This window comes from Phocaeicola coprocola (assembly GCF_041333015.1).
Classification (GTDB): Bacteria; Bacteroidota; Bacteroidia; order Bacteroidales; family Bacteroidaceae; genus Phocaeicola; species Phocaeicola coprocola.
In genome coordinates this window covers 1-115,343 of record NZ_JBGKGM010000003.1, presented here as the reverse complement: position 1 = coordinate 115,343, position 115,343 = coordinate 1, and the positions used below count along the sequence as shown (strand labels likewise).

The 115,343-nt window shown below is 41.6% G+C and carries 88 protein-coding genes, 2 tRNA genes, 2 pseudogenes, 1 CRISPR repeat array and 1 riboswitch (1 of these 94 running past the window's edge); of the genes and pseudogenes, 49 read left to right on the top strand and 43 right to left on the bottom strand.

Annotated elements, in window-relative coordinates; translation table 11 throughout:
* The 5 genes from ACDG22_RS09935 to ACDG22_RS09915 all read left to right on the top strand — a co-directional run.
* Positions 1 to 115, top strand: the end of a protein-coding gene (locus ACDG22_RS09935) for an ECF transporter S component (RefSeq protein ID WP_270230496.1). It extends 395 nt beyond the left edge of the window; only the last 115 of its 510 coding nucleotides appear in the window; the start codon falls outside the window, past its left edge; the stop codon is at positions 113 to 115.
* Positions 116 to 345: 230 nt separating this feature from the next.
* The gene (locus ACDG22_RS09930; RefSeq protein ID WP_270230495.1) at positions 346 to 1,635 is read left to right on the top strand and encodes a histidine-type phosphatase; all 1,290 of its coding nucleotides are present in this window, start codon (positions 346 to 348) and stop codon (positions 1,633 to 1,635) included.
* Positions 1,636 to 1,947: 312 nt separating this feature from the next.
* Positions 1,948 to 4,602 (top strand): TonB-dependent receptor domain-containing protein, encoded by a 2,655-nt coding sequence (locus ACDG22_RS09925; RefSeq protein WP_007567140.1) that lies wholly within the window; start codon positions 1,948 to 1,950, stop codon positions 4,600 to 4,602.
* Between the two features lie 40 nt (positions 4,603 to 4,642).
* Positions 4,643 to 6,043 carry a hypothetical protein gene (locus ACDG22_RS09920; RefSeq protein ID WP_040311965.1) on the top strand — a complete coding sequence of 467 codons (1,401 nt, stop codon included), beginning with the start codon at positions 4,643 to 4,645 and terminating at the stop codon, positions 6,041 to 6,043.
* Between the two features lie 158 nt (positions 6,044 to 6,201).
* A complete protein-coding gene (locus ACDG22_RS09915) occupies positions 6,202 to 7,146 on the top strand; it encodes a metallophosphoesterase (RefSeq protein WP_007568340.1) in 945 nt (314 codons plus the stop codon).
* A gap of 85 nt (positions 7,147 to 7,231) precedes the next feature.
* On the opposite strand, the gene ACDG22_RS09910 is transcribed toward ACDG22_RS09915, so the two are convergent.
* The gene (locus ACDG22_RS09910) at positions 7,232 to 8,989 is read right to left on the bottom strand and encodes a 1-deoxy-D-xylulose-5-phosphate synthase (RefSeq protein WP_270668966.1); all 1,758 of its coding nucleotides are present in this window, start codon (positions 8,987 to 8,989) and stop codon (positions 7,232 to 7,234) included.
* Positions 8,990 to 9,202: 213 nt separating this feature from the next.
* A riboswitch (TPP riboswitch) is annotated at positions 9,203 to 9,297 on the top strand.
* Positions 9,298 to 9,361: 64 nt separating this feature from the next.
* Here ACDG22_RS09910 and thiS point away from each other — a divergent pair.
* From thiS to ACDG22_RS09850, 12 genes and pseudogenes are all read left to right on the top strand, one after another.
* Entirely contained in the window at positions 9,362 to 9,562 is a 201-nt protein-coding gene (gene thiS, locus ACDG22_RS09905; RefSeq protein WP_022124993.1) for a sulfur carrier protein ThiS, read from the top strand.
* 4 nt (positions 9,563 to 9,566) lie between these two features.
* The gene (locus tag ACDG22_RS09900; protein ID WP_007568335.1) at positions 9,567 to 10,199 is read left to right on the top strand and encodes a thiamine phosphate synthase; all 633 of its coding nucleotides are present in this window, start codon (positions 9,567 to 9,569) and stop codon (positions 10,197 to 10,199) included.
* A gap of 42 nt (positions 10,200 to 10,241) precedes the next feature.
* A complete protein-coding gene (locus ACDG22_RS09895) occupies positions 10,242 to 11,018 on the top strand; it encodes a thiazole synthase (protein ID WP_270230493.1) in 777 nt (258 codons plus the stop codon).
* Positions 11,019 to 11,028: 10 nt separating this feature from the next.
* A complete protein-coding gene (gene thiC, locus ACDG22_RS09890; RefSeq protein ID WP_118484923.1) occupies positions 11,029 to 12,723 on the top strand; it encodes a phosphomethylpyrimidine synthase ThiC in 1,695 nt (564 codons plus the stop codon).
* A gap of 82 nt (positions 12,724 to 12,805) precedes the next feature.
* Positions 12,806 to 13,957, top strand: coding sequence for a 2-iminoacetate synthase ThiH (gene thiH, locus ACDG22_RS09885; protein ID WP_007568329.1), 1,152 nt, complete (start codon positions 12,806 to 12,808; stop codon positions 13,955 to 13,957).
* A 161-nt stretch (positions 13,958 to 14,118) separates the two neighbouring features.
* Positions 14,119 to 14,832, top strand: coding sequence for a HesA/MoeB/ThiF family protein (locus ACDG22_RS09880; protein ID WP_007568327.1), 714 nt, complete (start codon positions 14,119 to 14,121; stop codon positions 14,830 to 14,832).
* 56 nt (positions 14,833 to 14,888) lie between these two features.
* A complete protein-coding gene (locus ACDG22_RS09875; protein WP_007568325.1) occupies positions 14,889 to 15,497 on the top strand; it encodes a thiamine phosphate synthase in 609 nt (202 codons plus the stop codon).
* 83 nt (positions 15,498 to 15,580) lie between these two features.
* A complete protein-coding gene (locus ACDG22_RS09870) occupies positions 15,581 to 16,519 on the top strand; it encodes a ribose-phosphate pyrophosphokinase (RefSeq protein WP_022124998.1) in 939 nt (312 codons plus the stop codon).
* Positions 16,520 to 16,612: 93 nt separating this feature from the next.
* The gene (locus tag ACDG22_RS09865; protein WP_270230492.1) at positions 16,613 to 18,265 is read left to right on the top strand and encodes a B12-binding domain-containing radical SAM protein; all 1,653 of its coding nucleotides are present in this window, start codon (positions 16,613 to 16,615) and stop codon (positions 18,263 to 18,265) included.
* Positions 18,266 to 18,309: 44 nt separating this feature from the next.
* The gene (locus ACDG22_RS09860) at positions 18,310 to 19,260 is read left to right on the top strand and encodes an NAD(P)H-dependent flavin oxidoreductase (RefSeq protein ID WP_270230491.1); all 951 of its coding nucleotides are present in this window, start codon (positions 18,310 to 18,312) and stop codon (positions 19,258 to 19,260) included.
* A 24-nt stretch (positions 19,261 to 19,284) separates the two neighbouring features.
* Positions 19,285 to 19,419: pseudogene (locus ACDG22_RS09855) on the top strand (SDR family NAD(P)-dependent oxidoreductase); the annotation flags it as partial.
* Between the two features lie 152 nt (positions 19,420 to 19,571).
* Entirely contained in the window at positions 19,572 to 19,793 is a 222-nt protein-coding gene (locus ACDG22_RS09850) for a hypothetical protein (RefSeq protein ID WP_040311963.1), read from the top strand.
* Between the two features lie 366 nt (positions 19,794 to 20,159).
* On the opposite strand, the gene ACDG22_RS09845 is transcribed toward ACDG22_RS09850, so the two are convergent.
* The 7 genes from ACDG22_RS09845 to ACDG22_RS09815 all read right to left on the bottom strand — a co-directional run bounded on the left by ACDG22_RS09845 (position 20,160) and on the right by ACDG22_RS09815 (position 28,708).
* Complete coding sequence (locus tag ACDG22_RS09845; RefSeq protein WP_007567926.1) at positions 20,160 to 20,546, bottom strand: hypothetical protein; 387 nt, start codon at positions 20,544 to 20,546, stop codon at positions 20,160 to 20,162.
* A gap of 48 nt (positions 20,547 to 20,594) precedes the next feature.
* Positions 20,595 to 21,014, bottom strand: coding sequence for a hypothetical protein (locus tag ACDG22_RS09840; protein ID WP_007567923.1), 420 nt, complete (start codon positions 21,012 to 21,014; stop codon positions 20,595 to 20,597).
* A 12-nt stretch (positions 21,015 to 21,026) separates the two neighbouring features.
* A complete protein-coding gene (locus ACDG22_RS09835; protein WP_270230490.1) occupies positions 21,027 to 22,403 on the bottom strand; it encodes a hypothetical protein in 1,377 nt (458 codons plus the stop codon).
* 90 nt (positions 22,404 to 22,493) lie between these two features.
* Positions 22,494 to 23,594 carry a DUF4268 domain-containing protein gene (locus tag ACDG22_RS09830; RefSeq protein ID WP_007567918.1) on the bottom strand — a complete coding sequence of 367 codons (1,101 nt, stop codon included), beginning with the start codon at positions 23,592 to 23,594 and terminating at the stop codon, positions 22,494 to 22,496.
* 27 nt (positions 23,595 to 23,621) lie between these two features.
* Positions 23,622 to 25,445 (bottom strand): Eco57I restriction-modification methylase domain-containing protein, encoded by a 1,824-nt coding sequence (locus ACDG22_RS09825; RefSeq protein WP_007567916.1) that lies wholly within the window; start codon positions 25,443 to 25,445, stop codon positions 23,622 to 23,624.
* Positions 25,429 to 28,437, bottom strand: a complete 3,009-nt coding sequence (locus ACDG22_RS09820; RefSeq protein ID WP_007567914.1) for an Eco57I restriction-modification methylase domain-containing protein — start codon at positions 28,435 to 28,437, stop codon at positions 25,429 to 25,431. Before ACDG22_RS09820 ends, ACDG22_RS09825 begins: the two co-directional genes overlap by 17 nt.
* A gap of 67 nt (positions 28,438 to 28,504) precedes the next feature.
* Positions 28,505 to 28,708, bottom strand: a complete 204-nt coding sequence (locus ACDG22_RS09815) for a helix-turn-helix transcriptional regulator (protein WP_007567912.1) — start codon at positions 28,706 to 28,708, stop codon at positions 28,505 to 28,507.
* Positions 28,709 to 29,073: 365 nt separating this feature from the next.
* Here ACDG22_RS09815 and ACDG22_RS09810 point away from each other — a divergent pair, with 365 nt between their 5' ends.
* A complete protein-coding gene (locus ACDG22_RS09810) occupies positions 29,074 to 30,204 on the top strand; it encodes an ISAs1 family transposase (protein ID WP_007565353.1) in 1,131 nt (376 codons plus the stop codon).
* 87 nt (positions 30,205 to 30,291) lie between these two features.
* On the opposite strand, the gene ACDG22_RS09805 is transcribed toward ACDG22_RS09810, so the two are convergent.
* From ACDG22_RS09805 to ACDG22_RS09775, 7 genes are all read right to left on the bottom strand, one after another.
* Positions 30,292 to 30,639, bottom strand: a complete 348-nt coding sequence (locus ACDG22_RS09805; protein ID WP_007567909.1) for a hypothetical protein — start codon at positions 30,637 to 30,639, stop codon at positions 30,292 to 30,294.
* Between the two features lie 19 nt (positions 30,640 to 30,658).
* Positions 30,659 to 31,189 carry a hypothetical protein gene (locus ACDG22_RS09800; RefSeq protein WP_007567908.1) on the bottom strand — a complete coding sequence of 177 codons (531 nt, stop codon included), beginning with the start codon at positions 31,187 to 31,189 and terminating at the stop codon, positions 30,659 to 30,661.
* Between the two features lie 122 nt (positions 31,190 to 31,311).
* Complete coding sequence (locus ACDG22_RS09795; protein WP_270231029.1) at positions 31,312 to 32,223, bottom strand: hypothetical protein; 912 nt, start codon at positions 32,221 to 32,223, stop codon at positions 31,312 to 31,314.
* Between the two features lie 184 nt (positions 32,224 to 32,407).
* Positions 32,408 to 33,442 carry an ankyrin repeat domain-containing protein gene (locus tag ACDG22_RS09790; protein ID WP_370858873.1) on the bottom strand — a complete coding sequence of 345 codons (1,035 nt, stop codon included), beginning with the start codon at positions 33,440 to 33,442 and terminating at the stop codon, positions 32,408 to 32,410.
* A gap of 46 nt (positions 33,443 to 33,488) precedes the next feature.
* Entirely contained in the window at positions 33,489 to 33,923 is a 435-nt protein-coding gene (locus ACDG22_RS09785; protein WP_007567899.1) for a hypothetical protein, read from the bottom strand.
* Positions 33,924 to 34,367 carry a hypothetical protein gene (locus ACDG22_RS09780; protein ID WP_007567897.1) on the bottom strand — a complete coding sequence of 148 codons (444 nt, stop codon included), beginning with the start codon at positions 34,365 to 34,367 and terminating at the stop codon, positions 33,924 to 33,926. It abuts the gene before it with no gap.
* A 170-nt stretch (positions 34,368 to 34,537) separates the two neighbouring features.
* Positions 34,538 to 35,623 (bottom strand): hypothetical protein, encoded by a 1,086-nt coding sequence (locus tag ACDG22_RS09775; protein WP_007567895.1) that lies wholly within the window; start codon positions 35,621 to 35,623, stop codon positions 34,538 to 34,540.
* 253 nt (positions 35,624 to 35,876) lie between these two features.
* On the opposite strand from ACDG22_RS09775, the gene ACDG22_RS09770 reads away from it, so the two are divergent.
* A complete protein-coding gene (locus tag ACDG22_RS09770; RefSeq protein WP_007567894.1) occupies positions 35,877 to 37,310 on the top strand; it encodes an IS4 family transposase in 1,434 nt (477 codons plus the stop codon).
* Between the two features lie 215 nt (positions 37,311 to 37,525).
* On the top strand, positions 37,526 to 38,878 hold the full coding sequence (locus tag ACDG22_RS09765) for an MATE family efflux transporter (RefSeq protein WP_178269921.1): 1,353 nt from the start codon (positions 37,526 to 37,528) through the stop codon (positions 38,876 to 38,878).
* A gap of 11 nt (positions 38,879 to 38,889) precedes the next feature.
* On the opposite strand, the gene ACDG22_RS09760 is transcribed toward ACDG22_RS09765, so the two are convergent.
* Positions 38,890 to 41,859 carry an AsmA family protein gene (locus tag ACDG22_RS09760; RefSeq protein WP_178269922.1) on the bottom strand — a complete coding sequence of 990 codons (2,970 nt, stop codon included), beginning with the start codon at positions 41,857 to 41,859 and terminating at the stop codon, positions 38,890 to 38,892.
* A 413-nt stretch (positions 41,860 to 42,272) separates the two neighbouring features.
* Between ACDG22_RS09760 and ACDG22_RS09755 the strand changes: the two are divergent.
* The 7 genes and pseudogenes from ACDG22_RS09755 to ACDG22_RS09725 all read left to right on the top strand — a co-directional run bounded on the left by ACDG22_RS09755 (position 42,273) and on the right by ACDG22_RS09725 (position 51,226).
* Positions 42,273 to 43,228: pseudogene (locus ACDG22_RS09755) on the top strand (FimB/Mfa2 family fimbrial subunit).
* A 124-nt stretch (positions 43,229 to 43,352) separates the two neighbouring features.
* Positions 43,353 to 44,582, top strand: coding sequence for a hypothetical protein (locus ACDG22_RS09750; RefSeq protein WP_007567884.1), 1,230 nt, complete (start codon positions 43,353 to 43,355; stop codon positions 44,580 to 44,582).
* A gap of 95 nt (positions 44,583 to 44,677) precedes the next feature.
* The gene (locus ACDG22_RS09745) at positions 44,678 to 45,262 is read left to right on the top strand and encodes a condensin complex protein MksE (RefSeq protein ID WP_007567882.1); all 585 of its coding nucleotides are present in this window, start codon (positions 44,678 to 44,680) and stop codon (positions 45,260 to 45,262) included.
* Positions 45,246 to 48,905 (top strand): ATP-binding protein, encoded by a 3,660-nt coding sequence (locus ACDG22_RS09740; protein WP_270230397.1) that lies wholly within the window; start codon positions 45,246 to 45,248, stop codon positions 48,903 to 48,905. Before ACDG22_RS09745 ends, ACDG22_RS09740 begins: the two co-directional genes overlap by 17 nt.
* Before the next feature lie 52 nt (positions 48,906 to 48,957).
* Positions 48,958 to 49,356, top strand: a complete 399-nt coding sequence (locus ACDG22_RS09735; protein ID WP_118484927.1) for a hypothetical protein — start codon at positions 48,958 to 48,960, stop codon at positions 49,354 to 49,356.
* Positions 49,356 to 50,657, top strand: coding sequence for a DUF3440 domain-containing protein (locus ACDG22_RS09730; protein WP_270230396.1), 1,302 nt, complete (start codon positions 49,356 to 49,358; stop codon positions 50,655 to 50,657). Before ACDG22_RS09735 ends, ACDG22_RS09730 begins: the two co-directional genes overlap by 1 nt.
* Positions 50,654 to 51,226 (top strand): IbrB-like domain-containing protein, encoded by a 573-nt coding sequence (locus ACDG22_RS09725; RefSeq protein ID WP_022125007.1) that lies wholly within the window; start codon positions 50,654 to 50,656, stop codon positions 51,224 to 51,226. The genes ACDG22_RS09730 and ACDG22_RS09725 overlap by 4 nt, the downstream gene beginning before the upstream one ends.
* Positions 51,227 to 51,431: 205 nt before the next feature.
* On the opposite strand, the gene ACDG22_RS09720 is transcribed toward ACDG22_RS09725, so the two are convergent.
* The gene (locus tag ACDG22_RS09720; protein WP_270212084.1) at positions 51,432 to 51,659 is read right to left on the bottom strand and encodes a DUF6965 family protein; all 228 of its coding nucleotides are present in this window, start codon (positions 51,657 to 51,659) and stop codon (positions 51,432 to 51,434) included.
* Between the two features lie 10 nt (positions 51,660 to 51,669).
* A complete protein-coding gene (tamL, locus tag ACDG22_RS09715) occupies positions 51,670 to 53,988 on the bottom strand; it encodes a translocation and assembly module lipoprotein TamL (protein WP_007567871.1) in 2,319 nt (772 codons plus the stop codon).
* 107 nt (positions 53,989 to 54,095) lie between these two features.
* Here tamL and ACDG22_RS09710 point away from each other — a divergent pair, with 107 nt between their 5' ends.
* On the top strand, positions 54,096 to 54,869 hold the full coding sequence (locus ACDG22_RS09710) for a TrmH family RNA methyltransferase (RefSeq protein WP_007567870.1): 774 nt from the start codon (positions 54,096 to 54,098) through the stop codon (positions 54,867 to 54,869).
* Here ACDG22_RS09710 and ACDG22_RS09705 read toward each other — a convergent pair.
* From ACDG22_RS09705 to ileS, 5 genes are all read right to left on the bottom strand, one after another.
* Entirely contained in the window at positions 54,861 to 55,187 is a 327-nt protein-coding gene (locus ACDG22_RS09705; protein ID WP_007567869.1) for a hypothetical protein, read from the bottom strand. The two genes, ACDG22_RS09710 and ACDG22_RS09705, sit on opposite strands and share 9 nt — an antisense overlap.
* A complete protein-coding gene (locus tag ACDG22_RS09700; protein WP_007567868.1) occupies positions 55,184 to 56,074 on the bottom strand; it encodes a DUF4296 domain-containing protein in 891 nt (296 codons plus the stop codon). Before ACDG22_RS09700 ends, ACDG22_RS09705 begins: the two co-directional genes overlap by 4 nt.
* Positions 56,071 to 56,718, bottom strand: coding sequence for a lipoprotein signal peptidase (locus ACDG22_RS09695; RefSeq protein WP_007567867.1), 648 nt, complete (start codon positions 56,716 to 56,718; stop codon positions 56,071 to 56,073). The genes ACDG22_RS09700 and ACDG22_RS09695 overlap by 4 nt, the downstream gene beginning before the upstream one ends.
* Before the next feature lie 98 nt (positions 56,719 to 56,816).
* Entirely contained in the window at positions 56,817 to 57,197 is a 381-nt protein-coding gene (locus tag ACDG22_RS09690; RefSeq protein WP_007561736.1) for a TraR/DksA family transcriptional regulator, read from the bottom strand.
* A gap of 121 nt (positions 57,198 to 57,318) precedes the next feature.
* Complete coding sequence (ileS, locus tag ACDG22_RS09685; protein WP_270230394.1) at positions 57,319 to 60,807, bottom strand: isoleucine--tRNA ligase; 3,489 nt, start codon at positions 60,805 to 60,807, stop codon at positions 57,319 to 57,321.
* A 261-nt stretch (positions 60,808 to 61,068) separates the two neighbouring features.
* Here ileS and ACDG22_RS09680 point away from each other — a divergent pair, with 261 nt between their 5' ends.
* Positions 61,069 to 61,977: an AEC family transporter gene (locus ACDG22_RS09680; protein WP_007567864.1), complete on the top strand. Its 909-nt coding sequence runs from the start codon at positions 61,069 to 61,071 to the stop codon at positions 61,975 to 61,977.
* A 149-nt stretch (positions 61,978 to 62,126) separates the two neighbouring features.
* Here ACDG22_RS09680 and ACDG22_RS09675 read toward each other — a convergent pair whose 3' ends face one another.
* Both ACDG22_RS09675 and ACDG22_RS09670 read right to left on the bottom strand, forming a co-directional pair.
* Positions 62,127 to 62,795: a bifunctional 4-hydroxy-2-oxoglutarate aldolase/2-dehydro-3-deoxy-phosphogluconate aldolase gene (locus ACDG22_RS09675; RefSeq protein ID WP_007567863.1), complete on the bottom strand. Its 669-nt coding sequence runs from the start codon at positions 62,793 to 62,795 to the stop codon at positions 62,127 to 62,129.
* A 36-nt stretch (positions 62,796 to 62,831) separates the two neighbouring features.
* On the bottom strand, positions 62,832 to 63,854 hold the full coding sequence (locus ACDG22_RS09670) for a sugar kinase (protein WP_007567861.1): 1,023 nt from the start codon (positions 63,852 to 63,854) through the stop codon (positions 62,832 to 62,834).
* 224 nt (positions 63,855 to 64,078) lie between these two features.
* Here ACDG22_RS09670 and ACDG22_RS09665 point away from each other — a divergent pair, with 224 nt between their 5' ends.
* From ACDG22_RS09665 to ACDG22_RS09640, 6 genes are all read left to right on the top strand, one after another.
* Positions 64,079 to 65,158 carry a LacI family DNA-binding transcriptional regulator gene (locus ACDG22_RS09665; protein ID WP_007567859.1) on the top strand — a complete coding sequence of 360 codons (1,080 nt, stop codon included), beginning with the start codon at positions 64,079 to 64,081 and terminating at the stop codon, positions 65,156 to 65,158.
* Positions 65,159 to 65,168: 10 nt separating this feature from the next.
* Positions 65,169 to 66,659 (top strand): UxaA family hydrolase, encoded by a 1,491-nt coding sequence (locus tag ACDG22_RS09660; protein WP_022125016.1) that lies wholly within the window; start codon positions 65,169 to 65,171, stop codon positions 66,657 to 66,659.
* A 144-nt stretch (positions 66,660 to 66,803) separates the two neighbouring features.
* Complete coding sequence (locus ACDG22_RS09655; RefSeq protein WP_007567856.1) at positions 66,804 to 68,108, top strand: Na+/H+ antiporter NhaC family protein; 1,305 nt, start codon at positions 66,804 to 66,806, stop codon at positions 68,106 to 68,108.
* Positions 68,109 to 68,228: 120 nt separating this feature from the next.
* A tRNA-Asp gene (locus ACDG22_RS09650) sits at positions 68,229 to 68,302 on the top strand.
* 13 nt (positions 68,303 to 68,315) lie between these two features.
* Positions 68,316 to 68,389: transfer RNA gene (locus ACDG22_RS09645), tRNA-Arg, on the top strand.
* Between the two features lie 132 nt (positions 68,390 to 68,521).
* A complete protein-coding gene (locus tag ACDG22_RS09640; protein ID WP_007567853.1) occupies positions 68,522 to 69,112 on the top strand; it encodes a YqgE/AlgH family protein in 591 nt (196 codons plus the stop codon).
* On the opposite strand, the gene ACDG22_RS09635 is transcribed toward ACDG22_RS09640, so the two are convergent.
* From ACDG22_RS09635 to recR, 3 genes are read right to left on the bottom strand one after another with little or no spacing between them, the layout of a single operon-like run.
* Positions 69,101 to 69,637, bottom strand: coding sequence for a GNAT family N-acetyltransferase (locus ACDG22_RS09635; RefSeq protein WP_007567851.1), 537 nt, complete (start codon positions 69,635 to 69,637; stop codon positions 69,101 to 69,103). The genes ACDG22_RS09640 and ACDG22_RS09635 overlap by 12 nt on opposite strands.
* Positions 69,634 to 70,098, bottom strand: coding sequence for a hypothetical protein (locus ACDG22_RS09630; RefSeq protein WP_007567849.1), 465 nt, complete (start codon positions 70,096 to 70,098; stop codon positions 69,634 to 69,636). Before ACDG22_RS09630 ends, ACDG22_RS09635 begins: the two co-directional genes overlap by 4 nt.
* A gap of 10 nt (positions 70,099 to 70,108) precedes the next feature.
* Positions 70,109 to 70,726, bottom strand: a complete 618-nt coding sequence (gene recR / locus ACDG22_RS09625; RefSeq protein ID WP_040311921.1) for a recombination mediator RecR — start codon at positions 70,724 to 70,726, stop codon at positions 70,109 to 70,111.
* 303 nt (positions 70,727 to 71,029) lie between these two features.
* On the opposite strand from recR, the gene ACDG22_RS09620 reads away from it, so the two are divergent.
* Both ACDG22_RS09620 and ACDG22_RS09615 read left to right on the top strand, forming a co-directional pair.
* Entirely contained in the window at positions 71,030 to 71,641 is a 612-nt protein-coding gene (locus tag ACDG22_RS09620) for a tetratricopeptide repeat protein (RefSeq protein ID WP_007567845.1), read from the top strand.
* Between the two features lie 296 nt (positions 71,642 to 71,937).
* Positions 71,938 to 73,485: a peptide MFS transporter gene (locus tag ACDG22_RS09615; protein WP_118483211.1), complete on the top strand. Its 1,548-nt coding sequence runs from the start codon at positions 71,938 to 71,940 to the stop codon at positions 73,483 to 73,485.
* Positions 73,486 to 73,909: 424 nt separating this feature from the next.
* Here the strand turns inward: ACDG22_RS09615 and ACDG22_RS09610 are convergent, their stop codons facing one another.
* From ACDG22_RS09610 to uvrA, 8 genes are all read right to left on the bottom strand, one after another.
* Positions 73,910 to 74,059 (bottom strand): hypothetical protein, encoded by a 150-nt coding sequence (locus ACDG22_RS09610; RefSeq protein ID WP_157034744.1) that lies wholly within the window; start codon positions 74,057 to 74,059, stop codon positions 73,910 to 73,912.
* 248 nt (positions 74,060 to 74,307) lie between these two features.
* On the bottom strand, positions 74,308 to 75,102 hold the full coding sequence (locus ACDG22_RS09605; RefSeq protein WP_270230393.1) for a hypothetical protein: 795 nt from the start codon (positions 75,100 to 75,102) through the stop codon (positions 74,308 to 74,310).
* Positions 75,103 to 75,135: 33 nt separating this feature from the next.
* Complete coding sequence (locus tag ACDG22_RS09600) at positions 75,136 to 76,635, bottom strand: hypothetical protein (RefSeq protein WP_270230392.1); 1,500 nt, start codon at positions 76,633 to 76,635, stop codon at positions 75,136 to 75,138.
* Between the two features lie 181 nt (positions 76,636 to 76,816).
* Complete coding sequence (locus ACDG22_RS09595; RefSeq protein WP_270230391.1) at positions 76,817 to 77,344, bottom strand: HU family DNA-binding protein; 528 nt, start codon at positions 77,342 to 77,344, stop codon at positions 76,817 to 76,819.
* Between the two features lie 264 nt (positions 77,345 to 77,608).
* Positions 77,609 to 78,039: direct repeats of the CRISPR family, unit length 36 nt; unit sequence GTTGGATATACCATTCAAAACAATGATAAAACCAAC.
* Positions 78,040 to 78,146: 107 nt separating this feature from the next.
* Entirely contained in the window at positions 78,147 to 79,613 is a 1,467-nt protein-coding gene (locus ACDG22_RS09590; protein WP_270230390.1) for an RNA-guided endonuclease TnpB family protein, read from the bottom strand.
* Between the two features lie 162 nt (positions 79,614 to 79,775).
* On the bottom strand, positions 79,776 to 81,332 hold the full coding sequence (locus ACDG22_RS09585; protein ID WP_007567831.1) for a peptide MFS transporter: 1,557 nt from the start codon (positions 81,330 to 81,332) through the stop codon (positions 79,776 to 79,778).
* A gap of 176 nt (positions 81,333 to 81,508) precedes the next feature.
* Positions 81,509 to 81,997 carry a Cys-tRNA(Pro) deacylase gene (gene ybaK / locus ACDG22_RS09580; protein ID WP_007568618.1) on the bottom strand — a complete coding sequence of 163 codons (489 nt, stop codon included), beginning with the start codon at positions 81,995 to 81,997 and terminating at the stop codon, positions 81,509 to 81,511.
* Positions 81,998 to 82,024: 27 nt separating this feature from the next.
* The gene (gene uvrA / locus ACDG22_RS09575) at positions 82,025 to 84,856 is read right to left on the bottom strand and encodes an excinuclease ABC subunit UvrA (RefSeq protein ID WP_270668901.1); all 2,832 of its coding nucleotides are present in this window, start codon (positions 84,854 to 84,856) and stop codon (positions 82,025 to 82,027) included.
* 77 nt (positions 84,857 to 84,933) lie between these two features.
* Between uvrA and ACDG22_RS09570 the strand changes: the two genes are divergently transcribed.
* The 5 genes from ACDG22_RS09570 to ACDG22_RS09550 are packed head-to-tail and all read left to right on the top strand — an operon-like array spanning position 84,934 to position 89,175.
* The gene (locus tag ACDG22_RS09570) at positions 84,934 to 86,712 is read left to right on the top strand and encodes a LysM peptidoglycan-binding domain-containing protein (protein ID WP_270230388.1); all 1,779 of its coding nucleotides are present in this window, start codon (positions 84,934 to 84,936) and stop codon (positions 86,710 to 86,712) included.
* Between the two features lie 4 nt (positions 86,713 to 86,716).
* Positions 86,717 to 87,418, top strand: a complete 702-nt coding sequence (locus tag ACDG22_RS09565) for a porin family protein (protein ID WP_007568612.1) — start codon at positions 86,717 to 86,719, stop codon at positions 87,416 to 87,418.
* A gap of 53 nt (positions 87,419 to 87,471) precedes the next feature.
* Positions 87,472 to 88,230, top strand: coding sequence for an exodeoxyribonuclease III (locus ACDG22_RS09560; RefSeq protein WP_185150255.1), 759 nt, complete (start codon positions 87,472 to 87,474; stop codon positions 88,228 to 88,230).
* Positions 88,231 to 88,243: 13 nt separating this feature from the next.
* The gene (locus ACDG22_RS09555) at positions 88,244 to 88,621 is read left to right on the top strand and encodes a diacylglycerol kinase family protein (protein ID WP_007568608.1); all 378 of its coding nucleotides are present in this window, start codon (positions 88,244 to 88,246) and stop codon (positions 88,619 to 88,621) included.
* Positions 88,618 to 89,175: a phosphatase PAP2 family protein gene (locus ACDG22_RS09550; protein WP_270230387.1), complete on the top strand. Its 558-nt coding sequence runs from the start codon at positions 88,618 to 88,620 to the stop codon at positions 89,173 to 89,175. The genes ACDG22_RS09555 and ACDG22_RS09550 overlap by 4 nt, the downstream gene beginning before the upstream one ends.
* Positions 89,176 to 89,397: 222 nt before the next feature.
* Here ACDG22_RS09550 and ACDG22_RS09545 read toward each other — a convergent pair whose 3' ends face one another.
* Both ACDG22_RS09545 and ACDG22_RS09540 read right to left on the bottom strand, forming a co-directional pair.
* Positions 89,398 to 91,479: a discoidin domain-containing protein gene (locus ACDG22_RS09545; protein WP_270230386.1), complete on the bottom strand. Its 2,082-nt coding sequence runs from the start codon at positions 91,477 to 91,479 to the stop codon at positions 89,398 to 89,400.
* Positions 91,480 to 91,531: 52 nt separating this feature from the next.
* Positions 91,532 to 95,140, bottom strand: coding sequence for a glycoside hydrolase family 38 N-terminal domain-containing protein (locus ACDG22_RS09540; protein WP_370858872.1), 3,609 nt, complete (start codon positions 95,138 to 95,140; stop codon positions 91,532 to 91,534).
* 127 nt (positions 95,141 to 95,267) lie between these two features.
* Between ACDG22_RS09540 and ACDG22_RS09535 the strand changes: the two genes are divergently transcribed.
* The gene (locus tag ACDG22_RS09535) at positions 95,268 to 95,756 is read left to right on the top strand and encodes a hypothetical protein (RefSeq protein WP_370858882.1); all 489 of its coding nucleotides are present in this window, start codon (positions 95,268 to 95,270) and stop codon (positions 95,754 to 95,756) included.
* Between the two features lie 298 nt (positions 95,757 to 96,054).
* Here ACDG22_RS09535 and ACDG22_RS09530 read toward each other — a convergent pair whose 3' ends face one another.
* From ACDG22_RS09530 to hcp, 5 genes are all read right to left on the bottom strand, one after another.
* Positions 96,055 to 99,873 (bottom strand): AAA family ATPase, encoded by a 3,819-nt coding sequence (locus ACDG22_RS09530; protein WP_270230198.1) that lies wholly within the window; start codon positions 99,871 to 99,873, stop codon positions 96,055 to 96,057.
* On the bottom strand, positions 99,870 to 101,126 hold the full coding sequence (locus tag ACDG22_RS09525) for an exonuclease SbcCD subunit D (protein ID WP_270230197.1): 1,257 nt from the start codon (positions 101,124 to 101,126) through the stop codon (positions 99,870 to 99,872). Before ACDG22_RS09525 ends, ACDG22_RS09530 begins: the two co-directional genes overlap by 4 nt.
* Positions 101,123 to 101,848 (bottom strand): TIGR02757 family protein, encoded by a 726-nt coding sequence (locus ACDG22_RS09520; protein ID WP_270230196.1) that lies wholly within the window; start codon positions 101,846 to 101,848, stop codon positions 101,123 to 101,125. The genes ACDG22_RS09525 and ACDG22_RS09520 overlap by 4 nt, the downstream gene beginning before the upstream one ends.
* Before the next feature lie 108 nt (positions 101,849 to 101,956).
* Positions 101,957 to 102,421 (bottom strand): MaoC family dehydratase, encoded by a 465-nt coding sequence (locus ACDG22_RS09515; protein WP_007568600.1) that lies wholly within the window; start codon positions 102,419 to 102,421, stop codon positions 101,957 to 101,959.
* 78 nt (positions 102,422 to 102,499) lie between these two features.
* Positions 102,500 to 104,155: a hydroxylamine reductase gene (gene hcp, locus ACDG22_RS09510; RefSeq protein ID WP_270230195.1), complete on the bottom strand. Its 1,656-nt coding sequence runs from the start codon at positions 104,153 to 104,155 to the stop codon at positions 102,500 to 102,502.
* 115 nt (positions 104,156 to 104,270) lie between these two features.
* Between hcp and ACDG22_RS09505 the strand changes: the two genes are divergently transcribed.
* The 6 genes from ACDG22_RS09505 to ACDG22_RS09480 form a co-directional block, all read left to right on the top strand.
* Positions 104,271 to 104,888, top strand: coding sequence for a Crp/Fnr family transcriptional regulator (locus ACDG22_RS09505; protein WP_007568596.1), 618 nt, complete (start codon positions 104,271 to 104,273; stop codon positions 104,886 to 104,888).
* Positions 104,889 to 105,456: 568 nt separating this feature from the next.
* Complete coding sequence (locus tag ACDG22_RS09500) at positions 105,457 to 106,989, top strand: tetratricopeptide repeat protein (RefSeq protein WP_370858871.1); 1,533 nt, start codon at positions 105,457 to 105,459, stop codon at positions 106,987 to 106,989.
* A 223-nt stretch (positions 106,990 to 107,212) separates the two neighbouring features.
* Positions 107,213 to 109,501 carry a TonB-dependent receptor gene (locus tag ACDG22_RS09495; protein WP_270230199.1) on the top strand — a complete coding sequence of 763 codons (2,289 nt, stop codon included), beginning with the start codon at positions 107,213 to 107,215 and terminating at the stop codon, positions 109,499 to 109,501.
* A 111-nt stretch (positions 109,502 to 109,612) separates the two neighbouring features.
* On the top strand, positions 109,613 to 111,145 hold the full coding sequence (locus ACDG22_RS09490) for a tetratricopeptide repeat protein (RefSeq protein WP_370858870.1): 1,533 nt from the start codon (positions 109,613 to 109,615) through the stop codon (positions 111,143 to 111,145).
* 208 nt (positions 111,146 to 111,353) lie between these two features.
* Positions 111,354 to 113,636, top strand: a complete 2,283-nt coding sequence (locus tag ACDG22_RS09485; protein WP_270230192.1) for a TonB-dependent receptor — start codon at positions 111,354 to 111,356, stop codon at positions 113,634 to 113,636.
* A gap of 120 nt (positions 113,637 to 113,756) precedes the next feature.
* A partial coding sequence (locus ACDG22_RS09480) for a TonB-dependent receptor (protein ID WP_370858869.1) occupies positions 113,757 to 115,343 on the top strand: 1,587 nt, incomplete at its 3' end.

The following is a 115,343-nucleotide window of genomic DNA, read 5'->3' as shown; positions in this document are numbered from 1 at the left end:
GGCTTTAAGTGGAAGTCTGCATACTGCACTTCAGGATTTCCGAATCGGATTACCTGGTATGGCACTTCAGGTCTTCGGAGGATATTTCTTTATCAAATATCTGATATATAAATAAACAGGCGTATAGCAGATCATCCAAGAGAACATTAACTATACAACATCCATTTAATTATATAAGGCCGTTTCAAACAAGCAGTTCAGTTGTTTGAAACGGCTTTCTTTATGTTACATCCATATTACACATTTGTTTCATTTATCCCCGACTAAACAATCTTACTATAACATAAGCATAACTATGTACAGAAAGCCTCTATTTTTGCACGCTGAACAAAAACGAAAAGACAAATGAAACAAACAGTTATTTCTATGCTACTTGCTGGAATCGTATCTCTGCCAGCAATTGCCCAAAGTGCATTCGAGGAAATAAATGCCAATCCGGCACTTTCCGCAGGCAAGTATTATGCCTACCAGGCACCAGAGGCAAAACTTACCCCAGTTCCTGAGGGATATACTCCATTCTATATTTCCACATTTGCACGTCACGGTTCACGATATCTCACAAAGAAAAAGAAATACGATAGCCCGTTGAGTATATTAAAGGAAGCAGCACGCCAACATAAACTCACCACCGACGGACAGCGTGCCTTGAACATAATCGAAAAGCTGGCTGAAGAAGCAGCAGGCAGATATGGCGAACTGACCCCTAAAGGGGCACAGCAACATAAAGATTTAATCCGCCGTATGTATACAAACTACCCGCAAGTATTCACTGACGGAACACATGTCGATGCACGTTCTACTTACAAAACCCGTGCCTTCCTGTCGATGGCAGCTGCTTGTGTCGAATTAAAAGGATTAAATCCCCGGTTAGCAATCACAACCGATGTCAGCGAACATGATGCCTATTACATAAAATATAAAAATCCGACATACGAAGAAGCACATCTAGCTAATGCCGACAGTGTATATCAGGCTGCCGACAGTGTATACATTCACCCGGAACGCCTGATGAAACAATTGTTCATCAATGCAGATATCGTAAAAGACTCCAGACAGCTCATGGCCGACTTATTTGAGCTTCACGGTATCAGCCAGAGCAGTTACCATCAGGAAGACTTATCTTTCCTGTTTACCTCACAAGAACGTTACGACCTCTGGCAGAGAAACAACTTCGAATGGTATTATGAGAAAGGAGCTTCTCCACTAAGTGGCTCATGCATGTATAAGCTGGAACGTAACCTGTTGCGCAACTTTATAGAAACAGCTGATACAGTTATCAGTTCGAAGAAAAACTGTGTGACCTTGCGTTACGGACATGATACTAACCTGGCTCCGCTTGCAGCTCTGATGGGGATTGACAAACTGTCTTTCGCAACTGCCGACTGGCAGAAAATAGCCGATACCTACCGAACCTACCGTATCATTCCGATGTGCGGAAACATCCAGCTCATCTTCTTTCATAAGCTTGACAACGATGATATTCTGGTTAAACTACTACTCAACGAACATGAAGTCACACTTCCACTACCTACCGATACAGCTCCCTATTATCACTGGAAGGATGTCAGAAATTACTGGCAAAAAATAGTTGATGCAATAGAGCTTCCTGCTGTTGACAGTAATACAACCGACTAGTCAGCAACATTATACTGAAGCTTTTAAACGACATACTTGGATCGTAAAAAAAGAAGCTCTTCTTTTTTTATTTTTTGTACAATATTTCAATAAAAGATGCTGAAGTTTTCAATAAAAGATGCTGAAGTTTTCAATAAAACATGCTGAAGTTTTTCTGAAGACTTCAGCATCTTTTTATTTCGATCAGCTCATATCGTATCCTATAAGATAAGTAACATACATTTCCGGCCTTTGTATTACATTTGAAACATCTTCGAAACTACCATGAAAAACACAAAGAATACATTTGCAGCGTCAAAATAAAAAAACATAATGAAATCAAGTTTGGTATTAAGTCTGCTACTTCTTGCAACTGCAAATATAAATGCAAGAGATATAAAAGGTAAAGTAAAGGATGCACAAACCGGAGAAGAGATAATAGGAGCTTCTATTCTTATAAAGGAAGAACCGGGAAAAGGTGCTGTTTCAGGTATGGATGGAAGTTTTAACCTGTCGGTTGCGCGTCCTAAATATACACTAGTCTGCTCTTACGTCGGCTACAAGAAATGCGAGGTAGAGATTGGGAATAAGGATACAGAAATAGTCATTCCGCTAAAAAGTGATGATGTAGTGCTAGAAGGTGTCACGGTTATAGCCAATAATCCGGGACGGACAGAAGCTGGTGCCCGTGGCATCGAACGCGCTGCGATGAATGTGGTAAACGTAATGAGTGCTAAAGCTATAGAGCTTTCTCCGGATATCACAGTGGCAAATGTTATTCAGCGAATGTCTGGAGTAACAATCGAACGAAACAGCAGCGGCGAAGGGCAGTATGCCATTTTACGAGGAATGGACAAGCGCTATAATTATACATTGATAAACGGGGTAAAAATTCCTAGCCCAGATAATAAAAACCGTTTTGTCCCGTTAGACATCTTCCCGTCAGAAATGCTGGACCGTCTGGAAGTTACCAAATCACTGACCGCCAACATGGAAGGCGACGGTATCGGAGGTGCAGTCAACCTGATTATGAAGGATGCTCCTTCAGAAAGACAATTTACAGTAAACTTGTCTACAGGTTACAACGCCATGTATTTCGACCGCGATTTTCAATCGTTCAATCACGGAGCAATCGTAAAACAATCACCTTACGAACAAATGGGCAAGCCCGAAGACAACCGGGTAACAATGGATAATTTCACCACCGATAATTTACGGATGACATGGAAAAAGCCATTGCCCGACTTGACAGCCGGATTGTCTTACGGCGACCGCTTCTTCGATGATAAATTGGGTGTTATGCTTGCCGGCAGTTTTCTGAATACTTACCGAGGAAAAGAAAGCGAACTATATTATCAGCCGGGAACAACCCACGACGGTATTGAATATCGTAATTATTCTTCACAGCAAACACGCATCGGAGCACACGCTAAACTGGACTACCACATCAATGCCAACCATAAGTTGACATGGTACAATGGATACATGGATATGCGTGAAGCAGAAGTACGCGACGGGCATGATGACAAAGAAGGTTCTGTACGAATGAAATGGAACCGTCAGTATATCGTCAACTCTACCCTGAAAGGTGAACATGCTTTTCTGGATGACGGAGCTCTGCGCCTGAACTGGTCGGCTGTTATTTCAAAAGCATACAGCGAAACTCCAGACAATGCAGAAATATTCATGCAAGGTAGCCACGTACGAACATCAGAAGCGGCCAGACGCCGGTGGGAACACAACTCCGACAATGATAAGTCTGGATATGTTGACTTGATGTATAAACTGAAACTGGACGGAGGTTCTATATTCGACTTCTCTGTAGGAGGTATGTACCGCGATAAAAAACGTGACAGTTTCTTCAATGAATATAAATTCAATTCGGCTACAGGAGTGGAAGATCCTCAATATCAAGGTGAGGACTGGAATAACTATGATGAAATTCTGTTTACTGCACAAAAATATGGCAACATCAGTGACCCGTTAAACTACGACGCTTCCGAAAAAATAGGTGCTGCCTACGGAATGGCTAAATATACCTATCTCAACTGGGAGTTTATCGCCGGAGTACGTGTTGAACATACAAATCAGGGATATGTTTTGGAATTTCCAACAGAAAACGCAGATCCGGAAGGAAATCAGAAATATACAGATGTACTTCCCAGCTTTCATGTAAAATATGGAGTACATAAAAACGCCAACCTCCGCTTCTCGTATGCACGTTCTATAAACCGCCCAAGCTTCTTTGAGATTGTACCTTACAGCATTATCAATGAAGACTACAAGGAAAAAGGTAATCCGGATTTGAAACATACAGTGGCCGACAACATCGACCTGCGATATGAATTCTTCCCTAAATCATCCGAGCAGTTCATGGTAGGTATGTTCTACAAAAGATTGCAGAACCCGATAGAATACGGTTTGCTGAATGAAGGTCAAGATACATACTACAAACCGATGAACTTCGGTAATGCTACCAACTTGGGAGTTGAAGTAGATATAATGAAGTACTTCAACTGGTTCGGAATCAAAGCCAACTATACCTATACTCACTCTTCTATTACTACCGACAAGCGTATCATGGAAGGCAATGATGTGAAGAGTGTATCACAGACACGTCCGCTATTCGGACAGGCAGCTCATGTAGCCAATTTATCATTACTCTTCAAGAGTACCAAATATGGCTGGGAAAGCCAGCTCGCCGGAAGCTATACCGGAAAACGTCTAAGCGATATTTCCAACTGGTATAATGATGATATCTGGGAAGACGGCTACATACAACTGGATGCTTCTGTTGAAAAAAGCTTTAAAAACGGTATCAGTATTTTTGCTAAAGCATCCAATCTGCTGGATACTCCGTTGCTGAGATTTATACAGAATGGTCCTCATACGGAAAGTGTAAATTCTGAACGCAAAGACGGAAATGTAATTGAACGCAAGGAATGGCACGGACAGTCATTCATGCTGGGAATCAGATACAAACTATAATCAATTATAAATTAGACACTAATAACAATTTTTTTACAAGATGAAACTGAAAAATTATTTGCTGGCTGGTACAGCCTTAGTAGCATTATCTTTTATGGCTGCTTGCTCTGAAGATGAAACTATTCAAAACGAGAACAATACTGAAAATCCTGGAGGCAACGATGGTGGTGATGAAACAAACGAAGACGTCATCATATGGCCTGGTGATACAATAGCTAATCTGACTAACCATTACACTGTTCCTGAAGGGAAAACTCTGATTATTAAAGCTGGTGCAAAGGTTATTGTAAGCACTGCTGGTGTAGGAGCCAACCATGCCCCAATCGAATTTACAGTAAAAGGAAATTTGTATTGTGAAGGTACAGCCGAAAAACCTGTTTTATTCTCTGTTCCTGAAGATGAACGTACTGAAGAAAATGCTTTGGCAGGTCTGTGGGGAGGTATTGTTGCAACTTCTACCTGTGGAGAAATGCTGATCGATCATACTATCATCGAATATACAGGTGGTCAGGTTATTGAAGGTTCTCCTGCTGCTAGTGCTGGTATCTATACTGCCGGTGATGATGCTTATCCACAAATTACAACCAATAACATCAACGGCCGCTATGTTATCACAAACTCTGTTTTGCGTAACGGATGGTCAGACGGTATCTACCTGATGGGAGGAAATGCCATTATTGCCAACAACATTTTTGCTGCCAACGGATATGACGGAGCTGAAGCAGTAAATGTAAAAGCAGGCTGTGTAGTCGATGTAGCAGGCAATGTAATGTTCAGCCCGAATACCAACGGTTTGAAATTATCTAGCTCAGGCCAGAGTGAAGATCGTGGAATGGCAAAAATACAGGCATACAACAATACAATCATCAATGCCGGATGGCGTCGTGACGGAGAAAAAGGCGGATGTGTTTATGTAGAAAAAAATGCTTTTGCAAACGTATTCAACAACCTGATGGTAAACTGTAAGTTCAGAGCCATGACTCCTAGCTACGATCTTCCAAACAATCCGGATGAAGGATATTGCAGCGAATCTGTTATTGATTACAACTATTATGCTTCTGGTACTCAGAAAAGTAATGTTGTCTTTGAAGATGAATCAGGCGTAGCATATTCATGGGAAGGATATGCTTATGCACACAAAAACTATTACGAAGGCGTAGTAGACGCAAACAGTATCATCACAAAAACAGCATCAGACTGTGCTACCAACGATCCGAAATTTGTCAACTTCCCAATCAACGACGTAGCTTTGACAGATTACATCTATCAGGACGCATGGGATTTCCACGTACAGGCAGGATCTCCGGTTCTGGCAGGTGCTTATGACGGAACAGATACCAAAATGGCTCCTTACTTCGGTACCGAAGGATTGCAGGTAAACGGACAAACCTATACTTCTCCAAAAGTAGAAGCTCGTTTCGGTGCCTATGGAACTAAATAAACATTTCTAATTTCTAGAAACTTTGTCAAAGAAAGGTTCGGACTGCACATCGGTTTCGAACCTTTTCTTTTTCAAAAAAAATAATTTATCTCATTAGAAAATTCATATTTTTTTCAGATTCAGTATCGAACTTTGCACTGAACAAAAAACAAACTATTATGATTTCAATTAAAAAAACATTTATCACACTATGTGTTGCATTGGCCGCAATAAGCGGATTTGCCCAGAACACAACCGAATGGACAAAACTAGAAAAACCTATCAATTTTATCTTAGCAAATGACCTGGGACGAAATGGCTATTATGACCAGAAGCCAATCGCTGAACTGATGGGTAAAATGGCTGAGAATGTAGACATCGAATTTGTAGTAGCTGCTGGAGATGTTCACCATTTCGAAGGTGTACGCAGCACAACTGATCCTTTGTGGATGACCAATTATGAGCTGATCTATAGTCACCCCGATTTGATGATTCCCTGGTATCCTGTTTTGGGAAACCACGAATATCGTGGCAATACACAGGCGGTTATCGACTATAGCAATGTAAGTGCACGCTGGAGAATGCCCGACCGCTACTATACACGTGTAGAAGAAAATGACGGAGTAACAGTTCGCATGGTCATGATTGATACAGCGCCACTGCTCGACAAATACAGAAAGGATACAGAAAAATATCCTGACGCATGCAAACAAAACATGGATAAACAACTGGCATGGCTCGACTCTGTACTCACTACAGCAAAAGAAGACTGGGTACTGGTAATTGGACATCATCCCATCTATGCAGATACAGACAAGAGTGAATCAGAGCGTACCGACTTGCAAAAACGTCTGGATACAATTCTGCGCAAACATAAAAATGCAGACATGTATTTATGTGGACACATTCATAATTTCCAGCACGTACGCAAGGCCGGCAGCAACATCGACTATGTAGTAAATACCTCCGGTTCACTCAGCCGTGACGTAAAGCCTGTCGACGGAACAAAATTCTGTAGCAGTGAAACAGGATTTTCTCTGATAACAGCCGACAAGAAGGTACTTAACCTGCATATGATTAATAAAGACGGTAAAGTGATTTATACAGTTACACGAAACAAATAATAACGCGTAAGCACTTCATAAAAAAGACTATAGCAGCATTATACAGTGTCCTGCTATAGTCTTTTCTGTTTATAATCTGATCTGATTACCAATATTTACGTATATCTTCCACAATCTGCACATCTGTCAGTCTGTTTGCTTTTAATAATTCTTCTGTGATATAACGGTCGGCAAATTCTTTACGTACTCCGTAATTCAAGACCTTCACATCCGAACTTCCATAAAAACGGGCAATCTTTTCACCAAAACCTCCATCCAGTTCACCGTCTTCCAATGTCACGACTAATGAATGTGAGCGTTTCAATTCTTCCAGCATCTCAACATCCAGTCCTGTAATATAGCGAGGGTTTATCAAGGTAGCTTCTACTCCACATTCTTCTTTCAAAAGCTTTGCAACCGACTCTCCTAATCCATAAAAGGCTCCTAAACCAAGGATTGCCACCTTTTCTCCTTTTTGTACTAACTTATAGCGATTCAAGTCGCTATAATCTGTATCGAAATCCAGATTGCCAGATACAACAGAAGCACCCGGAACACGAATAGCAACTGGATGCTCATGCTGATGAATAGACCATTTCAACATAGCGAAGTACTCCTCTTTACAAGTAGGAGCCAGATAAACCATATTAGGAATATTGCATATCAACGGGATGTCGAAGAAACCGAGATGAGTTTCATCGTTCATACCAGCTATTGTTCCCATAAAGACAACAATCGTAGCCGGATTGTTATTGATACACAGGTCTTGAGACAACTGATCGTAAGAACGTTGTATAAATGAGCTATAAACTCCATATACAGGCTTTCCACCACCTGCAGCAATTCCTGACGCCAATGCTACGGCATGTTCTTCGGCTATACCAACATCAACAAACTGCTTTCCTGCCTGCATACGGCGATCAGAATTGAAACCCATGACAGAAGGAGTACCTGAAGTTATGGCAACAATGCTACGGTCTTTCTTCATTTCTTCCAGAAGGAATTCTCCAGTCAGTTCGGAATAATCTTCTTCACCTGAGAAATCGTACTTAGGATTACCTGTTTTCAAGTCGAAAGGCATTCCCCAGTGCCATTGTTCCTTGTGGGTTTCTGCCGGCAGATAACCCTTACCTTTCAAGGTATGAATATGAACGACTACCGGACGAGGTGTATCCTTTACGCTACTAAATGCCGTAATGAGCGAAGCAATATCATTTCCGTCCTTCACATATAAATAGTCAAGACCCAATGAGCGGAAAAAATTGCAAGATGCCTTACCTTCTGTTTCACGCAGCAAACGCAAGTTCTGGTACAATCCGCCATGATTTTCGGCAATAGACATCTCGTTGTCATTGACTACAATAATCATATTGGTTCCATTCTCACCGGCATTACTCAAACCTTCATAGGCCTCTCCTCCACTCAAAGAGCCATCGCCAATCACTGCAATAATATTTTCATTACCTCCCTTCAAGTCGCGTGCCTTTACCAGTCCGCAAGCCAGACTGACAGAAGTCGAAGTATGTCCGATAGTAAAAAAGTCGTGTTCACTTTCCTGTGGATTGGTATAACCGGATACCTTATCGTAATCTGCTGCATTCAAAAAGGCACCTTTTCTACCTGTCAGAATTTTATGGGTATAACTTTGGTGCGACACATCATAAACAATCTTATCGTGTGGTGAACTAAATACATAATGCAGGGCAATAGTAGCCTCTACCATTCCTAAATTGGGTCCGATATGTCCACCATGCTCACTTAATTTATGCAGTAAAGCCTGACGTATCTCGCCGGCCAATATTTCCATTTGTTCAACCGACAATATCTTTACATCGGCAGGAGAATCAATTTTTTCAATATACATAATTCAAACATTTTTATTACGATGCAAAAATAAAAGTTCTCCCCCAATTAGTTCATAACCTATTTACTGGAAATATAACCTCAATTACAGATAAAGAAACTTTCTTTTTCTACCCGATAAATTATCACTTTATAGGTGACACCCGAAAAAATAAAAGAAAAACAAAGTGAAAATTATCAAGATATACAGCAAAAAGTGTATCTTTGCCCACAAGTAAAAACAAAGGGGTGCCCTCCGGACGGGCTGAGATCATACCCTAAGCACCTGATGCGGTTAGTACCGCCGAAGGGATTGTTATTCGTATCCATCATATATCTTCTCCGATTCTCGGGACAGCTCTTTGTTATTACTTTCACTAAAAATATCATTATCATGAAAGTACAAGTCAACAACAAAGAGGTAGAACTTACCACAGGAAATACCATCTCTGCTTTAGCGGCACAACTGGATTTACCTCCACAAGGAGTAGCCATAGCATTGAACAACCGTATGATTCCCCGTAGTCAATGGGCAGAACAAGAAATACAAAACGGAGATAGTCTGGTTATCATAAAAGCTGCATGCGGAGGATAAAGAAATGGAACTGCAATTCATCACACATTTTACAGACCAATATTCTTATTATGATTCGGCACGTATGGCACTTGAAGGAGGTTGCCGTTGGATTCAGCTGCGCATGAAAGACGCAACTCCCGATGAAATCCGTCCGGAAGCTGTCCGTATACAGGCTTTATGCCGGGAATATGGTGCGACCTTCATCATCGACGATCATGTAGAATTAGTAAAAGAGCTGCATGCCGACGGAGTTCATTTAGGGAAAAAAGATATGCCCATAGCCGAAGCACGTCAGATTTTAGGTAAAGATTTTATTATCGGAGGAACGGCCAACACCTTCGAGGATGTACAGATGCATTATCAGGCAGGAGCAGATTATATCGGCTGCGGTCCGTTCCGCTTTACTACGACCAAGAAGAATTTAAGTCCGATTCTTGGACTGGAAGGGTATAAAGCAATCGTATCGCAGATGAAGACAGCCGGAATCAATTTGCCCATTGTAGCCATTGGAGGAATTACCTACGATGATATTCCCTCAATCATGCAAACCGGAGTTACAGGTATTGCGCTGAGCGGAACAATTCTTCGGGCAGAGAATCCGGTAGTCGAAACGCACCGCATATTAGAAGCTATTCAGAACTCCAAACAGCTTTAATCAAAGAAAAGGATTACAAAAAACTCAAAAACAAAATATACAATGGAAAAACTTATCATTGCCGGAAAAGAATTTAACTCCAGACTGTTTCTGGGAACCGGCAAATTCAATTCAAACCAGCTCATGGAAGATGCTATCCTGGCATCAGAGACTGAAATGGTAACCGTAGCCATGAAACGTATCGAACTTGACAATAAGGAAGACGACATGTTACGTCATATTATTCATCCGCACATCCAGCTATTACCTAATACATCAGGAGTACGTACTGCCGAAGAAGCCGTATTTGCTGCACAAATGGCACGTGAGGCTTTTGGAACTAACTGGCTGAAACTGGAAATACACCCAGACCCACGTTATCTGTTGCCAGATTCAACTGAAACCCTGAAGGCTACAGAAGAATTGGTTAAACTGGGATTCGTTGTATTACCTTATTGCCAGGCTGACCCGACTTTATGTAAACGCCTGGAAGAGGCCGGTGCGGCAACTGTCATGCCACTCGCAGCTCCTATCGGAACAAACAAGGGATTGCAGACACGCGACTTCCTGCGTATCATTATCGAACAAAGTAATGTACCTGTTGTTGTCGATGCTGGAATCGGCGCTCCAAGTCATGCTGCTGAAGCTATGGAAATGGGTGCTGCTGCTTGTCTGGTAAATACAGCTATCGCCGTAGCAGGAAATCCTGTAGAAATGGCTAAAGCCTTCAAGGAGGCTGTCATCGCCGGAAGACGTGCTTACGAAGCAGGTCTGGGTATTCAAGCTGAAAACTTAGTTGCATCAGCTTCTTCTCCGTTAACTGCATTTTTAAACGAATAACTACACGTTCATGAATAAAGAAAAAGATAAAAAGGCATATGCACATGCCGAAAAAGCTTATATGCAAGGAACACTTTTTCCTTTCATAAAAGTAGGGATGCAAAAAGTGAATCTTACTCCAACTGTCACTATTGTCAATGGAGAAAAGGTCATGACTCCTAATGCCCCTGTTTATGTTTACGATACAAGTGGACCTTTCAGTGATCCCAATATTAAAATCGATCTTAAGAAGGGACTTCCCCGTATGCGCGAAAACTGGATTGTAGAACGTGGCGATGTAGAACAGCTGCCTTCTATCACTTCAGAATACGGTAAGATGCGACGCGACGATCATTCGCTCGACCATCTGCGTTTCGAACATATTGCCTTGCCTTACCGTGCCAAAGCCGGAAAATGCTGTACACAGATGTATTATGCCAAACAAGGTATTGTTACTCCGGAAATGGAATATGTAGCTATCCGAGAGAACATGAACTGTAAAGAGTTGGGTATTGATACGTATATCACTCCTGAATTCGTTCGTGATGAGATTGCGGCCGGACGTGCTGTATTGCCGGCAAACATCAATCATCCGGAATCGGAGCCAATGATCATCGGACGTAACTTCCTGGTAAAAATCAATACCAACATCGGCAACTCGGCTACAACTTCCAGCATTGATGAAGAAGTAGACAAAGCTGTATGGAGCTGCAAATGGGGAGGTGATACACTGATGGACCTTTCTACCGGCGACAACATACATGAAACTCGTGAATGGATTGTACGCAACTGTCCGGTTCCGGTAGGTACAGTGCCTATCTATCAGGCTTTGGAAAAGGTTAACGGTAAAGTAGAAGACTTGACTTGGGAGATTTACCGTGATACACTAATTGAACAATGTGAACAAGGAGTAGACTATTTCACTATCCATGCCGGAATACGCCGCCACAATGTTCATCTTGCCGACAAACGTCTGTGTGGTATTGTATCACGCGGAGGTAGTATCATGAGCAAATGGTGTCTGGTACACGACCAGGAGTCATTCCTTTACGAACATTTTGACGATATTTGTGATATACTTGCTCAATACGACGTAGCTGTATCATTGGGCGACGGTCTGCGTCCGGGATGTATTGCCGACGCAAACGACGAAGCACAGTTTGCAGAACTTGATACAATGGGCGAACTGGTTGTACGCGCATGGGCTAAGAATGTACAGGCATTTATTGAAGGTCCGGGACACGTACCTTTGCACAAAATCAAGGAAAACATGGAACGCCAGATCAGTCATTGTCACAATGCGCCGTTCTACACTCTTGGTCCTTTGGTTACTGATATTGCTCCGGGATACGACCACATCACCTCTGCTATCGGAGCCGCTCAAATCGGCTGGTTGGGTACAGCCATGTTGTGCTACGTTACTCCGAAAGAACATCTGGGATTGCCTAACCGTGAAGATGTACGTACAGGAGTTATCACTTACAAGATAGCAGCACATGCAGCCGACCTTGCCAAAGGTCATCCGGGTGCACAAATACGAGATAATGCCTTAAGCAAGGCCCGCTACGAATTCCGTTGGCGCGACCAGTTCCACCTGAGTCTCGATCCGGACCGTGCACTGGAATACTTTAACGAAGGTCGCCATACTGACGGCGAATACTGTACAATGTGCGGACCGAACTTCTGTGCAATGAAGTTGTCACGCGATCTTTCAAACTTGAAATAATAACCTATCAATCATGCATTTCCGTCGTTTATCCAGAATGGCGGAAATACATAAAAGAATTTGAAAACTATCCATAAATATCATGTTTAGTGACGAATTAGAAAAAATAAATTGGGAAGAAACAACCAAAGCCATCTACTCAAAGACTGAAGCCGATGTGTTGCGCGCATTAGGAAAATCACATTGCGACGTAGACGACTTTATGGCACTGATTTCACCCGCCGCCGAGAAATTTCTCGAACCAATGGCACGCCTGAGTCGCAAATACACAGAAGAACGATTCGGCAAAACTATTTCAATGTTTATTCCTCTGTATATTACCAATTCATGTACGAACTCATGCGTGTACTGCGGATTTCATATCAGTAACCCGATGGCACGTACCATTCTTACTCCGGAAGAAATAGAAAACGAATACCGGGCAATCAAAAAACTCGGTCCATTCGAAAATCTGTTGATTGTAACAGGAGAAAATCCTGCCAAGGCCGGAGTTCCTTATATAGCTAAAGCACTTGATTTGGCAAAACCATATTTCTCGAATCTGAAGATAGAGGTTATGCCACTTAAGACAGAAGAGTATGCCGAATTGGTAAACCACGGTCTGAACGGAGTGATCTGTTTTCAGGAAACATATAATAAGGCACGCTATAATATTTATCATCCGCGTGGCATGAAATCGAAATTCGAATGGCGTGTAAATGGTTTCGACCGTATGGGACAGGCTGGCGTTCATTCTATCGGTATGGGAGTTCTGATCGGCTTGGAAGACTGGCGTACAGATGTAACAATGATGGCTTATCACCTGCGCTACCTGCAAAAACATTACTGGAAAACCAAATACAGCGTAAACTTTCCACGCATGCGCCCGGCTGAAAACGAAGGTTTCCAACCGAACGTAATCATGAGCGACAAAGAGCTGGCTCAGGTGACATTTGCCATGCGTATATTCGATCATGACGTAGATATATCTTACTCTACCCGTGAGCCGGCTAATATCCGTGATCACATGGCTACACTTGGAGTAACAACGATGAGTGCCGAGAGTAAGACAGAACCGGGAGGTTACTATACTTACCCACAAGCGCTGGAACAGTTCCATGTAAGCGATGAGCGTACAGCGGTAGAAGTAGAAAAAGCATTAAAAGCCATCGGACGTGAACCCGTATGGAAAGATTGGGATGCTTCATTCGACCACATGTCAAAACAGCTTCACACCTCTGCCGTACAGAAGTAAAAACAAAAAATAACATATTCCGGAGAATATCAATACCTTTTCAGAAACACATCTGATTTTCCGAAAAAGTAATGATATCCTTCCGGAAAACTTTATTTATACATACAAAATTCCCCAAATACATTTCATCTTTTCAGACAATTTCTTTTCATAATATCCCCATGCAACTGACAGAAAAAGAAAAAGAGAGATATAATCGCCAGATTCAACTCGACGAGATTGGAGAAAAAGGACAGACATTGCTCCGACAAGCGAAAGTCCTGATAGTAGGTGTAGGTGGTCTGGGCTCACCTATTGCTATATACCTTTGCGGTGCAGGAGTAGGAACCATCGGACTAGTAGATGATGATAAGGTAAGTGAAACAAACTTACAGCGCCAAATTCTCTACAATGAAACCGAGATAGGAAAGCCCAAAGCACTTTGCGCAAAAGAACGCTTGCAGAAACTGAACAGCAATATTTGCATTGAGGCCTATCCTACTCGTCTTACTAAAGAAAATGCTCAAGAAATAATCAGCAGATACGATATTGTAGTTGACGGATGCGACAATTTCCAAACGCGTTACCTTATAAACGACACATGCTTATTATTAAATAAGGTATATGTATATGGTGCTATCCGTGCCTTCGACGGTCAAGTATCCGTTTTTAACTACCAGGGAGGAAAAAACTACCGCGACCTCTTCCCCGACGAGGAAGAAATGCTGTCCATGCCTGCTCCTCCCAAAGGGGTATTAGGAGTTACTCCCGGCTTAGTCGGCTGCACACAAGCCAACGAGGTTTTAAAGATAATTTCAGGATATGGCGAAGTTTTAAGTGACAAATTGTGGCACATCGACCTCAAAACAATGGTTACGCACACGATTTTGCTCTAAACAATTAGGAATATTACAAACATGTTACTACCTTTGTGCCACAATTACGTTGTCACATGAAACTTATATTGATAACCAGACCCACATATTTCGTAGAAGAAGATAAAATTATAACTACACTCTTCGACGAAGGATTAGATTATCTTCATCTGCGCAAACCCGACACAGCTCCGGTTTATGCAGAACGTCTGCTTACTCTTATCCCGGAAAAATACCGGAAGCGTATCGTAGTACATGGACATTTCTATTTGAAAGAAGAATATAATCTCAAAGGTATTCACCTGAATCATCGCAACCCTATTGCTCCCGATAATTACACTGGGCAAATAAGTACCTCCTGCCATTCATTGGAAGAAGTAAAAGAAAAGAAAAACAACTTCGATTATGTCTTTCTCAGCCCTGTATTCGACAGCATTTCAAAACAGGGATATGCAGCAGAATATACACCGGAACAAATCCGTCAGGCAGCTAAAGACGGTATAATCGACAAACGCGTCATAGCACTTGGAGGCATTGATGAAGACAATATCCTGCAAGTAAAAGATTATGGCTTTGGAGGAGCTGCTATTTTAGGTGGACTTTGGAATAAATTCGACCTTGACCACGATTATAATTATCAGAATCTTATTGAGCATTTCAGGAAATTGAAACGACTTGCTGATTAAAGTTTTTTCATTTCATTTGCCATGCTTGGAGAAATGCCGTAACTTTGCGCCAAAAATATTAGGCAATATATCAAAATATTACAATGAGCGAAACATCATCATTCAAAGTGTTCTCGGGTACAAACTCGAGATACCTTGCAGAAAAAATCTGTAACAGTTTAGGATGCCCACTGGGTAACATGAACATTACTCATTTCGCCGACGGCGAATTTGCAGTATCTTACGAAGAATCTATTCGCGGACAGCACGTATTCCTCGTACAGTCAACTTTCCCGAATTCAGACAACTTAATGGAGCTTTTGCTGATGATTGATGCAGCAAAACGTGCTTCAGCTAAAAGTATCATTGCCGTAATTCCGTATTTCGGATGGGCACGTCAGGACCGCAAAGACAAACCACGTGTATCTATCGGTGCAAAACTGGTAGCTAATTTGTTGAGCGTTGCCGGTATTGACCGTCTGATAACAATGGATTTGCACGCAGATCAGATTCAGGGATTCTTTGACATTCCGGTAGACCACCTTTATGGTTCTACTATTTTTGCTCCTTACATCCAGTCTTTGAATCTGGAAAACCTTGTCATTGCAACTCCTGACGTTGGTGGCTCTAAACGTGCCAGCACTTATGCTAAATATTTGGATGTACCTTTGGTGTTGTGCCATAAGACACGTGAAAAAGCAAACGTAGTTGCTTCTATGCAAATCATCGGTGACGTTAAAGATAAAAACGTTATCCTGATTGACGATATGGTAGATACTGCCGGTACTATTACTAAAGCAGCTGATATCATGAAAGAAGCCGGTGCAACTTCAGTTCGTGCTATTGCTTCTCACTGCGTAATGTCAGGTCCAGCTTCTGAACGTGTTCAGAATTCACAACTGGAAGAAATTGTATTTACTGATAGTATTCCTTATTCAAACCGTTGTGCTAAGGTTAAACAGCTTTCTATCGCTGATATGTTTGCTGAAACAATCCGCCGCGTGATGACTAACGAATCTATTAGCTCACAGTACCTGCTGTAATCAAAATTTTTTACTATAATTAATGTCATCCTGAGCGTTTCTGTCTATATAGAAGACGTTTAGGATGGCATTTCTTTTATACATTCATATTCTATGAAGATAGTCTGGCTCGACTTAAACAGTTCCTATGCACATTCTTCTCTGGCATTACCTGCGCTACAGGCACAGATTGCTGATAATAAATCGATAGAATGGGACATTGTATCTGCAACCATCAACGAGAATCCGGGAATGATTGCCGGAGAAATATATCGCCGTAAACCAGATATTATTGCTGCTACCTGCTGGCTTTTCAACCATGAAATACTGCTCCATGTGCTCTCACGCGCCAAAGCATTATTGCCCGACTGTTGCATTGCTTTGGGAGGTCCGGAATTTCTAGGAGAAAACCAAACTTTCTTAAGACGTAATACATTCGTCGATTGTGTTTTCAGAGGAGAAGGAGAAGAAGTGGTAAGCCAGTGGCTGACATGCTGGAACCAGCCTGATGCCTGGAAGGACATCACCGGATTATGCTACATAGACGCTAAAGATGATACATACCATGACAACGGTATAGCCCGCGTACTCGATTTCGATCAGCTGGTTCCCCCCGAAACCAGTCCTTTTTTCAACTGGAGCAAACCCTTTGTACAACTGGAAACGACACGCGGATGTTTCAATACCTGTGCGTTCTGCGTAAGTGGAGGAGAAAAGCCGGTCCGCACCCTTCCGTTGGAAACAATCCGAGAACGCATCATTCTCATCCACCAGCATGGCATTCGCAACATACGTGTACTAGACCGTACTTTCAACTACAACAACCGACATGCAAAGGCATTGCTCAGTCTGTTCCAAGAATTTCCAGATATCCGCTTCCATTTGGAAATACATCCGGCTCTACTGTCCGACGAGCTGAAAGAAGAACTGACGCATATGCCCGACAACTTGCTTCATCTGGAAGCCGGCATACAGAGTCTTCGTGAAGAAGTTCTGACAACCAGCCGACGTATGGGCAAATTGTCCGATGCTCTAGAAGGATTGAAATTCCTCTGTTCATTGAGCAATATGGAAACACATGCCGATCTGATAGCCGGACTTCCTCTTTACCGTCTGGAAGAAATATTCGAAGATGTACGTACGTTAGCTTCTTACCGTGCAGGAGAAATACAGCTCGAATCATTAAAGTTACTGCCAGGCACAGAAATGAGACGCAGAGCTGCCGAACTAGGCATCAAATATTCTCCATTTCCTCCTTATGAGGTATTGGAAACCAGAGAGATCAGTCCGGAAGAGTTACAGACGGCACACTTGTTGTCACGCTTGCTTGACGGATTCTACAATACCCCCGTATGGCAGCACATCACACGACGGCTAATTGTAGAACAGCCAGACTTTCTGCATCGCTTTCTCGAACATCTGATTGCACTTGGAGTAGCCGACCAGCCCATGAGTCAGGAACGTAGGGGAATCATTCTGTATGAGTTTTGCAAGCAATCCTACCCTTCTTATGAAACGGCAGCAACTTTGGCATGGATAGAAGCAGGAATGTCACTCAAGAAACAGCCGGCAGCCCGTATCCGTACCAAGCATGTCACACCTCCTGACAGCTGGAATATCGTATATGGAGAATATCACGATCATCTGAAGCTATGTCTGCTTCCCGCCAGTGAGAACGAACCGCTCAACTACTGGTTCGGATTCGAAACAGAAACTCAGCAACCTCGTCCGGTATTTAAGGCTACAAGCCAGAAGAAGGAACTTTGAGAAAAGCTCAGAAAATCATATCTTTGCAAAAAGCAGAACAGACTATGAACAGAATATGTCATCTTTTCGGAATAAAATATCCCATCATTCAAGGTGGAATGGTATGGTGCAGCGGCTGGCGACTGGCATCGGCAGTAAGTAATGCAGGAGGACTGGGACTGTTAGGAGCAGGCTCTATGCATCCTGAAACCTTACACGAGCATATACGCAAATGTAAAGCAGCCACCGACAAACCGTTCGGAGTAAACGTTCCATTGATGTATCCGGAAATAGAAACCCTGATGCAAATTATAGCCGAAGAAGAAGTGAAGATTGTCTTCACCTCCGCCGGAAATCCGAAGATATGGACCGAATGGCTGCACAACAAAGGGATTATCGTAGCTCATGTAGTATCTTCCACACGCTTCGCAGCAAAATGTGAAGAGGCTGGAGTAGACGCTATTGTAGCCGAAGGGTTCGAAGCAGGAGGACATAACGGAAAAGAAGAAACTACAACCCTGTGTCTTATCCCGGCAGTCAGGAAAAGTTGTACACTCCCACTAATTGCAGCTGGGGGAATAGCTACCGGTGAAGGTATTCTGGCCGCAAGAAGTCTAGGAGCCGATGGAGTACAGATAGGCACACGTTTTGCGTTGACTGAAGAAAGTTCTGCCAGTTTCGCGTTCAAAGACCGCTGTCTGCGACTGAATGAGGGAGATACAATACTTACGTTAAAACAGCTTTCTCCTACCCGACTAGTGAAAAATGATTTCTACAAACACATTGAAGAAGCTGAAAAACGCGGAGCTTCCGTCGATGAACTGCGTGAGCTGTTAGGACGCGGACGTGCCAAACTAGGTATTTTCGAAGGAGATTTATTCGAGGGAGAACTGGAAATTGGTCAGGCGGCATCAATGATTAAGCATCTGCAACCAGTCAGTGAAGTTATGAAAGAACTGGTAGAGGATTACAACACTGCACTCCGCCGGATACAAGATGAATTAAATTGGAATTAAATAAACTGATAATCACATTTCATTATGGCAGATAATTATCTGGAACGGCAGCGAGAACAATATGAAGCTCGAAAAGCCGCATGGGAAAAAGCTAAAAAATTAGGAAAGAAAAAAATAAAACCAGCCGTTAAATCTCAAAGTCAGTCTACTAATAAACCCTGATTACAACTGAAAGTTTTCTTCTGTTTCATTCGAACGGGTATAGCAGCTTATTAATGCAAATCAGGAGTTAGCTCTCTGATTCGCATTAGTTACTTATCTTTGGATAAGGTAGAATGCGGTTCTGCGATTACAACATAAATATGACAACAATGGGAAAAGAAGCAAATCTAAATGAACTTAGGATTTCTAATGAGGAATATGAGGCTCTAACGAAGTGCCAGCCTGAAGTAAGATATCAGTATACGCTTAAAAGAATTGCTGATACTGAAACAATGTGGTCAATAGTTGGAGATAAAAACTCCTTTGCGATTCAGCCTTTTGGAAAAGAACGACTACTTCCGACAATGAGAGAAAGTCAAAAGTCGATATAAACAATATCATAAATACAGAATAAATTAAAACTGATGTAATAATAACCTTTAAAGTTATAACTGATATTTTTCGTAACATATATGTAAACCTTTTAATATAAGGCCATATCTTAACTCATTCTTTAAGAATTTATCAAGATATGACCATATTAGTTAATTCTTACTAGAGTGAATATGATTCTTAATTTTATCCCAAAATTTAAAATCCGAGTCTATCGGGGAACGGTGTATATAATTAAATTCAATAGGTTAGGCTGCAATGTGTGTCAAGGCGAAGAATAGAATGGTTACCTACTCTCTATTAAAATTGGCGCACCATCCGTAGTGGGTGATGCGCCTTTTTTATCAATCGCAATAGTAGAAATACTATAGTCCAAAAAACATCTTATATTCGTTCTCGATTTCACCCATACTCATATATGGGAAATCACACAACGTATCAAGAAGGTCTAACGCCTGCTGCTCCCCTTCGTTAATAGGTCCATCACATGTGCACATATATACAAAGAATGTTTTAATCATGCGTTTTTTTGCGATTGAAATATTCTTAATCTGACTATATGCACTAACTGGGTTGTGAAAATAGTTCTGAAAAAGTTGATATGCGGTTTGTGTAGGCTTGATTGCTCGTTGTACAAATTGAACGAACTTCATTTCTTCAGGAGTCGGTTCTTGACCATATCCATCAGCTTCAGTTATGGAGGCAGTACCTAACATAATTACCGCTTTCTCTTGTTCTGTAAATGTTATCATAATTATTTGATTGTTAAAATTATAACCTGAATTGTTTCGGTATTAGAATTAAGGCTGAATGTCAAGGTATTCTATATCAATGCCTCTATCCAGCATGTGAAGAACACACTTAGCTACCATGCGGTTAACAAGATGTAGTGTTATGGAATAATCACTAAAATCTACCGTTTTAATACCCATCATGGTAAGTGCGACTCCTTTTAGTTCAATTTTGTTCGTTGTATCTGATACTAATGTCATCAATTTGGGCTGCATCATCTCTTGATAATTTCCCATTGCATCGCGTACATCTGTATTAATCATTCGCACCAAAAAACCTTCGGTTGGGGTTACTGGTGCACCTTTCGTTAATTCTCTAAAATCAGAGTTTTTGATAATTAGGGCTCTACCGCAATGCTGCATCCCCATGACAGGCACTCCACGCTCATAACGTTGATGCCGTTTTGATATTAATGTTAGATCTTGCATAATTGTTATTTATTAGTTTTTGAAACCATTAATTATATCATAATTTGTTCCAACCAACAAAAGAAGATGGTGCATCGCACCTGAATAATTAGCGTCCCAAATACCGACAACACAGGGAATATTAAAAAAAAGACCAGATTTAGATACATCTCGATATAATTCATACAAGTTGATACCTAAGACAGAAATAGATTTCATGGACTTATCTTGTCTTATAGTGATTCGAATAAAAAGAATGGCTGTTGATATTATTTTATTATATTCATGATGCAAATGGAATTTTGGAAATAGGCTTATATTGTCTGTTGAAATCACAATCTCTCCATTATCTAATTGTCTTTGATTACAGTTAGCCTCGCAAACTCCAATCTCCTCCAATAATCTATCATAGGTAATAGATGTTCTTTTGTATGGAGGTTGAATATATCCATATTTATCATATGGTTCAATTTGGAAGAAACGTTCTAAACATTTTATATTTTCAAATCCGTTTTCTTCTTGAATACGACAGTTATGAGCAGAATCAAGCTCTTTCAAAAAAACTGATAATCCTACCAATGAGTCCTGCTTTACTATATTATATTGAAGCATTTTGGTTGCAAAACCTAAAAATTGCTGTTCTCCTAATGATACAGCATCTCTAAGGCTAGCGTCCATTGAGTCACTTGTCACACCAACAACAGTTTGATTCTGCTGCATCATTAACGCATTTTTGTGATATTCTAGTTTGTATGAAGTTTCAATCGGACAACTTTTAAATGCTTCAAACATACCATAGCAATAACTATATTGAGCATACGAACCAAGATTGTTGTCCATTAGAATTGCGGTCATTTCTGCTCGAAATATATCAAAGAGTCTTGCATAACTTGAATATATTTCTGCGTCCCAAAGTACGTTTTCATCTTTATGATAATATATGTAAGAAACAAGACCTTCTACCGCCAGTTTAAGTAAAGAGTATTTATAGTCACTAGGAAACCTAAGTAGGAACATCTTGTCTAAAAGGACTAAAACAGACATACAAAAACCATAGCATTCATACCTGTTGTTCTCAATTATACGACGATATAAATTGCTTTCAACAAGGGAACAGAATAAAGAAAATCTAGATAGTATCTTATTTTGAACAAGGTCTGTTTCGTATAAGACCCAACTTAAATACATACTAGAGAACCACTGCCCATTTTCTATAGTTCTGTTTACAAGGTTCCAAACTTGTTCAGTATCATAAAGATATGTTTGAACATAGTCTGCTTTTGAACCTCGATCTCGCATTATAGCACATGTTTTATACTCATTAGAATAACGAGTTTTTACCAGAGGATCAAGGAATAAAAGATAATCTTCTGACTGTTTGTACAATAATGTTTGATAAATATTTATCATCTTTATTCTTTGGTTATATTAGGTAAATCGACAAATTGTATTCAAAGTTAGAAAAAGCGTATGGGGATATATTGGGAACATAATCTGACACTACTTCTTAAATCCCCTAGATGCTTGATTGAAGGCTTTGATAAAAGCTGAAGTGCGCTCTGTGAAGAACTCGAAAATTTCCTGATGGTCATCCTCGTTGCAATATGTCAGAGACTTTGCTTGGGCAATACGGCATGTTACTCTATCGTCAAGTCTTTGCCAGTCAAGAGTGCCTAATTGATTCTCTAACTTGTCCTTTTGACTGTAATAGTAATCATAGACGCGTTTATTCAAGTCCTTGTCACCCGTATTGACGTAAATTTCTGTTCGTGAGAATGTTTTACTAATGACGATATTTACACTTACACCAGGGATGCCAATGCCACCTTTTCCTAACCAACTGTCGGGTGTTCCTGCTGAACTTGCATAATCTCCGTTGACTTGTTGGTTGTAGTCAATGAATTTTTGCCAGAACTCCGAACGTTCGTTATGCCGTTGACGGGTAGCTGCTGCTTGTGTCGTCTCGGCCTTTTTCTTCTCTGCCATCTTGATAACATAGTCCTCTGCATCCTTCATCGGAATGATTTGGTCGAAGTCAACAAGTAGTTTGCCGTTATAGACAAAAGGCGATACCTTGTAACAGCGAGCATCAATTCCGTAGTTGCGAAGCCAGAGTACGGAAGATGTTATCTCTCTGCGGAAATTGGCAGCAACAAAGAATATGCGCTGAGTATTCTCAAGGTTCAAATCCATCTCCTCAAGATCATCTATATCATAAAATGCACAGATTTTTTCGATAGCAATATCTTTCGATTCTCCAAGATACTTAGCGTATATCTCAATGATTTCCTCCTTTGAGAGGCTGGAACAATACGATGCATACTTGATAGCTTGCCATGTGACATCACGTCCAGAGTCATCAAGTTTATTCTCAATGACAACAACGTTTCCTTGATCGTCAAGTGCCAACAGGTCAAGACGTTCACGAGTGTCAGAGAAACCATCAAACTCTTTCTGGATGATAAGTAACTTTTCGCCAAGCACTTCTGGGTTCTTGGCTATCCATTCCTGCAGATGCTGCCTTTCCTTAATATTCTGATCCTTGAAGGAGGTTGATTGAGCAGGAATAAGTTTATTATTGTCGGAATCAACTATGTACATATTCTATCAGTATGAATTACTTCGTTACTATATTGCTACTTGATAAATTTCTCGGATATATTCATCTATCTCTTCTTTTGATTTCAAAGAGAGAAGATGTTGCTTCTGTTCTGCTGTAAATGGATAGATACCGAACGACTTAACGTAGTTCTTTGCATACGAGTAATAACCAGTCGAATATGGTTTGCTCGTATTCTTCATGTAGTAGTCGAATACACTTGATTCCAAGACCTTTTTCAAGAACAGCAATTCTGTTTCCGATTCATTGTAGATGGCATAACCGCAATAAATCATCATGTCCTTTTGAGAGGTGTAGACGAAATGCGGAAGGTCACTCATATAAGGGAAAAGCAACTTCTTGCCAGAGTCGGCAATTGCCTGGGTACGTCCAAAAGCATACCATGCTTCATATTCACCCTCACCCTTATCTCGCTTATCAAGAACATAACGGCAATCTAGAAGATACTTATACGCATTAGGATAATATGCCAAAAAGAAATCCTCTGCTATCACGTTGCATTCTGCATCGTAAGGAGAAATGATCTTTTCCTCCTTCTCGCTTATTTCTGCCTCACTCTTCAAAATGTTCGGCTTTATGATGTCTCGGCAAATACCTTTCTCAATAGCATATTCCTTTCCCTCGCGAACAAGGTAATGATAGTTATCATCTGTACGCACAGGACGGAAGATAAACACGTCATTAGCGAGCGTAGCAATACCGTTCTTGATAACGTATTTATCGCCAAGTGCCTCTCCTGCATTCTCAATGAGACGGATGTTTTCAAGTACCTCGTTTCTATTTAAATGCCATCCACGATGATTGTCTAATGAAGAGTAATTGATTCTACTGTAAACAAAGTTCTTCTGTGCTTCAACGTCAGCTACATCAGCCTTAACGTAAAGCAATGATTCGCTTTGCTTTTTTGACATGAAAGTCAAACAAGTGTATGCCAGTTTCTTTTTGAAGACAAGTTGCTGCCCGAAATCAACTATACTCAATGATAGGTGATTATCTGCAAAATAGTTTCGTAAAGTACGTGCGTTTACACTTTTGAAGAATGTATTTACAGTAATGTAGCCAAGTAATCCATTCTCGTTCAATGCTGTCAAACCTATCTCAAAGAAAGGAATGTAGAGATCTGCATTTCCAACTTTTGAGGTACTCCAGAGAGGAAGGTTCTTCTTCGTTTCTTTGTCAATGTGCTTTGAACGGACGTATGGAGGATTGCCGACAATAATGTCTAAACCATTGTTGTTCGCAACATTCGGCATTGTTCGGAAGTCGAAAGTAAGCGAATCTCCAGTAAACAGGTTGAACACATCCTCCTGAATGATTTCACCATTCTGTAAAGCAACAAGAGCAAGCATTATCTTTGCACGATTTACGTTAGTTGCGCTAATGTCAACTCCATAAAGGTGGGCAAAAATGTTACTATACTGTTCTCCGGTATGCTCATGAATGTACTCTGCTAACGTATATAGGAATGCGCCACATCCACAAGAGATGTCGGCACAAAGGCATTCTGCCAAAGGCTTTTCGACAGAATGCATAACCTGACGAACAATGTAATCACGAATGTACTTAGGTGTATAAACAGCTCCGTTGGCAGTCTTTTCTGCATCAGGAATGGCTAACTCAAATAAACTGATAACATTTTCTATCGTACATTGAGCTGCAAGGAGTTCAATGTCTGCTTCGAGTTCATCATTTTCAGCATCAACAAATGCAGAAAGATAACCATTGCCAAGTTCTAGGTGATTGAATCTAGCAAATGCAGTTACAACGAGTTGGATCAGTAATGCTTCGTTGTCCGAGTATTTCTCTATGAGTGCTTTAATCTTCTTGTCCATAAGGATTTCTGTCAAACCTGTGAGTTGAATAAATGATGCCTTTGTCTTCTATGTTCAAACCATAGAGCTTATCGCAAATCTGATCAAGTTCTGCCCAAAGCGACTTCAACGAATTTTCAAGGCCAGTTGTCTGTCCACCGATGCTTGTGCGGATTTGTTCGTTGGTTTCTTCGATTCTCTTAGCCACCTTTGCAAGTTTCTTTATCTGAGGTTTACATTCTACGAATGCATCTTTAGGAACTGGCACTGGATTAAGAAACTGCTTGTTAAACTTGTAATATCCACCTTGCTGTGGATTCGCAATCGAACGAGCAAAGGCACAGAAGATAGTAGAATTGACAATAGCGGACAATGCGTAAAGTTTCTCTTCTGTCATGTCAGAAACCTGAACGAAAAACATATTAGCATTGTCACAATACACATGTGTATCTGTGATTACGGCTGCCTGTGGGTACTGAGCCGTCATTGGTACTGCAAGTTTCTTGTAAACTGCACCATGATTGTTGGCACGAGTGAATAAATGCCAATGTTCAGCCGCAGTATAAGATTTGTTCTTTTCTGGCAATGTCTGGACACTTGACGTAATAAGTGCCTTATGCTTTGTTAGGTAATTGTAAGCACGAGGGTATCTATCTTCAATATCATTGATACTCAGTTCGGTTACTTCTCCATCGTCTGTGACATCGTATGGGAATAATGCGTATGTCGTATAGTCTCGCTTTGTCAGTGGTGCAAAATGCTCATTACACAAAAGTGGTTTACAAGCATCTTTTTCAATAACAATATGCTCGTCTATGACGCTGTGGCCATAGATAAGGTCATTCTCTATCTTATCAACATGAATTTGGAAGGCATCATTCCATAGAACTTGCACGCCAACTTTTACGTTGCACACGTCCTCTAATGTGCCTAAGCTCTTCGTCAAACGTATACGTAAGGCATTCATCTGAGCGTTTTCAAAATTCCAAGGAGTGTCAGACAAAGTATCTGCACTTAACAACATGTTTTTATTCGAGCAAGAATTGTAATACCATACATGGTTGTTGTTTTCACGATTATTATCACACACAACAATTGCTACGTAGGTAAGTCTGCCAGCGAAGAGATCTGTTTCTTCGTAGTCATGCACACCGTTCAGCAGCCTACGAGTTGTAAGAAGCTCACGAATGCCTTTGCCGTACTCTGTCTTGAAGAATCGTTTCTGTACGATAAAGCCTAAACGACCATTAGCATTAAGTAGGTTGATACCTTTTTCAATAAAAGGAATTGCAAGGTCAATCTTTCCATTCTTGCTTGAAGAATAGAATCTCTTTATGTAAGCAGCCATGTGAGGTAAGCCAACATTATAGTTCTTTACTTCCACATATGGAGGGTTACCTACTACAAAGTCAAAGCCACCATTCTCAAACACAGTGGGGAATGACGATTCCCAATCGAAAGCGTTTGTTTCCTGGAGTTCCCTCATGTTGTCTGCAATCGCAGGAAAATGCTGCTCAATGTCTGTACCAACCAAGGTGTTACCGCAACGGATATTTGCACCAATACCTTTGAGTATCTGGGAACCGAGCAAACCGACAGCATCAAAATCCTCTGGAGAATAGTTATCAATAAGACGTAAGCAAAGTGACATCTTAGACACTTCCACTGCTTCAGGATTTATATCAACACCATAGATGCAATTGTTAATGAGTTTACGTCTGCCGTTGATATTTAACACGGGATATTCCAAATCTGCATAGAGTTCTGCATCACAGTCCTGATTACGCTCAAGTTTCTTTTCTATCTGTTTAATCAGATAGTCGTATGCGCCAACAAGGAACACACCACTACCACAAGCTATATCTATGATTTTGAGATTAAAAATCTGCTCAATAGTAAGGTTGGCTATAGTGTTGAAAGGTATAGTACATTCAATGACCTGATTGACAAGAGCCTCTGGTGTTGTTACGGCTCCGTTGCTTTTCTTAAACTCTGCCTTGAGTTCATCCGTTACAGACGAGCCATCAACCACAAGTTGGTAGCCAAGGAAAAGATCATATATATCGCTTAGCGTTTTCAATGGGATAACATCAAAACGGTAAGGAGATGGGTAGTAGAGATTTGCAAGGAAAGATTCAAATACACCATTATCTATCTGCAAAGATTGCAATGAAGGAATCTTCTTGAACATAGGTCCATCATAATGGTCATAGAAATCACCATACGAGCTATTCTTAAATTCTTCCCAGAAATTACCCTGAGCAAACTTGTTCAATAACCCATCAACTTCCAATCCTCGTGACTCGCATACTCGTATAAACAGAATTCGGTTTATGATTGTTTGTACATAATAACTGAGTACATTAACACTCTCAATTTCGTTCTGGTCTATAATGGCTTTGGCAAATGCTATACGAGCCTCACCAAGCATCTTTGAGAAGTTTTCGTCAAGAGCGTTTCCTTTCTGCTGGATAAATTTTACATTACCAGCCAGAACATTGGTACGAGAGAGGAATGTGTCTAAAGTATCAAACTTTTCAACATATTCATCTGCTGTCGCATAAAAATGTCTTGCATAATTTGCTTCATCGTTAATACGCGGCATATAAGAGCAGTCATAAATAGCTAACTGTTCAAAGTTGGTAACGATTGAAAAAGGAGCTCCTATAGACCAACCATAGGAACGAATCTGAAAAGCAACATCCTTGCCTGTTTCAATGTTCACATCAAGATTTTTTGCATCTACGAATACCAAAGGTACTTTGCCATTTACAAGAGTGTAGTCTGGACGTACATTTGTAGAACCAATTGCTTTTAGTTTCTGACGCTCCTCTTTGTCTAATGTACGCTCTGTAAGAACCTGATGAGTATCTTGCACATTCCACCCGAACACAGATAGAAGTTCGTCAATCCATGTTCGCATGGTTGCTTCCGACGCACCTTCGAGGCTACCGTCTGTTTTTGCTTCCAAGAAGCGATTAACCAAATTCTGAAGATTATTTATGGTGCTCATAATTGAAATTCTGTAACGATTATGTGAAGACACATCAAAAACGCTTACTCGTCAAACTTGGGAATTATTACCCTTCGTTGCCAACAAGCAAGTCTCTTATGTCAACTTCCAAAACCTCGGCAATCTTTGATAAAGTAGGGATATCTGGCTGTGCTGCATTTGAACACCACTTGCTCACAGTACAGTTGCTTTTACCAATCTGCTCTGCAAGCCATTTTCCAGTTCTCTTCTTCTTAACCAATACTACCTTAATCTGATTAAACTCAGCCATCGTGTAAAATGTTTTAATTTTGGCGCAAATATAATAAAACAAATTGAGAAAACATCAAAACATTCTAACAAAGCTTCATTTTAATCACGGCTCTTTCATTTAAAACAACCTCTATAATCCTTGTTATTCTCCGAAAAACCATTATTTTTGCGCACAGCGATGCAGGAAGCACCGCTTCCGGTGTTTCTTTTTATCGTTCATATAAAATTATTTTTGTAGGCGGAAATCAAATGCGACAGAGGTCGTTTTTTGATTTCCGCCTTAATTTTCGCTATGCGAAAATAAGATTTATTTTGCTGATATGCAACATTTTGCATATCTAATATATAAAAAAGGAACATGCATTCTGCCGTCGTGGCAGCATAATGAAACATCTGAAAGAATTTGTGAAATCAGTGCCGGATTACCGCAGGACAGACAAGGGAAACTACAAATACAAGCTGGAAGATATTCTTCTCCTTGTAATACTCGGACGGCTGGGCAAGTGTATGACAAGACCGGATATAATCAGATTCGGCGAGCGTAATCTGAAACGCTTCCGCTCTTTAGGAATTTTGTTGGACGGTGTGCCTTCTGAACCTACGCTCTGCCGTATATTCAAACATATTGATGATGAAGCCATGTCTGAGCGGATGTCTGAATTTACCTCCACCTTCCATGATGAGCTTGTCGGTTGTGCCGGAGACATCCTCTGTATTGACGGCAAGGCAATGAGAGGGACGGTACTTGAAAACGGACGCACCCCCGACATCGTATCCGCCTATTCCCTTGAAGGAGGTTTCACCCTTGCCACGGACATGTGTGAAGAAAAAAGCAACGAGATAACTTCCGTACCCAAACTGTTGGACAAGGTGGATGTGTCAGGATGCATAGTTACGGCAGACGCCATGTCCTTCCAGAAAGCCATCATAGATAAAATCCGGGAAAAAGGCGGTGATTTCCTTATCGAGCTGAAGGCAAACCAGAGAACTCTGCGATATGGGGTTGAGGACAATGTCGAACTTGCAGAGCCTGTGGATGTATATTCGGAAGGCCCTTTTCTTGAACATGGCAGAATAGAGACCAGAGTATGCCGTATCTTTCGTGGAAATGACCTGATTACGGACAGGAAAAAGTGGAATGGAAATCTGACGGTTGTCGAAATACGGACTGCAACGGAGAGAAAATCTGATGGTCAGAAATCTTCCGAGAGGAGGTTCTATGTCTCCAGTTTTCACGGAAGTGCCAGGCGGCTGAGTACAATAGCCAGAATGCATTGGGCAATAGAAAGCATGCACTGGGACCTTGACCGCAACCTGAGGCAGGACTTCATCAGGCGGAATAGTGCAAGGTCCGCCAGAAACCTTGACACGATACAGAGGATAGTACTGGCAATACTTTCTATATGGAAAGGTAAAAGGAAAAAGCTCTCCGACAAGGCTAAGGGAACGGCCGAACTTATTAGAGAACTTTCTTTGGACTTTACCGCAATGATACATATGCTGGATCAAAAATGAGATAATTTGTAATTTCAGAGGATTCGTAACGTTTTGGGTATCAATCATAACAAAATCCCTACTTCCCATAAGAAGTGGGTGGGGGAATTATGTGCCTTTATCTAAGCTTAAATGAAAGAGCCGTGCTTTTGCAATACCTGAATTACGACAAAAGACCCTATCAAACAACTCATCATAAAAGAATGTAGTGTTATTTAAACCGATTTGCAAACTATCAACGCTATTTATATAAGTGATGTACTCTTTATTTTGGTAAATAAGAGTTGCCGTTGGATGTTGCCTTGAACTGTATTCCAAGTCTAATTTAATTATATCACAGGTAATATTATCCCGGGTTTCAGAGATGTGTGTTTCTCTGGCACTAATTAAAAACATAGATACTGTAAAAAGACCAAGACCTAAGTTTATCAGCATTATGACAATTTTTCTTCTCATTTATCTCATGTTTAATAGTTTATTCCCCTTTTTTATACGCTATGAATAACTCCATCACGTTCTCTTTATATTTAACACCACCTGCAACACTGATAAGATGTTCTATATCCCATTTGTTCTTTTTTGAAATAATGCCAGATAAACTATTTTCTTCCAAAGCAAAAAGAAGGTCAAGAAATGTTTGTTGATCTTTGGCGATATAACTCATAATACGTTCATCATCTGCCCAGTCCATTTCTACAACCTCGCCAGTTTCTTTAAGAATGGCAAGCGGGAAAGCCTCCCGCCATCCAAAAAAAATAAACCGTTCTGTTTCTTTCAACTCATCAGATTTATTGAAACGGAATATCATTATTGTTAACTTGGACACATCATAGTTGCAAACCAAATCTATAACAGCATCATTCTGCTTTATAATGGTATGCGCTTTATTATTCCCGATAAATAACTCCTCCAAATAGATTTGAGCAAAACCTTCAGGCATCATCGAGAACGCACATTCGTTTGGAGTGATAGCCTTAATTGCGGTTACAAATTCTGATGCTGTCATAGTTTATAATTCTTTGTTAGTAGTTATCAAGCCCACTGGATATATCTTCAACAAAAGTATTTATGCTTACATTTTTTCGCTGACATCTTCTGAAAGAGGAAAGACCAATTGTTTTGATTTCCTTATTTGTCAATTTCATCGACAACCCTCCTTCTGAGAATCTTCCCACCAATGTTTTTTTCTTCAGGGTTAACTATTTCAGATTGCCATTCTTCCCATTCAGGACTATTGTATTTGGGATTAACATGCATATCTTCGTCACCAATATCAAAATCAAAAGTATATGGCAGGCGATAATCCCCCCAAATGCATCTTTTTACAGCTTTGGTTTTATAGCTTTGCCATATACCGACATAATTGCGATTATTTAACTCGCCACCTCCTGCATCTATATCCAAACATACCTTTTTATTGGCTTCGTCTATATAGCAATATGCACCATATGTGCCTTTGAAAAATCCAGTTCCGAATTGCTCTTTATCTTCCGTAAACAAATAGTTGCACACCATGACATAATAATTAGGACTATCCGGGTCATTAGCCCTTTCCCATACCTTGTATATATGTTCAATAAATATTTCTCCTATAAAATCACATATATTCTTTCCCACTTTTGTTTTACCATTTACCGTGAATGTTAGGGAATCTATACGTTCAACTTCCGGATGGATAAATATTTCAATCCGGGTATATTTGTCACCAAGTATTCCGTTAAATGAAGTTTCCTTGTAGTATGACTCACCATCTATATTTTCATACGTGAATTGTTCTGAGTTGAACAATGCCCTTTCGAATACATACCCGTTTCCCAAAAGTTCATGAGTAATATCGACAAATTTTTCGGAGTTGTCCGGTATAAGCCATTTCTTATATTCAGAACTGAAATCAATTTGATTGCAGTCAACGTATTCTCTCAATTTAGGGTAGTAATATGGATTGTATTTTTTGCTTTGGGCGAATATCACAGAACTATTGGATAGCATTATGATTTCCATCAATACAATCTTATTTATCATCTTCTGCCACTTCTTCATAAACAAAATAGATTAACCATAATTGTACAAAGTTACTTTATTTCTTCGATAATACTTTTATTGGGAAAAGGAATAATCTGTGTATCAGATTGTTTTTAACACATTAATTACCTCACGAACACATTGCTCATGATAGAATACTCAAACAAATTACGATGATGACGATACGTACTTTCATTTAATCTTAATCTTCAATCATTTTCAATAGTCTTCTTTTTGCTTTTAAATCTCGGTTGGAATCTGAAAAATCAGGATCTTTTATTTCATCAATCAGTTCTTTGCGGACGGATGTTCTTCTTTCATACATAGGCAAATCGGGGTCTGCTCCGTGCTTGAGTAACTCCTCGGCTACAGTATAGTGTCTGAATAATATTGCTATTTCCAAAGGAGTGGAATTAAGCTCTTTGAATCTGAAATTGGGGTCAGCGCCATTTGCAAGACAATAGCGGACGAGCTCCAAATCACCCTGTTGAGATGCTGCTTCAAGCGGAGTTAAAGGGCAGATTCCGCAATGTCTGCTGACAAACTCATTGGCAAAAGCTATGTTTATATCAGCTCCGTAGTCAAGAAGCAATCGGACATATTTTATTTTCTTGTCTTCATCCCAATATCGGTCACATACATCTGAAATAGGGATATAAATGCTCTTATTGCTGTCTATTACTACTTGATTTGGGTTGGCTCCATGCTTCAATAGGGCTTCGACGGCACGTATTTTATCATCCGAAATGGCATAAAACAGAATCGTCTGGTTGAACTTACTTTCTTTGTAGGATAACAATTCAGGTGATTGGGATAGAATCCGGTCGATTTCTTTTACATTCTGGCGGTTGATGGCTTTGGCAAGTTCCTCACAAGGGGTATCTCTGTATAATCTGTAATCATCCGCAGTTACATGTTTTTTGTCTATCGGACCGTCCGTAAAATACCAATATCCGACATATATCGCTCCAAGATAAAATAGAAACGGCAAGATGGCAGGAAGGTATCTCCTGTATTTAGAATACATCCATACGCTAACCCAACAAATACCCAAAAGAATGAATGAATAGGAATTGACAGCAACAAACCATGCGAATGCTTCACTTACATTGGAAGGATTATCAAAAAAGAAGATGGTGGAATATAACACAAGAGGAGCTGCGAGTATCGGAAGCAAAACGATGATACACACTATTTTTAATGCCGCCGGGTAATTCTTAAAGTCTAATTTCATCATGTTGTAATAAGAATGAATGAAGCTTTCTACACACAATTAATAACAACTATTTCTCTTCATTTTTAGAATTTAACTGCAACTCAACTCCGTCTATTGTTATCGAAGAGCTACGCAGCAATGCGACATCGATTATATGCTCTGTAGTTTGTAACATATAATGGGCTATATTAAGCGTGCTGCCATATAGTTGTTTCTCGCCAGCATCTTCCAACCACTTTATAAAATTAGAGTTTTCAACTTTAATCAAGGTTGCTGATGTTTTAGGAGCATTCACAAAATCAGCCCACCGGAAATGTTCCAAGGTGACTCTGTATGAAAATACATCCGAGAATGTTATTTTGATAGTTCGTTCTTCACGGAATGAATCCAATTCAACCACTAAATCGGTAGCATTATATTCAATACTTGATAAGGAACATTCTCCTGCAATAATTTGCAAAGGAATCCATTTTTCTGTCTTAGAAGAATTTGTCATCATCATCTATTTTAGAATATGTCGGTAAAAGACCGCATTGTTATCTACCCTGCCACCGGAGTTGATATTATATTCAGATGGAACATAAAGCGTATCTCCAATGGTGACCATTGGCTTGGGGATATTGTATATCCCTTTAAATTTCCATATTTTCCCATCGCTGTTACGCTTTAGGAAATGAGCAAAAGTCCATGGTCCAACATCAAAATGAAACATCGTATAATCCGAATCAAAACAAATCACAGACTTATATCTTACGATTACAGTATCCTCTATCGAAACACATCCATCATGTCTTCCCCGCCATACAAGGCTATCTTGAACCTCCTTGGGAAGTTCCATGTACTTCACAGGTGTACCATCTGTATAATCAATGATTCGGCTATCAATAAACAAATAGCTTATCACAGACAAGACTATCAAGCCGGTTATTATTATCCACTTTTTCATTATTTTGTGTAATAAATGATAGTTTCGTTGCTACTCACACAAAGTTACTTTTTTCTTTGATAAAGCCGTCAGTTGGAGAACAAATTATCTGTGTATCAGATTGTTTTTAACACATTATTCTGCAAACACAACTGGTGATTAGAAGAATGTTTTTATTTTATCTCCGCAGATTAAACTTGTCTATTGTACAATGCAATAGCAGACTCAACTGATGCCTCTATGTAGTTTAAATAGCATCGACTAGTTTGGGACAATAGCCAAATGTAATAGCATACATACTCCTTTAAAAGCTGAGATTCACTTTGACGAAACTTTACGGTGATTATTTTCCCGTCATTCTCGATTGTTGCAATTTCATTGATGGTTGCTACATAATCACAAAGGATTTTTTTACCATCTACAATTTCATTATATGGCTTACGGTGATATTTTGATTCCAAGTAACCCAGATAAGCTGTTGGTGTTATTGCCGGATAGTAAAAGAAAGGATTTCCCAATACTCCTAACGAAAGAACTGAATCTGAGGTATGATTCATATAACCGTCGTCATCAGTTTTTATAAGGGAAATTTTAAAATGTGGAAATTCAAAGAATCTACTGCGCTTAGATTTACCCACTATGTTTTTATCATATTCAATGCATAGTTTCCAATTCCTTACAATCTGTTTAGAGAAACGAGCTATCTTAGAACCAGAACATTGCTTGTCATATGCATAATCATTGAAATACTTAATCAACAATCTATCAAACAGCTTGTTCCAAGCAGATGCATTCACATTCAGCTTCATTGATTTTGATTTCCGTTCATAATCCTCCACATTGAGTTCAAAATCTTTAAATGCTTCAAAGTCCAAATAGTTTTCTATGGTTATATATTCGCTACTTCTAAGAAATTGGCTGAAGGAATTTAAGTTCTCTTCTAATTTGAATTGTATAAACATAGAATCCTCATCAGGAGTTGCAATTATATGCTGGGTATTTATTTTTACTTTTATCTCATTGCTCATAAAACTATAGTCATAAAAGATTTTCCTTTCTTGATAAACAAAATTGTTCGGTTCGTCTATGGTCCTTTTTATAATATCCGGAAGTTGCCTATAATCAATTTTGAGATTAGGAGCATATATCTGTTGTATTAAAGCAATGTTTAAGCACGAATCTTCGACAAGCTTCTGAATCAGAGCGATGCATTGGGAGCCAAAATTGTATTTATGCTCCTGTAATGAATTATTTAAACAATCTATTACTTCTTTCATACTCGATTTAAATTTTAATATACCAGAGAAAACTAATCCGATTATGCGTATGACTTTATCTTTGCGCAAAAAATATAAGACGATGAAAACAATAATTGGTTCTATGCTAGCTTGTCTGTCGGTTTCTGTATCCGCCCAGACTGTAAATAATGTAGTAAGTGACTAAAGTTTCCCACCCCAATAAAGAGGGTGGGAAGTAACAGTAATTCAAATTTTCTTCGTAAATTAGAGGTACTTAATCAACTGATTTACAATGAAAAATAAGAATACTATTATAGAAGCAAAAATAGGTAATTTGAACGAACTTACCAAGGTTTTATCCGTTAAAGAACAAGCTCAAGAGCAACTTTTAGTCGTCATGAAGGCATTGGGCATCGGTAAAATCGTTCGGAATCTAAAGTTTGAGAAGGCTCAGGGCTATACCTTGACCTCCCTCTTCATCTCGCTCCTCATCATGCGCCTGTGGGGAAAGACAATTGCCTGTGCCACTTCCAATCATTTTCATGGACTTTGCGCCGTGTCAAAGAACACGCTGTATCGCGCACTTTTGAACGCCCGCATCGACTGGCGAATGCTTCTTACCAAAATCACCCTTCGCTTCCATGTCATTCTTCGGGAGCATCAGGTGAATACCGACGAGCATGACACTTGTGCCATCCTTGATGATACAACCTTTCAGAAAAGCGGCATTCGAATCGAAGGAGTCAGCAAGGTGTTCGGCCATGTCACCCACAATTTCATTAATGGAATGAAATGCCTGACACCAGCTCTCTCTGACGGGAAAAGCTGCTATCCCATAGACTTCTCCCTTCATCGTGAAAAAGGAAAGAAGAAGGATTACGGCTTGACCTTAAAACAGCGGAAGGAGCAGTTCAAGGAAAAGCGGAACGCAAAAAATCCGGACTATACACGCAAGGCGGAATGTGATGAGAGCAAGCTCGAAATGGCCAGACGCATGCTCTGTCATGCCGTGGGGCATGGTATCAACTTCAAGTATGTGCTTGCTGACAGTTGGTTTACATGCGAATCGCTCATACAGGCAGTCCGCGAGCTATGCGGTGGTTCAGTGCACTATATTGGTTTGGTCAAGATGAACCCCAAGTTGCGTTATCAGACAAGCAAGTCCAAACGTCCCCAAAACATCCATGAACAGATTGTAAGGTATGAACGTACAACTTCATGCTATTGCCGAAAGTACAAGTGCAAATACATTCAGCTTCATGCAAAACCGGGCGAACAGCCCATACGCATCTTCATCATCAAATACGGGCGAAGCACCCTTTGGAAAGTGTTGCTTACTACAGATACTTCCATGAACTTCGTCAGAGCCTTTGAACTTTACGAAAGACGCTGGGGCATAGAGGTCATATTCAAGGAATGCCGCGGTTATCTTGGACTGGGAAAATGTCAGAGTCGGAGCTACAACGCTCAGATTGCAGACACCACCTTGTGTTTCATGATGTATCAGATGCTCTCCTTGGCCAAACGCTTTTCAGAATACGAAACCCTGGGAGCACTATTCCGCTCGGAGCGTGACCGGCTGCAAGTGCTCACCCTGTGGAGCAGGACTTTGGAAGAAGTCAGGCATCTGCTGGAAGTTTTGTCGCGTGAAGCAGGAGTGGATCTGTTGACATGCCTATCAACTGTAGCCGCACGGCAAATGGCAGACTTCTTATTACTCAAATAGCTGATATGAGGGGGGAAAACTTTAGGTCATAATTAGACAATAACGGGAATTATTACTCTAATATACTGATTTTTCAAGGAGATTATAAAATAAAACAATGAAGTAATTAACTGAATTATAAACTTTTAAAACCTGAATCAGAAGCTATTTTCAACTCCTGATTCGCATTAATAAAAAAATAACTACCTTTGCGCGATTTTTAAAAGAAGGCAAAGATGGGAAATGCATATGAAGAAAGATTAGGAACCGACCGTATGTTACCTCTTATATTTAAGATGTCACTTCCGGCGGTTGCAGCTCAGCTGGTAAACCTGTTATACAATATTGTCGATCGTATTTATATCGGTCACATACCCGGCATCGGAACCGATGCTTTAGCTGGAATCGGAGTAACAAGTGCTGTCATAGTACTGATATCTTCCTTCTCTGCTATTGTCGGAGCAGGAGGAAGTCCACTTGCTGCCATTGCCCTGGGACAAGGAAACCGGGAGCGTGCCGGACAGATTTTAGGCAACGGATTCATCCTGCTGCTCATATTTACCATACTGACTTCCGCTACCACTTACTTGTTTATGGAGCCGATATTGCTCTTTACCGGAGCATCGGAAAATACAATAGGATATGCTACTGATTATCTTTCGATATATTTGCTGGGTACTCTGTTCGTGGAACTGTCAGTAGGGCTCAATACATTCATCAATACACAAGGACGTCCCACCATAGCCATGTATTCTGTCCTTATCGGAGCAATATTGAATATCGGATTAGATCCTCTGTTCATTTTTACATTCGGTATGGGAGTAAAGGGAGCAGCCTTAGCCACTATCCTGTCACAAGCCTGTAGTGCCATATGGGTAATTTCCTTTCTCACGTCGAAAAAAGCCTCATTAAGACTTGAATACCGCTACATGAAACTGCACAAAGGCATCATACTCTCCATTCTGGCGTTAGGAGTTTCACCATTTATCATGGCAAGTACAGAAAGCCTAGTGGGCTTTGTCTTGAACAGCAGCCTGGAAAAATTTGGAGATATCTATGTCAGTGCACTAGCCATCATGCAAAGTGCCATGCTCATTGTAAGTGTTCCACTGACAGGTTTTGCGCAAGGATTTGTTCCCATTGTCAGCTACAATTACGGCCATCATAACCGGGAACGAGTAAAGGAATGCTTCAAAATAGTAGTCATCATCATGTTTTCATTCAATTTTCTATTGATTTCATTCATGATTCTATTCCCCTCACTAGTAGCTTCCGCCTTTACGAGCGATGAAACATTAATAGAAACAGTACGCCAGGTGATGCCGATTTTCCTCGGAGGAATGACAATATTCGGATTACAACGTGCGTGTCAGAACATGTTCGTTGCTTTAGGTCAAGCTAAAGTTTCGGTATTCATCGCTCTATTACGCAAAGTTATATTACTCATACCGCTGGCACTTATCCTGCCCCGTTTCATGGGGATGCCCGGAGTATATGCCGCTGAAGGAATTTCTGATGCAACGGCAGCCATCTGCTGTACACTTATCTTTGCCATACAGTTTCCACGCATTCTCCGCAAGATGGTATAAGAAGAGAAACCTTATTCAGGTTTTCTCTTCATAACCTGGCGGAAATCATTTACGATTTGCCGTCCCATATTGATACGTGTACTGTCTACTTTTCGTATTTCTACCGAAGTTACCGCATCCTTGTATTTAGCCTTGCTCAGTTTAAACTTCATCTTATCCAGATTTCCCGTAATATTCACTCCCATCTTAAAAGGCAGAGGCGACTTTAAAATAGAAATATGGTAATCGAAGTTCATGTCAAGTCCCTGAGTTCCTCCCACAGCCGCCTTATATCGGTCTATCTGCACAATAAAAGGATATACTGTCACATTGCCGTCCTTTATTGTCATATTCACCGAAATACTGTCGAACATGTTCCGCTCTTTGTTCTTAAACATCAGCATCTTCGATATTTCAGCAAAAGTTTCTCCATCCATCAGTACCAGACTGTCGCCCTTGATATGTACAGCCGAACGTAAAGACGGAATCTTGATATTCAGATTCGAATCAAGTACCGCCTCGGCAGCAGCTTCAAAATCAACAACTCCCTGGAACGAACGAAGCATCGGGACAATTGTATCCAGTGAAGGAGCAAATTCAACCAGCTTGGCTATATTGATTTTATGCAGCCTGAAGTCGAATCCGGCATATCCCTGCTTCTTCTCCTGAGCACGATAAACCAAAGTTGCATTCATCTGAGCATCCATCCCCTTCATGCTTAATCCTTTCAGATGAACAGCCTGATTCCGGATATCCACAGCTCCACGCACATCTTCGAATATCATCTTGTCATACTTCACCCTTTTCAAGTTAGTCTGGAGTTCAAAATCCAGACTCTTTGGAATTACAAATAACTCCAACGATGAAGCAGTAGTATCAACTTCAGCCTGAAGTGTATCTTCCGGGAAACTCAATGAATTGATAAGTTGATTACAGTCGAGGTTACGGGAAGAAACCTCCAGCTTCCCCCTCAACGGACGATGATGCTTCATCGTTCCATACAAATCGTATATGGCTCCAGTTGCCGTCAAATCGGAATGTCCCACCCGACAAGTTGCATTTTTCAGCGTTATCATCCGGTTACCTACCGTCACCGATGTTTTTTTCATACGTATAGGTAATGCAAATTCAGGAGTCGACATTCTCATACGACGGAAACCAATGATGCCTTTCGGAATCCAGAGTGAATCATGCAATTTTTCTGCGGTCACAGCAAAGCCTGCCCGATCCACCCCCATCTTTGTTTTCCAGGCACGGCAGAACATGGTATCAGCACTCAGCGAAAGAGAAACCTGAGGCATCGAAGGGTTCTTTTTCCCAGGCTGCAAGCGCACTGTAGCATCAGCTTTCTGACAGAATAACGCCAACGAATCGCCCATATTCCCTTTCAGACGATTCAAAGTAAATTTACATTCAACGTCTGTAATACGGGTAGTATCCTGGGGGTTAGTAGATTTAACCGACATAGTCAGTTTTTCTACATTCGAATTAGCCAGCTTTGACTGCAAGACCAGTTTATTGATTTCCGCACGTGCAGCCAGATTATCATTCCCGATGAAATTGAGCGAAGCATCACTCGCAAATTCAAATCCTTTATTAACATCCCGCAACTGCAAATTCGTCATCTTCAATTTTCCACCTAAACGAATACGTCCCAAATCCTGCTTCTTAATGGAAAACAGCCGACATTTCAACCGCAAATCAGCCTCCAGATCGCCACCAATAGTTACCCCCTCCTGCAAAGGAAAAGCCTGTGCCAAGGCAGTCAGATCTACTTTCGATTTTGTATTAAACGTTATATCTGGATCTTCCAACAGATTCACAATCTTTGCATCGGCCAGTATATCTGTATGAGCCCCCTGAAAATGAAAAATCTTCAAGTCTGCATACGAAGGCTGTTTACGCATTAAATCTACAAACGCATAAAAATCGGCCGTAAAATTGTCAATTCCATAAGGAAGTTTATCATATTTAGCCGATGCTTTATCTATCTGTACCTTCAACGTAACGGCAGGCATCTGCTGCTTTCCATACCATCCTTTTACATCACCCTCCATTTTCACACTGCCTCTTGCCTCCATACTTTCACGCTTCAAAACACTCTCAGGAATCATATTGAATACCGTTTCCAAGGAAGGAGCATGCAGAGCATATGCAATATCCACGTTAAGTGCACGGCGAACTGTATCTCGCTTCAAGGTTCCCTTCACATCAAAGGTTATACCGTTTAATGAAATGTTGGCATCATTTAGTGTAAGTGTACGCGTAGAACGGTCCAGATCAAGAGAAGTCTTCAGGTCTGTCGCAACCTTATTGACCAGCAATTGTCCGTCCTGCCAGAAAAGTACATTATCATTGCTGAAACGCATAGCTAACTTTGAGTGTTCTTTCTGCAAAGAAGCTGTCAGATTAAGTGCAGCATTGGTCAGGCGGGCATAAACTCTTGTATCCCGGTCATCAAAAATAACATTTGCCCGCTTCAGCGATACCCGACGAATATCAATACCTCCCGACAAATCTGTCTTGCCAGAAGAAGCAGTATCAGCTACAGCAGTTGTATCAGAAGCTACAATATCCCAGTTGGCAATGCCCTCCCTACTCTTATAAGCGTAAACCGAAGCATCTTCCAATCCCAGATAGTTAAGAGTTATTTTTTTATTTATCAAATAATCTATCGGATTTACCACAACCACGCATTTGCCAAATGACAGCAACGAATCTGTTTTCTGCCATGCTGTATCACAGAACACTTTCGAGACAAGACTTCCATCGACCAACTTCAATCCGAAACGTGGAAACGTAGAGAAAAAAGTCAGTTCCACACTCTTCATCTCCAACTTGGCATTCAGTGCCTGATTAGCAGTTTTCAAGACTACCGGAGTTAACCTGGAAGGAGTAAACACAAAATTTATAGCAACTGTTATTGCTATCAGAATTAAAACAATCAATGAGCCGAAAGATATACCGGCTATTTTCAATATCCCTTTTGTACGCTTCTTCATAATCTTTTTCATACCTAATTTCCGACAAAGATACAAACTTAACTTTTTCACTGTACCTTGTTTTTCTTTAATTAAGAACCCTGTTTTGGTTACTAAAAAGCCACTAAAACAACAAAAGCCGGAATTATGTCTAAAACTTGGGCTAATCTTTCCAAAAACATCGAGATATTTTTTTAAAATTTGTACAACTTCCCCAATTTTTTTGAGCAATATTTCAAAAGTATTTGTACAAAAATTGAGAGTTTTTGCTGAATTATCTGAAAAGACTTCAACCAAGTAAAATATGCTCTTCAACAAGTTTTTGGAAACATATTGCCTTTTTTCTTCCTTATACACATTTTTTTCTTACGAAATTTCACTTTTATGAAAACATTTGCTACATTTAGTTGTTTATTATTTAAGAACAAACCAATATGAAAAAAATCACTTTAGGAGCACTTACACTCTTACTCATCACGACAGCTTGTAGAGATGACAGTTATACTCTCTCTACTGAATCACCCCCCAATCTTGTTACTCCCGCTCTACATACCCGTGTGAGCGATTCTCAAAGACCTCTCACGGGTATAGTAGAAGCTTATCCTTGCCTCCAGGGAAGCTCTATTTATTTCGGGAACTATGTAAACAATACGCTAAGCGTGTTCTATGGTTTTTACAATGTTCAGGATGGAAACATTGTAGGAGATAACAACCGAGAAGTATCGCTGCCTGTCGGCAAATATAACATTGTATATTGGGGAACTCCCAAATATGAAGAACCTATTCATACAACCCCAGCCATTGATGAACCCGGGCTATCTATTGGTTCAGACTTATCTAAATTGTATTTCGGATTGAGACAATACAATAAAGATACTACATATATTCCTGTATACGATCTGGTACACACCAACAAGGAAGTAAATATCGGACAAGAGGATCTGGAAGCCAATATGAAACGGGTTGTAGCAGGACTCAAGGTGATTGTCAAAACAAAAAACAATGCCGTCATCAACTCCAACATTACAGATATGCAGGTTCTTATCGGTGGAATAGCTGAAAAAATCAATCTGTATACAGCCGAACCCGAAAATAAGACAAAGACTGTCAAGTTTGATCTGGTACGTTCTGTCGATAATACCGAAATGAGTAATGCAATGGTAATGGTATTTCCTTCTGCCCCAACCCCTTGCTTACACTCCTGATTACGTTGAAAGATGGTAGCGTACACACGCTGTCGAAAAATCTGGAATCGACATTGGTTGCCAATACACGTCTGACAGTAAACATTGTTATCGGAGATATTTTTGCAGGGGGGAGTTCCGGAAACTTCACTATCGACAACTGGAATGAATCCAGCGAAACGATTGAATTTCCAGTGGTGGATTGAAGAAGAACAAGCTCCTTTCGGGGCTCCCCTGCTCTAGAAGAAAGATAAAGGAATAAGACAAAACATAAAAAATTAGGAAAAATCCTCGCCAAGCTATAACTTTGCGAAGATTTTTTATAATATTATGTACATATTCCGTTCTATACACGAAATCATAAACACCGTCGCCGCAGCAAGAGGGCTGCTGACGGAAATGTTCGAGAAAAGAAAAATACTAAGCTTCAGATACTCCGATGCACTGGCTTTGCTGAAAGATGATGAAAACCGTCTGAAACTACTTATAGAAAAAGAAGTAATTCATCAGAACGGCAACTTTGTTGAGCTGGATGCACGGTTTATGGATTTTTTCGAACTGTTACTTGAGGCTAATGAAGAAATCAATACAGCCGTGATAGATGAAAATATCGAGTATCTTCACGAACTGATGGATTATTATCTCAAAGAACGTATCGCAACGCGTAAGGCTAGTTACGTAAGAAATATCAAAATTACTTTTCAGAAAATAGCTCGTACTACGATACGTAATATCATGAATTTGCAGACCAGCATCGACAATGCTTTCAAACATGAGCCTACCTATCAGATAAAGATTGCCAAGCTGGAAAACCTCGATAAAAAACGAATCAATATCCAGCAGCTGATTGATACGACGGAAAATCTGATATTGCACGAAGAACGACAATTCTTCCAACAAGCAACTGATGATGAGCTGAACCGGATTTTGCTGGAACTTCGCCGGGAATTACAGCTTTCAGCGCATAGTCTTATCCGGGCACAGCAGGATATCATCAATTACCTGAATCAGATTAAGAGTCAAGTGATACTGGTAGAAAAAATACGCCGGGTAAAATATTTGCAAGATCAGTTTGAACTGCGTGCCAAAAGTAATCTCGCCGAAGTACTGGAACGTGAGCACTCCATTCTTTTGGAAGGAACAGCACCGTCATCATTCAAGCTTTCCATAAATTACTTGAATACCGATGAGGCACGTCCGATCATTCTGAAAGTAATGAAAAACCTCCAGCATCGCGAAACCATACGAAGCAACGAAGCTGGTGCGTTCAGCGATGAAGATCTGGCATCTCAGTCAATGTATCAGGAAACAATAAGTCTGGAAGAAACGGTCGGCAACTATATTCAGGCACAAACTGAAGCAATGTGGAAAGATGCCACTGCACAGCCAGAAGATCTGTTCTCTTTCCTGATGCGCTATCCATTCCGTCAAGAAGTCAGTGAGGAAGAACGGACTACCCTCTTTTGCCAGATTGTATCACTATACGAATCGCAGTTCCGTATCAGTGAAGAATTTGGTATTTACAAAAACTATGAATATGCTCGCATCTATCCGATATAAAGGAGGATCGCATAATAAAAAATATTCACTTTAGTTCATTCCGGTAAACATTCGGAATACATGCTAAAGTCAATCAGAAAAAATCAATAGATTATATGGAACTAACAATAAGAATACCCGATCATACAGCGGCTATTTTCGACTATTTGCAAAAAGGTCTGTTTATCAGTTCAAACAGTACAAATGAAGACGTACGCGATTTATATGATATTATAGACGATGACTTCGAAGCTCTGTCGATTTATTTTGCACAGATAGGCTATACACTGGAGCGGGGAAACGAATATTTTTATTTTTCTCGTACAGAACCTCGTGTTACACTGGAACAAAAGATTCTGCGTGCCTATTACTGGATTGATGTTCTCGACTTATTTAAAACATACGATGAAACTTTCGGACCGGGCTATCGTTTTCAGCCGGAACAGATATTGGTGGAAGCCAACATCAACGTCATGTTGCAGAACAAGCTGGACGGGATACGTAAACATTTCTCCGATAAAGATGTACGCAAAGAGGTGCTCGATAATATGATACGGCAGCTTACCCGTGACTCTTTTCTGGAACTGGAAAACGAAAAGAACAATACATATAAAGTAATGAGTTCCTGGAATTATCTGGAACGCCTGATTGAAAGTATTAACATTTACGATGACAGCCAAGACGATGAGAAACCTGAATAGAATTATATTTGTAAATAGTGCAAATATTCCTTATGCCGATGATATCTATTTGGATGGGAATGTACACTTTATCGGTACACAGGGAGTAGGAAAAAGTACCGTACTTCGCTCTATCCTCTTTTTTTACAATGCAGATACACAAAAGTTGGGAATCCCAGTTGAAAAACAGAGCTATACGGAATATTATTTCCCCTACGCCAATTCGTATATCATCTATGAAGTAGCTACTGAGAACGGAGCTTTCTGTATCCTCAGTTTCAAGTCGATGAACCGAGTAAGCTACCGTTTTATTGACTCTCCTTACCGGAAAGAGTTTTTTATCGATCCGGAAACCCGTATTGCCTATACCGGAGCCGACCGGGTACGTATGCAGCTCGATTTGCAGAACGTAGACTACTCACGTATTATTTACACTTTCGATGAATACCGGAATATTCTTTATGGCAATGGCGTTTCATCTGATATGAAGAAATATTCGCTTATGGAAAGTAAGCAATATCAGAATATTCCTCGTACAATCCAGAATGTCTTGCTTAACTCTAAGCTGGATGCTGAATTCATCAAAAAGACAATTATTTCATCCATCAACGAAGATGAAACTGCAGTCGATCTGAATAACTACAAGGAGCATCTGAAAAATTTTGAAGTCCGTCTACGTGACATCGAAGAATTCCAAAAACGCGAAACACAAAAGCAGGCTAAAGAAATAACATTATTGTCGGCACAGGTTTCGAAACAGCAGACAGCACTGGCCCAAGGTTGCCGCGAACTGGTTTCTGCCTTTATCAAGGCTAAGGAAGCACTTCCACAATGGCAAGAAAAAAAACAACATGCGGAAAGTGAGCGCAACAAGTTGATTACTCGCCGACAAGAACTGCAAGAGCAGTCACGCCATCGCTGTGACAAATTGCAGGAAACACTTGCTGTACTAAACAATGAGCTGCAAAAGGCACAAAAGAAGGAAAAAGATTATGCTCGCCAACAAATTGAGCAGGTAATGGAGCATTCTTCACGAAAAGAAGAATGGAAAAACCGCCGCGACGGATTACTGGAAGAACAGCGTATTCTCACTTCCCAATATACAGAGATCTCAACAAAATATAAGTCGCTTATACAGAGCCTTGATGAACAATGGAATAAAATTCATGAAGCAAAACTCAAGCAACTGGATGAGTTGAACAGCACATATAATGCACGCATTGAGGAAGGACGTCTTCGCCACGAAGCTTCTACCGAAGCATTATATCAGGAATACGAACAACTCTCACAGCAACTTCACCCTGAGAAGAGTGAAAAACAGAGTGTGCTGACAGCTATTGATTATCAGATGCAGCTTTGCCGGAAAGAGATGTTCTTCGAAACAGAACAAGAAGAACTGAAGCATCGCATACAGTCGTATACCGGCATGCATATGAGTAAAAAGAACCGCATCAACAACGCACAACTCATCATCAAGGAGATTACGCTGAAGTGGGAAGAAGAATTGCAGCACGGAACAAAAGAAAAAGATGATGCACTAACCAGACTGCAACTGGAACAGCAGCAGCTGAAGCCACGTGTTGACGAACTGGAAACGTTTTTACAAAACAGCCGCAATACATTACAGGGATGGCTCAAGGATAACAAACCAGGATGGGAGGAAAACATCGGTAAGCTTTGCGATGAGTCTATCCTCTGGCAGACAGGTTTGTCACCCCAATTGCAAGATGCAGGCGAGTCTTTCTACGGAATTTCAATTGATCTGGCTGGAATAAACCGACATATTAAATCCATCAACGATTATCAGAAAGAGAAAGAAGCCGGCACTTGTCGTCTGGAAGAAATAGCAGCAGAAACAATCCGATTGCAGAGTGAAAAAGAAGAGCTGGAAGAAACGCTGAAAAGTAAATATCAGCCGAAAATAAAAGAGCAAAAAGATATCATCGCTCTACAAGAATATGAACTGGAAAAACTGGAACGACAATATCAACAGGATATGCTCGATCTGGAAAACTGGAAGAAAAAGGCCGAAGCAGAAAGAAACCGCAAACTTCACGAACTGGAAGAGCAAAAAATGCAGGCTCATAATGAATTGCAACAGACAGAAAGCAAGCTGAATAATCTAAACAAAGAGAAATCGGACAAGCTGAACAATTTAAAGCAAGAATGGAACAAACTGTTGCAAAATCTGAACAACGAAAAAAGTGCACAGGCAGACAACATACGCAAGGAAGATAAAGAGGAACAGCAACGGATAGCTTCTGTAAAGGCTGAATACGAAAACGACATGCAAAAGGAGCTCCACACACAGGGAGCCGATACAGAACGTCTGCAAAACATTGCAGAACAATTGCAGAATATCGAACAGGAACTTCTGTTTATAAAAGACCATGCTGCACTCATCATCGAGTATCAGAAGGATAAACGCGATTTGATTGACCAAATTCCGACATGGCAACGTGAATATGACGAGCAAAAACGTTTATTAAACAACGAGAAAGAATCTTTACATAAAGAAACAGGAGCCCTGCAAAGTGAAATAGACAAGCTGAATAAATCACTGCATGAAGCAGAGGAAAATGTACGCAGCTTATCCGGCAACCTGGATGCGTACGAAAAAATTCCTGCATACGACTGGTACAAGCCTCATCAGGATATTTTCCGTTCTGAAAATGGTACGGAAACTGAAATAGCCGTTCAAAAAGGATGTATCGAACTGATTGATGAACTGGGACGCATGGAAAACCAGTACATGCAGCTTCAGAGTCGCCTGCGCAAAGAAGTAAATCTCTTTACCGGACATTTTGACGAGGACAATACGTTTAAGTTCAAAACGAAATTCAATGAAGATTGGGAATATATACGTTTTGCCGATGAATTACACGACTTTGTAGAAGAAAATAAAATCAACGAATTCGTGCGTCGCATCAACAACGAGCATTCGGACATCTTCAAACGTATCAGCATGGATACTTCCATGCTTACGGCCTCGGAAAGTGATATACAGGATCTGATAAGCAAGGTAAACAAAGGATTCCAGACATGCAATTTCGTAGGAGTAATCCAACGTATTGAAATGAAGGTAGAAGAAAGCAGCAACCGAGTGGTAAATGCTTTGAGAGCCATACAGAAATATTACAATGAACATGCTTACGACCTTACTCCGGGCACAAACTTGTTTTCCAGCGAAAACGAACAATTGGTGAAACAGGAAGCTATCGCTTTATTGCGTGATTTCATCAAAGAAATGCACGCTTACCGGTATGACAAGATCCGTCTATACGATTCGTTTGAATTACGTTTCCGCATCATAGAAAACAACAACGACACCGGTTTTGTCGAAAAGTTGTCGAATGTGGGTTCGGAAGGAACAGATATCCTGGTAAAAGCAATGATTAATATCATGCTGCTGAATGTATTCAAAGAAAGTGCTTCGCAGAAGTTTAAGGACTTCAAATTACATTGCATGATGGATGAGATCGGAAAGCTACATCCTAATAATGTAAACGGAATCCTAAAATTTGCAAACGACCGAAACATTATTCTGATTAACGGTTCACCTACGGAACTGAACCGTGACGCATATAAACACGTATATCTGCTCACTAAAGGGGCTCAAAGCAAAACCCGCATAGCCCGGCTGATCTCAGATCAGAAATTGTAAATGTTCTCTTTTTTTAATACCTTTGCTAGGTACGAAAAAGAAAAAGCAATTTATGATGCAGATACTGAAACTACAAGGAACCGACAGACAACTATACCGGCTGGTAGGCCCTTTGGTTATGAATCCGAAAGTCCTGCAATACAACAACGGATATCCGTTTAAAACCGGAGAACACTATGTATGGTATATTGCAATAGAGAAGCAAAAAGTAATGGGATTTATTCCATTAGAAATGCGTAAAAACGAACATATCATCAACAACTACTACGCTGAAGCAGAAACCCACGACTATATTCTGGATACACTGCTAAATACAGTCCTTACAGACGAGGAAGAGAGCACACAGCCTTTATCGGCTGTGGTGCAAACTCCTCATCAGGATTTGTTCGTACAGAAAGGATTTGAAATAACAAAGAGTTGGAAACTATACATAAAAATGCAGAAGGCATAATGGAAGCGACAGTTCAGGAACAAAAAAATGTCTACGAATTAACCCAGGAGCGTCTACGAGTAATATTCAACGAATTTGATAATGTCTATGTGTCTTTTTCTGGAGGCAAAGACAGTGGAGTATTGCTGAACTTATGTATTGACTATATCCGCCGCAATAACCTTAAGCGGAAAATAGGTGTATTCCATATGGATTATGAGGTTCAATACAAAATGACTATCGATTTTGTAGACAGCATTCTAGAAAAGAATAAGGATTTACTTGACGTATATCGCATCTGTCTTCCGTTTCGTGTCGCAACCTCAACATCAATGTATCAGTCTTTCTGGCGTCCGTGGGATGAAGAAAAGAAAGATCTCTGGGTTCGCCAGATGCCTGAAGGTGCTATAACAATAAAAGATTTCCCCGAGTTGAAACCAGACACATGGGACTACGATTTTCAGCTTTACTTCGCACAATGGCTGCATAAAAAGAAAAAAGCTACACGTACTTGCTGTCTGGTGGGTATACGGACACAGGAAAGCTTCAGTCGCTGGCGATGTATATTCCAAGTTCCTAAGAACATTCTGTATCATAAGTATATCTGGACCTCAAAAATAGGAAATGATATTTACAATGCCTATCCTATATACGATTGGAAAACGACAGATGTATGGACAGCAAACGGTAAATTCAAATGGGACTATAACCCTTTGTACGACCTCTATTACAAGGCAGGAATCAGCTTAGAACGGCAACGGGTAGCCAGCCCGTTTATCAGTGAGGCTATCGAAAGTCTTGCTCTTTACAGAGCCATTGATCCCGATACATGGGGAAAAATGATAGGACGCGTAAATGGGGTAAACTTTTCGGCTATTTATGGAAGCACACATGCCACGGCAAGGCAAAAAATAAAACTGCCAGAGGGATATACATGGAAATCATTTATGTACTTTTTACTATCCACACTTCCTGAAAAGACACGCAACGGCTATCTCCGGCGTTTGAACGTCAGCATTAAATTCTGGCGAACAAAGGGAGGATGCCTGAGTGACGATGTCATACAAAAACTGATAGATGCTAAAGTTCCTATAGAAATAGTAGACAAAAGCAACTACCGTACACATAAACATCCTGTAAAAATGGAATACCAGGAAGATATAGACATTCCTGAATTCAGAGAAATTCCCACATACAAACGCATGTGTATCTGCATTCTCCGAAATGACCATGCCTGCAAATACATGGGCTTCTCTCCTACAAAGGAAGAGATCAGCAAAAAGAATAAGATTATGGAAAACTACAAAAATATTTGGCGATGAGTGATAACGAAAATGAATATAAAAGTCCTGTTTATAATGTAAAGGCTGTACCAGTAGAAAAAGTAGTAGCAAATGATTATAATCCCAATGTGGTAGCTCCTCCAGAAATGAAACTGCTGGAAATATCCATTTGGGAAGATGGATTTACCATGCCGTGCGTTTGTTATTATAACAAAGAAGCAGACAAATACATTTTAGTTGATGGATTCCACCGATTTACGGTACTAAAAACCTCCAAACGTATTTATGAACGAGAAAAAGGCCTGCTTCCTGTCGTTGTGATCGATAAAGATTTGTCAAACCGCATGGGATCTACTATTCGCCATAATCGTGCACGTGGAACTCATAACATCGAACTCATGTCACACATTGTTGCCGAACTGGACAAAGCAGGAATGTCGGATCAATGGATTATGAAAAACATCGGAATGGATCGAGATGAATTGCTCCGACTGAAACAAATATCCGGTCTGGCCGAACTTTTTGCTGATGCCGACTTCAGTATTCCCCAGCCCAAGCCTGCATATATTCCAATACCGGAAAATGACGATGAAGTAAAATCTGAATAAATTAACCCGCTCTTAAATACAATAAATCATACGTGTAATAAAATAGCCCTGTCATCTTTCATTGGAGTACATCCTGAATGTTTTATACCTAAGATGTAAACTTCCTAGTAATGACAGGGCCATTTTATTGTAGACAGAACAGTCAGGTTCAAATTGAGAGTTCCTCTTTATTGAACTAAACTTAGATAGACTTGTACTCTCCTTTTCAGCTTTCAAGTTTTGCCTTAATATTTTCCAGTAGAATCAGGCATCCCTGCATTTTAGGATTTTCAAAACAAGCTTCAGCCTGATCGAATAAACGTGCTACTGTTTCTTTCAGATTAGGTGTATTAGTTGCTTTATCTACTTGTAAACCTTGAGGTAAATCTTGATTAGCAAACCAATCTTTCAAGGCTTTCAGTTCTTCTTTCTTATAAATTTTTCTTTCTTCCATATGATAATGATTAAAACGGATATCCCACAGCAAAATGAAATGCAAAATCGCGTTTGAAGTCAGGAGATATAATGGGGTAACGGTCACGACCAGTATACATCGGATTGACAGCCTTCATACCTCCATCGAAACGTAAAATCAAGAAGTCCAGATCGAAACGTATTCCCAATCCATAAGATACGGCAAGTTGCTTATAAAAACGATTAAACTTGAATACTCCTTCCGACTGTATTCCCTGATTCCGTATATTCCAAACGTTTCCGGCATCAATAAACGCTGCTCCATTCAACTTCCAGAATAAAAATGTCCGGTACTCCAAATTCAGGTCCAACTTAATATCTCCCGTATGGTTGACATAATCTATCGTGTTTCCATCCCCACGATAAGAACCTGGTCCTAAAGAACGTACCCGCCAGCCACGTACACTATTAGCACCTCCGGAAAAATATAACTTTTCGAAAGGTAAACTCTTAGAATTCCCATAAGGAACCGCAACTCCTAATCCGGCATGAAATACCAGCGAATTGCGCTCATCGATAACGAAGTTTTTTGCATAATCTATGTCAGCCTTCACGTACTGTGCAAAATCTATATTAGCCAACTGATATGCTTCGCCGTATCGTGGTTTTTTATTTATCAAACGCGAAAAGGCATACAACAAATTACCAGCTTCTTCTATATTAAAGCGCACAGAATACGAATTACGGTTTGCCGTAGTCATCGTATTTCCTCCAGCACTATTATAAGTATAAGTATATCCCAAGCGCACAATGAACAAATCTTCGTAACTATGTCTCAGCAATGGATTAACCTCATCCATACGATCCAGATAATCGTCGAATGTAGGTGAGGTATAGGGCATATAAATATAATTTATATCCAGCAAGTCAAAACGATGATTAGCCTTTCCTCTCCGTGTCCAACGATAGCTCCAGGCAGCAGAAGCTAAAGTACGCTCAAATTCCGGACGAATCTGCCAATTATATTTTATACTGACCTCTGAAGTCGCTTTAATACGTTTTTTAAAGTCGGAAGACAGAAACGGGAACATAAATTCAGGGAAATTCAAACTGCTCTCCACACCGTATTCCATATAGTTACTGCTAGTATATCCTTCCAGTCCACTCACAGCTTCATATGCTCCCCTCAATTTAATTGTAAAAGTCTCAGAACCTTTAAACAGGTTACGATGCGTATATGAAGCCGACGCTGCTGCTCCCAAATCACCAGCAGAGTTTGTTCCTTCTATTTCGAAAGACAATGATTTATTTTTATTTCTTGACAATGTGATATAAGCATCCAGGTATGCTGAATCATTTTCTATCACTTCGTTGAAACGAATATTTGAATACTTCAAGATAGACAAACGGGACAGCGCAGAGTAAGTATTTTGTACACTCCTGCTTCTATACAAGTTTCCGGGTATCAGAAAGTTATAATCAGAAATTACTTTCGGACGCAGAAACAGCTTGTCTTTATAAAACAAACTGACATCTCCCGAACGCACAGAATCAAAACTTTGGAGTGCTTGTGCAGAAGGTACAGTAAAATCCGCATCCAATATATAATTGACATTCCGTATCCGATACTGGCGGTGTTCTTCCGGCATATCTTCCTTACGAATTTGAAATGAGGCCAGCTCCATTGTAAGGTCAACTTTATGGGTATTCAGCATCGTATCTGCCTGAAATGTGATAAAATCCTTATTAAAACGATAATATCCCCTGTTCTGCAAATATTGGGTTATACGTTGTCTTTCCTCATCCAGTACATTTACATCGAACCGCATTCCTTCGTGCAGTAATGTCTGTGCTGAATCTGCTTCCAAATAACTACGTATCTTACTATCTGCAATATCATAAGCTATATTATTTATGATATACGGTGATCCCGAGTGAATATCATAGGAAACCTTCATACGTTTGCCCTTCGCTTCTTCCTTCAAGTCGACAACCGCTCCCATATATCCCATATTACGCACAGCTTTTTCTATTTCCTGCTGTGTTTCTTGAGCCGCATCTTTACTGTATATTACAGGCGCATCTCCCAGTTTACGCCAAAAACGGTTTATCCATTTTGTAGAGTCCATGCCCGAAGCACTATAAATATATAAAGGGAATCTGAATAAACTGAACCATTTAGCATTAGGCGACTGACGTACGTACTGATTCATCTGAGATGATTTTATCTCTTTATTATCCGACTCTATTTTTACGTCATCCAATAAATATCCTCCTTCTGGAATAAATTTATTGACAGAACAGCCTGGCAGTAGCAGGACAATAAGCGTAAAACAAATATAGATATGTAAAAGAGTCGTTTTCTTCATCTCAAAACAAGGCGATATATGCAGAATTATATGCAAAGATAGGCAATAATTAAAAATATCTTCTTAGCTTTGTCAGTGAATATTTGTTATTTTATACACAAATACCCATGCTAAGTAAAAATAAAATTAAATATATCCGTTCGCTGGAATTAAAAAAGAACCGGAAAGAAGAACATGCCTTTCTGGCAGAAGGGAACAAGTTAGTAAACGATTTAATCAACCACTTTTCATGCCAGTTGCTGGTTGCTACCAAAGAATGGCTGCAAAGTCATCCCCATCTGCAAGCAGCCGAAATAATAGAAGTTACTCATGAAGAACTTTCACGAGCCAGTCTGCTAAAAACCCCGCAGGAAGTTCTTGCCGTTTTCGAGCAACCTCATTACGAATTCGATGCAAACGTAACAGAACAATCTTTATGTTTGGCCTTAGATGATGTACAAGATCCCGGAAATTTAGGAACAATCATCCGCATTGCCGACTGGTTTGGAATAGAGCATATCTTCTGTTCTTCCGGAACTGCTGATGTATACAATCCTAAAACCATACAAGCTACAATGGGAGCAATAGCACGTGTCAAATTGCATTATTGCAATTTACCTGATTTTTTAAAAAGTGCTTCTCAAAAGAATACCCCTATTTTTGGAACATTTCTTGATGGAGAAAATATATATACCCAAGAATTACCTGCCAATGGAATTATCATCATGGGGAATGAAGGCAATGGCATAAGCAAACAAATAGCAGAAATGGTTACTCACCGCATACTCATTCCCAATTACCCGCAAGGATGTGAAACAAGTGAATCATTGAATGTTGCAGTAGCTACTGCCATTGTCTGCGCTGAATTCAGGAGAAGAACTGCGTGGTCATCCTCACTTTAATAACGTAATACGACTATTTCCGGCAAATTCCATTAAAGAAACATTAAACGGATATATCCAGTATGCACGGAGAGCAGCTTCACAAACAGGAATTTTGCTTATACGCATTTTGAATTCAGAAAAATTCTCTTCCGGATTTTTCCATATCGGACAAGGAGAAAGTACGACCAATCCGGGAAGCCATTCGGTAGCAGAGATTTCTTCCGTAAACGGATAAAGCTTGCTTACTCTTCCATCTTCTTCAAGCTCTAAAACTTGGGAAGATTTTATTTCGGCTGTAAGCAAGCTATATACTCTGTGCGTAGCAAAACGTTTCATTTCCGATTTTCAATTTTTCTCATGGGCTGCATGATTGCTTTCTCCTGAAGTCTTACCTTCTTGCTCTCTGTATCCGGAAGGTCAACTTTTTGAATAGTATCGGCAACCAGCTCTTGTTCTTTCTCCATATTATGATAACGGGTCAGATGAATATCGTCAATCAGCACACTACTCTTAGGATTTTTCTCATCTGTGTAATATACAAACCCACTGATACTACGAATGGTGAAAGCAGAATCGGCGCGGACATACAAACGCTGTTTACCTGAACTAGATACTATACGAGTCAGCCCTTGCACACTATCATTGTCAAAGTAAAAGTTCAATGCCATTACAGCTTTTCCAGAAGGACGTCCATTTTCCGGCATAAAATGAAAATCAGCAGTCAGCTCCATTGCATCGTGCGGCTTGAAGGTTGTGTCAGCTTTCAAATCAAACATCAGTTTATTTGTCAGAACTGAAGCAGAAAGCCAATATAATGTCCGGTCTTGCCATACATCTACTGTATCTCCCGACATAGAAACATCAATCTGGTTATCACGTTTAGCTACCTGCACCTTCATATGTTTCTCTTCATTTTCAAAACGCTTTTGCAGGTTTTGATAAATCGTTGCCAGCTGGTCACTATTACGAGTATACCACACCATAGACGAGTCAAACTCCTCTTCCGTCACATGATGCTTCTGAAAAACATACTTAAAATAAGCGTCTTTTTTGTAGTTTTCCGTATACGAAACAGAGCTACTCATCGTAGAAGCTAAATGATAATCGTACAGCAGACTTTCCATTGCATCCGGCTGGATAATATCTTCCGGAATCTTCTTGCCACAACCTGCCATACCTGACAGAAAAGCAGCAACTAACAACCAACTAGCTTGTTTTTTCATTGTTTTATTTCTTTGGAGTCTTTAGGATGAGTACCATTGCTCAGATAACTGCTATAAAAAATAAGCAAGCTGATAATGCCACAACTAATTGCTGCATCGGCAAAATTAAAGATCGGGCTAAAGAATATGAAACGTTCTCCTCCCCAGAAAGGCATCCATTTCGGCCAGTGAGTATCAATGATAGGGAAGTAAAACATATCCACCACTCTGCCATGAAGCCAGTCGGCGTAACCTTGCCCTACAGGAACCCATGACGCAATCTGATAATGAGTGCTCTCACTGAATATTTCACCATAACAAACACAGTCGATGATATTACCTATTGCCCCTGCAAGAATAAATGCCAGACACACGACGTAACCGGTTTTCAGCTTCTCCTTCTGAGTCGTAATTTTATGCAGATACCAGGTAATTAATACGACAGCCACGATACGGAATAAAGTAAGAAACAATTTCGGCAGTACTTCCATGCCGAAAGCCATTCCGTTGTTTTCCGTAAAGTATATATAAAACCAGTCAGTTACATGGATATTCTCATGCAGATACATATGAGTTTTTATCCATATCTTTATTACCTGATCAATCAGCAAAACCGCAAAAACTATCAAAGCCGCCAGGCGTCCTTGTGTCAAAAATTTCTTCATAAATACCTATATACATTAACATATTTGTCACTCAGACAGGCATAATATGGTCTCTCTCCACTCATTTTACCTGTCTGAATGACAAATCTATCATCAAATTATTTCTTGCCCTGCTGCTTTGCTTCGATACTTAGTGTAGCATGAGGTACAGCACGGAGTCTTTCTGCCGGAATAAGTTTTCCTGTTTCACGACAGATACCGTAAGTTTTGTTCTCAATGCGCACCAAAGCTGCACGCAGGTTTTGAATAAACTTCAGTTGGCGAGCAGCCAGACGAGTTGTTTCTTCCTTCGATAATGTATTGGCTCCTTCTTCCAAAACCTTGTAAGTAGGTGATGTATCATCAGTATCATTACCGTCGGTATTCATTATACTGCTCTTCAGTTTTTCATAGTCGCGTTCTGCGAGCTGAAGTTTTTCCATGATAATGGCACGGAACTCCTCGAGTTCAGCGTCAGAGTATCTCGTTTTTTCAGCCATAAGATTAAGTATTTAAAAGTTAATAATAGTCTAAGATATGTAATCCGCTGCGCTTGTCACTTCCGAAAAAGAATTTTCTTTAGCAAGTAGCGTAGCGCATTACATTCTTATTAGTTCAATATCACAATTTTGTAACTTTCACATAAAGTGAGAAGTCATCGAAATTCAGTTCTGTTCCATCAGCAACTTCATCAGCCAGTGTCAGTGAATTTGCCAATACTTGGTTACAAATATAAGTATTATATTCGTTTACAGCACCATCCGTGTCAGGATTTTTAGATAAGACAATATTTATCTTATCAGTTATTTCAAAACCACTACTTTTACGTATATTCTGAATTCTGTTCACCAGTTCACGGGCAATACCTTCACGCTTCAACTCTTCTGTAACAGTTACTTCCAAAGCCACAGTCAGCTTACCTTCATTGGCAACCAACCAACCTGGTATATCTTCACTGAATATTTCTACATCAGTAGCTTCTACAACTGCTTCTCCACCATCGAGCTGGAATGTATACTTACCGTTCTTTTCAAGTTCAGCAATAGCCTCCTGACTCATTTCAGAAACAGCAGCTGCCACAGCTTTCATCTGTTTACCAAATTTCGGACCAAGTTTCTTGAAGTCACATTTTACCTTCTTCACCAATACTCCTGAAGCACCTTCCACAAAGCGAACTTCTTTCACGTTCACCTCGCTCATGATAAGATCCTTCACAGCTTCGATATGACGCTTCTGATCTTCATCAACTACCGGGATCATAATACATTGCAGCGGCTGACGAACCTTGATATTCACTTTACGACGCAAAGCCAATACCATAGATGTTACATCTTGTGCCATCTGCATACGTGCCTCAAGTTCTGTATTAATCAGGCTCTCGTCTGCAACCGGGAAGTTAGCAAGGTGTACAGAAACGACATTATCACGTCCTGTCACACTAATTAAGTCCATATACAAACGGTCTGCATAGAACGGAGCAATCGGCGCCATCAATTTGGCAACAGTTTCCAGACAGGTATAAAGAGTCTGGTAAGCAGAAAGCTTGTCAGCCGACATACTGCTTCCCCAGAAACGTTTACGGTTCAAACGAACATACCAGTTACTCAAATTGTCGTTTACGAAGTCAGTAATCAAACGGCCAGCCTTAGTCGGTTCGTAATCGTTATAGCAAGCATCTACATCCTTAATCAAAGAATTGAGTAAAGACAATATCCAACGATCGATTTCTGGACGTTCAACAACCGGAACATCAGCTTCTGCATATGTAAATCCGTCAACATTTGCATACAATGCAAAGAACGAATATGTATTATACAATGTACCAAAGAACTTACGACGCACTTCGTCTACTCCATCTGTATCGAATTTCAAGTTATCCCATGGTGATGAGTTGGTTATCATATACCAACGCAACGGATCTGAACCGAATTTTTCGATAGCACCGAACGGATCGACAGCATTACCCAAACGTTTGGACATCTTGTTTCCGTTCTTATCGAGCACAAGACCATTAGAGATTACATTCTTGTAAGCCACGCTGTCGAATACCATCGTAGCGATAGCATGTAGAGTAAAGAACCATCCACGAGTCTGGTCCACACCTTCAGCGATAAAGTCGGCAGGATAATAAGAACGGTTATCAACGATTTCCTTGTTTTCGAACGGATAATGCAACTGAGCATAAGGCATTGCACCTGAATCGAACCAAACGTCTATCAAATCGCTTTCACGCTTCATCGGCTTGCCACTGGCAGAAACCAATACGATGTCATCTACATACGGACGATGCAAATCAATCTTATCATAGTTTTCCTTACTATACTCACCCGGAACGAAACCAAGTTTCTTATAAGGATTCTCTGCCATAAATCCGGCAGCAACAGATTTTTCGATTTCATTGTAGAGTTCTTCTACCGAACCAATACAAAGTTCTTCTCCTTCTTCACTGCGCCAGATAGGAAGCGGAGTTCCCCAATAACGAGAACGGCTCAAGTTCCAGTCATTCAAGTTTTCCAGCCATTTACCGAAACGTCCTGTTCCAGTAGACTCCGGTTTCCAGTTGATAGTTTTGTTTAATTCTATCATGCGGTCTTTGGCTGCAGTAGAACGGATAAACCAGCTGTCGAGTGGATAATAAAGCACCGGCTTATCAGTACGCCAGCAGTGTGGGTAATTGTGCACATGCTTCTCCATCTTGAATGCAAGTCCAGATTGTTTCAGCATCATGCAAATATATACATCAAGTGATTCAGCAGCCTGAGCAGCTTTTTCATCATACTTGCCATCCACAGTAAACTGAGGATCGTATGCATTCTTCACCCAGCGTCCCTGATATTCCTTGTATTTTTCCACATCGATACATTCGTTTACAAATGTTTCGTCCAGTTTATCCATCAGATAGAACTTACCGGTCAGATCAACCATCGGGCGTGTTTCACCTTTCTTGTTAATCATAAACAGCGAAGGAATACCTGCTGCACGAGCTACATTAGCGTCGTCTGCACCAAAAGTAGGAGCAATATGTACGATACCAGTACCGTCTTCGGTAGTTACATAGTCACCCGGAATTACGCGGAAAGCCTTGTCAGAAGCTTCTTTCCAACTTCCGTCTTCCGCTGTTTCAACTGGTTTCACCCACGGAATAAGCTGTTCATATTCCATGCCGACCAGATCTGTTCCTTTATACTCACCTACTACTTTGAAAGGAATCAGCTTGTCGCCAGGTTTATAATCTTCCAGCGCCATGCCTTCTGTTTTTTTATTGAAATGAGCATAAAGCAGCGGCTTTGCAAGCACTGCGGTTATCTTCTCTCCATTATATGCATTGTAAGTCTGTACAGCTACATAATCAATCTTCGGGCCCACACACAGAGCTGTATTCGAAGGCAATGTCCACGGAGTAGTTGTCCATGCGATGAAATAAGGTGTACCCCACTCTGCCATCTCAGGCTTTGGATTTTTCATCTTGAACTGACCTACTACAGTCAGATCCTTCACATCACGATAACATCCCGGCTGATTCAGCTCATGAGAGCTCAATCCTGTACCTGCGGCAGGTGAGTATGGCTGAATGGTATAGCCTTTATACAACAATCCTTTGCCATAAAGCTGTTTGAGCAGCCACCACAATGTTTCGATATAACGGTTATCATAAGTAATATATGGATTTTCGAGGTCCACCCAGTATCCCATCTTATGAGTCAGGTCAGTCCATTCTTTTGTAAACTTCATGACATCTGTACGGCAGTGTTTATTATATTCTGCCACAGAAATGGTTTTACCGATATCCTCTTTCGTAATGCCCAAAGCTTTTTCTACGCCCAGTTCTACCGGCAAGCCGTGGGTATCCCAGCCAGCCTTACGCTTAACCTGAAAACCTTTCATCGTTTTGAAGCGACAGAATGTATCCTTAATGGTACGAGCCATCACGTGGTGAATACCCGGCATACCATTTGCCGAGGGAGGACCTTCATAAAATACGAAAGACGGATGTCCCTCACGTTCTGTCATACTGCGGGAGAAAACATCATTTTCATCCCATTTCTTCAGCACTTCCTTGTTCACCTCAGAAAGGTTGAGCTGCGAATACTCAGTAAATTTTTTGCTCATAATTATGTTGTTTTTATCTTGCTTCTTTTTATCACCAGGACATATCTGCCCTAAAATTAGGTTGCAAATTTATAAGAAAATTAGATATATGGAAAACTTTTTAAACTAATATTCACATAAACAAGATTACAGTCCTACTCCGGTTTCATCCAAATTTATTTTCAGCAACAAAAGAAAACAGGCGAAACAATGAGTAGAAATAATACTTAACTTTGCCTGGTTTCTCACAGAACCAGATAAACACAAAAAACAAACAAGCATATGAACGCAATCGTAACGCAAATGATTATCCTCTTCATACTGGTGGTCGTCGGATATATCATAAGCAAGAAAAAAATGATGGATGCGGATTTCGACCGCAAATTATCTGTTTTTGTCATCAATGTAGCATGTCCCTGTCTGATACTTTCATCGGTAATGGGCGACACTCTTCCCGACAAGCATTTTATAATACCTTTACTTATTGTCGGATTTGCTACTTATGTAATCCTGATAGGCGCCGGCTTTCTGCTGCCACACTATCTTCCCATAAAGGCAACCGACCGAGGTATCTATAGTTTTATGCTGGCCTTTGGGAATGTAGGATTTATCGGCTACCCTATTGTAGCCTCTATTTTCGGAGCTAATGCTGTATTCTACGCCAGCATTCTTAATTTTCCCAGCACCTTGCTGATATTTGTTTTCGGTACACTTTTTATTTCGGGTGATCAAGGGAAAATGAAATTTAAATGGGATACATTATATTGTCCTGCCATGATAGCCTCGTATCTTTCCATCCTGATCGTAGCTACCGGATGGATTCCTCCCAAAGTTATCAGTACGCCGCTTACTTTACTTGGAAATATGACCGTTCCTTCTGCTCTGCTTATCATTGGCTCTTCCATAGCACAGATACCTATCCGCCGAATGTTAGGTACGTCCAATATCTATATAACAGCAATCTTACGCCTGTTCGCAATTCCTCTTTTCATTTTATACCTATCACGGCTATACCATGTCGAACCAACCATTGCCAATATAAATGTAATACTGGCAGCCATGCCCGTTGCTTCTTATGGAACATTATTTTGTATACAATATGAAAAAGGAGAAACTATCATGGCACAAGGTACATTTATAACAACACTGCTATCAGTTTTAACGATACCGCTTCTTACCCTCTTTCTATAAAAAAGTTATCATTTACTGAAAAAAGAAGATTACTTTAATTATCAAAACAAGACATAAAAAAATGAGAAAGCATCGCAAAGTATGCGCTCACACTTCGCGATGCTTCTCACTTTATACACCTTTAAACAAAATGAACTTTTAGTTCTTTATTACTTACGAGCTTCTGCAATATATCCTAAAGCTTCCTTACATTTTTCTGTAACGTAAGCCCAGTCTTCTGCAGCAACTTTATCTTTAGGGAACAATTTAGAACCCATTCCCACACAGAATACACCTGCCTTAATCCAAGAAGTCAGATTTTCCTGAGTAGGTTCTACTCCACCTGTAACCATCAGCTTAGACCATGGCATCGGAGCAAGCATACCTTTTACCAGCTTCGGACCAAGAACATCACCCGGGAAGATTTTACACAAATCACATCCCAGTTCCTGAGCGAAACCAACTTCTGATACGCTTCCGCAACCCGGAGTATAAGCTACAAGGCGACGGTTACATACTTTTGCAATTTCGGGGTTGAACAATGGACCAACTACAAAGTTAGCTCCCAGCTGAATGTACAAAGCAGCAGTAGCAGGATCAACAACAGAACCTACTCCCATTGCCATTTCCGGACATTCTTTTGCTGCAAATTTTACAACTTCAGCAAATACTTCGTGAGCAAAGTCACCACGGTTTGTAAATTCGAAAGCACGAACACCACCGTCATAACAAGCCTTAACTACTTTTTTTGCGATTTCTGCATCCTTATGATAAAATACAGGAACCATACCTGTTGAACCAATCTTGTTCAACACCGCGATTTTGTCAAATTTTGCCATTTTATTTATAACCTAATATTTCCTTAACTGAATAAATTATCTCTGAACACGTCCGCTAGCATCACCACCTGCCAAAGCTTCAACTTCTTCAACAGAAACCAAGTTGAAGTCACCATTGATAGTATGCTTCAAAGCAGAAGCAGCTACAGCGAATTCCAAAGCTTCACCCTGGTTAGGTTTAGTCAACAATCCGTGAATAATACCACCAGAGAATGAATCACCACCACCTACACGGTCAATAATCGGATTGATATCGTAACGCTTAGAAGTATAGAATTCTTCACCGTTGTAAATCATAGCTTTCCAGCCATTGTGAGTAGCGGAGAACGATTCACGCAATGTAGAAATAACATATTTGAATCCGAATTCCTTAGCCATTGCTGTAAAGATACCTTTGTAGCCTTCAGCATCAGTTTTACCACCTTCAACGTCTGCATCAGGTTTAAAGCCAAGACAAAGTTCAGCATCTTCTTCATTACCGATACATACATCTACATATTGCATCAATGGGCGCATAATAGACTGAGCTTTTTCTTTTGTCCAAAGTTTCTTACGGAAGTTCAAGTCTACAGAAACTGTTACTCCATGGCGTTTTGCAGCCTCACAAGCCAGTTTAGTAAGTTCAGCAGCCTTATCAGAGATGGCTGGAGTAATACCAGACCAGTGGAACCAGTCAGCTCCTTCCATGATAGCATCAAAATCGAAATCACACGGATCAGCTTCTGCGATAGCCGAGTGAGCACGGTCATAAATAACCTTGCTAGGACGCATAGAAGCACCTGTTTCCAAATAATAAATACCTACACGATCACCACCACGAGCAATAAAATCTGTCTTAACACCATACTTACGTAAAGCGTTTACTGCTGATTGACCGATTTCATGCTTCGGCAGCTTTGTTACGAAGTATGCATCGTGGCCGTAATTGGCGCAGCTAACAGCAACATTTGCTTCACCACCACCGTATACAACATCAAAGTTATCAGACTGCACGAAACGGGTATTTCCCGGAGTTGACAATCTCAACATGATCTCACCTAAAGTAACAATTTTTCCCATTGTAGATAAATTTTATACTATTTATAATAAGTTTGATAATCTTACCGTCAAAGTGGATATCACATGTTCACGTCTTCATAGATTAAATAAACAATATCCTCTTTGTGTACGCACACAAAGGTACGAGTTATTTTTTAAATAACAAAAAAAGTTATATATTTGTATCGAAAAATTTTTTCTTCATCAATTAAGAAAGACCTCCTATATAAATAAGGTATATAGATATGGATAAACAAGTAGAACGTATTCGTATAAAAGATATAGCCCAGATGGCGGAAGTGTCAGTCGGGACAGTAGACAGAGTTCTTCACGGGCGAACCGGCGTTTCGGAAGCAAGTCGCAAGAAGGTAGAAAACATCCTTAAGCAGCTTGACTACCAACCCAACATGTATGCCAGCGCACTGGCGTCGAATAAAAAATATATTTTTGCCTGTTTATTGCCTCTCCATGCAAAAGGCGACTATTGGGTGGATGTAGAAAATGGCATGTATCAGGCTATGAAGGCTTTTTCCGATTTTAATATTTCATTACATATTGATTATTACGACCAATACGAATTCGGTTCTTTCGTATCCGCCGGCAACCGCCTGCTGGCAATGAACCCAGACGGCTTGATTCTATCTCCGACAATTGAAACGGAAACAACCCAAATTGTAAGCAAGCTTCAGATATTAAATATACCTTATATATTTATAGATTCGAATATACCTCATCTGAATCCACTGGCTTTTTACGGACAACACGCTAAACAAAGTGGGTATTTCGCTGCACGCATGGTAAAAATGCTGATGCAAGACAGCAAAGAACTGATTATTTTCCGGCAAATAAACGAAGGCAGATTAGGTTCAAACCAGCAGTTACACCGTGAGGAAGGATTTTATGCATATATGAAAGAACACCATCCTGATTTGAAGATGTGGGAATTGAATCTATATGCCAAACAGCCAGGAGAAGACGAGGCCATACTGGATGATTTCTTCCAAAAGCATCCAGGTATATCATATGGAATCACATTCAACTCGAAAGCCTATATCATTGGAGAATATATATTGAGACACAAAAGACACGATTTCCACTTAATAGGTTACGATTTACTGACCAGAAATGTAGCCTGTCTGCGCGAAGGCGTGATAGACTTCCTTATCGCACAGCAACCTACTCTACAGGGATACAGCAGCGTAGAAAGTTTATGCAATCATCTTATCTTAAAGAAAAAAGTAAAAGAATGCAACTATATGCCAATCAACCTGCTGACAATAGAGAATATAGATTTCTACCTGGATGCAAACAGGAACAATAACTAACATATAATTTATGGAAACAACTTATCTAAAAATTAACCCGGCAGACAACGTTGCTGTCGCTATCACTCCCCTGAAAGCTGGAGAAACTATCCAGATTGACGGACAGGAGATTACTTTAAAAACAGATATTCCAGCCGGACACAAAGTAACACTGCAAGATTTCAATGAAGGTGACAATATTGTAAAATACGGTTATCCTATCGGACATGCCATCAAACATGTACCTCAGGGAAGCTGGATTTGCGAGAAAGAAATAAAAACCAACCTTGCCGGATTGCTGGACTATACGTACAATCCGGTTGAGGTTTCATTGGATATTCCGCAGGAAAATCTTACATTCAAAGGATATCGTCGTAAAAACGGAGATGTAGGTATCCGTAATGAAATCTGGATCATCCCGACAGTGGGCTGCGTAAACGGTATCGTGAATCAGCTTGCAGAAGCTCTTCGCCGTGAAACAAAAGAAGAAGGAATCGATGCCATCATGGCTTTCCCTCATAATTACGGATGCTCTCAGTTGGGAGACGACCATGAAAACACGAAGAAAATCCTGCGCGACATGGTACTCCATCCCAATGCCGGAGCTGTATTGGTCGTAGGTTTGGGATGCGAAAACAACCAGCCTGACATTTTCCGTGAATTTATCGGTGAGTACGACGAAGACAGAATCAAGTTTATGGTAGCTCAAAAGGTAGACGATGAATTTGAGGAAGGTATGAAAATTTTGCGTGACTTATATGCAAAATGCAAACAGGATGTACGCACCGACATTCCACTGTCAGAACTGCGTGTCGGATTAAAGTGTGGTGGCTCAGACGGCTTCTCAGGTATTACAGCCAATCCGTTGCTGGGAATGTTCTCAGACTTCCTCATCGCACAAGGAGGAACATCCGTACTGACTGAAGTTCCTGAAATGTTTGGAGCAGAAACAATCCTGATGAATCGCTGCAAGACTCCGGAGCTGTTCGAAAAGACCGTACATCTTATCAACGACTTTAAGGAATACTTCCTTTCACACGGAGAACCAGTGGGCGAAAATCCGTCACCGGGAAATAAGGCAGGTGGTATTTCTACTCTTGAAGAAAAAGCATTGGGCTGCACACAGAAATGTGGAAAGAGTTACGTATCAGGAGTAATGCCTTACGGAGAACGCTTGCAGACAAAAGGATTGAATCTGCTTTCTGCTCCGGGAAATGACCTGGTTGCAGCTACCGCTCTCGCTTCTTGCGGATGCCACATGGTATTGTTTACCACCGGACGCGGTACACCGTTCGGTACTTACGTACCAACCATGAAGATTTCTACCAATTCTCGTCTGGCAGCTCACAAACCGGGATGGATTGACTTCAATGCCGGAGTTATTGTAGAAAACGAGCCTATGACTGTTACATGCAAACGATTCATCGACTACGTTATCAAAGTAGCCAGTGGAGAATGGGTTAACAATGAAAAGAAAGGTTACCGCGAAATTGCAATATTCAAGACTGGGGTAACTTTATAATAACAACATTTTTCTTCCCGAAGCCTGAATAATAAAATAAAAATGTCATCAGGCACTAAGGAACACAGCAAGGAATCTCTGAGAACACACCATACAATTTTCAGAGATTCCTTTATATAATTTAAGGTAGATACATCAATTTTTATGGACTTAAACAAACTGACTCCCATTATCAACAAGCCCAACGGCTGGGCACTGATGCCTTTAGTGGTATTCCTTTGTCTTTATCTGGTGACTTCACTAATTGTCAACGATTTCTACAAAGTACCTATCACCGTAGCATTTCTGGTAGCCTCTGTCTACGCCGTGGCAACGACAAAAGGATTAAGCCTCAACGACCGCATACTTCAATATTCATCAGGAGCAGCAAACAAAAATATCATGCTGATGCTCTGGATATTTATTCTGGCCGGAGCCTTTGCCCAGTCGGCCAAAGCCATGGGGGCCATAGATGCAACCGTAAATCTGACGCTTCTACTACTGCCTGACAATCTGCTGCTGGCAGGAATTTTTCTGGCTTCCTGTTTCATATCATTGTCTATCGGTACATCGGTGGGAACAATCGTGGCCCTTACGCCGGTTGCGGCGGGTATTGCCATGAAGACAGATGTAAGTCTGCCGTTCATGACAGCTCTCGTCATAGGAGGAGCTTTTTTCGGTGATAATCTTTCTTTTATTTCCGATACTACGATAGCCGCAACACGTACACAAGGTTGCGTAATGCGCGACAAGTTTCGGGTAAATTTCCTGATTGCCGTTCCTGCTGCCCTGCTTGTATTTATCTATTATATCATATATGGTACGCAAGTAGAGTCAGCAAGTGAAATACATGCGATAGAATGGGGCAAAGTTATCCCCTACCTCATCGTCCTGGGTACAGCTATTGCCGGTATGAATGTAACTCTGGTTCTACTCCTTGGAGTACTTTCAACAGGTATCATAGGTTGTATATATGGAAGCTTCGACCTTTTCGGATGGTTTGCTTCCATGGGTGAAGGCATCACCGGAATGGGAGAACTTATCATCATTACATTAATGGCAGGAGGCATGCTTGAGCTGATTCGCTTCAACGGAGGTGTAGATTATATTCTGCATCATCTGACTAGCCATGTAAGCAACAAGAGAGGAGCCGAACTTAGTATTGCCGCATTAGTCAGCTTAGCCAATTTCTGTACAGCCAACAATACGATAGCCATTATTACTGTCGGACCTCTAGCCAACAACATAGCCGAACAATTCAGGGTAGACAAACGAAAAAGTGCCAGTATTCTCGATACTTTTTCATGCGTCGTACAAGGTCTTATTCCTTATGGAGCACAAATGCTGATAGCAGCCGAACTGACAAAATTATCCCCTATCAGTATCATTGGCTATCTGTACTACCCTATAATATTAGGAATAGTAGCTCTGCTAAGCATCCTTTTACGCTACCCTAAACGGTATTCGTAAGCAGTGAAATCAAGAAAAAGATTATTTTTCTTACAAAAAACTGGGCAATTTATTTGCAGGAATAAAAAAAAGTAGTACCTTTGCACTCGCAATCGAGAGAGATAGCAAATAAAAAATAATGGTGCGTTAGTTCAGTTGGTTAGAATACATGCCTGTCACGCATGGGGTCACGGGTTCGAGTCCCGTACGCACCGCTTAATTAAGGATGGTTCCGTAGCTCAGCTGGATAGAGCAACGCCCTTCTAAGGCGTGGGTCCTGCGTTCGAATCGCAGCGGAATCACAGGAAGCGATTACTTCGGTAATCGCTTTTTTGTTATATATACCTATAAAATTATTATTCCTAAAATAAAAGCCGATATCCTTTCCTATCTCACTTTTTTTTACTACATTAGTAAAATATAAATATTTAGCTATGGATATGCGCATTTTTCAAGTAAAATCAAATAAGGCGCTTCCGCATACGGGAAGTATTCTTATTGCTTCCCCATTATTATATGATTATCATTTTGCCCGTTCAGTCGTCCTGATGATAACACATAATTCGGAGGGAAGTATGGGCATTGTAATGAATAAAGATTTCAGATATCATATTTCACTGAACCAACTTGTTCCTAATCTGGAAACAGCCCCCCTTATCCCTGTCTATAAAGGCGGACCCGTAGACAGAAGTACCATCTTTTTCTTACACACACTACCCGACCTGGAGGGTTCATTTCCTCTAGGCAATGGTCTGTTCTTAAATGGTGACTTCGAACGCGTGCAGCAATATATACTGGCAGGAAATCCCATCGAAGGGCATATCCGCTTCTTTGCGGGATACGCCGGATGGAACAACACACAACTTCAAAAAGAGATAAACGAGGATTCGTGGATCATAGGAGAAACCTGCAAGCAGCACTTGCTGGAGGAGAATTATCGGGAGCTATGGCAAACCAGCATGAATGAGCTGGGCAATCCCTATCGCTTGTGGGCTAAATATCCGCAATATCCGTCATGCAATTAAAGGATTCATTTTCTGCAGCAGACATACATCCCGATATCCTCTTCCAGTATGCAACCAGTCTTTCAATACTCCTGTCGTATTAAATCCTGCAGAATGGAAGAGATTGATACATGCGGCATTGCTTGTCTTCACATAAGCATACAATTGATGCATACCCAACAGACTGAAGCAATGCCGTTCCAGCAACGATAAGGCGGAACGGGCAATTCCACGACGACGAAATTCTTTCAAAACAACAATACCTACTTCGGCACGGCTATGACGGGCATCGAACGTACACAGGTCTATGACTCCGGCTACACTACCGGAACAATGCTCTATGACCAACCGAAGCTGACCGTCAACATATATATCATTGGTATTTTCCGCAATATACCTCTCAAGCTGAAAACGGGAGAAAGGTCCCGTCACAATACCATTTTCCCACAGTTCTTCATCATTTTCCAGCCTCATCAGCACATCTACGTCACTTGGCTCCAAAGCCCGAAGACGGATTTCATCTGTATATAACAAGGCAAAGCTCATTGTGCACGCTCCTCGTTACGCTGCAAATCAAGTTCAGAAACGACCCGCTCACGTCCCGGTACACAGAATAAAGAAGCAACCAGTACCATACCGGCACATAATACTCCCGTCGTATCCATGGTCCAATAATAAACGGAAAGATTTACCAGAGCTGCAACAAGCAGCAGGCATACCCGCACTTCATTCCAGCGACGATAGCTTTTTACCGCTTCTACAAGCGGAAGAGTACGTACATACTTTGTCAACGACAAACTGAACAAGCGAAGCGACAAGGGAATCAAACCTACAGCAAGCAAGATACCACACACCTGCAACATATAACCAGTACGTACATCATCAGTAAAGATTCCCTGAGGAAGAATATCATACTCGTACAAAACAATCAAAACCAAACACAACACCCAAAGCAGCGCATACTCTATCTTCAGGCATTTCAATAGCTGTGCAATTTCTTTTTCCATTTCAATATATTTACATAGTTCCAGTAAAAACAGTACGGTTTACAATAGAACGTCCCAATGTAACCTCATCCGTATATTCCAGTTCATCACCGATGGAAATACCTCTGGCAATCATTGTCAGCTTGACATCATAGGGAGCCAGTTTTCGGAAGATATAAAAGTTTGTAGTATCTCCTTCCATCGTTGAACTTAATGCGAGAATCACCTCTCTGACTGTACCCGATTTCACACGTTCCACCAGACTTTCTATCTGTAGGTCAGAAGGTCCTACACCATCCATAGGAGAAATAACTCCCCCTAATACATGGTACAATCCCTTATACTGCTGGGTATTTTCTACAGCCATTACATCACGAATGTTTTCCACCACGCATACCGTCGAAGCATCCCTCGATGAGTTGGAACAAATCTGGCAAACATCCGTATCGGATATATTATGACAAACCCTACAATATTTTACTTCACGCTTCAGTGTTATGACGGCATTGCCAAATGCCTCCACTGTCTGCAAATCCTGACGCAGCAGATGTAACACCAGCCTCATGGCAGTTTTTCTTCCTATACCGGGAAGCTTGGCAAATTCTCCCACTGCTTTTTCCAATAAAACGGACGGATACTGTTGACTCATTAGTTCATTCAATTTGTCGGCAAAAATACAAAAAAATAAACTATCTTTCATGCTACAGAAAGAACATCGCAAAATTTTACCAACCATCCATCCGCCCAATCCCCCAAAGATTATTTCTTCCCAGACAACATTTCGCTATATAATAAAGGTAATACGTTCTGTCAAAACATTCCTAAGCAAGGCATAAGTATGCTATTAATTGTTAAAAAAGTGATTTAAAACATAATATTTTTCTTACTTAAAATATTTATTGTTTCAAGAAAACTCTCTACTTTTGCGCCTGACATAAAAACAACTTTACTTATGAATACAATGAAAACACTAATACTTACCGTTGCATGTTGCCTGATGGCAATCGCTCAAACACAAGCTAAAGATTTTGTCCGTCCGGAAAGTTCTAATTACATAAAAGGAGTAGAAGCACTGAATGCAGGCAATGCAGAACAGGCTTATCAATACCTGAACGAAGAAATCAACCAAAATCCGGACAATGGTTATGCACACTGTTACATGGCGCTGGTATGCAATTTCTACGGCGATATGAAACTGGCACTGTATGCTGCCAACGAAAGTGTAAAACTTATTCCGGAAGAAGATACAGAATACCGCTCGTTTGCATACTATACCCGCGGCACACTTTACATGAACGCTCAGGCATACGATCTGGCAGAGAAAGATTTGGACGAAGCTATCCGCCTGACTCCCTCAGATGCAGAGAATTACAAGACCCGTGCTGAAATTCATATGGACAAAGGCGAGTACGATGATTCACTGGCTGACCTCCAGACAGCTATCAAACTCGACAGTCATGCTGATGTATACGACTTGATGATGCAACTGCTGGAAGCTAATCCAGATCCGGCTTTCTTCGATAAAGTAACCTCTTGTTATCAAGGGGTAACAGCCAACAGATAAGATTGAAGACCAATCAGATTATTTTTCCGATACAGGAAGAGCAGAAGGTAATTTTCTGCTCTTCCTTTTATTTTATCCAGACGTCAAATAAAATATTCCCCCGACACGCTCTACATAACCTATCCGGCTTCTCAAGAAACTTTATAATCTTTTCTACATTTCAGCACAGACGTAAAGCAAAGCGAAGCAAAAACAACACATCTTCTAACTTTTTGATTTTGACACAAGGTATTTATTTGCTATTTTTGCAACGTTTTTCGCTGCAAATAATAACATTTTATCAAAATAGGAACAAAATGAATCAGACAAAAGGACATCCGAAAGGACTTTACTTACTCTTCGTAACTGAAATGTGGGAACGATTCAGTTATTATGGCATGCGTGCCTTGTTCATGCTTTACATGGTGCAAGCCTTGCTGTTCGATAAGGAAATGGCTTCACAAGTTTACGGAAGTTATACAGGGCTGGTATACCTTACCCCATTAATTGGCGGATACATTGCCGACCGCTACTGGGGAAATCGTCGCTCCATCGTAGTAGGAGCATTGACCATGGCGGCAGGACAGTTCATGCTTTTCCTGAGTGCATGCTATTTTCATCAGGTAGAACTAGCCAAATGGCTGATGTTTATAGGACTGGGACTGCTGATTTTAGGTAACGGATTCTTCAAGCCTAACATATCGACCATGGTAGGACGTCTGTATACAGCCGACGACAAACGTAAAGATTCGGCCTTCACCATCTTCTACATGGGAGTGAATGTAGGATCTACCCTTGCCCCGCTGATATGCGGACTAGTAGGTAACACGGGACACCCGGAAGATTTCAAATGGGGATTCCTGGCAGCATGCATCGGAATGGTACTGGGAGCTGCTGTTTTCCAGATATTCAAGAATAAATATATCTGCGATCCGGACGGTAACCCTGTAGGTACGGTCCCTTCTAAAGCTGATTGTAACACACAAAAGGCCTCACAGACAGGCAAGGAAAGTAATAAGCGTACTATATGGATGGCTGTGGGAACTGTTTTACTTACCATTCTGTTTTCTGTAAACTGGAATGGCAATGGTGGTATCTTTGCTGGAGCCGACTGGATTGGTTCACTTATTTATGCTACGACCATCGTTATGCCCATCATCATCATTACCGACAAGAGTCTGAGCCGTACCGAACAAGCCCGAATCGGTGTAATATACATCATCGCTTTCTTCGTGATATTTTTCTGGGCAGCCTACGAACAGGCAGGAGCTTCACTTACCTTCTTTGCTGACGAACAGACCGACCGTCACATCGGCGGCTGGGAGATGCCCGCAGCTTATTTCCAGTCTTTCAATCCGATTATGATTGTAACACTTGCTCCTATATTTGCCGCCATCTGGTCATTCCTTGGCAAACGGGGCATCGAACCCAGTTCACCGCGTAAGCAAGCCATCGGTCTGTTATTACTCTCATTAGGTTATCTGTTCATTGCTTTCGGTGTAAAAGATGTACAGCCGGGCGTGAAAGTCAGCATGATCTGGCTGACGGGCCTGTATCTCATTCATACCATGGGTGAGCTTTGCCTTGCTCCTATCGGACTGTCCCTGGTATACAAACTCTCTCCGGTACGTTTCTCATCACTGCTGATGGGTGTATGGTATCTCAGTACCTCAGCAGCCAATAAGTTTGCCGGTGTGTTGAGCGGCTATTATCCGGAAGGCGGTGTAACCAAGACTTTCCTGGGTTACCACGTAGAAAACCTGTTCGATTTCTTCATGTTGTTCGTTTTTATGAGTGGAACAGCAGCCATCATCCTTTTTGTACTTTCAGGTAAACTGCAAAAGATGATGAAAGGGGTTGAATAAGCTTGACTGTTATTTAATAAACAACATTCCACCCAACAGACACAAGCAGACATTTACTGAACAATAATAACCAAGAAGCTCTTTAACCTTCTCTCCTATACTTTCCGATTGCATAACAGAAAGTTTCAGAAAAGGTTAAAGAGCTTGTTTTATCTCCATATACAGAGAAAGAAAAACTTCAGCTTCTTTCCTGAGAAACGTCCTGATATTTTTTTATTAAAGAATAAAATCTTACGAATAAGACATTATATCATTCGAGAAATACACACCAGAAACTCATTCCCTATCATGTATATAAATACTTCCAGAGAGTCGACACCACAGAGAAATCACCAAGACCTTTCCCTAAAAATCAAGGCGTACAGACCGAGTTTAAAACTCATTCTGTACGCCTTGCAGTTTTATATAAGATTTATCTGCCCGATTACTTAGCTACACGTTCCAGCCATTTCACCATGAACAGCATTACTCCCATTGAAATGAAGCATACTATCATGAAAATTGCCCAGCAATATCCGATAGGAATAGCGTTATACATAAGAGGACCGATCCACAACAGGAGATTTGTCTTCACTCTGAAAAAGGATATACAAGGATAAAGCACTTCAGGCAAGACATTCTGTACTTAAAACACTACAATTTTCCCTGGTTCCAGTACTTCCGTGGAAGTACTGGAGTACTCCCCTGAAAGTACTGCGGTACTCCTTTGACAGTACTGGAGTACTTCCTTGGCAGTACTAAGAATTGACTTTTCCTGATATAACTAGACGTTTTCTCTTTTTATAAACTGGAACAGTAGACACTTTGACTTTATCAATTAAATCAATCGCCTTCTTTTATCCAATTAATCTTTCTTCCCAATAAATCTGGAGTTATACAAATTCGTGGAAATGAACATTGAGAAAGGAAATTCATTGATTCATTTTCTTTTCCATTATAATCTATAATATTCAGATTTCTATTTTCTTCAAATGGTAAGCATATACATAACCAATATTCATCGCATTTAACATTCTCACAATAATCCTTATATTTTTTCTCCTTTTCCTCAATACAAAATTGAATGTCAACCCAATTAACAGGAATGCAACGAGAAGCACTGTTAAAATAGATGACATTACAACAAGTCGTTTTTGATACCCTAATATAGCTAATATAATTCCTTTCAGATTGAGGATTTGTTTTTTGATACCATGACTTTAATAAATCTTCCAATTCATGACATACTTCTTGTACAGTTCCTCTTTTCTTTCTCTTTGGATATTTTCGGTAAATTATAATATTTAATTTTTCGGTTTCTGTTATGGTTTCCAGATACTTGTTTTCCTTAAATTCATTACATATTTTCTTTTCGAAACTTTCTTGTTCTACTGCATTTTTTGTTCTGCATTTCCTTACAGAAGGATGACATTCAACGACCTCCACTCCAATAGATTTATCGTTATTGAAAAAAACAAAATCCGGGCTTTCCCGAAAATATTTATCATCATAAGTCTCCGCGTCTATGTTAAGTTGAAGACATTTATTAATTAAAGGAATACAATTTTTTATGGCATTCCATTCCTTCTTTTTTTTGTATTGCTGTTGTTCTTCTTTGGAACTATTTTGGTCAAACATAAGTGTTAAAAATAAATTTATAATGTGTTGTTTTTAGTATATCTTATACTGTTCAGATTTAATTTCACGTAACCATTCATCAGAATGGGTTATTTTTATTAGTTTCTTTATACCGGTAATCTTGCCATACTTTATCTTATTCCCAAGTGTTTCCCTTTTATTTACCAACCCAGAAGAAAAGTAGTCAGCTAAAGACCTGACAGACATTTCTAAATCTTTGCTGTCGCATATAAACAAATATGTAGCTCTATTTTCTTCAGTATTTTCGTAAGCCAATAATGTTTCTTTATCAGCTGTAGCTATCGTAAAAATAAAAGCATCTTCTTCTGCCATAATCAAGTCGCTATTAACTCTATTCTCAAGGCAGTAGTATATTTTATAGTCATCAAGATGTAACTGGCATAATGAATCCAAGAATTCAGATTTTTTATTATTTATGTAGTTTCTAACTTCACTCTGTGTGTATTCATGTTTTAATAATTTTTCTCTCTCTGACTTATGTATGTCTTCTGATATATGAGCAACATTCTCAGTGTGTCTTTTCAATACATCTAATGTATCGTTTATGCTTTCTATACTTGACGGTTCTATCCCAACTATAATATCATCCTGAAATACAGCCTTAATAGGTGGCAATTTGTTTATGATATAGTCCTTTATCTGATTAAATGCCTTTATAGACTTCTGATTCTTGAAATAAAAAGGTTTGTATTTACCCTGCCCTTCAGGGTGTTTTGGGTTATAAATCTGTAACTCACCATTTAGAAATGTTACAAACTTCCAAGATATTTCATTATCTGCAAGAATAACTTTGGGCGTTTTTACATGGAAAAAATTTCTATGAATATAGTAAGAAGGAGTGTCATAAAAAGGGTCGTTATTAAAATCCATGCTTGAACTATACTCATCAAAAAAGCCCATAGCATGGAATCCTTCACTAATGTATTTCTTTATATATAATAAATACTTATATAATGAGGGATTGTTTGTGAATATAAAAGAAAACAATTCTTCAAATTTACTTCCCCAAATTAAACCAACTCCACTATCAAAAAAGTAGTAAGCAAAAGCAGGTTTTTCCGATAAGTAATAAATCATGGTAATCATATAACCTACAACTTTAGCTTTAAGAAGAGAATCTGTATTTTCAGACATTATATATTCTTTTAAAGAATCTTCCGATATTGGAGAATAATCTCTGATAATATTCTGAGCCTGTACATCATTTATCCATGTAAAAATTTCTTCTTCATAAAAATCCATATTTACATCATGTATAAAATCTTGACAAAGGCTTATAAGTTGAATTATAGTATTTTTTCCCTTTTGCGGATAATTGGTTTCTTCTGCTTTTTTTTGTAGAAACTCAATACCATAATGATAATAAGAGTAATAAAAGAAAAAGCCACAAGCTAATAATTTTTTATCCTTAATCCATAAATATTCATTATCAAAAACAGGATGTTTCCTGTAGCTCTTATAATAGTTCTTCTCAAATTCTATCCAAGAACGAAATTCATCAAAGTCCTTCATATTATAAATGATTTATATTTCTGAACGTAAAAATAATAAAAAGGAGATTCTAAATGTAACCAACATAAGTTTTAATTACTTCAATATACAATAAGCCTGTTCCCATTTTCAGTCATACAGTCCCAATTTATTGACTGAAAAAAGGAAACAGGCTTATATTTTGTTAGGTATCAATGTATTCTTATCCAAAGCCACCATCTCCACCTTCTTCTGTACCGCCACCTCCGGTACCGCTACTGCCACCGTCATCACTTCCACCGGAAGTGATACCTTTGGCTTTTTTATAATCTGCAAGGCTGGCATAGCTGATGCCTTCGTCCAAGACTCCGGCATTTTGGAATTGAATACCTTGGAGTACACTTTCACGGAATTCCTTGCTTGGAGTGAATATGATACGTGGATTCTTAATCATTGCTCCGGCATTGAAATCGGTAATATTTTCTACACCGTCACTTTTAAACGAAACACGTATAGTACCTAAATCACCTACTCTTACTGTGTGTCCCTGCTGCAATTGCTGACGTGCGTGTCTTCCAAGTAATTCAAGAGCAGCTTCCATTTCTATGGGAGCGGTTGTCGTGTTTTCCGTAGCTGCACGTGTCATGGCTTTTACAGTCTGTGGAACTTCGCTGATAGGAATTGCATACCATTTCTTAGGTGCTGCCTTATCCTGCGGATTGATTTTCTTTACGAGCTTGTACTTGTACATACTGACCTCCTTTTTTATTAATGGGGACTGTAATAGCAAAATTACAATTTTATTTGAAATGGCAAAGTTTTCTTGCAGATTATTACATACGTTAGTCGTTGATTATTACTAACGTATGTAATGATTGATTGCTAACGTATGTGATAAACAACCACATGCGTTAGCAATAATAACCCTTATAAGTATATTACCTTATAACTAAAATAAGTAAAAAAAGACACGATTATTAACACCCATGCGCACATCATCGCAGACGACTTTATAGTTGGATATACCATTCAAAACAATGATAAAACCAACGATGCGGTTCTGGGACGTGCAGTACCAGACGTTGGATATACCATTCAAAACAATGATAAAACCAACCACCTGTTCGATGTTGTACTGATATACACCGTTGGATATACCATCCAAAACAATAATAAAACCAACTTCGGTCGTTTTTTGTTATTTTTACCCTAGTTGGATATACCATTCAAAACAATGATAAAACCAACTTCTTTTGATCATGAAAATTGTTTCGTGACGTTGGATATACCATTCAAAACAATGATAAAACCAACTGAGAGCATGATGCGATATTGGTGGAGAATGTTGGATATACCATTCAAAACAATGATAAAACCAACCGCTTCGCCTCTATAGCCTTACGGCATTCCGTTGGATATACCATTCAAAACAATGATAAAACCAACCGTTAGTTTCTAAGTTTATTAATTTCAATGTTTTGACGTACTTCCCGAGTATAGTTTCCTATCTCAGGTTAAGGACTTCCAGCAGCCCCTATTAGAAAATTTCTTTTCTAATTATCTTTCACGATTTTTTTACTCATCGCAATATTTCTTGCAGCATTAAAGTCTGCATTTATTTTCTCTCCTCGTCGTTTACATTGGGGATTCGTACAAACAAATTCTTCTTGCTTCTTACGTTCTCCACGTTCTCCGCAATAGCTGCATGTCTGGCTGGTATATGCAGGGTCAATATATTTCACTTCAATACCTTCCAATTTCGCTTTATATTCTATCATACTTTGCAGTTCGTAATACGACCAATAACGAAGCAGATACTTATACTCGTCTTTTACATAACCCTCCTTACCTTTTCCGAAATCTTTCAATGACTCCATGTGGATAGTTCCGGCATTATGTTTTAAAGCCTGCTTTATAACCTCACGGCTGTAAACATGGTTTTGCGTATGCACCCAATTACGCTCTTTTTCCTTCAGCTTTTCCAAAGGCTCCAGTTTCTTCTTTCGTCCGTGTCCACCTTGGGTACACATTAGTTTCTGCAAACTTTTAAAACGTTTCTGAAACATCGTCCGCTGATTGTGAAAATGTTCTATATCGCCAATCTGCATCTTGAAATTGTCATTCTTGTTGATAGCAAGGTATAACGGACATTTGATGCCCAAATCCACACCTAACACAACTTCCTTATCCAACACTTGTTTCTTTGCTGGAATGTCAATAGACAGCAACAGGAATATTCTTGTACTCTTGTCATTTCCCTTTTTTATGAGTTTTATAGAAGAATTATTGGCAACATAATCTTCGCCTTTGTTTTTCTTTTGTTGCTTGTCGCTTTCTATCAGTCTTTCAACGATACAGCGGTTATTGCTTGTGTCTTTTCCAAACTCAAGCCTGAAAAGTATTCCTTTAAACCATTTTAGATAGATTCCTTCCTCTTTTACAAAAAGTCTCAATCCACTTTGTGGTTTAATGGAAAATGGAATTCCCATACCTTTCTTGTAAGTACTTAAGGCTCTTTCACCCGACTTGACTTTCTTTTTGTTATTGTTGTGATTATTTTGCACATATCGGTTTAAATCGGTCAATATCTCGGCTGGTATATACTTTAGAAATTCTTTCGATGCCAATTGATAGGTGGAATTCTGTTTGGAACACTGAAAAAAATCCTTCTTTTTATTTTTTACATCTTCATCAAGTTCGTTTCTTTCATCGACAAGTTGTCGTTGTTCATTAATCAGCCTGTCTCGTTTCTCTTTATCCGATGTTTTTTTCTTCGTATTCAGTTTTTCCAGTTCTGTCTTTATATTTTCCAGTCCTTTATTTATTTTATCGTACCGTGACTTATAAGACAATCTCAATCGCATTTCATACTCATCGTTAAAAAGGCAATGAGTAGAGATTCTGTTGGCAGCCTGATAAATGGTGTTGTTTATCTGGTAAAGATATTTCCATTGTTGGTCATATTCTTCATCTGTCAATCTTACGATTTTCAATTCTATCTTACGTGTAATAATAGGCATACTCTTTTTAATTTTACCACCGCAAATATTGTAATTATAATTGTAAGTCTCAAATCCAACTCAAATAATTTTCAAAATTTCACAAATTCTCAAAATCGCCCATAAAAAATCCCCCATGCAACCGCATGAGGGATTCCACAAGTAAATTCTATTTCGAGAAATTTATTTTGCTACACGTTCCAGCCATTTTACCATGAACAGCATTACTCCCATTGAAATGAAGCATACTATCATGAAAATTGCCCAGCAATATCCGATAGGAATAGCGTTATACATAAGAGGACCGATCCACAACAGGAGATTACCTACTGCTGTTGCACCGAGCCATAATCCCTGACAAAGTCCCAAAAGATGCTTTGGAGCTACCTTCGAAACGAATGACAGTCCAAGTGGTGAAATAAACAACTCAGCTACAGTAAGCAGGAAGTAAAGTACAATCAAAACCCATGCTCCTGCCTTAACCTGCTGGTCAATAGGCAATTCTCTATATTCAGCAGCAGAAGGATAACCCATAATGAGTGAATATGCTGCCAGGAAGAGATAAGCCAAACCTGCGATAAGCATACCAATGGCAATCTTACGCGGAGTAGAAATTTCTTTACCTCTTCTTGAAAGAGAACCGAAAATCATCATGATAATCGGAGTCAATGTAATAACAAAGAAAGGATTAACTGCCTGCCATATTTCCGGAGCGATTGTCGATGTATCAACGAAGTCTCTCGCAAAGAGTGAAAGTGAAGTACCATTCTGATGGAATGAGAACCAGAAGAAAATAACAACACCCAGCACTGCAAACAATGCGTAAAGACGCTGTTTGATTTCCTTCGCCATAGCAGCCTTTTCTTCAGCTGAATAAGTAACAGCAGCAGCGGCTTCTTTCTTTCCCGGATTTGGGAACTGACTCTTGGTAACAAAGAAGATAATCAAAGAAATAAGCATTGCTGCAACAGATGCAACAAATGAATAATGAATACCTTCATTAAATATCTGCAAATACTGTGCACAAGAAGCAGCCATATCGGTAGTTTCACCCACACATTGTGACATCAACTGATTCAAGTTACCCATAGCCTCAGCCGACATTCCCTCTGCACCTTTTGCTATATAGTCATGACACAAAGCAGGAAGACTCGCATTATAGACCATATCGTGTGCACTCAGCCACCAGCTTCTCAACAGAGGAGCAATAAACGGAGCTACCAGTCCACCGATATTGATAAACACATAAAAGATCTGGAATCCAGAATCTCTCTTGCTCTTAGCTTCGATCAGCTCTTTTTCCCCCTTTGTAGCAGCCTCAGCTTCAAGATTATCGTACATCTGGCCTACGATAGCCTGAAGATTTCCCTTGAACAGACCATTACCAAATGCTATGAAGAACAATGCAATACAAGTAAGTGTAAGCAACCATGATGTATTGCCTGCGTTAGCAGTAATAGGAATAGATAATGCAATATATCCAATAGCCATCACCACAAGGCCGGCCATGATTGTACCTTTATAATTCTGCTTTCTGTCAGCAATCAGACCCCCTACAAGACTTAACAGATAGATACCTGCATAAAAGAATGAATAGATAAGTGTACTTTTTTCCTCACTTATACCAAATTTAGAACAAAGGAACAACACCAGCACAGCGTTCATGATGTAGTAGCCAAAACGCTCCCCCATATTAGAAAGTGCAGCAGGTATCAGACCTTTAGGATGCTTGTTAAACATAAATAATGAAGATTTTAATGATTAATAAATTTAATATTTTTTGCAAATATATAAAAAAGTGGCAAAAACACAGGCAATTGTCCTGTTTTTTCAATCTTTTCGGTATAAAACAACGAAAATATTAGCACAAATCGAACAAAATTCGCCTATGTTTCAAACAAAACGTCACCACGTTCCTATTCACCGAACAGTGTGCAGACTTCGGCACGGCTGACCTTTATCAAATCGTCGGGAGCCAGTTTGACCTGCAAGCCTCGCACCCCCGCACTGACATAGATATAAGGGAAATCATTGCATGTATGATGAATATACGTAGGAAAATGTTTTTTCATGCCTATTGGAGAACATCCTCCCCGAATATATCCTGTCAACGGAAGCAGTTCCTTGACGGGAATAAGGTCGCATTTCTTGTTTCCCGAAACCTTCGCAGCCATTTTCAGGTCAATTTCATGCTCACCCGGAATCACACAGACAAAATAACCCGATTTGTCTCCGTGAAGTACCAGTGTCTTGAAAACCTGTTCGATATTCTCACCCAGGGTAGCGGCAACATGTACACAACTCAAATCGTTTTCATCAACTTCATAAGGTACAAGTTCATATTTTATCTTATCTTTATCCAGCAAGCGTGCCGCATTCGTCTTTGCTATTTTTTCTTTTGCCATAATAACCAGATTGTTTTTATCGCTTAATTACTGATTTTCCAACTCTTCTTTAATAAACCGGGGCGTATATCCCTTATCCGATTTTGCAACTTCCTCAGGAGTCCCGCATGAAAGCAGTTGTCCTCCACCTCTACCTCCTTCTGGACCCATATCGATAATATAGTCTGCCATCTTGATAACATCCAGGTTATGTTCGATGACAATAACTGTATTTCCTTTATCTACCAGCTTGTTCAGAACCGTCATCAGCACACGTATATCTTCAAAATGCAAACCGGTAGTCGGCTCATCCAGAATATAAACGGTTTTACCCGTATCGCGCTTCGAAAGTTCTGTTGCCAGCTTCACGCGCTGACTCTCACCACCCGACAAAGTAGTAGAAGGCTGTCCCAGCTTGATATATCCCAGTCCGACTTCCTGCAAAACCTTTATCTTATTCAGTATCTGAGGAACATTTCCGAAAAACTCTACCGCACGGTTGATGGTCATATCAAGCACATCGGCGATAGATTTGCCTTTATAACGCACTTCCAGCGTTTCTCTGTTGTAGCGCTTACCGTGACAAACCTCGCACGGAACAAATACATCCGGAAGGAAATTCATTTCGATCGTTTTATACCCATTTCCTCCACAAGCCTCACAGCGTCCTCCCGAAACATTAAATGAGAAACGTCCCGGCTTGTATCCGCGTATTTTGGCTTCGGGAAGCCCCACAAACAGATTACGGATATCAGAGAAAACACCGGTATAAGTTGCCGGATTGGAACGAGGCGTACGTCCAAGCGGTGACTGGTCGACATTCACCACTTTATCAATGTATTCCAGTCCTTCTATCGCATCATAAGGCAAAGGCTCTTGCAAAGAACGGTAAAAATGCTGAGAAAGAATAGGCTGAAGGGTATCATTTATCAAAGTAGACTTACCGCTTCCCGAAACTCCGGTTACACAAATCAACTTGCCCAGTGGAAATTCCACATCTACCCCTTTCAGATTATTTCCTCTGGCTCCACGCAGCCAAAGTGATTTACCATTTCCCTTCCGGCGTTCGGCAGGGACTTCAATCTTCATCTTTCCATTCAGATACTGCGAAGTAAGTGTGGAGGTCTTAAGCATCTCTTCCGGAGTTCCGGCAAACACAACCTCACCTCCCAGTCGTCCGGCCTTCGGCCCCATATCTACTACATAATCGGCAGCCAGCATCATGTCTTTGTCGTGTTCTACCACAATGACAGAGTTTCCCAGGTCGCGCAACTCTTTTAAAGAGTTAATCAGCCGGATATTATCCCGTTGATGCAGACCGATGCTCGGTTCATCAAGAATATACAGTACATTAACCAGCTGCGAACCAATCTGTGTGGCCAGACGGATACGCTGGCTTTCTCCTCCCGACAAGCTTACAGAAGAACGGTTCAGTGAAAGATAATCCAGTCCAACATCCAGCAAGAATTTCAGGCGGGTACGTATCTCCTTCAATATCTCCGCAGCAATGATACGCTGCTTACTTTCCAGATGTTCTTCTACATGCATCAGCCAGTCATAAAGCTCGCTTATGTCCATGGTAGAAAGCTGATAGATGTTCTTGTCATGAACACGGAAATGAAGAGCCTCCTTATTCAACCGCGCTCCCTTACACTCCGGACATACATCAGTCTTGGCAAACTGTTCTGCCCACTTTTGGGCTGTGGCCGAAGCATCCTTCTCCTGCATCATCTGAATGTATTTCACAATACCTTCGTAAGTCACAAAGTAATCCGACGATGCATGTATCAGCGAACTCTTGATTTTCAGACGTTCGTCTGCCCCATACAGAATCTCGTTTATGGCATCTTCAGGCAACTCCGAAACAGGAGTCTTCAATGTTGCTTCATATTTCTCCAGCAGCGCTTCTATCTGCCAGAATATCATCACATTCTTATATTTGCCAAGTGGAGCGACAGCACCTTCATAAATAGAGAGTGAACGATCGGGAATTACCTTGTCTACATCTATCAGATTGACATATCCCAATCCCTTACAGCGCGGACAGGCGCCTTGCGGAGAGTTAAAAGAAAAATTATGCGGAGCCGGCTCCCTATACGAAAGTCCCGTAACCGGACACATCAGCCGCTTGCTGTAATGGCGTACGCTCTCAGTCTGTGCATCAAGAATCATCAGCAAGCCATCACCCTGCTGCATGGCAGTCGCTACACTTTGCTTCAGACGTTTTTCTTCCTTCTCCGTAACTACCGTTTTATCTATCACAACCTCGATATCGTGATTTTTATAACGGTCCAGCTTCATGCCATGCACAATCTCCTTCACATCACCGTCTACACGCACATACAGGTATCCTTTCTTGCGTATCTGTTCGAATAATTCTTTATAATGTCCTTTACGGGTACGTACCAGCGGAGCAAGAATATAAATACGCCGGCCCTTATAGTCGCGATGAATCAGATCCAGAATCTGCTCTTCTGTATATTTTACCATTTTCTCACCCGACAGATATGAGTAGGCAGTTCCCGCACGGGCGAAGAGCAGACGAAGATAATCGTATATTTCGGTAGTAGTACCCACCGTAGAGCGAGGATTTTTGTTAGTTGTTTTCTGTTCAATGGAAATAACAGGACTCAGACCGGTTATCTTATCCACATCCGGACGTTCCATTCCACCCAGAAAATTTCGCGCATAAGCAGAAAACGTTTCGATATAACGTCTTTGTCCTTCGGCAAAAATCGTATCAAAAGCCAATGAAGATTTCCCGCTTCCACTCAGACCCGTTATGACGGTCAAACTCCCGCGGGGAATTTCCACATCTATATTTTTTAGATTATGTACACGCGCTCCTTGTACATTTATCGTTTCTTTTACGTCTTCCATATCCTTAAAATCAATCATATCTTTGCAAAGATAATGCTTTTTTTTGTACTTTTGCCACTCAACAAATACAAACGAAAATGAAGTTTATCCATATTATCTGCCTTTCGCTGGCGCTATCAGCCAGCAGTTTAAGTGCAACGGTATCGGCACAGACCGGAACCGGATATTTTTTGCATACCGTGACAAAAGGACAAAGCCTGTACTCCATTGCCAGCATGTATCACATTTCGGTTGACGACATTGTACGCCTGAACCCGGGAAGCAAGGAACAAATACGTGCCGGACAAGCGTTGAAAATTCCACAGGCACAATACTCCAATGAGGACGGAAAACAGTTCCATACGATACAGGCAGGAGAAACATTATATCAGCTGACACTGAAATACCACGTAACGGCCCAGGCTATTTGCAAAGCCAATCCGGGATTAAGTGCCGAAAACTTCCGTATCGGTCAGGTTATTGTCATTCCGGCACAGGATAATACACCCGCTCAGACAGAACAAACTGCTCAAGCAGAGCCGGCAGTAAAGAAAAACGAGTGGAGGGATATGCACAAGGTAGCCCGAAAGGAAACGATTTTCAGCATCAGCCAGCAATATGGCATCACACAGGAAGAACTTATTGCAGCCAATCCGGAATTAAAGAACGGAAAGCTGAAGAAAGGAAGCTTCCTTTTCATTCCTTACCCTAAATCACAGGAAACAGGAAAGACAGCACCGTCTTCACAGGCAGCTCCCAGCAACGAAGAACTCTTCAAAGAAAATTCTATCAGCAAAAAGCAGATAAATACCATAAAAGTTGCTCTGATGTTACCTTTTACATCTACCAGTCAGGATGAACAGTCACGCATGGTAGAGTTTTACGAAGGTTTTCTTATGGCTATTGATAGCCTGAAACATCAAGGAGTATCTGCCGATATTTACACCTACGATACCAAAGGAACCACAGCCGGCACGAATGCAATCTTATCCCAGAGCAAGCTGAAGGATATGGACATCATTTTGGGTCCGGCACACCAGTCATCCATCGCTTCTGTCGCAGCCTTTGCCGACAAGAACAATATCCGTCTGGTAGTTCCTTTCTCTCCTAAAGTAGATCAGGTATTTACCAATCCGAATATCTATCAGGTCAATACCCCACAGTCTTATCTTTATTCAAAGGTATACGAACATTTTATCCGGAAATTCGGAAAAACCAATGTCATTTTCGTTGACGATGGCAGCGGAGATAAGGAAAAAGCCGAATTCATTAAAGGTATGAAGAATGAATTGAAAGACAACAACGTCAGATTCAAGCAGATACAGCTAGCCGGAGATATTGATCCGAACAAAGTGATTGCCGCCATGGACACCCTGCAGGAAAACATCTTTATTCCGACTTCAGGACGAAGCTCAGCATTGACACGCGTACTGCCTCACCTGACTCTTGTCCGCCGCGAGCATCCGCATTTCGACATGCACCTGTTCGGCTATCCTGAATGGCAGACTTATACACAGGATTTCCTGGCAAACTTTTATGAGTTGGATACCTATTTCTACTCATCGTTCTATACCAACAACCTGTTTCCGGCTGCCATCAATTTCACCCAGTCATACCGCCGCTGGTACAGCAAGGATATGTCGAATACTTATCCTAAATATGGCATGCTAGGATTCGACGTGGGATATTTCTTCCTGAAAGGTCTGTCGCAGCAAGGCAACAAGCTGGAAGAAAATCTAAACCGCGTACAGGTAACTCCGATACAGACCGGATTCTGCTTCGAACGCGTCAATAACTGGGGAGGGTTCATCAACCGTAAAGTATTCTTTGTACATTTCACAAAAGATTACGAACTGATTAAACTTGATTTCGAATAAGTACATGAAAAAGCAATCTGTTATTGCATTACTGAGCATATTATGTTTGTCGGTGGGACTGCCTGTCCGCGCCCAACTACAAGACCCGCGCCACAATTTAGCCATAGGTATAAATGGCGGCGTAAACCTTAGTTCCGTCAGTTTTGAGCCAAGTATCAAGCAAAAAACATTTATTACTCCCTCTGTCGGAGTGACTGTCCGATATATATCAGAAAGATATTTCAAGATACTCTGTGGTATACAGGGAGAAATCAACTACTCCCAAAGAGGATGGAAAGAAAATATCGACGACGGCACAGGAGATACATACCAGCGCACCATGAACTACATAGAGGTTCCATTGATGGCACATCTTGGCTTTGGAAAAGATAAAGGGAACGGAGCACGGTTTGTCCTGAACATCGGTCCACAGATTGGCTTCCTGTTGGGAGAAAACGAGAAGCAAAGTGCTTCCTGGCATCCGGAAGACCGCCCGAATGGAGTTATCTGGCAATATGGAAAGATGGCAGAAATGAAGTTCGATTATGGCATTGTAGGAGGCGGAGGTCTGGAAGTACGTACAGGCATCGGCAATTTCCTGCTTGAAGCAAGATATTATTTCGGGCTGAGTGACTTTTACCACAGTACAAAGAAAGACCCGTTCTCACGTTCGGCTCACTCATACATTGCGGGACGACTGACTTACTTATTCGATATAAAGAAATAACGCTATTCTATTTATTCATCACGTAAACAGAAAACGTATAAACTCTTATTATGATTATGAAACTCATTTCATGGAATGTAAACGGGCTGCGAGCTTGTTGCGATAAAGGCTTTCGGGAAATATTCAACGAACTGGATGCAGATTTCTTCTGCTTACAGGAAACCAAAATGCAGGAAGGACAGCTCGATCTGGCATTCGAAGGCTATACTTCTTACTGGAATTATGCCGAAAAAAAAGGGTATTCGGGTACAGCTATATTTACTCGCCATCAGCCTCTTTCTGTAACTTACGGGCTGGGTATAGACGAACACGACCATGAAGGACGGGTCATTACACTGGAAATGGAAAACTTTTATCTGGTTACGGTGTATACCCCCAACTCACAGGACGGATTGAAACGTCTGGATTACCGTATGACCTGGGAGGAAGATTTCCGTAAATACCTGCTACAGTTAGACCGACAGAAGCCGGTTCTCGTATGTGGTGACTTGAATGTAGCACATAAGGAAATCGATTTGAAGAATCCGAAAACCAACCGGATGAACGCAGGTTTTACTGACCAGGAACGAGAAAAATTCCAGTTATTGCTCGATGCCGGATTTATCGATACATTCCGCCACTTTTATCCTACACAGGAAAATATCTATTCGTGGTGGTCGTACCGCTTTAAGGCACGCGAGAAGAACGCAGGGTGGCGTATAGACTATTTCCTTGCTTCGTCACGCATTGCCGATAAACTTCAGGATGCCAAGATACATACTGAGATATTCGGTTCCGATCATTGTCCGGTAGAAGTAACCATCAACTGGTAATCGCACAAGAAGAATGAAAAACAGCGGATTTACCTTGCGTAAACGTGCGTTAAGTTTCAAATATGCTTTTCACGGCATCTTTCTGCTTATCAGTCGGGAACATAATGCATGGATACATTGCTTTGCCGCCGTATGCGTCATTACGGCGGGCATTCTTGTCGGACTATCATCTATGGAATGGATTGTCATCTGTTTATGTATCGGACTGGTTCTTTCGGCAGAAGCAGTAAACTCTGCTATCGAAGCACTTGCCGACCGGGTATCTCCAGCGTATGATGAAGCCATCAAACGCACCAAGGATCTGGCGGCAGGAGCTGTTTTGCTTCTGGCCATTGCGTCGGCTGTTGTCGGATTGATAATCTTTCTTCCCAAACTTACCCTGTTGTCATGAGAAAACTGATTTTTATACTATCTGCTCTGACTCTTTCTTTATCTGTCTGCGCCCAGGAAATAGAAGTAAGCGGAACCAGAAAGGCTGTACGCACATCAGGCGATGTAGGAGCTTTACTTCTTCCGGTTGCAGGAGTCACTGCCGTGTTGCTTCAAAAAGACTGGCAAGGATTAAAACAAGGCGTATTTTCAGGAGTAACGACACTGGGAGTCACATACGCGCTGAAATATATTGTCAAAAAAGAACGTCCCGACCATAGCGACAATCATTCATTTCCATCCATGCACACATCTACTTCTTTTGCTGCCGCAGCCTTTATCCAACGGCGCTATGGCTGGAAGTGGGGACTGCCTTCCTACATATTATCTACATATGTAGGATGGACCCGTGTTTACGGAAAGAAACACGACTGGTGGGATGTAGCTGCCGGAGCAGCAATCGGAGCCGGAAGTTCTTACATCTTCACCCGCCCGTTTGCCAGGAAGCACAACCTGACAATCAGCCCTGTTGCCGGCGACGGACATTACGGGTTCTATGCATCCATGAACTTTTAAAAGAAACAGCAGCAGAATCTACCGCTATACTGATAAAAAATCCTCTCCTGAAAAACTCAAGAGAGGATTTATTGTATTACTAAAACCAAACCCAGAAACATACTTAAAGTTTCATGCACTTCGGCAGAAAGTCTTCAAGATATTTCCAAAAGATTCATCGCTTCTTAAAGCATATATAAGCGTAAAAGCCAGATGAATTTTCTCATATAAACATAAAGCTACCTACAATACACTTCCATATATCTCGATATCGGCAATACGGGCCCGCTGGTCTTCACCAGAGTCTGTTATGGAAAGACGTATATAGCGTGCCTTAACCGGAACAATATCGACATCTGTCACAGGCATTGTATTTCCAGACTGATAGTCAGCGCTTTCCCACTTCTTTCCGTCATTACTTACTTCCAGTTTAAAATCCCGCGTATTAAGCGAATCGGGCAATCCAACGTTTCCTGCATGGCGCACTACATACCGGCTTATCAGATACTTTTTCTTGAAATCAAATTGTATCCATGCTTTGCCGTCATCCGTACCCGAAACCCACATCTGTTTCTCAGCAGCAGAACCATCGGCCACCAGATCAGAAGATGTCTTCGAAAGCGACGTCTTTACCGTAACGTCCGGAGAGAGCGTCAAATTAAAAGGAAGTCCGTTTGCCTTTCTGTAAAGATTAAAAAAATGATCTCCCCTACAAATAACAATATTTCCCGGAGAAAGAGCCTCAAGACGTTCTTTCAGTGCTACAATATTATCCGGTCCCATTTTCCACGACTCACCTTGTGCCGAAAGAAAAAGCGGTTTTGAGCCATCAAATTTAGCTATCGTATCTTGCCAGAACGAGTAAATGACATCTACTCCGTTTGCATAGCAGGGTAGATTGGCTATCACCGGCAAATTACGGTCTTGCACTAAGGTCGGCAGTTTGTAAGGCTGGTGTTCCCAATCCTGTAATGTAAGTCCATACAAATAACGGCAATAGCGAGCATAAGCACTTCGCTGTTCATCATTTATTTCATCCCATATGGTTATAATCCTCAACCCACTTTTTTCCAGATATTGCTGAGTCCATTTCACATAAGGTGAAATAGCTTCCCCGCTGTCGCTGTTCCATATGTAATTGTGAGAGTCATAAATCAGGGAATACCCTAGTCCGGAAGGTCCGGAAGCAAAACAGTCGTTTTCTGTAGCTGTATCATAATAATAATTCAGCAACGCAGGTCCAAAGTCTACCAGTCCCGGACTGATTGTCCAGTTAATGGGAATACTTCCTCTGCCTTCTTTATCCCAAAGTTGCGACATGGCATGCTGGCAATACTGCACGTTGTCACCATCACTCAAGAAAAGAGCCAAATATATTTTATTCTCCAGTTCCGGCATCTTTGGAACCTTCGGATAATGAACCGGCTGTGACATTCCGGCATAAACAGTCGCATTCATATAAAAATCAGAAGGAATCGTAGAAAGACCATACTCGGCTGTCATCCCTACCCCAGAACGCTCCTCAGGAAACCATCCGGTAACCAGACTTTCCCCGGGTTTCATCTCCTTCAGGAATTTCCGCAGAATCACATTCTCATTCCATTTACGGGCATCGAGCCATACTATAGCTGCTCCAGACGCAACGGCAAGATCACGGACAAATCCCCTCTCCGGCGGTTGGCTCACCAAAAGGCGGTGAGTACATCTTTTCCAATAATACTTGTACAGATAATCGTAAATCTGAGTAGTACGCGTAAAATTCAACCGTGTAAGGTCTGTCCGGACAGGCAACTTGATTCCCTCATTCAGCAAAAGCTGATGGAGTGGCTGCGTTACAGGCAACAAATTTTCGATTCCGGCAACAGTAGAAGCAAGATTGGCATAGTGAATGTTTTTAGAAGGATCATAAAGCACTACACCGTCCAGTTCTGCCGCATATTTCCTCACCAGTTCGAAACGTTTTGCACGAGGCAGCTCATCCATACATAGCCCAAGCTTTTCAGGCCACTTGTACTTACCCTCTCCCGCCGGTTGAAACAAGAACAAACGAGGATGAGTTTTATTGACAAGCCCCTGCAGTACAGTAAACATCAGTTTTTCATCATCAGAAATTCCCTCTTGTATATCAAGGGCATCAAGTGTATCTGCCGGCATGGCAAAATGTGGAATAACCTGCCCGTAAGGCCAGGTTATTCCATTATCATTGCTCACATGCTTACTTACCGGAATATATTTGTTTACTCCCTGGGCAGAAAGCGAAACAGCAGCAAAAGCCGGAATACAAACTTTTAGCGTGACTTTGAGAAACCGTGATAATCCATTCATAGTCAAAGCTATTAATCTGTTTACAACAAACAATGATTTCACTAACAGTCAATTACCGGTAAACCTCTACCTCGTAAATGCGTACATCTTTCGACGAAGCAGCCTGTGTTCCTCTGGTCACAACCATACGGAGATAGCGATATGCCTTGTCCGAAGTGATTGTACGCAATACTACATTGCTGCGGTTACCGTCGAAGAAATCCACTGTTTGCCAGTCTTCGTCAACAGAGTTTCTTCCCATAAGGAAACACTGGCTCGTAATGAAAGATCCATTTTCCTTACCGGCATTCACAACTTTCCACCCTGTCAGTTTCTCAGCCTTGCCCAAATCAAATTCCAGGAAACTAGGTAGTCCGGCAATGTCACACCATTTAGTCGACAAGTCGCCATCTACAGCAGCCTGCGGACGTTCCTTTTCATTTACATAAGCCGACCATCTTGTCAGTTTTGCATTTTTCAGCAGATTTTCACCCGAAATCATTTTGTTGCCAGATACAAGTTCCGACAGTTCCTCATGGTTGTTTGTACGGAATAATTTTGTCGATGGTTTTACCGGCGAACGGTCTTCAGCAACGGCCGTAGCGGCAAAAATCACTACATTCTCATTCTGGGGCAAAACAACAGAGCGGACACCCTTAGGTATATCCATACCGAATTTGAACATATAAGTAAACTCGTAAGGACAATCTCCATCCGACGCATGACGATGAGTTCCGACATAAGCAATCTGGGCCGGTTTCAAATAGCCGGTAGTATGTCCCTCATGTCCCCATTGACCGACAAATCCTGTATAAGAAGGAACGACAAACTCCGAAGTCTGCTTTCCGCAGGCAATCTGTAAACGCTGGTCCTCAACAGAAGCGGCAGCCGCAAGGAAATACAGACGATTATAGCCTTCAGGAATCTCAATTGTATCATTCTTGCACGACAAGCCGTTGTAAGCTTCCTGTTCACCAAGACGGAAAGTTACCTGATCTACCGTTATCGAATCGGGAAGCAATTCAGCCGCATAGCTATAACCGGACTCGAAATCGGCCTCACTACGGAATTCGTTATAAGTAGCACACTTCTTGTCGTATGGAAGATTAAGTGCCAGACATTTCGGCTGATGTACCTCCATACCCGATTCAGCCAAACGGATCTTATATGTTTTCAAAGAGAAAGGCTTAACTGTAACCTCCAGCGTATTATCGCTGAAACCGGCTTTAGCAATTTCCTTCTCTGTTCCGTCGGTTTCAACAGCCTCCACAAGTTTACCGGCAAACGTCAATCTGGCCGATTGAGTTCCCTTACCGGCTACATCATATACACGTACCACATATTCATCAGCATCGACAGCTTTCTTCAATGCCTTGATTATCACGTTCGGATTGTCCGACGATACCATCGAGAAAGTACGTCCCATTTCACCTTTATGCTTATCTGTCTGGAAGGCTTTCAATGTCTGGTTCAGCACCTCTGCCTTCGATACCACTTCAGCCTTGTCAAGCTCACCCTGGTGAGGAAGCAGGCTGTAAGTAAATGTGTGATAACCAAAGTCCTGTCTGTCCTGATAAGTATATCCCTTGTCAGTCTTGGGCGTATGGAGCAAAGTAAGACGGAGCGTATTGTCCGAAGGTTTATCCCATCCGTATTTTCCGTTATTCATAATAGAAACTCCATAGTCCCCCTTGCGGTCGGTCAAATCGGCCCAGTAATGTCCGTAAACCTCATATGCTGTCACTGTATTATTTCCACGCTGCACACTACCCAAAGACAAGTCATAAGTAGCATTCGGATTAGACACAGCAAGCGGGAATTCCGCTTTCAGCAACGCATTTGTAGAGCGCCAGTCTATTTCATTGTAAAAATCGATACGCGGTGCGCGGGTTCCTTCGTACAGGCGGACATACTGACGGAACACTGACTCGCCATGTTTTTTCTCAATACAGATAGATTTACGCAAGTCACCGTCTTCCACCAAGGTCAGTTTCACTCCATGGGTGATAGAAACAGGTTCACGGTCTAATGTTTTTTTCAACACCTCCCATGCAGGCCATTCAAAAGATTCGTTTTCTGTAAACAATGCCAGACGGATAGCTTTTCCCGATGCCACCAGTTCTTTTCCGTTACGCTTATCCAGCAACGAAACAATATCTCCGTTTGCGTCAAAAGACAGTTTATAACATGAGTTCTCCAAGGTATTCGCATGCTGTTGTTTTACGGTCTGCATACCGGCTCCCGAAGTACGTACATCATAAACCGCATATCCAGTAGCCGGCACAGAAGCCTCAACCAATATATGTGCTTTACCGTCCTGATAACCCAGATACTGTGAAGCCACCTTCTTACCTTCGGCATTATATACGGCAATACCTTTGGGAGCTTTTGCAAATTCAACTTCTATCTCGGCAAGATCGTTTACCGCAAATCCCAGCGCGTTATACAGCACTACCGGAGTACCTTTTACATTCGTATCCAGCAAACGGCTCACCCCATTGACAGAAGAAGTCAGCACATCCGAAAATTGCTTTAGCGAAATAAGCTCATCATTCCATGAAAATTCATACGCCCGCGGTATGCTCGTACCTGTCAGGTCATCATGAAACTGATGGAAAAGAAAGCGCTTCCACGAAGTTTCAAGTTCCGACTTCGGATAATTTCCCTGGTTCAGCCACTCTGCCGCCACAGCCGCACGTTCGGCCGCGTCACCCAGCAGTTCATTCTGACGGTTATACCATTTCATGGCAGCCTGCGAAGTATAGCAGCCCGTGCCGTGTACATCCATCAGCAATTCACCGTCGAATACCGGAAGCTGCTCATGCTTTCCTGCATAATCTTTATAAAGCTGATCGCTGGTAGCACTGACCACCTCGATGTCGCCAGAGCCTTTTACTCCCTTTTCGACAGCACGTACGGAAGTGATTGTAGGTGAACCTCCCATATCACCGGTTCCATAATAACGGTAAACGGTACTCAGCGGACTTTCCTTTACCAGTTGCTTCAATTCTTCACTGTCCGACAAATCCTCATCCTTAAAACGGTGACCATAGTCATAACCATGCGCAAACATGATCTGATTGCCATCAATACCCTTCCACAGTCCGATGGTAAACGGATATTTTTTGTCGCCATAAAAAGGATGATTGCGCCAGCCTAGCTTTTGTGAAGAAAAGCCTATCAGCCCACAGTGATGAGCCAGCGACGGCAGTGTCCACCCAAAGCCAAAGCAGTCGGGCAAAAAGATATCCGTACTCTCTGTTCCGAACTCAGTCCGATAATAATTCTGCCCGTACAAAATATTACGGAGCACCGATTCGGCAGAAGGAACCAGAACATCATTGGCATCCCAGCTGCTTCCGGTGACATGCCAGCGTCCTTCCTTTACCCGCTGCTTCAACTCCTCATAACGTGTCGGGAAATATTCTTTCATCCAGGAATATTTCACAGCACCTTCAAAGTTAAAAACATAGTCGGGGTACTTACGGAGAAGAAACAGATTTTGGTTCAGCGTATTCCATACATACTCTTGAATGGTTGTCTGGATATCCCAGTTCCATTGTGTATCCAGGTGTGCGTCTGATACGACATACGCTTTCGGAGAATTCTGAGCGTTTTGAGCTTGCATCGCCTCCGATGCCAGAAAGCACAGGGAGGCAAATAATACAACAGGTTGTTTCATAGTTATTTATTTACGTCTGATTTAAAATTGATATGTACAAAATAACAAAAAAAGACAGTACGCAACCCAATAAGGGCTAATCAAAAAATGCGAAATTCAGGTCAGAAGACAAAAATGTCCCTATTATATACTCTTATATAATCGAGTAGGAGGAAAACGAAGTAGTTTTCTTCCTACTTTCGTTTTCCGACCTCTCACACCACCGTACGTGCCGTTCGGCATACGGCGGTTCTTTACTATGGATGCCTTTCGTATTCTTCGAAAGACACTTCCACGACATCTTCTTCAACCATCCATTTGTAGGTCTGCGCTCCTTTATACCCTTCGGATTCCGTCCTATCTCTTTAAAGGTAGCCCAATACTTCTGTTTTGGTTTTATGCATTCGTTCCAACAAACGGTAGTTTTCAGTTATGCCGTTTAAATAAAGTTTGGTCCTTCCCTATAGGCATGCATGCCTTGGGTACTACGACCTCTGCTGACTTCTCACGGCAAGCTTTACTCCATCATGGTACTTCGAATCATTCATCCTCACCATATGTCCGTGAGACCTCCTCGGATAAGGGTATTAACTTTCAATCTTATGTCTGCTCCATTTACACTAACCGTCCCGAATAGCTATAGGGCTTTAGTTTGTTTCGCAACCTTACCCACGGTCATATGCCTTATATGAAGTTTCTGTTCGTCAGACCAGATGTTTGCCGCCAGCTTCTTTCAGATTCCAACTCGCGATGGACACCCTTGCTTTTGGCTGTATGATTCCCGCTATTAGGGCTCATTGGGGACTTGCACCCGTTAGCTAATACTCATGCCGAGCATACAAAGATAAAAGCCCTGATATTTCTTTAATATACAGAGCTTTTATTCAAAAAGACAAATTAACGGATTCAAGCCCGGCCTTCAACAGGCATTCCGATTATACTATTTCGAGCGCGCTCCGCCCTCCCGAGCCGACCTTGACAACCCGGATCTGCGTACGGATCCGTTCACGCATCTCTGCCGTATGGCTGATGACTCCGACTTTCTTCCCCTGCATCGACTGCAAGCTCGACAGGGCATCTATTACCATATTCAGGCTGTTGCTGTCGAGCGTACCGAAACCTTCGTCCACGAACAAGTTGCACATCGGAATGTTACGCGACGAAAGCGACGAGAGCCCCAGAGCCAGTGCCAGACTGATCAGGAAAGTTTCCCCACCCGAAAGCGAACTGATGTTACGAACCTCATCCGCCCGGTCGTGATCGATGACACGGATTCCCAACGAATCCCTCACCTGCTCCAGACTATACCGGTGATTCAACATCCGAAGCTGTTCGTTGGCCTGACGTATCAGGAAGCGCAGCGTAAAGCATTGCGCCGTTTCGCGGAACTTGTCGCCGTTGGCATTTCCCAAAATATCATTCAGCTCTTTCCAGTCCTGATACGCCTTCCGCCTGCGTTCAAGTTCTTCGCCTGCCGACAGCATCTGTTCCACACTCCGGCGATGCGCCATCAGCATACCGCCCACCTGCAAACGCTCCTTGTCGAGTTCATCCAATGCACATTGTACCTTTTGCATCTCCTCCTGTAGCACAGCCGTCGGACTGGTATCTTCACCCGACTGTTCCAGCGGCATAACCTGCAAGTCGCGATGAGCTTCCATCGCTTTCCGGCGTGCTTCCATCTGTCCCTGACACCATTTTACCTCCTCATCCGCCAGCCGCACCTGTTCACGCTTTCCGTTCCAGTCTGCCGAAGGCGAGAAGCACATATCCAGCCGTTCTTTCGAAAGAACACCCACATGCTCTGCCGACTCATTGTAACGCATGATGAAATCTTCCACTCCACGTTGCGCAGACATGCAGTCAGCCTGCTTCTTCCGATACTGTTCCTCGGCAGCCTTCACGAACCCCGACAGCCGGCTGTACGATTCGGCCATCTCACTGTGAGCCTTATCAGCAAGCTGCACCTGTTTCTCCGCTTCCTCCAGTTGCAGTTTCAGCGTACGTTCCGTTTCATCCGGATCAGCACCGCCCAGCACCTGCATATAAGCCTTCAGCTTTGCCTCATAAACCTGTACAGCCCCGGCAGTCTCTTCCTTGTTTTCCTTCATGGCTGCCAGACACTCGGCCAACTGTTTCTCCAACGCCCCGGAAGCGACTTTCCGCTCGTTCAGCAAACCCACCGATTCCTGCTGCACACGAGTTGCCTCCCGATACTTGTCGTACATATCCGACAAACGGTCTGCCAGCTTCCCGAAATCCTGTTCGAAAGCCTGCTCCCAGTTGGGTAACGAAATTTCCTGGCGCAATGCCTCACGCAAATCACTGTTCGCACGTTCAAGTTGCTGCAATTCCGCACGCTTCTGCTCACTCTGTCCCTGCCGTTGTTTCAATTCCACGGTCCGGCGATGCAGTTCTTCACGCTGACGTGCACACACAACCTGATTCTCATCGTACGTACGGCGCATGGCAGTCAGCTCATTCTGTGCCTGCTGATAAGCATTCTGTTCGGCACGCACCTGCTTACCCTGTACCACAATCCGTTCCGATTCCGCCGTCAGCAAAGCCGACAAGGCAGGAGCATCTGCCCGTACAACATCAGCAGGCAGAGCGGGATAAGCAACAACCAGTGTAGTCCATTCGCCGACAGCCTCAGCCAGTTCCGCATTCAGCCGTCCGGTTCCCTCACGCAATGCCGACAACTTACCGTTCAGGTCCGAACAAAGCAGGCGCAATCCGCCGGGAGAAGCATCCAGCCGTTCCTCAATTTCCGTCTGTCGCTTGCGGCGACGAGCAATCTCCTCCTTGACAGGCTGCAACACTTCCGCTATTCCTTCGGCATACGGATGCTCCCGTGCACCACATACCGGACAAGGTTCTCCCGGTTTCAGCGCGGCACGCATATGCTCGGCACTCCGGCTGCTTGCCAGTTGCCACGCCTCCTCCAATCCGGGCAACAGACGGTTTATCTCTTCACGTTCCGTTGTCAGTACCTTCATCTCACGCATCGCGGCATCCAGTTCTTTAGTTATTTGTTCAGACGCAAGCCGATTTTCCGACAGACTCTTCCGGCGTTCCATTACCGCCGCCTGCAACTTTTTCAATCGCTCCAAGTCGGTATAACATTTCGTCACATCCGCCATCCGCTGCTGCAATGCCTCTACATCCACACCAGCCAGTGCCTGTGTTTTCTGCCGGATACTCTCCCGACACAGAACCAGTTCCTCATCCGATTTCTGCAAACGATTCTCTTCTTCCCGGCATACCAGCTGCTGATTTTCCAGCTCGATACCGTTTTTCTTCCAGTCTTCAGACTCTTTTTGCCAACGCTTTACAGCCTTATGAAGCGACTCCAGCCTGTCGGAAACCGCATTCTTGTTTTCCAGCATATCACGGTGTGGCATCAGTTCCGCCAACATCCGTTCCGCTTCCGCCTGCCGCTTCTGCAACTCCGCTGCCTGAAGCTCATTTTCCGCCTGCTCCTTTCTCAGCAATTCTTCCTTCTTCGCCAGCAAACTTTCCTCCTCTTTCAGGCGAGTCACGGTAGCCTGCTGTGCGTCCAGCTCCACCTTCTGCTTACGGGCTGCCGTCACCAGCGGAAGCATCTGCTCTTGTTTCTCACGGAGTACATTGTAATTTTCTTTTACATCCAGTAAAAGTTTCCGCTTCTCAACCTCTTCCTTTTCCAGCGCACTACACTGCAATTGTTTCCTACCGACTTCCTCTGTCAGCTCTTTCAGTTCACGTTGCAGATTCATGTAAGTCTGATATACATCGCGTACAGGAGCCACCTCATCGAGCATCCGCAACTCGTCCCGTACCGGCTGCAAGTTCTGTGCCTTTTCCGAAGCCTGTTTCCATTTTGCTTCCTCACCAGCAAAAGCCACCTCCAGCGCACACAAGTCTGCATACCATTTCTGCTGATCCTTCAACTTCTGGAGTTCAGCCTGCAAGGTACGGAAACTGGCGTCCAACTCCCCCTTACGCGTTTCCACTTCCGCCAGCTTTTCGTCGGACAGCTGATGTACGGCAAAAGCCTTTACCTGATTGAACACCTCATTATAAGCAGCTTCCGCCTCCTTATAAAACTCATAAATCTTACGGGCAACAGCCGTATAAAGTTCCGTTCCGGTCAGCTTTTCCAGCAAGACAGCCTTATCCTTGTCGTCTGCCTTGACAAAATTGGCAAATGAATTCTGCGCCAGCATCACCGTACGGGTAAACTGTCCGTAATCCAAACCGATAATGCGGTCGAGCCCCTCATTATTGATATTCTTATGTCCGCGCTTCTGACGTCCCCCTCCGGTTATTTCCACTTCCTTCTCGCTGGTTCTTCCCGCTTCGTCCACTACTATCCGGTACAGCCTGCGCTCCGGACGCGTATAATTGATGCGGGCTATGGAACACGACCAGCGGGCACGATAGCGGAAACCGTCGCGCGCCAGAAACACCACTTCGGCAAAACACTCCTTCGTACCCTTGCGAAGAATGTTACGCGGGTCGTCAGGATCGAGCACCTGATCGTTGTTCGGACGCTCGGTATGATAATAATCGAAATTATCTGCCCCATAAAAACGAGGAGCAAGCCCGTACAATGCCAAACAGACAGCATCCAGAATGGTCGACTTTCCGCTTCCCGTTTCACCTACGATAGAAAACAAATCGGCACTCCGTAAAGGTTCACTCTCAAAATCAATCACCTGTTCCCCCTCGAGCGAAGCCAGGTTATACATGATTACTTTCAACAACTTCATTCATTGCCTCCTTCCCTGCGAGCCGCTTCCACAGCCCGTCTGGCAAGTTCCACCAGCTCATCGCGCATTTCGCAGCGGAACTTGTTCTGATAACTCTTTCTGATCACCTCTATCGGGTCGAGCGTCAGCAAATCGTCGACCGATTCCAACACCACTTCCCCGTCGCCAGCCGACTGCTGCACCCGATAAGCGATTACCGTCCGGCACAAGCGCACATTTTTCGACTGAAGGACATCCTCTACCTGCTTGTTGATGCCAGCCACGGGAGCGTCGAGCAAGACATTCACCTCCAGATACGGAACAGGCTCTTCTTCGCTCATTTTATCTTTATCGGGCAAGGCACGCAGTAAGTCGAGCACCTCGGTCAGCGGAAGCGGTTTTGGCGGAACAGAAACCAGCGGATGCTGCAAAGGATAGTCGAGGAACTCGGACACACCATTCAGGCGACCGTCCTCTATCTCATAATAAACAGCTCCGTGACGATAGCCCTTCTCTGCAAACGACATCGGCAGGGCACTACCCGGATACAGCCAGTTTTCACGGCCGTTAACTTTCTGATTACGATGCAAATGTCCCAACAAGGCTAACGTAACACTTTCATCTATTTCATCCAGACTGACCATTTCCGAACCACCTATCACGATACGCTCCGAAGAATTTTCGGCAATCTCACTCCCCGTAGCATATAAATGCGCCATCAGAATCAGCGCTTCCCTGCTCCGGTCGCGCCGGAGATTCGCCGCCTCAACCGCCCGACGCAGGAACTCTCCTACACCCTCCCCGTAACTCATACCACGGGTAAAGTCTCCATCGCGCAAGTAAGGCACGGCAAGCACCCAGGCACGTTCTTCCGGATGCGCTGCCGAACAGACAGGCAACAGCAAATCGTCCGGCAAGAAGTTACCTTCCTCCTGCCCGCGTATCAGCCCGCGCACATAGACCCGATGCCTTTCCAGCATCAGACGAGGCGCCTCAAGCCGTGCAGCCGAGTCGTGGTTTCCGGCAATTATTATCGTCTGCAACTGCGGGAAACGCTGCGTCAGCGTATCGAGAAAACTGTAATACAACTCCTGAGAGGCAGCCGAAGGATTACTCGAATCGAATATGTCGCCCGACACCAGCAAGGCATCAGGATTTTTCTGTCCGACAGCACCGAGCAGCCACCGAAGAAAATCGGCATGCTCTTCCTGACGGTCGAAGCCGTGGAAGGTATTCCCCAAGTGCCAGTCGCTTGTAGCCAATATCTTTATCATGGTAAGTTATCTGTTAATTCAGGATGATTCACCCCATAACCGAAAAGTGCGAAGTCGCCCAGACACGGATCGCCGGGAAACACCTCCGCCAATGCCTCTGTGATACACCGGGCAGCCGACAACGAAAAAGAAGGTTTATCGGTCAGTCCCAGCAGAAAAGCTACCCGGCACACATGCGTATCGAGCGGGATAATCAGGTCGGCAGGACTCATCCGCCGCCAGATACCGAAGTCGACAGCCGAATCACGACGGATCATCCAGCGCAGAAACATGTTGAGCTTCTTCTGCGGACTTCTGCCGGACACCCCCAAAAACGCACAAAGCTTCTGCATCGGATTTCCCGGAAAAGTCAGCAAGGCATCCTCCAGCGTACGATTCTCCGTATACACCGCATACAACTTCTCGAAATAAATACGGAATGCCGCATACGAAACCATCCGGTAAAAGCTCCGTTGGTTCCCACGACTGAAATCATTCTCCCAGCGTCTGGAAAGCACATACTGCAAGGGAGCACGTCCCATCAGTCCATCCAGTTCGTCTACCTTGCGGAGAATCATCCGGCGATTTCCGAAACTCAGGACGGCAGTCAGCAGTCCCATTATTTCAATATCTTCCTGCCGGACATAACGGTGCGGGAATTGTACGGGATCATTCGCGATGAAATCCGCCTGATGATAGGCTTCCGCCCACTCACGCAACTGCCGGCAAAGTTTTTCTGTCATAATCAAAACACATATAAAAACAACGATGAGATTCACTACAGAAACCAGATTATCCTGTAATGAATCTCATCGTCCTATTCAAAATATCTACAGACAGTATGCCGTACATCAGTTGAAGTAATACAGGAAAGTAGCGATACCTTCGAGTGCTTTCTTCTTCTGTCCTTCTATTTCGATAGCGAATTTAATTTCAGCCTTAGCCGTTCCGCGTAAATTAACCAGCGAATGCAGGTCGGCAACCATACGGATTTTCTGTCCCGACAATACAGCCTGACCGAACTTCATTTTGTCCATTCCGTAGTTTACCATCATCTTCAGGTTGTTTACTTCGATAATCTGATTCCAGAAATACGGAAGCAACGACAAAGTCAGATAGCCGTGTACGATTGTGCTCTTGAAGGGGCTTTCCACTTTCGCACGTTCTACATCGACATGAATCCACTGATGATCCAGTGTAGCGTCGGCAAACTGGTTGATGCGCTCCTGTGTAACTTCCAGCCAGTCGGAAACTCCGATCTGCTGACCGATCATTTTTTCAAATTCCTCGTAAGAATTAATAATAGCTTTGCTCATATAGTACGATTTTTATGACGAATTAATGAACAAAGGTAAGTAAAATATCGGATACTTAATAAAGTAAGGAGAAAGAATTTATCCCAGCAAACCGAATTTCTTCAAATCTTCGTCGACAGTGGTAATGCCTCCTATCCCGAAGGTATCGACCAGCACTTTTGCCACATTCGGCGAAAGGAATGCAGGCAGTGTAGGGCCCAGATGAATGTTCTTCACGCCCAGACTCAGCAAGGCAAGCAGTACAATCACCGCCTTCTGTTCGTACCACGCGATATTATAGGTAATCGGCAGTTCGTTGATGTCGTTCAACTGGAAGACTTCTTTCAGCTTCAGAGCGATAACGGCAAGCGAATAACTGTCGTTGCACTGACCGGCATCGAGCACACGCGGAATACCGTTTATATCGCCCAAAGGCAACTTGTTGTATTTGTATTTTGCACATCCGGCAGTCAGGATAACCGTATCCTGCGGCAATGCCTTGGCAAAATCAGTATAATAATCGCGGCTCTTCATACGGCCGTCGCATCCAGCCATCACCACAAAACGCCGGATAGCTCCACTCTTCACAGCTTCCACTACCTTATCGGCAAGCTGAAGAACCTGATTGTGCGCGAATCCACCGATAATCTCCCCGGTTTCCAGTTCTACAGGCGGCTGGCACTGCTTGGCAAGCGCAATTACTTCCGAATAATCCTTATGTCCGTCGGCACCCGTTTCAATGTGCTTGCAACCCGGATATCCGGTCGAGTTTCCGGTAAACATACGCTCCTTATATGTTGCATTCGAGAGCGGCGGCACAATACAGTTGGTTGTAAACACAATCGGACCGTTGAACGCCGTAAACTCCTCACGCTGCTTCCACCACGCGTTTCCGTAGTTGCCAACAAAATGCTTGTACTTCTTGAAAGCAGGATAATAGTGTGCCGGAAGCATTTCGCTGTGCGTATATACATCCACTCCCGTTCCCTCAGTCTGTTTCAGCAAGTCTTCGATGTCATGCAAGTCGTGTCCGCTGATCAGAATACCCGGATTCTTGCCCACCCCGATATTCACCTTTGTAATCTCCGGATTGCCGTAACGGGTCGTATTTGCCTCGTCGAGCAGTGCCATCACCTTGACACCCATCTCTCCCGCCTGCATCACCTGCGCCACCCATTCGTCGGCTGTCAGTCCGCCGACAGCAATTTTCGCCAGTGCCGCCTGCATGAACGCATGAATTTCCCCGTTGCTATACCCCAGACGCATGGCATGTTCGTGATAAGCCGCCATACCTTTCAGACCGTAAACAAGCAGTTCTTTCAGCGAACGCAAGTCCTCGTTTGCCTCACGCAATACACCGACCGCAGCCGCTTTCTCCTCGAACGAGTCCTTTTCCCCCTTCCACTCCAGCTCGTCTACTCCGGGAAGTGCAATACCCCGCGCAGCAGCCTCAGCCTTCAGGTCATCACGCAGACCGATTCCTTTCTCTACCCGGCGTAAAATACTTTCATCGTCGAAATTGGCATTCGTAATGGTAGAAAACAAAGCATCCGTCACAAACGAATCGACTTCCGCCGACACCTTTACCGACTGCTCACGCAAAGCACTGGCAGCTACCGATACGCCTCTTACCGTAAAGAGCAGCAAATCCATATAACGTGCCGTACTGCTATTCTTTCCACACACACCTTTCAGCACACAGCCGGTTCCCTTGGCTGCCTCCTGACACTGATAGCAAAACATATTTCCTTCCATATTCAGATAGTCATTAGTGATTTTTTATTAAGTTTGTGCAAAGATGCCGCTTTCTGCCGGCAATAACTGTAACCTATGTTACAGCCATTCTGAATAATCGTTAAATGAAGACTAAATGAACGCCATACAACTTTTACAGCTTCCCTTATTTCAGGGCATATCCGAAGCGGCAGCCAGACAGTTGCTTGCCGAAGCTCCCAACAGTGTCCGTCGCTATAAAGAAGGCGACTTCATTGCCCGTCAGGGAGACCCCTGCCGTTCGCTCTATATATTATGTACAGGAAACGTACGTGCACAAATGGAAAATGCGGAAGGGAAACAAGTTACCATCGACCGGATAAGTGCTCCCGAAGTACTCGCTCCAGCCTTTATATTCGCATCGGAGAACCGCTTTCCGGTAAACATAGAGGTGCAGGAAAACTGTGAAGTACTTGTGCTCGACAAGAACTACTTTCTGGAATTCATGCACAGCCAGCCTGTCATCATGAAGAATTTTATCGAAATGATTTCCGACCGCAGCCTTTTTCTAAGTAAAAAATTAAATGAATTCGCCCTGCAAAGCCTGAAGTCGCGTCTGCTGAATTACCTGAAAATCAACGGACGGATAGACAATCAGCAGGAAGTGGCTTTCATTTTGGGAGTGGCACGCCCTTCGCTGGCACGAGCCTTATCGGAGCTGATAGCCGAAAAGAAGGTCAGCATGAACGGAAAAGAAGCCATTATTACAGAATGACAGACAAGTCGTGCCGCATAATAAAATGACATGCTGATTTCTCCATTATCACAAAATTGGAGAAGAGGATCAAGCCGGTTCCAAAAAATCAGAATCTCACCGCTTCTACGGAATCCAGATAGACAGCCATTCCTTTCGCCAAGAAACATTATTCATAAAACAGAACACAATCGTATCACAGCGAGAAACTTTCTCGCCTGTTTTAATAGCACAATGCCATGAGTAATCCGTTTCATTTAAAAGAAATTCCAGAGGCAAAAACAGGAAATTTCAACCTGATTCCTGCTTCAAAATAAAACATGCCGAAACTTCGAATAAAATAACAGGATGTTTTACCCCAAACATCAGCATCTTTCTGAGGAAACAACAGGTCATTTTCACCTCCAAAAGCTTTAACATAAAGGTCGTTTTTAACTATTACAGGGATTTAGCCTGCAAAAATCCGAAGCAGATACAGGTTTGTCATTAACATTTCTCTCTATTTACAGGAAGAATTACGGACTTCCATGCCTGACAGATTTGTCGGAATGCCGTAAAATCGTATATTTGCACAGCCAAAAGAAATGCAATGAAGAAAACAGCTTACTTCCTGCTGTTGCTTCTGCTGATAGGAGCATGCGGTTGCCGCAACCGGAAAACATCCTACCCTCCCCTGATCAGACAGGCGGAGTACTGGGCAGAAGCTTGTCCGGACAGTGCCATTGCCTGTCTGGACTCGATCGACGCATCCTTGCAGGAACTGACGGAAGAAGAACGGATGTACTGCCACATGCTACGAATCAAAGCCGAAGACAAACTCTATATTCCGCACACCTCCGATTCACTGATAAACCGCATAGTACGCTTCTACGAGCAGCAAGGAGATGACCGGAGGCTGGCGGAAGCACTTTACTACAAGGCAGGAGTGTACCGCGACTGCAACGAACCATCAAGGGCAATACGTACATACCTGAGTGCAGCCGAGGTGGGCTGCAACCACGATACGCTGAACGGTCGCATCTACGGACAACTGGCGGCCCTGTATGCTTATCAAAAAGCATACCACGAAAGCATGAAAGCCTTAAGGCAGGCATTGGTATATAACATAAAATGCGATGGTTATCTGGGAATTGCCTACGGATGGAGAGATATGGCACGAATATTCGACCGGCAGTACAGTCCGGACAGCGCAGAAGTGTATTACAGCAAGGCATATAACCTGATGAAAGAAAAAGGATTCACCAGACCGGCATACGGTGTACTGAGCGAATGGGCCGACTTCAAATATGGAAACGGCAGAACAGAGCAGGCAAAAGACATGGCATACGAAGTGCTGGCACACCGTTTCAGTTCATTGTCAGCACTTACACTTGCCAAATCTTACCAGGCTGAAAACCGTCCGGATTCTGCCGAAGCATATTGTCGCAAAGCATTACAGGGAACCGACATTTACCATCACCGCACAGCCTATGGCATATTGAAGGAAATAGCACTCTCACAAGGCAAACAGGAAGATGCACACCGTTACGCCCGCTGCTATCGGGAGGTGTCCGACTCCATCAGCAGAATGACACGTACAGAAGCGACAGTACGCATCAATCACGAGGCAGAAAAACTTGATCTGCTCTCGCACATGAAAAGGCTACGGTATATACTGGCGCTGGCACTAATTCTGCTGGTGGCAGGAATGATTTATATGGGCAGGAATATCCGTGCCCGCCGCAAAGAGCCACAGAAGGATGAGGCGCATATAATAACCGAAAATCAGCATGAGGAGGAAAACCTAACACCCTCGACTGCCAGACAATCTTTTGCTGCATTCCTCTCCGTAACACGCAGTTCAGAACTGACTGATGAATACTGGCAACAGCTGACGGAGGCCATAAACAAGGCTTATCCTGACTTTACATCCAGACTGTATCAGTACTACCCGAAACTCTCCTCGCACGAACTCCGTGTCTGCTGCCTGACAAAGATAGGCATGTCACGCACGCAGATGGCAGAACTGCTGAGCCACTCGGTTTCATCCATCAGCAATACCCTGAGCCGGTTGTACACAAAGATAACCGGAGAAAAAGGCAGCGTGCAAAAAATGACCGAGTTCTTATATAAATTGGTATAATTTCTCCATTCCAACACTCAAGTATAGCTATTTTATTCTACTGAATATCAATAATTTGCAAAATGTGGACAAATTGTGAACATTGTTTTTTCGGCAAAAAGCACTTTTCCCATACATTTGATTCTACAAATTCGTTCATTCACAAAACGACAAAACATATCTTGATACTGCAAGTTATACTTTGTAAAACCTTATTTAGAGTATTGAAAAAATTTAATTACTTATGAAATTTATAGTAGGACTTCTATTTTTCAGCAGTAGTTTGCTAACTGTTTCTCTTCAAGCACAGTCTATACTGAAAGGTATTGTAAAATCAGAAACTGGAACTGCTGTTCCTTATGCATCAATTCAATTATTACAACCGGATTCTACTTTTGTACAAGGAACAGCAACCGATAGTACCGGTAACTATAAAATGACAGTACGGAAAGGAGAATATTTGATGTCTGTCAGTTCAATCGGCTATCTTACCAAGACAATTCCTGTAATTAGCAATGGTGAGAATGACAGGACATTACCAGTCATTACCTTACAGACTAACAATATAATGCTAAACAATGTAGAAATTAAAGGAAGTTCATTCATCCGTAAAGACGACCGAATACTGATAATTCCCGACAAGCAGCAGTTGAAACACTCACATACAGGATACGATTTGCTTTATAATCTGATGATTCCGGGCATGGATGTCGACCGCCGGAAAGGAACAGTATCAGCCATGGGCGGAAACGCCACTTTATATATAGACGGACGCGAAGCAGACTATCGGGAAATAAAGAATCTACGCCCGAAAGATATTGAAAGGATAGAATACATGGATATGCCCACCGGAGAATATGCCGGAGATAAAACTTCCGTAAATTTTATTACCAAGAAGCGGATAAACGGAGGTTATGTGTCGGCAGATGCGGACCAGACAATCGGTTATCTGAAAGGAGATTATAACTTGGGAGTCAAGCTGTATAGTGGTAATACTTCATATACGTTGTTTGGCGGACATTCTATGCAAGAATATGAGAATGAGGGAAGCGTAAATACAGAAACCTATTATTTTCCGGAACATAGTATTGTAAAACAAGGCAATACGGACTTAGACCGCAAGAAGAACAATAGACAATATGCACAGTTGAATATATTGAACCAGACCAACAAACGAAAACTGATGGCCAAGATGGCGTTGGTACACAGTGAAGAGCCGGGCAGTGAACAGGAAAGCAGCCTGACCTATTCGGAGCTATACCCCAGCTCATCCTCCCATAGCAGGATGGAACAGCGCTCGCTGAAACCGTCGTTAAACCTATATGGAGAATTCCGTTTCAATAAGAATCAGAAATTGCAGTGTACGCTGAATGGAGATTACACCGATAACAGTTATGACCGCTCGTATCTGGAAAACAAGTTTATTTCACATAGCAATGTGCAGGAAGAAATGTACACGCTTTCTCCTTCGGTGAAATATTATGCCAAGTTTAAACACGGTAACTCTCTGACAGCTCAAGTTCGTCATATACATCGTATCAGTTCGACTACCTATAAAGGTGATTCTCCTTCCTGGCAACATCTGTGGTCGGGTGAAACCTTATTGTTTCTTAATTATAATCACAAGTTGAGCAAGAAACTCACGTTAGATGCACAAGCGGGTATGTCTTCCTTACAGTATCGTCTGCATGGTCAAGACAAAATCAGCCGGATCAGCCCGCGAGGTTCTGTAGCCTTGATGTACAGCATCAGCAAGAAGCAGTTCCTTGGCGGAGGAATGGCAGTAGGTAATGCCTATCCCGAAATCAATACCATCAACACGGCTGAACAGACAGTAGATATGCTTCATGTGAAACGTGGTAATCCATATTTGCCTAAGATTTCCATGTATTCGGCATCAGCCAACTATAGCGTACAGTTCGGGCGCTTTAACTTGTTTGGAATCTTCATGTATGATACGGAGATAAACACCACCCTGCCTGCTTTCTTTATTGAAGGGGATAAAGTGGTGGAAACATTCAGAGGTGACGGAGATTATCATTCGTTCCGTGGTGGATTGGATCTTTCGTACAAGGTGACTGATGCGTTACGTTTGAAAATTAGCGGACGCTGGCAGCGTGGATTGATAACAGGAACAGAAAAAGAACATGAAAACAGTGTGTACGGTAAACTGGACATCAATTACTTCTGGAAAGATTTTGCACTGAACATCTACGGACAAATGAAAAGCAAGGAGTTGAGTATGAGTGGTATTTACAGCGAACAGGACGGCTGTTATGGGCTGTCATTGAGTTGGAGTCACGGCAACTGGTCACTGGAAGGAGGTACGAATAATCCGTTTATCGACAACAGCAAGACACGAAATTATCTGACTTCGGAGGTATATAGTTTCGACCGTTACCAATATTACCGATATAATCAGCAAAGCGGATACGTAAAGGTAGCCTATACATTCGAATTCGGAAAGAAAACTTCCCGTGACAGAAATGATGTTGATTATAATATCAATAGCGCAATATTGAAAGTGGAATAATAGAAATAGGCAGCAACACAAGTAAGCTGCACGACTTTTACGGACTTCCATGCCAGACAAATTTGTTGGAATGCCGTAAAATCGTACATTTGCACAGCCTAAAGAAATGCAATGAAGAAAACAGCTTACTTCCTGCTGTTGCTTCTGCTGATAGGAGCATGCGGTTGCCGCAACCGGAAAACATCCTACCCTCCCCTGATCAGACAGGCGGAGTACTGGGCAGAAGCTTGTCCGGACAGTGCCATTGCCTGTCTGGACTTGATCGACGCATCCTTGCAGGAACTGATGGAAGAAGAACGGATGTACTGCCACATGCTACGAATCAAAGCCGAAGACAAACTCTATATTCCGCACACCTCCGATTCGCTGATAAACCGCATAGTACGCTTCTACGAGCAGCAAGGAGATGACCGGAGGCTGGCAGAAGCACTTTACTACAAGGCAGGAGTGTACCGCGACTGCAACGAACCATCAAGGGCAATACGTACATACCTGAGTGCAGCCGAGGTGGGCTGCGAATACGATACGCTGAACGGTCGCATCTACGGACAACTGGCGGCCCTGTATGCTTATCAAAAAGCATACCACGAAAGCATGAAAGCTTTACGGCAGGCATTGGTATATAACATAAAATGCGATGATTATCTGGGAATTGCCTACAGCTGGAGAGATATGGCACGAATATTCGACCGGCAGTACAGTCCGGACAGCGCAGAAGTGTATTACAGCAAGGCATATAACCTGATGAAAGAAAAAGGATTCACCAGACCGGCATATGGTGTACTGAGCGAATGGGCCGACTTCAGTTACGCACAAGGAAGGCATAATACGGCAAAAGCATTTGCCTATAAAATATTGGGTGACCATTTCGATGAATTAGCAGCTTTAGTACTTGCCAAATATTATTGGCAGAAAAACAATCTAGATTCTGCCTTATTCTATTCGGTTGAGGCATTACAGACAAATGACATTTATCATCACCGCACAGCCTATGGCATATTGAAGGAAATAGCACTCTCACAAGGCAAGCAGGAAGATGCACACCGTTACGCCCGCTGCTATCGGGAGGTGTCCGACTCCATCAGCAGAATGACACGTACAGAAGCGACAGTACGCATCAATCACGAGGCAGAAAAACTTGATCTGCTCTCGCACATGAAAAGGCTACGGCATATACTGGCGCTGGCACTAATTCTGCTGGTGGCAGGAATTATTTATATGGGCAGGAATATCCGTGCCCGCCGCAAAGAGCCACAAAAGGATGAGGCGCATATAATAACCGAAAATCAGCATGAGGAGGAAAACCTAACACCCTCGACTGCCAGACAATCTTTTGCTGCATTCCTCTCCGTAACACGCAGTTCAGAACTGACTGATGAATACTGGCAACAGCTGACGGAGGCCATAAACAAGGCTTATCCTGACTTTACATCCAGACTGTATCAGTACTACCCGAAACTCTCCTCACACGAACTCCGTGTCTGCTGCCTGACAAAGATAGGCATGTCACGCACGCAGATGGCAGAACTGCTGAGCCACTCGGTTTCATCCATCAGCAATACCCTGAGCCGGTTGTACACAAAGATAACCGGAGAAAAAGGCAGCGTGCAAAAAATGACCGAGTTCTTATATAAATTGGTATAATTTCTCCATTTCAACACTCAAGCATAGCTATTTTATTCTACTGAATATCAATAATTTGCAAAATGTGAACAAATTGTGAACATTGTTTTTTCGGCAAAAAGTACTTTTCCCATACATTTGATTCTACAAATTTGTTCTTCTCCAAACGAAAGAACATATCTTGATACTGCAAGTTAACCAAACGATTATTCAACATAACACATTTCTTATGAATAAAACCGGATTATTAATAATGTCATTGGCATTATTGGGCAACTCTATGCAAGCGCAGAATAAATTATACGGGACAGTAGAAAACAACGGAAAGCCATTGCCCTATGTAACAGTCCGCCTGCTAGAAACTGATTCAACTTTTGTTTCAGGAGTTACCACAGATACATTGGGGAAATATGTCTTCAGCAATATAGAGAAAGGAAACTATTTAGTAGCTCTCAGCTCAATCGGCTATAAGCCAGCGTTCATCCAGATAAAAATGTCTGATAAAAATTTAGAAGTTCCTCTTGTCACACTGGAAACAGAAAACGTTGTACTCGGAGAAGTTGTGATAAAAGGTACTACATTCATCCGAAAGAAAGACCATACGTTAATTATTCCAGACAAGCAACAATTGAAGCACGCCTATTCGGGATATGATGTTTTGTATAACCTGATGATACCCGGAGTGGATGTAGATCCTCGCAGCAAGAGTGTTTCTACTTCACGGGGAGCTGTAACACTTTATATCAACGGTGTACAGGCAGACTTACGTGAAATACAGAACCTGCGCCCCAAAGACATAGAGAAGGTAGAATACTATGATATCCCGAGTGGCATCTACACAGGTGATATTGCGTCTATTAATTACATTACAAAAGAGTATAAGGTGGGCGGTTACGTGACTTTAGATGCAGAACAGAATATAGGCTATACCAAAGGTGATTATAACATCGGAGCAAAAATAGCACATGGCAATACTAACTATACTTTTTTCGGTGGATACAATATGGCAGAGCATGACGGAGTACAAAATCAAAAGAATGAGCTGCTGTTTTTTCCAGACTATCAAGTCAATCGAAATCATATGAATGAAGGCGGCTTATACCACAGCAATCAGCAGTACGCCCAATTCAAAGTGAATAACAAGACGGATAAGCGTAATCTGTATGCACTAGTGTCGTTGACCCATAATGATACTCCGCATAATGACCAAAGCGAACAGTTAAATTATACCGGCTATGAAAATAAAAATGTAAGTTCATCGGAACGGGTAAGTGAAGAGAATCTGAAACCGTCCCTTTGTTTGGACGGAGTATTCTATCCCACAAAGGACCAACGTATACACGTCATGCTGAGAGGAAACTATGACCACAACACCTATCAGCGGAATTACTTGGAGGACGAACAGCGTCTGTTTACTAAAGCAGATGAAGACTTATACTCATTCAGAGCAATGGGTGTATATGGCATCAACTTAAAACATAATTCGTTTGGCGCAAGTTTTCTGCACGACCATCAGATTACTTCTTCCGCCTATACCGGAGATAATGAATCCTGGCAACACCTGTGGAAAGGCGAAACTCTATTTTATTTAAATTATACACAATATCTTTTTGACAAACTGACCATTACATTGTCACCCGGTGCATCACTGCTAAATTATAAGTTGCACGGACAGGACTTGCAAAAATATTGGACATTCCGCACTAACTCATGGATTCGTTACCTGATTAATGCCAAGCACCAGTTAGTAGGCGGTTTCGCCATGGGAAACTATCAGCCGGATATCAGCTATATTAATACAATGGATCAAAATATAGATTTTCTACAAATAAAACGAGGAAATCCTAATCTGAATAACCCGATCATACAAGAGTTTTTCTTCACTTATGATGCACAAGTGAAACCCTTTAATCTCCAGTTCAACTTCAACTATACGATTCTGAAAAATAATATTTGTGGGGATTATTATATTGAAAATAACAAACTTGTAAACAGCTACCGTTCAGATACTGACTATAAGAAATGGAAAGCTGAAGTTATATCATCTTGTAAATTGTCAAAGAATTTCCGTACAAACCTGAAGCTCAAATATGAGAAGCTGGACATTGCAAAGATTCCTATCTCGGAAGATAACTTTATGGCTACGCTTGATGTGAATTATTATTTCCATTCGTTTACGTTGAATGCTTACATGAAAACTCCAGAAAGAGGGCTTGACAGCGAATTGTTAGCACTCAAGAAATCACCGTGGAAGTATGGTTTCTCGCTTCGGTTTAACAAAAAGAACTGGCTGGCAGAAGCAGGTACAGATAGTCCATTTACCAAACATTCCCGCTATACGGAATATTCTCCTATCGGTATATATCAGTTCACGCAAGAAAGAACCAGCCGCATCTACCAGCGTACAGGTTACGTGAAACTTGCCTATACTTTCGATTTCGGACGGAAGACTTCGCGCGACAAGAACGATGTAGACCGAAGCATCAACTCGGCTATCATGAAAGTCAACTAAAATCATAAGCTGTAATGAAGCGAACGTAAGCTGCACGACTTTTACGGACTTCCATGCCTGGCAGATTTGTCGGAATGCCGTATAATCAACCAAACGATTATTCAACATAACACATTTCTTATGAATAAAACCGGATTATTAATAATGTTATTGGCATTATTGGGCAACTCTATGCAAGCGCAGAATAAATTATACGGGACAGTAGAAAACAACGGAAAGCCATTGCCCTATGTAACAGTCCGCCTGCTAGAAACTGATTCAACTTTTGTTTCAGGAGTTACCACAGATACATTGGGGAAATATGTCTTCAGCAATATAGAGAAAGGAAACTATTTAGTAGCTCTCAGCTCAATCGGCTATAAGCCAGCGTTCATCCAGATAAAAATGTCTGATAAAAATTTAGAAGTTCCTCTCGTTACACTGGAAACAGAAAACATTGTACTCGGAGAAGTCGTGGTAAAAGGCAGTTCATTTATACGTAAAGATGATCATGTATTGGTGATTCCGGACAAACAGCAGGTGAAACATGCCTCAACGGGATATGACTTACTATATAACCTGATGATTCCAAGCATTGAGGTGAACAAACGTACAGGAACAGTATCCACTTTCGGCGGTGAAGTCAGTCTGTATATCAATGGGGAGAAAGCCGATTACCGAGATGTGCAAAGCCTCCGCCCTCGTGATATAGAGAATGTGGAATATTATGACGTCCCCACAGGTAAGTATGCCAATGATGTAGCTGCCATCAATTATGTTACAAAGCAATACGAACGAGGAGGTTACATTGCTTTGGACGGCAAACAAACTATCGGTTATCTGGAGGGAGATTATAATGTAGGTAGTAAGATTGAACACGGAACAACTAGTTATTCTTTTTGGAGTGGATATACAATGATAAAAAATAATGGATCATACATAGAAAAAAGTGAAAAAATCGTATTTCCAGATTATAATATTAACCGAAATACAAAGACATTGGATGCTAATGTTACTGACAAGCAAGAATATATTCAGTTTAAGGTAAATGACAGAAAATCAAAACGTAACTTATCTGCCCAAATATCATTAGTTTGTAGCAATTCGCCTGAAGACAGCAGGAATGATTTATTGAATTACTCCGGATTCTATGAAGAAAATGTTTATTCTTCAAACCAGCGCAAAGAAAAAAACATAAAACCCTCTGTTCAATTATATGGCGATTTCAACTTATCTAAACGCCAAACATTAAATCTTTCTTTAAAAGGAGGTTATTCTCAAAACAGTTATTCACGCTATTACTCAGAAAATAATAATTTGTCACTAACTGACGCTAATGAGGATTTATATTCATTTGATATTTCGGCTAAATATAATATCAAACTTAAAAATCACAATTCCTTTGGAATTGATTTACAACATCATCATAAAGTTACTTCTGCACTATATGATGGAGATTATTTATCATGGCAGCATCTATGGATGGGGGAAACAATGTGCTATATAAATTATTTTCATCAATGGAAAAAATTAAATCTAATATTTAAACCAGGATTCTCATGGCTTAATTATAAATTACATAACGAAGCTATACAACGACATGTATCGTTAAGAATGGGAACAGTACTCTTTTATAACATAAATAAAAAGAATCAATTAGCGGCTTCATTGAATATCGGAAATGACCAACCTGATATCAGTTATATCAACAATGTGAATCAGACAATT

Coding starts and splice junctions, on each gene's coding strand:
- ACDG22_RS09665 (WP_007567859.1), top strand. CDS start 64,079: ATGGATAAACAAGTAGAACGTATTCGTATAAAAGATATAGCCCAGATG.
- ACDG22_RS09830 (WP_007567918.1), bottom strand. CDS start 23,594: ATGTACATAGTTGATTCCGACAATAATAAACTTATTCCTGCTCAATCA.
- ACDG22_RS09920 (WP_040311965.1), top strand. CDS start 4,643: ATGAAACTGAAAAATTATTTGCTGGCTGGTACAGCCTTAGTAGCATTA.
- ACDG22_RS09730 (WP_270230396.1), top strand. CDS start 49,356: ATGGAAGCGACAGTTCAGGAACAAAAAAATGTCTACGAATTAACCCAG.
- ACDG22_RS09670 (WP_007567861.1), bottom strand. CDS start 63,854: ATGGGAAAAATTGTTACTTTAGGTGAGATCATGTTGAGATTGTCAACT.
- ACDG22_RS09550 (WP_270230387.1), top strand. CDS start 88,618: ATGAGAAAACTGATTTTTATACTATCTGCTCTGACTCTTTCTTTATCT.
- ACDG22_RS09615 (WP_118483211.1), top strand. CDS start 71,938: ATGAATCAGACAAAAGGACATCCGAAAGGACTTTACTTACTCTTCGTA.
- ACDG22_RS09790 (WP_370858873.1), bottom strand. CDS start 33,442: ATGATGAAATTAGACTTTAAGAATTACCCGGCGGCATTAAAAATAGTG.
- tamL (WP_007567871.1), bottom strand. CDS start 53,988: ATGAAGAAAACGACTCTTTTACATATCTATATTTGTTTTACGCTTATT.
- ACDG22_RS09840 (WP_007567923.1), bottom strand. CDS start 21,014: ATGCAAGATCTAACATTAATATCAAAACGGCATCAACGTTATGAGCGT.
- ACDG22_RS09495 (WP_270230199.1), top strand. CDS start 107,213: ATGAAATTTATAGTAGGACTTCTATTTTTCAGCAGTAGTTTGCTAACT.
- ACDG22_RS09640 (WP_007567853.1), top strand. CDS start 68,522: ATGGATATGCGCATTTTTCAAGTAAAATCAAATAAGGCGCTTCCGCAT.
- ACDG22_RS09620 (WP_007567845.1), top strand. CDS start 71,030: ATGAATACAATGAAAACACTAATACTTACCGTTGCATGTTGCCTGATG.
- ACDG22_RS09870 (WP_022124998.1), top strand. CDS start 15,581: ATGAGCGAAACATCATCATTCAAAGTGTTCTCGGGTACAAACTCGAGA.
- ACDG22_RS09740 (WP_270230397.1), top strand. CDS start 45,246: ATGAGAAACCTGAATAGAATTATATTTGTAAATAGTGCAAATATTCCT.
- ACDG22_RS09915 (WP_007568340.1), top strand. CDS start 6,202: ATGATTTCAATTAAAAAAACATTTATCACACTATGTGTTGCATTGGCC.
- ACDG22_RS09500 (WP_370858871.1), top strand. CDS start 105,457: ATGAAGAAAACAGCTTACTTCCTGCTGTTGCTTCTGCTGATAGGAGCA.
- ACDG22_RS09630 (WP_007567849.1), bottom strand. CDS start 70,098: ATGGAAAAAGAAATTGCACAGCTATTGAAATGCCTGAAGATAGAGTAT.
- ACDG22_RS09875 (WP_007568325.1), top strand. CDS start 14,889: ATGAAACTTATATTGATAACCAGACCCACATATTTCGTAGAAGAAGAT.
- ACDG22_RS09795 (WP_270231029.1), bottom strand. CDS start 32,223: ATGAAGAAGTGGCAGAAGATGATAAATAAGATTGTATTGATGGAAATC.
- ACDG22_RS09515 (WP_007568600.1), bottom strand. CDS start 102,421: ATGAGCAAAGCTATTATTAATTCTTACGAGGAATTTGAAAAAATGATC.
- ACDG22_RS09745 (WP_007567882.1), top strand. CDS start 44,678: ATGGAACTAACAATAAGAATACCCGATCATACAGCGGCTATTTTCGAC.
- recR (WP_040311921.1), bottom strand. CDS start 70,726: ATGAGTCAACAGTATCCGTCCGTTTTATTGGAAAAAGCAGTGGGAGAA.
- ACDG22_RS09820 (WP_007567914.1), bottom strand. CDS start 28,437: ATGAGCACCATAAATAATCTTCAGAATTTGGTTAATCGCTTCTTGGAA.
- ACDG22_RS09505 (WP_007568596.1), top strand. CDS start 104,271: ATGAACGCCATACAACTTTTACAGCTTCCCTTATTTCAGGGCATATCC.
- ACDG22_RS09845 (WP_007567926.1), bottom strand. CDS start 20,546: ATGATAACATTTACAGAACAAGAGAAAGCGGTAATTATGTTAGGTACT.
- ACDG22_RS09635 (WP_007567851.1), bottom strand. CDS start 69,637: ATGAGCTTTGCCTTGTTATATACAGATGAAATCCGTCTTCGGGCTTTG.
- ACDG22_RS09865 (WP_270230492.1), top strand. CDS start 16,613: ATGAAGATAGTCTGGCTCGACTTAAACAGTTCCTATGCACATTCTTCT.
- ACDG22_RS09880 (WP_007568327.1), top strand. CDS start 14,119: ATGCAACTGACAGAAAAAGAAAAAGAGAGATATAATCGCCAGATTCAA.
- ACDG22_RS09815 (WP_007567912.1), bottom strand. CDS start 28,708: ATGGCTGAGTTTAATCAGATTAAGGTAGTATTGGTTAAGAAGAAGAGA.
- uvrA (WP_270668901.1), bottom strand. CDS start 84,856: ATGGAAGACGTAAAAGAAACGATAAATGTACAAGGAGCGCGTGTACAT.
- ACDG22_RS09735 (WP_118484927.1), top strand. CDS start 48,958: ATGATGCAGATACTGAAACTACAAGGAACCGACAGACAACTATACCGG.
- ACDG22_RS09705 (WP_007567869.1), bottom strand. CDS start 55,187: ATGAAACGTTTTGCTACGCACAGAGTATATAGCTTGCTTACAGCCGAA.
- ileS (WP_270230394.1), bottom strand. CDS start 60,807: ATGAGCAAAAAATTTACTGAGTATTCGCAGCTCAACCTTTCTGAGGTG.
- ACDG22_RS09775 (WP_007567895.1), bottom strand. CDS start 35,623: ATGAAAGAAGTAATAGATTGTTTAAATAATTCATTACAGGAGCATAAA.
- ACDG22_RS09725 (WP_022125007.1), top strand. CDS start 50,654: ATGAGTGATAACGAAAATGAATATAAAAGTCCTGTTTATAATGTAAAG.
- ACDG22_RS09695 (WP_007567867.1), bottom strand. CDS start 56,718: ATGAAGAAATTTTTGACACAAGGACGCCTGGCGGCTTTGATAGTTTTT.
- thiS (WP_022124993.1), top strand. CDS start 9,362: ATGAAAGTACAAGTCAACAACAAAGAGGTAGAACTTACCACAGGAAAT.
- ACDG22_RS09825 (WP_007567916.1), bottom strand. CDS start 25,445: ATGGACAAGAAGATTAAAGCACTCATAGAGAAATACTCGGACAACGAA.
- ACDG22_RS09770 (WP_007567894.1), top strand. CDS start 35,877: ATGAAAAATAAGAATACTATTATAGAAGCAAAAATAGGTAATTTGAAC.
- ACDG22_RS09590 (WP_270230390.1), bottom strand. CDS start 79,613: ATGCCTATTATTACACGTAAGATAGAATTGAAAATCGTAAGATTGACA.
- ACDG22_RS09680 (WP_007567864.1), top strand. CDS start 61,069: ATGAACGCAATCGTAACGCAAATGATTATCCTCTTCATACTGGTGGTC.
- ACDG22_RS09690 (WP_007561736.1), bottom strand. CDS start 57,197: ATGGCTGAAAAAACGAGATACTCTGACGCTGAACTCGAGGAGTTCCGT.
- ACDG22_RS09805 (WP_007567909.1), bottom strand. CDS start 30,639: ATGAGAAGAAAAATTGTCATAATGCTGATAAACTTAGGTCTTGGTCTT.
- ACDG22_RS09810 (WP_007565353.1), top strand. CDS start 29,074: ATGAAACATCTGAAAGAATTTGTGAAATCAGTGCCGGATTACCGCAGG.
- ACDG22_RS09605 (WP_270230393.1), bottom strand. CDS start 75,102: ATGTTTGACCAAAATAGTTCCAAAGAAGAACAACAGCAATACAAAAAA.
- ACDG22_RS09760 (WP_178269922.1), bottom strand. CDS start 41,859: ATGAAGAAGCGTACAAAAGGGATATTGAAAATAGCCGGTATATCTTTC.
- ACDG22_RS09490 (WP_370858870.1), top strand. CDS start 109,613: ATGAAGAAAACAGCTTACTTCCTGCTGTTGCTTCTGCTGATAGGAGCA.
- ACDG22_RS09600 (WP_270230392.1), bottom strand. CDS start 76,635: ATGAAGGACTTTGATGAATTTCGTTCTTGGATAGAATTTGAGAAGAAC.
- ACDG22_RS09540 (WP_370858872.1), bottom strand. CDS start 95,140: ATGAAACAACCTGTTGTATTATTTGCCTCCCTGTGCTTTCTGGCATCG.
- ACDG22_RS09565 (WP_007568612.1), top strand. CDS start 86,717: ATGAAAAAGCAATCTGTTATTGCATTACTGAGCATATTATGTTTGTCG.
- ACDG22_RS09520 (WP_270230196.1), bottom strand. CDS start 101,848: ATGACAGAAAAACTTTGCCGGCAGTTGCGTGAGTGGGCGGAAGCCTAT.
- ACDG22_RS09545 (WP_270230386.1), bottom strand. CDS start 91,479: ATGAATGGATTATCACGGTTTCTCAAAGTCACGCTAAAAGTTTGTATT.
- ACDG22_RS09930 (WP_270230495.1), top strand. CDS start 346: ATGAAACAAACAGTTATTTCTATGCTACTTGCTGGAATCGTATCTCTG.
- ACDG22_RS09655 (WP_007567856.1), top strand. CDS start 66,804: ATGGACTTAAACAAACTGACTCCCATTATCAACAAGCCCAACGGCTGG.
- ACDG22_RS09485 (WP_270230192.1), top strand. CDS start 111,354: ATGAATAAAACCGGATTATTAATAATGTCATTGGCATTATTGGGCAAC.
- ACDG22_RS09595 (WP_270230391.1), bottom strand. CDS start 77,344: ATGTACAAGTACAAGCTCGTAAAGAAAATCAATCCGCAGGATAAGGCA.
- ACDG22_RS09675 (WP_007567863.1), bottom strand. CDS start 62,795: ATGGCAAAATTTGACAAAATCGCGGTGTTGAACAAGATTGGTTCAACA.
- ACDG22_RS09835 (WP_270230490.1), bottom strand. CDS start 22,403: ATGATAAATATTTATCAAACATTATTGTACAAACAGTCAGAAGATTAT.
- ACDG22_RS09765 (WP_178269921.1), top strand. CDS start 37,526: ATGGGAAATGCATATGAAGAAAGATTAGGAACCGACCGTATGTTACCT.
- ACDG22_RS09780 (WP_007567897.1), bottom strand. CDS start 34,367: ATGAAAAAGTGGATAATAATAACCGGCTTGATAGTCTTGTCTGTGATA.
- ACDG22_RS09555 (WP_007568608.1), top strand. CDS start 88,244: ATGAAAAACAGCGGATTTACCTTGCGTAAACGTGCGTTAAGTTTCAAA.
- thiC (WP_118484923.1), top strand. CDS start 11,029: ATGAATAAAGAAAAAGATAAAAAGGCATATGCACATGCCGAAAAAGCT.
- ACDG22_RS09750 (WP_007567884.1), top strand. CDS start 43,353: ATGTACATATTCCGTTCTATACACGAAATCATAAACACCGTCGCCGCA.
- ACDG22_RS09860 (WP_270230491.1), top strand. CDS start 18,310: ATGAACAGAATATGTCATCTTTTCGGAATAAAATATCCCATCATTCAA.
- ACDG22_RS09660 (WP_022125016.1), top strand. CDS start 65,169: ATGGAAACAACTTATCTAAAAATTAACCCGGCAGACAACGTTGCTGTC.
- ACDG22_RS09910 (WP_270668966.1), bottom strand. CDS start 8,989: ATGTATATTGAAAAAATTGATTCTCCTGCCGATGTAAAGATATTGTCG.
- ACDG22_RS09710 (WP_007567870.1), top strand. CDS start 54,096: ATGCTAAGTAAAAATAAAATTAAATATATCCGTTCGCTGGAATTAAAA.
- ACDG22_RS09900 (WP_007568335.1), top strand. CDS start 9,567: ATGGAACTGCAATTCATCACACATTTTACAGACCAATATTCTTATTAT.
- ACDG22_RS09700 (WP_007567868.1), bottom strand. CDS start 56,074: ATGAAAAAACAAGCTAGTTGGTTGTTAGTTGCTGCTTTTCTGTCAGGT.
- ybaK (WP_007568618.1), bottom strand. CDS start 81,997: ATGGCAAAAGAAAAAATAGCAAAGACGAATGCGGCACGCTTGCTGGAT.
- ACDG22_RS09895 (WP_270230493.1), top strand. CDS start 10,242: ATGGAAAAACTTATCATTGCCGGAAAAGAATTTAACTCCAGACTGTTT.
- ACDG22_RS09785 (WP_007567899.1), bottom strand. CDS start 33,923: ATGATGATGACAAATTCTTCTAAGACAGAAAAATGGATTCCTTTGCAA.
- ACDG22_RS09925 (WP_007567140.1), top strand. CDS start 1,948: ATGAAATCAAGTTTGGTATTAAGTCTGCTACTTCTTGCAACTGCAAAT.
- ACDG22_RS09850 (WP_040311963.1), top strand. CDS start 19,572: ATGGGAAAAGAAGCAAATCTAAATGAACTTAGGATTTCTAATGAGGAA.
- ACDG22_RS09720 (WP_270212084.1), bottom strand. CDS start 51,659: ATGGAAGAAAGAAAAATTTATAAGAAAGAAGAACTGAAAGCCTTGAAA.
- thiH (WP_007568329.1), top strand. CDS start 12,806: ATGTTTAGTGACGAATTAGAAAAAATAAATTGGGAAGAAACAACCAAA.
- hcp (WP_270230195.1), bottom strand. CDS start 104,155: ATGGAAGGAAATATGTTTTGCTATCAGTGTCAGGAGGCAGCCAAGGGA.
- ACDG22_RS09525 (WP_270230197.1), bottom strand. CDS start 101,126: ATGATAAAGATATTGGCTACAAGCGACTGGCACTTGGGGAATACCTTC.
- ACDG22_RS09585 (WP_007567831.1), bottom strand. CDS start 81,332: ATGTTTAACAAGCATCCTAAAGGTCTGATACCTGCTGCACTTTCTAAT.
- ACDG22_RS09800 (WP_007567908.1), bottom strand. CDS start 31,189: ATGACAGCATCAGAATTTGTAACCGCAATTAAGGCTATCACTCCAAAC.
- ACDG22_RS09570 (WP_270230388.1), top strand. CDS start 84,934: ATGAAGTTTATCCATATTATCTGCCTTTCGCTGGCGCTATCAGCCAGC.
- ACDG22_RS09530 (WP_270230198.1), bottom strand. CDS start 99,873: ATGAAGTTGTTGAAAGTAATCATGTATAACCTGGCTTCGCTCGAGGGG.